Here is a 115,343-nt window from a genome sequence, read left to right as displayed (position 1 = left end):
TGACCTGCACGCCCGCCGCCTCGCCCTTGAGCTGGAGACGGCGCTTGACCCCGGTGTACTTGCCGAGGGCCGAGGCCAGGTTGTGGGCCGGGACACCGAGGGCGACACCGGCGGCGAGGGCCGCGACGGCGTTGAGGGCGTAGTGGCGGCCGGGCACGGAGACCGTGAACGTGAGGTACTTCCCGTTCAGGACGACCGTGACCTCGCTGGTCAGCCCGCGCGGGGTGATCTTGTGGACGCGTACGTCGGCGGTCTCGGACTCGCCGTAGGTGACGACGTTCAGCGAGGACAGGGCCCGGACCCGCTCCGTCAGCTCGACGGCACCGGCCTGGTCGGCGGCGATCACCAGGGTGCCGCCCTGGACGATCTTGCCGGCGAACGCCTCGAACGACTCGTAGATCTCGTCCATCGAGGCGTAGTTCGCGTGGTGGTCCAGCTCGACGTTGAGGACGATCGCGACCTCGGGGTCGTACTTCTGGAAGCTGCGGTCGCTCTCGTCCGCCTCGGCGACGAAGATCGCGCCCTCGCCGTGCGCGGCGTTGGTGCCGGGGCCGGCGAGGTCGCCGCCGATGGCGTACGAGGGATCGAGGTTCAGCTCGGTCAGGGCGACGGCCAGCATCGACGTGGTGGTCGTCTTGCCGTGCGTACCGGCCACCGCGATGGCGCGCAGGCCGCCCATGAGCGAGGCGAGCGCGTCGGAGCGGTGCACGACGGGGACCGACAGCTCGGCGGCGCGCAGCAGCTCCGGGTTGTCGGCGCGAATGGCGCTGGAGACGACCACGCACGAGGCGTCGTCCGCCAGATGCCCGGCGGCGTGCCCGATGTGGACGGTCGCCCCCAGCGCCCGCAGTGCCTCGGCGGTACCCGACTCCTTGGCGTCGCTGCCCGCGACCTTGGCGCCGCGCTGGGCGAGGATCTTCGCGATGCCCGACATTCCGGCGCCGCCGATGCCGATGAAGTGCGGCCGTTCCATGGCGGCAGGAATACCGGGTGCCATGCGTGTGTCTCCCACAGGTCGATGCGAGTACCGGGTCGGTACGAGGTGCCCGCCCAGCCTATTCGCTGTGGGCGAAGAGCTTGAGCACCGGTACGCCGACCTTGTGGCGGGCCCTGGAAGCCCAGTCCCGGTGGAAGAACTCCTCGACGTAGTGCGGCGCGGTCAGCACGATGACCTCGTCCGCCTCCGCGTCGTCGACCACGGACTTCAGCTTGTCCAGGGGGTGGTCCTCGATCACCTGCCCGACCGCTTCGGAGCCTGCCTGCCGCAGGGCCTCCAGTGAAACTTCGAGCGCCAGTTCGGCGGGCTGCCTGGCGTTCTTGCCCTCCGGTTCCTCACTCTCCCGGGCGGCTTCCTTCAGTTCGCCCATCGCCAGGTCGTCGATGGCCCGCAGCAGCACATCGGCCTGGTCACCGCGCGGCTGCATGAGCACGACGAAGGAGATCTGCTCCTCTCCGTGCAGGGTGGTGACGAACTCGACGTCCTCGGAGGTGAGGGGCTTCTCGATCATCAAAACGCTGGTGAACACCACGGGCGCCCTTCTGCTTCAGTGACCGTCGCCGATCACTGCTGAAACCATCCTTCCCCGTGCTCACACGGGGTCTGCGAGAGTAATTGTGCCCACCGGAAGCTAACCGGAACGACAAATTCCGCTGATTGTCAGATCCGACGGTACCGAGTGAAGAGGAACCCGGCCTCTTCCAGCATCGATGCCAGGGCGAATCGTTCCGGCACGGCCACCGAGGGACCGCCCGCGATCCGCTGCGCGTCCCCGGCGGTCAGCATCGGCGAGAGGGTCAGACAGAGCTCGTCCAGCACCCCGGCGGCCACGAACTGCCCCAGCATCCTCGGGCCGCCCTCGGTCAGCAGCCGCTTGAGCCCGCGGTCCGCCAGCTCCCGTACGGCCCGGGCGGGGTCCACCCGGGAGCCCTCCCCCGCGATCACCACCTCGGCGCCCGCCCGGCGCGCCTCCTCGATCCGGCCCGGAGGGGCTCCGGCACCGGTCAGCACGAGGGTCGGGACGAGCGGCTCGGTGAAGAGCGGCAACGAGAAGTCGAGGTCCAGACTGCCGCTCACCACGGCGATGGCGGGGGCGGGCCCCTGCCCGGCGGCGGCCCGGCGGGCGGCGAAGGCCTCGCGGGCCCTGGCGGGGCGGTAGCCCTCCAGGCGTACCGTCTCCGCCCCGGCCAGCACCACATCGGCCAGACCGCGCAGGGTGCCGAAGATCCGCATGTCGCTCGCGCAGGAGATCGGCTGCGAACGGCCGTCGTGCTGGGCGGCCCCGTCGAGCGTCGAAACCATGTTGGCGCGCAGCCAGGGGCCGTCCTGCTCGGGGTAGGCGTAGGCGTCGGCCAGGGCGTCCAGACTCCACTCCTCCTCGTCGTCGGCCGGTGTCAGGTCGGTCACAGGGAAGAGGCGTCGCATGTTCTGCAGTCTGGCACGGCGCTTAAGGTTGAGAGTTGTGTCGTCCTCCACAGCCCTGCCGGGGCAGAGCCCCATAGCCGAAACGGCCCCCCTGTCCCTCTGCGCACTCGAGCCCCGCGTTCCCGCCGACCGGCTGGTCGCCGAGATGGTGCCGCCGCCGCGCTTCGACTCCGTACGCTTCGATACATATGTCCCGGACCCGAACCAGCCGAGCCAGACGGAGGCGGTCAAGGTCCTGAGCGACTTCGCGGCCGGGCTCGGTGGCGCGCACGCCAGCGGCTCGGGCAAGCGCAAGTGGTTCAGCAAGAAGCCCGCCGCCCCCACGGCGCCGCTCGGGGTCTACCTCGACGGCGGCTACGGCGTCGGCAAGACCCACCTGCTGGCCTCCCTCTGGCACGCCACCCCCGCCGCCCCCTCGCTGAAGGCGTTCGGCACCTTCGTGGAGCTGACGAATCTGGTCGGCGCGCTGGGCTTCCAGCAGACCGTGCAGACGCTGAGCGGGCACCGGCTGCTGTGCATCGACGAGTTCGAGCTGGACGACCCGGGCGACACCGTGCTGGTGTCGTCGCTGCTGAGCAGACTGGTCGAGGCGGGGGTCGCGCTCGCCGCCACCTCCAACACGCTGCCGGGCAAGCTCGGCGAGGGCCGGTTCGCCGCGGCGGACTTCCTGCGGGAGATCCAGGGGCTGTCCGCGCACTTCCGCCCGCTGCGGATCGACGGCGAGGACTACCGCCACCGCGGGCTGCCCGAGGCCCCCGCACCGTACTCCGACGAGCAGGTCACCAGAGCGGCGTACGCCACCGAGGGTGCCAGCCTGGACGACTTCCCCTCGCTGCTCGACCATCTCGCCCGGGTCCATCCGAGCCGCTACGGCGCGCTGACGGACGGCCTGCGGGCGGTCTGCCTCACCGAGGTCCAGCCGGTCCCCGACCAGTCGACCGCGCTGCGGCTCGTCGTCCTCGCGGACCGGCTGTACGACCGGGAGGTCCCGGTGCTCGCCTCCGGGTTGCCGTTCGACCGGCTGTTCAGCGAAGAGATGCTGAACGGCGGATACCGGAAGAAGTACTTCCGGGCGATCTCCCGGCTGACGGCGCTGGCGCGCGACGCGAAGGGGCTGGTGGCGCAGTAGGTTCGGGACGTACCCCCCCCCCTCGGGGCCCTTGGGCGCCGAGGGGCTCCCGTATCAACCGCGCACACCGTTTGAAGGGATTTGGCATGGCAACCACACGTCAGGCTCACACGGTCTGGGACGGCAACCTGCTCGAGGGCAAGGGGGTCGTCACCCTCGACTCCTCCGGCGTCGGCGAATTCGACGTCTCCTGGCCTTCCCGCGCGGAGAAGCCGAACGGAAAGACCAGCCCCGAGGAGCTCATCGCGGCGGCCCACTCCAGCTGCTTCTCGATGGCGCTGGCCCACGGTCTGGCCGCGGCCGGCACCCCGTCGACCCAGCTGACCACCACGGCCGACGTCACCCTCCAGCCCGGCACCGGCATCACCGGTATCCACCTCACCGTCCAGGGCGAGGTGCCCGGTATCGGCGAGGCGGACTTCATCAAGGCCGCCGAGGGCGCCAAGGCGAACTGCCCGGTCAGCCAGGCGCTGACCGGCACGACGATCACGCTCACCGCCTCGCTGGTCTGACCACACCGGCCACTCCCGGCCCGGGACACACCCAGGGTCTCAGTGACCCGCATGGTTCCCGCGCGGCGATACGCGTGCTACACACATGCGGGTCACTTCTCCTGTCCGCCAGCAGGGAGTTGCCTCATGTCATCAGAAACGTCACGCCTGACCGAAGAAACGTCACGGCCGACCGCCACCCGTCGTCAGGTCCTGGCCGGCAGCGGCGCGGCCGTCGCTTCCATCGCCTTCACCGGGGCGTTCTCCGAACTCTTCGCGGGTACCGCGGCCGCCCGCGGCCACAGCGGGTACGGCCCGCTGGTGCCCGACCCCGACGGTCTGCTCGACCTCCCGAAGGGCTTCCGCTACCGGGTCCTGTCCCGGGAGGGCGACCAGCTCCGCTCCGGCGAGGGCCAGGTCCCCAGCAACCACGACGGCATGGCCGCCTTCGCGGGCCGTCACGGACACGTCCGCCTGGTCCGCAACCACGAGAACCGCGCCACCGCGAAACGCCCGGTCCCGGTCGTCGAGGGCCTCACCTACGACCCGATGGGCAAGGGCGGCTGTACGGCCCTGGAGCTGGACGGCCGCAACAACGTCCTCGGCGAACGCGTGGCCATCGCCGGTACGGCGGTGAACTGCGCGGGCGGCCGTACCCCTTGGAACACGTGGCTGACCTGCGAGGAGACCGAGGACAGAGCCGGTACCAACGGCTACACCAAGGACCACGGCTTCATCTTCGAGGTGGACGGTGCCGATCCGCACCTCACCGGGGCCGTGCCGCTCACCGCGATGGGCCGCTTCCAGCACGAGGCCATCGCGATCGACCCGAAGAACGGAATCGTCTACGAGACGGAGGACGCGTTCGACAAACCGTTCGGGCTCTTCTACCGCTTCCTGCCGAACAAACCGCTCGGCGGTACGGGTTCACTACGGGCCGGCGGCCATCTGGAGGCCATGCGGGTGCCGGGCGTCCCCGACCTCTCGGTGGTCCAGGAGACCGGGGCGAGTTTCGAAGGCATCGAGTGGGTCCCCGTACCGGATCCGCTGGCGGCCGAGACACCGATCCGGTTCCAGGACTTCGGCCCCAAGGGCATCACGCACGCGCAGAAGCTGGAGGGCTGCTACTGGGGCGGGTCCTCGGTCTACTTCGTCTCCAGTTTCGCGCACAGCGCGGAGGGGTCGGCCGCCGACCACTACGGCCAGGTGTGGCGGTACGAGCCGAAGCGGCGCCGTCTCACGCTCGTGATCGTCTTCGGCCCCGGCACGGACGTGCAGCTGCCGGGCGAGTCCCCGGACAACATCTGTCTCGCCGCCGACGGCGGGCTGATGGTGTGCGAGGACGGCGGCGGCGCGCAGCATGTGTTCGGCGTGACGCGGCGCGGCGAGGTGTACGCGATGGCGCGGGGCCGGCAGAACATCGGGACGCCGGATGAGCCCGAGTGGGGGGAGTTCGCCGGGGTCACGTTCGCTCCGGACGGCGGAACGATGTACGTGAACTGCTATGCGCCGGGGACGACGTTCGCGGTGACGGGGCCGTGGCGCTGACGCGCTGACGTGCTGATCCATTGAGGTGCCGGAGGGGGCGGGCAGCCGGTGTCCGCCCCCTTCGCGCTGCCCGGACCGGGGTCCGTGTTCGGCCCAGCAGAACAGTCGGCGGACCGACCGGACGAACGGACCACGGGCCGACGGTGGTTGATCGAAGAAGCTGCGGCGGGACGCCGTTCGCGGAGATAGGCTCCCGCCTGGTTCCGCGCGCCTCCGCGGGACCTGCCGCACCGGCCGAGAGGGAAGGACACCTCACCGTCGGCGGTGTGCGGCATGCCTTCTGCAGCCTCGAAACCAACCCCCGATGGGACGTGAACCATGAGGCACGAAACCGCACGGCACGACATCACCGTCGTCGGCGGCGGTCTGGCCGGTATCTGCGCGGCGATAGCCGCCGCACGGCTCGGCCGTACCGTGGCACTCATCAACAACCGGCCGGTTCTCGGCGGGAATTCAAGCAGCGAAGTCCGGGTCTGGGTCGTCGGCGCCACCGCGCACGGCAACAACCACAACGCCCGCGAGGGCGGCATCATGGGCGAGCTCTTCGTCGAGAACCAGTTCCGCAACCCGGACGGGAATCCGTACTACTGGGACACGGTCGTGCTGGACGCGGTCCGGGCCGAGCCCGGGATCACGCTCTACCTCAACACCGACGTCAGGGAAGTGGACGCGGAGGGCCCCGAGGACGCCCGGCACATCAACGCCGTCACCGGGTGGATGATGGGCTCCGAGCGGCACATCCGCTTCGAGAGCGAGCTGTTCCTGGACTGTTCGGGGGACGGTCTGATCGGCGCTCTGGCGGGTGCCCGGCACCGCATCGGCCGGGAGTCCCGGGCGGAGTACCTCGAACCGTGGGCGCCGGAGGAGGCCGATCGCATCACGCTGGGATCGACCCTGCTCTTCTACACCAAGGACGCCGGGCACCCGGTCAAGTACGTGCCGCCGTCCTTCGCCAAGAACATCGCCGAGACCTCGATCCCGCAGCGGCGCATCATCAAGTCCGGCGACAACGGCTGCGCGTACTGGTGGATCGAGTTCGGCGGTGAGCTGGACACGGTGCATGACAACGATGCCATCCGTGACGAGCTGTGGGCGGTCATCCACGGCATCTGGGACCACATCAAGAACTCGGGCGAGTTCGATGCCGCCAACATGACGCTGGAGTGGGTGGGTTCGGTGCCCGGCAAGCGCGAGTACCGGCGCTTCCTCGGCGACTACGTGCTCCACCAGGGCGACATCCTCGGCCAGACCGAATTCGCCGACCGGGTCGCGTTCGGCGGGTGGTCCATCGATCTGCATCCGCCGAAGGGCATGTACGCCGACGGGGACGGCGCCAAGCAGCGCTACGCGGACGGGGTTTACCACATTCCCTACCGGAGCCTGTACTCGGTGAACACGACGAACCTGCTCTTCGCCGGGCGCAACATCTCCGCCAGCCATGTCGCCTTCGGCTCGACCCGGGTCATGGCGACCTGCGCGACGGTCGGCCAGGCCGCGGGCACCGCCGCCGCGCTGTGTGCCGCCCAGGGTGTGACCCCGCGCGCGCTCGACGTGCCCGCACTGCAGCGCACCCTGCTGCGGGAGGACGCCTCCGTCGTCGGTCTGGCGTCGGCCGACCCGGACGACCTGGCCCTGCGCGCCACCGTCACGGCCTCGTCCAGCCTCACGGACCTCGGCGCCGAATCACTGCTGGAGCGCCTGCCGCTGACCGCCGACGCCGGCCTGGTGCTTCCCGTCGACCCGGAGCTGACCGGCCTCGAACTGCTCGTCGACGCCGAGCGGGACACGGAACTCGTCGTCGAGCTCCACGACCCGGAGCTCGGACAGAACTACGTACCCCGCCGCCTCGTCGAATCGGTCACCGTCCCGGTCACCGCCGGGTCGAAGCAGTGGGTCGGGACGGAGCTCCGGTGGTCGCCCGAGAGCGCCCGCAACGCCTTCGTCGTCGTACGGGCCAATGAGGACCTCGCGCTGTACAGCACCGACGGGCCGGCTCCGGGCGTGCTCGCATTCACCCGCATTCCACTGGACCCGGCCGCCGAATCGCCGCAGCCGCTGCGCGAGTGGACCGACAACGGCCTGCTGCGCCGCGCCTTCTGCTTCCGGGCGGGTGAGAGCTCCGCCTACGCCCCCGCCAAGGCCGTGGACGGCTACGCGCGCCCGTACGCCGGTCCGCACATGTGGGTCTCCGAGCCCCTCCGGGAGGGCGTCGGAGCCTGGCTGGAGCTGGCCTGGCCGCAGCCGGTCACGCTCAGCCGGATCGACGTGCTCGCCGACGACGACGTCAACGAGGACCTGATCAACCTGCATCACCACCAAACCCCGTTCGAGACCCTGCCCACCCTGCTGCGGGACTACCGCATCGAGGCGCGCGACGCGGACGGCACCTGGCGGACCGTCTCCCGCACGACGGAGAACCGGCGGCGCCGCCAGGTCCACACCCTGGACGAGCCGGTCACATCGACGACGCTGAGGATCGTCGTCGAGGCGACCAACGGAGCTCCTTCGGCGCACGTCGTGGCGGTTCGCGCGTACGCGTAGAAGCGGATCGCCCGGGTGAATCCGTACGCGACTCCGTCGAGGAGAAGCATCACATCCACCTATTAGTCAGATAAGTCGATATTTTCCACTGGTGAACCATTTTGTATGGAAAACGACCGCTCTGACCGTTCTTGGTGTGGTGCTCGGCAGTCTCACCGGCTGTGGGGGCCACGGCAGCGCGCCCGCCGACGGCCCCCCGGCCACAGGGCGCACACCTGCCGTGGCCCATGCGCCGTCGCATCCGGCCTCGGCCCCGCCGGCCACCTTGACTCCCGGCCCCGGCGGGCTGACACCGGTCTTCGCGCACGGGGCGAGGACCGGCGAGAAGGTGGTGGCACTGACCTTCGATGCCGACATGACCGCCGCCGAGGGGCCGCGCGCGGCGGCGGGCGAGCACTTCGACAATCCCGAACTGATCGATCTGCTGCGCGACTTGGAGGTGCCCGCGACGGTGTTCATGACGGGTCGGTGGGCCGATGAGTACCCGGCGCAGGCCAGGTCCATCGGCGCCGACCCCCTCTTCGAGGTCGCCAACCACTCGTACAGCCACTACGCCTTCAAGTCCCCCTGCTACGGGCTGCCGACCGTAGCGAAGGACGACATGCGCGCCGATGCGGCACGGGCCTTCGCCTCGCTCCGGGAGGCCGGGGTACGCAATACGGTGCCCTACTTCCGCTTCCCCGGCGGCTGCTACGACGATGCCTCGCTGCGCGCGCTCGCGCCCGAGAAGGTGACGGCGGTGCAGTGGGACGTCATCAGCGGCGACGCCTTCGCGACGGACGCGGACGCGGTGGCCGAGCAGGTGCTGGACGGGGTGAGACCGGGCTCACTGGTCGTCATGCACTGCACCCGCAGCGCGGCACCGGTCACGGAGGAGGCGGTGAGCCGGGTGGTCCCGGAGCTGCGCGAGCGCGGGTACCGCTTCGTGAAGGTCTCCGACCTGATCCGGGCGGCACAACGCTGAGGGCTGCTGCTCAGCCGCGCAGGGCCGCCAGCTTGCAGGCGAGCGCGGCCACCGCGGCAGCGAGGGCCGCGGCAGCGACGAGCGGCAGGACGGGCATGTGCACCGCTCCTGTCCGGGATCCGGTGACCAGGCCCGTCACGGCGGTGTTCGCGGGCGAACCGCTGGTCACGAGGGCCAGCAGCGCGCCGAGCACGGTGGTGGCGACGGACCAGCCGCGCCGGTGCAGCAGCGGCCGGGTGCACAGCGCGCCGACCACCGCCCCCAGCAGCACACAGCAGGCGACGGCCAGCAGTCCGGCGATCCCGGCGGGCAGCAGCGGCACCCGGACGGAGTTGTCGGCACTGGCCGACTTGCTGATCAGCAGCACGATCAGGGTGGCGGCCACGCCCAGCAGCCCGGCACAGCCGAGCGCGGCGAGCAGCGATGCCAGATGCGCCCTCGGCGATCCCACCGCCGCGGCGGTGACGGTCCGGGCGGCGGGCGGTTCCTGATCGACACAGAGCTGTACGAGCCAGGCGGTGACGGGCAGGAGCCCGGCGGCGGCGTAGCCGAGCGAGTCGAGGACGGGCTGTCCCCACTGCACGCCGATGGAGACGAAGGCCGCGTACAGCAGGACCGGGGCGAGCCAGCACTGCGAGCGGACCAGCAGGGCGGTCTGGTAGCGGAGGAGGGCGGTCATGGTGCCTCGGGGGTCGAGAGATCGCACGGGTCGGTGGCGGCCCCGTGCGGGCCGGGGCTCTCTGTGCGGACGGGCATGGCGGCCACCTGCCGGATGTGCCAGTGCGGGCGAGCGGTGAGCAGGGCGCGCAGCAGCTCGTCGGAGTGCGCGGCCGCGACGGTGAGCCGTACGCCCCCGCCGGCCGCTTGCGTGTGCTCCGGCGCGCCCGGCAGTCCGGCGGGGAGCGCGGCGCCGGGCGGGCCCGCCGCGTCGATCCGTACCCGCGGGCCGGTCTCCGCGGCCCGTGCCCCGGGGGCGGCGAGGAGGCCGTTGCCCTCGATCCGGAACACGGCGTCGACCGACCCGGCGAGCCTGCGCGGGTCGTGGTCGACGAAGACGACGGTGGCACCGGCCTCGACCCGTTCGGCCACGGCCCGGTCCAGCTCGTCGCGGGCCGCCGTGTCGAGCCCGGTCCATGCCTCGTCCAGGATCAGCAGCTCCGGCTCGGCGAGGAGCGCCTGGGCGACGGCGACCTTCTGGCTGGTGCCCTTGGAGAGCTCCGGAAGCGGTGTACGGGCATGGCCGGCGGCCCCGAAGCGGGCGAGCCACGACCGGGCACGGTCCGCCGCCTCGGAGGTCCGCAGGCCGTGGATGCGGCCGAGGTGGACGAGGTACCCGGCCGCGGTGAACGGCAACGCGGCCGGGAATCGCTCGGGGACGTATGCCGTACGCACTCCGCGGCCGGTGATCCGGCCCTCCGTCGGGGCGTCGATCCCGGCGAGCAGCCGCAGCAGCGTCGACTTGCCGGTGCCGTTGGCCCCCTCGATCCGGATCAGGGTGTGCGTGGGCAGGTCGAGGTCGACCCCACGCAGCACCCAGGGGCCGCCGATTCCGTACCGGCGGCCGACCCCGTTCAGCCTCAGTTGGCCGCCTTCTCGGGCTTGGCCTCACTGGGCCGTACGATCACGAATCCCTCGCCGTCCAGCCGCAGTTGGACGGCCTCGCCGGATCCGCCGCGGATCATCGAGCCGACGCTCTGCGAACGGTGCAGCGACGTGGTCAGGTTGGCGCTCCAGCCGACCACCGCGTCCGTGTCGACGCAGACCGGCTGCTGCGGCGTGACGGGAATCACGATGGGGTGCCCCTCGCACATCAGGCCGAGCTTGCCGTATCCGGTGAAGACGCTGTTGAAGAGCCCGCCGCCGGTCATCCCGGCGCCCTTCACGGTCTTGATCTCGTAGGAGATCGTGGGGTCGAAACAGAGCACGTTGCGGCCGTTGATCGTGAGGACGTCGCCGTGCTCCATCTCCACGATGAAACAGTTGGCGGCCTCGTGCGCGAACCATGCCTCGCCCTGGCCGCGGACCGCCATCAGCGCCAGCCCCTCGCCGGTGACGGCGCGCTTCAGCATGCCGCCTATGCCCTGGCCCTTGCGCTCGAAGTGCAGATCGCCGCGGAAGGCGATCATCGCTCCCTGGCGGGCGTGCATCTCGCCGTTGACGGCGTACTTGATGGATTTGGCGTTCTGCAGGGTCATTCCGGGGACCGTCGCCTGCTGTGCCAGGTTCTCGCTGGAAAAGAGATCGCTCTTCATGCGGTGCATCCTCACCCGGAGCGATCCATTCCGCCAAGAAACCTTTCCCAAGCGGCTGGCAGACTGGACGGGTGAGCAGCAACGACACTCCCGTATCCCCGTCCGGATCCCCGGCCACGCCCCACTCGCCCGCGACGGACAGCCCGTTCAGGTCGGAGCCGACGAGCCGCGACGAGGCGCCGCAGTACGTACTGCCGTTGGTCGTGCACATCGAGAAGACCGCTCCCCCGGCCCGTACCGACGCGTTGCGGACCGCCGCCCGCGCGGTGCTCGTGATGCTCTCCGACGAGCGCTCGGACGGCGAGGGCGAGTGGGCGCGGGCGATGCGGGACTGGCAGGACGCCCGCATCCGCAAGGTGGTGCGGCGGGCGCGCGGCGCGGAGTGGCGCAAGGCGTCCGCGCTGCCGGGCATCACGGTCACGGGCGGGAGCGCCGAGGTGCGGGTCTTCCCTCCGGTGCCGCTGGACGGCTGGCCGAAGGAGCTGGCGAAGCTCCAGGTGTCGGGGACGGATCTGGACGACCCCGAGCCGCCGGCCGCGCCCGATCCCTCGGGCCCGGTGCTGTGGCTCAACCCGGAGCTGGACATGTCGGCGGGCAAGGCCATGGCACAGGCCGGGCACGGTGCGCAGCTCGCCTGGTGGGAGCTGTCGGACACGGAGCGCAAGGCCTGGCGCGAGGCGGGCTTCCCGCTCTCCGTCGCCACCGCGGAGGCGGGGAACTGGCAGGAGCTCACGGCGAGCGGGCTTCCGGTGGTGCAGGACGCCGGGTTCACCGAGATCGCGCCCGGGTCGTGCACGGTGGTCGCCGACCATCCGGCACTGCGACGCGGCTGAGCACCGGATCGGGAACCTCAAATCAAGCTCTGAACGTCCCCCTGTTCGGATTCATCACCGCCCTCCGGGGCCATGAGCCCTGCACGGAGCGGAGGAGGGGGACGGCATGAAGCTGGGTATCGGGATCGGCTGGCGGCCGGAGATCGCGGATGCCGTCGAGGCGCTGCGGGGGATCGACTGGGTGGAGGCGGTGGCGGAGAACATCTGCACCGGCCATCTGCCCGATTCGCTGGTACGGCTCAGGGAGCGCGGCGTCACGGTCGTGCCGCACGGCGTCTCGCTGGGCCTCGGCGGGGCCGACCGCCCCGACGCGGGGCGGCTCGCGGATCTCGCCGCCCGCGCCGAACTGCTCGCCGCGCCGCTGGTGACCGAGCACATCGCGTTCGTGCGGGCCGGGGGGCCGCGGACCTCGTCGCCGGGGCTGGAAGCGGGCCATCTGCTGCCCGTCCCGCGGACCAGGGACGCACTGGACGTGCTGTGCGAGAACGTACGCATCGCGCAGGACTCGCTGCCGGTGCCGCTGGCCCTGGAGAACATCGCGGCGCTGATCTCCTGGCCCGACGAGGAGCTGACCGAGGGGCAGTTCCTGGCGGAGCTGGTCGAGCGCACCGGGGTCCGGCTGCTGATCGATGTCGCCAATCTGCACACCAACCACGTCAACCGGGGCGAGGACCCGGCCACCGCGCTCGACGAGCTGCCGGTGGAGGCCATCGCGTACGTGCATGTGGCGGGCGGCGTCGAGAAGGACGGCGTCTGGCACGACACCCACGCCCACCCGGTCACCGGGCCCGTCCTCGACGTCCTCGCCGAACTCCGCTCCCGGGTCGACCCGCCCGGCGTCCTGCTGGAGCGCGACGACGACTTCCCGCCGGCCGGGGAACTGGCGGACGAACTGGACACGATCCGCGCCACTTTGAACCGGGCGGCGGGGAACATGAAACGGCCCGCCCCGGGCGTCCGTCCGTCCGCGCGGAGCTCAGCCTCCGCGCCGCCGGACGCCACGCGCGACCGGCTCGCGGTCGCCCAGACCGCACTGCTCTCCGCCCTCGTCGCCGGTGGCCCCGTCCCGCGGGGCTTCGACCGGCGCCGCCTCGGGATCCAGAGCCGCGCCCTGGCCGCCAAGCGGGCCGGGGTCGTCGCCAAGGTGGCACCCGAACTGCCGGACATCCTGGGCACCGGCTACCGGGACGCCTTCCTCGCGTACGCCAGGACCCGCCCCATGTCCGCAGGTTACCGGCGCGACGCGCTGGACTTCGCCGAGGATCTGCTGATCGCGGGCCGGCCGGCCGACGACGCCGACCGTCGCCGGCTGACCCACTGGTGGCAGGACCGGGCCGGCGCGCACCCGCCGCGCCGCACCACCCGGTTCGTACGAGCGGCCCGTGCGGCCCTGACAGGAAGGTGACCGGCATGAACACCGTGGCACTGCTGGTGGATCTCGGCATCGTGGTCTCCTCCGTCCTCCTGATCATGGGGCTGGCGCGTGCCCGTGGCGGCGTCGGCGGCTCGGTCCACGACCTCTACGAAGTCGCCTTCCTCAACGGCGGTCCGGGCAGGGTCGTGGACACCGCGCTCACCGGGATGCAGGCGGACGGCCGGCTCGCCGTCGGGGGTCCCGGAATCGTCGCCGTCCAGCGGGCCGAAGCCCGTGACCCGGTGGAGCGCGCGGTGCTCCAGGAACACGCCATGGCCCCCAGCGGCGCGCTGCACACCCTGCGCGAGGCGGTGATGCGGCACCCCGCGGTGCAGGAGGTCGGCGACGGGCTCGCGGCCCGCGGCCTGCTGGCCGCGCCCGCCGCGAGCCGGACGTGGCGCCGCTGGGGCATCGCCCAGGGGCTGGTCTGCGTACTGGCCGTCCCGCTCACCGTCGTGGCGACCGCCGCGCAGTCCCTGTCCGACGAACTGTCCGCGGACTCCCCCGTGCCCTTCATCTTCAAGGTGCTCCCGTTCCTGATCACCGGCATGCTCACCGGCTTCATCTGCGCCGGCGTCGCGCGGGGACGCGTCACCAAGTCGGGGCGCCGGGCCGCGGAGGCGTACCGGGTCGCCCAGGCGTACAACCCGGACCCGGCCCATTCGGTGGCCACGCACGGGCTGCGGGCGCTCCCCGACCCCGAGTTCCAGGCGCAGTTGATCGCGGCGGCCCGGATGCAGCCGCACGGACGGACGGCCGGGCGGCGTACCCACGCGGCGGCGGCGTCCACGGGCGCCTCCGCCCTGCTCCTCGCGCCGGTGGTGTGGTGTGCCGGTACGAGTCCCGGTCACAGCAGTTGCGGGAGCTCCGGAGACGGGGGCAGCGGCGGAGGCGGCGGTGGCGGGTGCAGTTCCGGGTCGAGCTGTGGATCGGGGTCCGGATCCGGCTGCGGCGGGTCGAGCGGCTCCAGCTGTTCCAGCAGCAGTTCCAGCTGCGGTGGCGGGTCCAGTTGCGGCAGCTAGGGCCTCTCGTTCGGGCACCTTCCGGCGCCGCCGAACCGTCCGTATGGTGAGCAGGCCATGGTTTTCCACGCCCGCCTCGCATAGGAATCCGCCATGCTCTGGGTTCTGTTTCTGCTGGTCGCATGGGGTGCGGCAGTCATCTCGTGCGCCCGGCTCTGCCTCGTCTCGGCCCGAACGGGACTGCTGTCCGGCGCGTCCATGGTTGCCGTCCGGGACACCGGCGCCGGTCATGAACTGACCCTGTACGAGACCGCGTTCCTGGCCGGCGGCCCCCACCGGGTGGTCGATCTGGCGCTGGCCACCATGCATCTGCGACGACGGCTGCTGCTCGCCCACACCGGCTGGGCAACGGTCGTCGACCCGGAGGGCCGGGACGACATGGAGCGCACGGTGATCCGTGCGATAGGCCCGCAGGGCCAGTCCCCGATACCGCCGATACGGACGGCCGCGGCCACCGCCGACGCCGTACGCGCCCTGGCCGACCGGCTCGTCGCCGCCGGCCTGGCGCTGCCCGGCGGTGCCGGGACCGATGTCGCCGCAGCGGTGCGCGCGGTGCGCGGCGCGGCTCTGCTGGTGGTCGCGATGGGCGTGGTCACGCTGCTGATGCCCGGTCAGGAGCACGGGCCCGGTGGCCCGTTGGTGTCGCTGCTCGTCCGGTTCGGGCTGCCGCTCGCACTGACCGTCGGCTGTCTGGCCATCGCCCGGATGGAGATCCATCCGTACAGCTCCTGGGCCTCGCCCGCCGGTCAGCGGCTGCTGGCCGAGAACGATGTTCCGGCCGCCGGGGCGGACCGCGACATCCTGGCGGCGATCGCCGTACGGGGTGTGCGCGCCGTGGACGATCCGGCGCTGCGGGCCGCGCTCGGCGGCGGTCCGGGCGGACCGCTCCGGTAGCCCGGCCGGTCCGTCATGGGGTGGTGTGTGTCGAAGGACGCCGGTGCGGCGCGCTGGACGCGCGCCGCACCCGGAGCCGAACCCGGTGTCGCTGGAACGACGGGCAGCGCGAAAGCGCCGGTGCCCGCCGTCTGATCTTCCGGGTTGGGGTGGTCGGAACCCGCTCGCTACGCGAGCCCGGCCACCAGGTCTGCAACCGACTTCCTGCGCCCCGTGTAGAACGGGACCTCTTCGCGGACGTGCATCCGCGCCTCGGAGGCCCGCAGGTGACGCATCAGGTCGACGATGCGGTCGAGCTCGTCGGCCTCGAAGGCGAGAATCCACTCGTAGTCACCGAGCGAGAAGGAGGCGACGGTGTTGGCCCGGACGTCGGGGTAACCGCGGGCCATCTTGCCGTGGTCCGCGAGCATGCGACGACGGTCCTCGTCGGGCAGCAGGTACCAGTCGTAGGAGCGCACGAACGGGTACACGCTGATGTAGTTGCGCGGCGTCTCGTCGGCCAGGAACGCCGGGATGTGCGACTTGTTGAACTCGGCGGGGCGGTGCAGCGCCATGTTCGACCAGACCGGCTCCAGTGCCAGGCCCAGCCTGGTGCGCCGGAAGAGGTTGTACGCCTCCTGCAGCTCGTCCGCCGTCTCGGCGTGCCACCAGATCATGACGTCGGCGTCGGCACGCAGGCCGGAGAGGTCATAGGTTCCGCGGACGGTGATGTCCTTGGCCGCGAGCTGATCGAACAGCTCCTGGACCTCGTCGGCGTAACCCGCCCGGTCCGCGGGCAGGACGTCGCGCAGCTTGAAGACGGACCACAGCGTGTAGCGGATGACCTCGTTGAGGTCCTTGGCCTTCTTACCCGCGTTGGGGCCCTTGCTTGATTTCACAGTCTCAGGCGCACTCATACGGCTATTGTCCCGCCTCGCTCCGTGTGCCCGTAACCAGGGTCGACGTGGCGATGATCTCTTCCCCGGAACCGCCGGTGAGGTCGGCCGCGATTTCGTCGGCGGCGCGGTGGGCGCTCGCGATGCACGCCGGGATGCCGACGCCGTCGTAGACCGCTCCGCAGACCCTCAGCGCGGGCAGCTTGGCGATCTCGTCGCGGATCCGGGCGACCCGGGAGAGATGGCCCACGGGGTACTGGGGCAGTCCGCCGATCCACCGGGTGACCTCGGTGTCCACGGGCTTCGCGGCCAGTCCGGTCGCCTCGGCGAGGTCGCGCAGCGACACATCGACGAGCTCGCCGTCCTCGCGGTGGATGTGGTCCTCCTCGCCGTAGCGGCCGACGGAGGTACGCAGGACGAAGAGGTCCGGGGCGGAATCGGCGACCCAGCTCCACTTGTGGGAGGAGAAGGTGGACGCCTTGATGGTGCGGCCGTCGACCGGGGGGACGAGGAAGCCGGAGCGGCCGTCGAGCGCCGTCGTCGCTGCGACGTCGGAGCGGCGGAACGCCATGGTGACGAGCGCCATCGACGCGTACTCGACACCGGCCAGCTCCGCGGAGGCCGCGGGGGACTCGGCGGCGAGCAGCGTGGAGGCGGACCAGGCGGGGGCGGCGAGCACGATGCCGTCGGCGGTGATCACCCGGGTGTCCGTGCGGACGTCCCAGCCCTCGGCGGTACGGGTCAGGCCGAGGACGGGGGTGGCGGTCCGGATCTCCCCGCCCGCCGCGCGTACGGCGTCGGCGACCGCGTGGGGCAGGGTGCCGATGCCGCCGTCGATGCCCTGGAAGACCGGTCCGGTCTGCTGCCGGGCCGCGGCCCGCTCCTGGATGCGCCGGACGGCGTCGAGCAGCGAGCCGCCCTCCCGCGCCGCCTCGAAGAGCTGCGGTACGGCGGCACGCATCGAGATCCGGTAGGCGTCGCCCGCGTACACACCTCCGAGCAGCGGCTCCACGAGACGGTCGACAACCTCGCGGCCCAGGCGGTCGGCGACGTACGCGCCGACGGCGACGTCGTCGCCGACGGGGGTCGGGGTGAGGTCGCGCTCCTGCGCGATGCGGGCGAGGCCCTCCGGGGTGAGCAGTCCGGCGAGCGCCGACGGGTCGCCCGGTACGCCCATCACATGGCCCTTGGGCATGGGCCGCAGGGCGTCGCGGGTCCAGACCGACGCGGTGGCCGTGGCGGGCGGCTGGAGGCGGTCGCCGAGCCCGACGTCGCGTGCCAGGCCGACGGCCTCCGGGCGCCGGGCGAGCATCGACTCGGCTCCCAGGTCGACCCGGGTGCCGGCGATCTCGCCGGTCATGAGCTTGCCGCCGAGCCGCTCGGTCGCCTCCAGCAGGGTGACCCGCAGGCCGGCCCCGAGGAGTCGGCGGGCGGCGGCGAGACCGGCGATGCCGCCGCCGATGACGACGACGTGTCCGGTGCCCTGGTCCGCGCGGTTTATTGAACGCTGCATGCCCCCACTCTCTCAAACCCCTTCCGAGTCCTGAACGTGACTGCTTCGAAACCGTCATTCGGCAACCCGTTCCCGTGCCCGGCACGTCGAACCGGCACCATCAACGACCAGCCTTGGGGGGCATCATGCAGACAGACCGGCATCCTGGCCGTTCATCCGTCCGTCGTTCGCGCACGGTCCTGGCGGCCGGCCTCGTGGCCGGCCTTCTCGCGCTGAGCGGCTGCGGCGCCTCGGACAGTGCGAGCGACGCGAGTTCCGGCGACAGCAAGAGGGCGATCGGTGCGGAGGAGCGGGGCGCCGCCGACGCCGCGGCCGGGAAGACAGCAGAGGGGCCGCAGGGGACGGGCGGTTCGCCGTCGCAGCGGAAGAAGGCCGATGCCCTGCCCTCCGGCACCCATGTGATCCGTACCGCCGCGCTCTCGGTGGAGGTGAAGAACGTGCCGAAGGCGGCCGCGGTCGCCCGTTCGGTCGCGGAGGGTTCGGGCGGTCTGGTCGCCAACGAGGAGACCGAACGGGTCGACGACACACATGACATGTCACATCTCGTGCTGCGCGTTCCGCAGGGCGAGTACGACGCGGTGCTCAAGGCTCTCGCGGGCACCGGAAAGCTGCTGTCGCGCACCTCGTCGGCGAAGGACGTCACCGACCAGGTGGTCGACGTGGAGAGCCGGATCGCCACCCAGCGGGCGAGTGTGGCGCGCGTACGGAAGCTGATGGAGCGGGCCGACAGGCTCAGCGACGTGGTCACGCTGGAGGGCGAACTGAGCAGCCGTCAGGCATCGCTGGAGTCGCTGCTCGCCCAGCAGTCGTCGCTGAAGGACCGCACCGCGCTCGCCACGATCACCCTGGACCTCACCGAACCGGAGACGGCGGCGAAGGACGGCGACGACGACCCCGGTTTCCTGGACGCGCTCGGCGGCGGCTGGCAGGCATTCGTGACGATGCTGCTGTGGCTCGCGATGGCGGTGGGCGCCGCGGCCCCGTTCCTGGCCGCGCTCGCCGTACTCCTGCTGCTGTGGCGGCTGCTGCGCCACCGGCTGCCGGGACGCCGCAAGCCGCGGACGCCCGAGCCGGCCGGGTCCTCGCCCGCTCCCCCGGCGTCGTAGCGTGGTCCCTTCGGACTCGGTGTCGAAGGGACCAGGCATGACGGCGGAGCGACTGGTGATCATCGGTGGTGACGCGGCGGGCATGTCCGCCGCGTCCCAGGCCCGCAGACTCAAGGGCCCCGACGAGCTGAGCATCGTCGCCTTCGAGCGGGGCCACTTCACCTCGTACTCCGCCTGCGGCATCCCGTACTGGGTCGGCGGCGACGTCACGGGGCGGGACGAACTCATCGCGCGCACGCCCGAGGAGCACCGGGCCCGCGACATCGACCTCAGGATGCGTACCGAGGTCACGGAGATCGATGTCGCCGGGCAGCGGGTGCGGGCTCTGGACCTGGCCACCGGCGAGGCGTACTGGACGGGCTTCGACAAGCTGGTGATCGCGACGGGAGCCCGCCCGGTGCGTCCGGCGCTGCCGGGCATGGACGCGCCCGGGGTGCACGGGGTGCAGACCCTGGACGACGGTCAGGCGCTGCTGGAGTCGCTGGACCGGGCGCCGGGCAGCAGGCGGGCGGTCGTCGTCGGGGCGGGTTACATCGGCGTGGAGATGGCGGAGGCGATGCTGAAGCACGGCTTCGAGGTGACCGTGCTCAACCGCGGCGAGCAGCCGATGGCGACGCTCGACCCCGACATGGGGCGGCTGGTGCACGACGCGATGGACGGCCTGGGCATCACCACGGTCAACCGGGCCGAGGTCACCGCGATCCGCACCGGCTCGGACGGCCGGGTCCGCGCGGTCGCCACGGGCGACGCCTCCTACCCGGCGGACGTGGTGGTGCTCGGCATCGGCGTGGAACCGGAGACGACGCTGGCGCGCGCCGTCGGCCTCCCGGTGGGCCCGCACGGCGGCCTGCTGACCGATCTGTCGATGCGGGTCGTCGGGCACGACAACATCTGGGCGGGCGGCGACTGCGTCGAGGTCCTCGACCTGGTGGCGGGCCGTACCCGCCACATCGCGCTGGGCACCCACGCCAACAAGCACGGCCAGATCATCGGTTCCAACGTCGGCGGCGGCTACGGGACGTTCCCGGGGGTGGTCGGCACGGCGGTGAGCAAGGTGTGCGATCTGGAGATCGCCCGCACCGGTCTGCGCGAGAAGGACGCCCGCTCGGTGGGCCTGCGGTTCGTCACGGCGACGATCGAGTCGACGGGCCGCGCGGGCTACTACCCGGGGGCGCGGCCCATGACGGTGAAGATGCTCGCGGAGTACCGCACGGGCCGGCTGCTCGGTGTGCAGATCGTGGGCCGGGACGGGGCGGCCAAGCGCGTGGACATCGCGGCCGTGGCGCTCACGGCCGGGATGACGGTGGAGCAGATGACCGCCCTGGACCTGGGCTACGCCCCGCCGTTCTCACCGGTCTGGGACCCGGTCCTGGTGGCGGCCCGCAAGGCGGTGACCGCGGTACGGCGGGCGGGCACCGCCTGAGAGGCTGTCGGGCCCCGGCCGCTCAGCGCTCGGTGCTGGTGTGCACGTACTCGACGAGCCGGGTCAGCGCGTCCGGGTCCATCGACGGCATCACGCCGTGGCCCAGGTTGAAGACATGGCCTTCGAGACCGGCGGCCGCGTCCAGGACCTCCTGGGTCTTCTCCTCCACCGCCGCCGTCGGCGCGAACAGCACCGCGGGGTCGAGGTTGCCCTGGAGCGCCTTGCCGGGACCGACCCGGCGCGCGGCCTCGTCCAGCGGAACGCGCCAGTCGACGCCGACGACGTCCGCGCCCGCCTCGCCCATGAGGCCGAGGAGTTCGCCGGTGCCGACACCGAAGTGAATGCGCGGGACTCCGTACGGGGCGACGGCGTCGAAGACCTTCGCCGAGGCGGGCAGCACCGAGCGCCGGTAGTCGGCGGGCGCCAGCGCGCCCACCCAGGAGTCGAAGAGCTGGACGGCCGAGGCGCCCGCCTCGATCTGCACCTTGAGGAAGGCGCCGGTGATCTCGGCGAGCCGGTCCAGCAGATCCGCCCAGAGCTGCGGGTCGCCGTACATCAGGGCCTTGGTGTGCTCGTGGTTGCGGGACGGGCCGCCCTCCACGAGGTAGCTGGCGAGGGTGAAGGGCGCCCCGGCGAAACCGATCAGGGGGGTGGCGCCCAGCTCGGCGGTGAGCAGGCCGATGGCCTCGGTGACGTAGCCGACGTCCTCGGGCGTGAGGTCGCGCAGCCGGGCCAGATCGGCGCGGGTGCGAATCGGGTCGGCGATGACCGGGCCGACGCCGGGCTTGATGTCGAGGTCGATCCCGATGGCCTTGAGCGGTACGACGATGTCGCTGAAGTAGATCGCGGCGTCGACCTTGTGGCGGCGGACCGGCTGCATCGTGATCTCCGCGACCAGCTCCGGCATCATGCAGGAGTCGAGCATCGGGATGCCCTCGCGCACCTTCAGGTACTCCGGCAGCGAGCGACCCGCCTGGCGCATGAACCAGACCGGCGTGTGAGGCACGGGCTCGCGCCGGCACGCCTTCAGGAACGCCGACTCATGGGTGGCGGAGGTCTTCGTCTGCTGGCCCATGGGGCGATCGTTGGCACTCACACCAGGAATCTTCGCACGAAGCCGTAAGCGGCTGGGCCCGACAGGGTGTCCTCCCTGCGCGAAGCGCCGGTTCCGCCTACTCTTCCCCGCATGGCTCCGGCTCAGGGACAGTTCTCCGATCAAACCGATGGCGCTGACAGCAAGGACAGCGAGGAGGGTGGATCCGTCCCGCCCGCGTTCCGGTCGGCGGTGGACGCGTTGCACTCGGCGCGGCTCCGCCCCGAGCTGGAGGTGGAGTCGACGAGGCCGCCCAAGCGGCTCGCTCCGTACGCGTACGCCCTGGAGGCCGCAGTCGTCGACGGCGAGGACGATCTCGCCGACGGCCGCCTCGTACTGCTCCACGACCCGGCCGGGCACGACGCCTGGCAGGGCACCTTCCGCCTGGTGACGTTGGTGCGGGCCGAGCTGGAGCCGGAGATGGCCTCCGATCCGTTGCTGCCGGAGGTGTGCTGGTCCTGGCTGACCGGCGCGCTGGAGGCGCGTGGTCTGTCGTACGGGGAGGCGGGCGGCACGGTGACCCGGGCGGGGTCGCACTACTTCGGCGCGCTGGGCACGAGACGCCCGGCGACCCAGATCGAGATCCGGGCGTCGTGGACACCGCGGGAGGGCCGCGACGGGGTGCCGGACACGGCGGCGCACCTCATGGCGTGGGGCGACCTGCTGTGCCAGATCGCGGGTCTGCCGCCGTCGGGCCCCGCCGACGCGGCGGTGGTGACACTCCCGCAGCGGCGCGGCCCGCAGGTTTCCTGATCTTCTTCTCCGGTAACTCTCTGAAGACTCTTTGGACTCTCTGGATTCTCTGGCCTAAATCTTTCCCCCGCCGGTAACTGTGCGTCACATTCGTCGCCCAGTTACCGGCGTTCTTTTCGTACAATCGATCGCATGTCCGATTTGCCCAAATTTGTTACTCACCAAATCGTGATCTTCCCCTAAAGGAGCACGGGTCTGCTGCCGAAGAGGTCAATGACCCTTCAAGCACGGTTCGCCCCGGCTTCATCCCCGAGCCGGCCCGTCCCGCCACTCCCCAGGAGGCCTGGTGTCCGTTCTCCTAGAGCAGCCCGCAAGCCTGGTCGCCTACCGCCCGAACAAGCCGACGGCCATGGTCGTCGTGGCCGACCCGCGCGTCCGTTCCACCGTCACCCGCCATCTGTGGGCACTCGGAGTACGTGACGTCATCGAGGCGTCGTCCATCGCGGAGGCTCGTCCCCGCGTCGGCAACCCGCGCGACATCTGCGTAGCCGACGTCCACCTGCCCGACGGTTCCGGGCTGACCCTGTTGTCCGAGACCCGAGCAGCCGGCTGGCCGAACGGCCTCGCCCTGTCGGCCGCCGATGACATCGGCGCCGTACGCAACGCCCTCGCGGGCGGCGTGAAGGGCTATGTCGTCACCGGCACACGTACCAATATCGGCCACCCCACCCGTCCCGGCGTCGCCCCCATCGGCGCCAATGCCGCCCGTATGCACCGCCGGCCCCCCGGCACCCCGAGCCACCCTGGCGGCTACCGCGAACTGTCCGGCCGCGAGGTCGAGGTCCTCCGGCTGGTCGCCGAGGGCCAGTCCAACAAGGCCATCGGTGTCTCCATGGGTCTGTCCGCCCTGACCGTCAAGAGCCACCTCGCCCGAATCGCCCGCAAGCTCGGCACCGGAGACCGCGCAGGAATGGTCGCCGTCGCCCTGCGAACGGGAATCATCCACTGACGCCCGCCCCGCACCCGGCGGGTCCGCGCAAGCACGGACCGGCTGGTTTGCATTCATCGGCGCCCGTCGACGGAACGTTCCGTCGACGGGCGCCGTACATACACAGATACCCTTGACACGTGACCGACGCCCAAGAGACCGCAGCAGACACTTCACTGCGAACCACCGGGGGCGCTCCCCCGGACGACGTCGCCCCGGCGCCGATCCCCTTGCTCGAACCTCGCGAGGGCATTCCCCCGGTGGTGGCGTCCGACGACGCCCTCGCCCGAGTGATCGCCGACTTCGCCGCCGGCTCCGGCCCGGTGGCCGTCGATGCCGAGCGGGCCTCCGGCTACCGCTACGGCCAGCGCGCCTACCTCGTACAGCTGCGCCGTGACGGCGCGGGCAGCGCGCTGATCGACCCCGTCGGCTGCCCCGACCTGTCGGGCCTCGGCGAAGTCCTGAGCGGCAGCGAGTGGATCCTGCACGCCGCCACGCAGGACCTGCCCTGTCTGCGCGAAATAGGGATGACTCCCACCGGGCTCTTCGACACGGAGCTGGCCGGACGGCTGGCCGGCTTCCCGCGCGTCGGCCTCGGCGCCATGGTCGAGAGCGTGCTCGGCTACTCGCTGGAGAAGGGCCATTCCGCCGTCGACTGGTCCACCCGCCCGCTGCCCGACTCCTGGCTGCGCTACGCCGCGCTCGACGTCGAGCTGCTCATCGATCTGCGCAACGCCCTGGAGGACGAGCTCGACCGGCAGGGCAAGCTGGAATGGGCCCGCGAGGAATTCGACGCGATCGCCTCGGCACCGCCCGCTCCCCCGCGCAAGGACCCCTGGCGCCGCACGTCCGGCATGCACAAGGTCCGCCGTCGCCGCCAGATGGCGGTGGTACGGGAGCTGTGGACCGCGCGTGACCAGGTGGCGCGACGCCGGGACATCTCGCCCGGCAAGGTACTGGGCGACGCCGCGATCGTCGAGGCGGCACTCGCGCTCCCGCCGAACACGCAGGCGCTGACCGCGCTGCCCGGGTACGGCCACCGCATGGGACGGCGCCAGCTGGAGCAGTGGCAGGCGGCCATCGACCGTGCCAAGGCCCTGCCGGACACCGAGCTCCCCCAGCCCGGCCAGACCCTCGCCGGTCCGCCGCCGCCCCGCGCCTGGGCGGACAAGGACCCCGCGGCGGCGGTCCGGCTCTCGGCCGCCCGCGCCGCGGTCTCGGAGCTCGCCGAGCGGCTGAACATGCCGCAGGAGAATTTGATCACTCCGGACACGGTGCGCCGGGTCTGCTGGGAACCGCCCAAGAACGCGTCCCCGGACGCGGTCGAGACCGCGCTCGCCGGGTACGGGGCGCGCCGCTGGCAGATCGAGCAGGTGACCCCGCTGCTGGTGCGCGCGCTGGCGCCGGCGGCCTGAGGGACCCGGTCCAAGGCCTGAGGGACCCGGTCCAAAGGGCCTGCCGAGGGGCGTAATCACGCCAGGTTGTGCGGGCTGCGGCCACGTTGTGTTTTCCGATCGCCGGACGGGCTGATTCCAGCCCGTCCGGCGATCGGCGTTTCGGCCCCGACCGCATGTGACCTTCGCCGCTCCCGCCGCGAGGGGTGGGCAGTCTGGTTACCCGCAAGTAGCATGATGGTGGCGGCGCGCTTCCGGGCGTGCCGCGCAGCAGTGCCATCCCGCACCCTGGAGGAGAGCCACCGTGCCTCGTACCATCCGGGACGTCGTCTTCGTCGACGGCGTCCGCACCCCGTTCGGCAAAGCGGGCCCCAAGGGCATCTACCACGAGACCCGCGCCGACGATCTCGTCGTGAAGGCCATCCGGGAGCTGCTGCGCCGCAACCCGGACCTGGACCCCGCGCGGATCGACGAGGTCGCCATCGCCGCGACCACCCAGATCGGCGACCAGGGTCTGACGCTGGGCCGTACCGCCGGAATCCTGGCCGGGCTGCCGCAGTCCGTCCCCGGTTACTCCATCGACCGCATGTGTGCGGGCGCCCTGACCGCCGTCACCTCGACGGCCGGCTCCATCGCCTTCGGTGCGTACGACGTCGTCGTCGCCGGTGGTGTCGAGCACATGGGCCGCCACCCGATGGGCGAGGGCGTGGACCCGAACCCGCGCTTCGTGTCGGAGAAGCTGGTCGACGAGTCCGCCCTGTTCATGGGCATGACCGCGGAGAACCTGCACGACCGGTACCCGCAGATCACCAAGCTCCGTGCCGACGAGTACGCGGTCCGCTCGCAGGAGAAGGCCGCCAAGGCGTACGCCAACGGCAAGATCCAGCAGGACCTGGTGCCGATCTCGGTGCGCCGCACCAACGCCGAGGCCGGCGAGACCGGCTGGGGTCTGGTCACCGCCGACGAGCCGATGCGCCCGGGTACCACCCTGGAGTCGCTCGCCGGTCTGAAGACCCCGTTCCGTGCCCACGGCCGGGTCACCGCCGGTAACGCCGCCGGTCTCAACGACGGCGCCACCGCTTCCCTGCTCGCCGCCGAGGACGTTGCCCGCGAGCTGGGTCTCCCGGTCAAGATGCGCCTCATCTCGTACGCCTTCGCGGGCGTCGAGCCGGAGGTCATGGGCTACGGCCCGATCCCGTCGACCGAGAAGGCCCTGGCCAAGGCCGGGCTGACCATCGACGACATCGGTCTGTTCGAGATCAACGAGGCGTTCGCCGTCCAGGTGCTCGCGTTCCTCGACCACTACGGCATCGCCGACGACGACGCGCGCGTCAACCAGTACGGCGGCGCCATCGCCTACGGCCACCCGCTGGCCTCCTCCGGTGTGCGTCTGATGACGCAGCTGGCCCGCCAGTTCGAGGAGCAGCCCGAGGTCCGCTACGGCCTGACGACGATGTGCGTCGGCTTCGGCATGGGCGCCACGGTCATCTGGGAGAACCCGAACTTCAACGGAGGCAACAAGTGAGCTCCACCACTGAGCTTCTGAAGGGTGCGGCCGAGCTGTTCCCCGGCGAGGTCGTCACGCAGGCGCACGTACGCCACCTGGACCTTCCGGCCGGTGCGGGCCGCTTCGCCCTCATCACGCTGGACAACGGCCTGGACCACACCAAGCCGACCACCTTCGGACCGCAGTCGCTGGCGAACCTGAACGCCGCCATCGGCCAGGTCGAGAAGGAGGCCGCCGAGGGTGCGATCACCGGTATCGGCATCACCGGCAAGCCGTTCATCTTCGCGGTCGGCGCCGACCTCAAGGGCGTCGAGCTGCTGAAGAACCACGACGACGCACTGGCCATCGGCAAGGGCGGCCACGACGTGTTCCGGCGCCTCTCCGGCCTCGCGGTCCCGACGTTCGCGTACTACAACGGCGCGGCGATGGGCGGCGGTGTCGAGGTCGGTCTGCACTGCTCGTACCGCACCGTCTCCAAGGCGCTGCCCGCCTTCTCGCTGCCCGAGGTCTTCCTCGGTCTGGTTCCGGGCTGGGGCGGCTGCGCGCTGCTTCCCAACCTGATCGGTGCCGACCGCGCGGTCTCGGTCATCATCGAGAACTCGCTGAACCAGAACCGTCAGCTCAAGGGCAAGCAGGTCTTCGAGCTCGGGATCGCCGACGCGCTCTTCGAGGGCGCGGACTTCCTGGAGCAGTCGCTGATCTGGACCGCGAACGTGCTGAACGGCACGGTCACGGTGGAGCGCCCCGAGGTCGACCGCGGTGACGCCTGGGACCAGGCCGTCGCGCGTGGCAAGGCCATCGCCGACTCCAAGGTGCACGGTGCCGCCCCGGCCGCGTACCGCGCGCTGGAGATCATCGCCGCGGCGAAGGACGGCGACCTGGGCGCCGGCTTCGACGCCGAGGACCAGGCCCTCGCGGACCTGATCATGGGCGGCGAGCTGCGCTCCGGGATCTACTCCTTCAACCTGGTCCAGAAGCGCGCCAAGCGCCCGGCCGGTGCCCCGGACAAGAACCTGGCCCGTCCGGTCACCAAGGTCGGCGTCGTCGGTGCCGGTCTGATGGCCTCGCAGCTGGCGCTGCTGTTCCTGCGCCGTCTGGAGGTGCCGGTCGTGCTGACCGACATCGACCAGGAGCGCGTCGACAAGGGTGTGGGCTATGTCCACGCCGAGATCGAGAAGCTGCTCGGCAAGGGCCGGATCAACCAGGACAAGGCCAACCGCCTCAAGGCCCTGGTCTCCGGTGTGCTGGACAAGGCGGAGGGCTTCTCCGACGCCGACTTCATCATCGAGGCCGTCTTCGAGGAGATCGGCGTCAAGCAGCAGGTGTTCGCCGAGGTCGAGGCGGTCGCCCCGGCGCACGCGATCCTCGCCACCAACACCTCGTCCCTCTCGGTCACCGAGATGGCGTCGAAGCTGAAGCACCCCGAGCGGGTCGTCGGCTTCCACTTCTTCAACCCGGTCGCGATCCTGCCGCTGCTGGAGATCGTCCGCGGCGAGCAGACCGACGACGCCTCGCTGGCCACGGCTTTCGGCGTGGCGCGGAAGCTGAAGAAGACCGCGGTGCTGGTGAAGGACGCCCCGGCGTTCGTCGTCAACCGCATCCTCACCCGCTTCATGGGCGAGATCCAGAACGTCATCGACGAGGGCACCCCGGTCGAGGTCGCCGAGAAGGCCATCGAGCCGCTCGGCCTGCCGATGTCCCCGCTGGTGCTCCTGGAGCTGGTCGGCCCGGCCATCGGTCTGCACGTCTCCGAGACCCTGAACCGCGCCTTCCCGGACCGGTTCACCGTCTCCGCGAACCTGGCCGCGGTCGTCAAGGCCGGCAAGCGCGGCTTCTACGTCTACGACTCCGGCAAGCCGGAGCTGGACCCGGAGGTCGCCGCGCTCCTCGAGCAGGGCGATGTCGTCCTGTCCGAGGAGCAGGTCCGCGACCGGGTCCTGGACGCGGTGGCGCAGGAGATCGGTCTGATGCTGGACGAGGGCGTCGTCGCCGAGGCCCAGGACATCGACCTCTGCCTGATCACCGGCGCGGGCTGGCCCTTCCACCTGGGCGGCATCACGCCGTACCTGGACCGTGAGGGTGTCTCGGAGCGGGTGAACGGCAAGAAGTTCCTCGCCCAGGGCGTGGCGAGCGTTCCGGCGTAACACCCGGCAGGTATCGACGGCGGGCCGTACGGGGATCTCCCCGTACGGCCCGTTCGGCGTACGCCCGTGATGCGCCGTGCCACATGTGCGCGTCAGTGCGGCAGGACGACCAGCGCGTCGGCCACGGCGCGTTCCCGTACCGGCGCTCCCTCCGCGTCCCTGGGCCGGTTGCGGAGCCGTCCGTTCACCACCATCGTGGTGGAGCCTCCGCCGTCGAGGTTGATGGCGTCCGTCGCGCCCAGGTCGCGCAGGAGTGCCGCCGCTTCCCGCAGGGTGACGCCCGCGCTGGCCGGGCTGCGGCCGTCGAAGACGGCGAGGAGGAGTGTGCCGTCAGGTCTGATGCCGGCGACCGTGCGGGGCTGGCGCTCGGTCGACGTATCGCTGGTGAACCCGTTGGCCGCGGCGTTGATCCATGTCTCTCCCCCGCGCAGCAGCGCGGGGCCCGCGCCCAGCACGGACGCTCCCGGCGTGAGGACGTTCCGCCCGCTGCCGTCCGTCACGCCCGTCCGCCGGACGAACGGCAGCCCCTGACGTGCGTACCTCCGCAGCCAGTCGGCGCCCTCCCCCACCCCGGTGAGGGTGGAGCCGGTCCGGGGGATCTCACCGCCCGCGGGGCTGCGGAGATCCGTCATCCGCCCGTCCTCGTCGAGCACGGCCTCCGCGCTGCCGGGTGCGCCGGGTGGTGAGTACGCACCCCAGTCGGGCGTGAAGGCGACGATCTCGCTTTCGTCCAGGCAGAGTTGGTTGTGCCGGGGCCGCTGCTCCGGCAGCCCCGTGCCGGCCGACCGGTCCCCGCCCGTGCCTCCGCAGCCGACGATTCGTCCCGGCACCCGGTCGACCCCGTCCAGCTCACGCACCGCCCCGTCCGGCGCGGTCAGCCACATCCCGGAACGCACTTCGTCGATGCGGGGCCGGCCTCCGGGACCGGGCAGGATCAGCGCGGTACGTCCGTTCGCCGCCTCGCTGAGCAGTCGGCCGTCGACGACCAGGATGCCCAGCGGATCTCCTGGATAGCCGCTGAAGACCGGGGACTCGGCGGTGTCGAAGAAGGAGCCGTTCACCGCGGCCACGGCTCGTTCGCGGCGCGCCATCCGGCCGACGGTCTCGGTGGTCGCGAGATGGTCGCCGACCACCGGCTTCACCGTGACACGGGCGGACGGCCGGACGGTCACCATGCTGATGGAGACCTGCGCTCCGTCCGCCAGTCGGCGGGTGATCCGCTCCGTCGCCACCCCGCACGGCAGGGTCTGCCCGCACGCTCCGGCCGACGGGGACGGGGACGAGCGCGGCAGGTCCTCGCGCCCGGCGGCACCATGCCCGGTGCACCCGGTGGCCGTCGCCGCCATGGCCAGCACCGCCGCGCACCACCGCACGAGGCGTTCCCGGTGGGGTCTCACGGTGACGGTGCCCAGCCTCCGAGCACCCCGGGCGTCGCGCCGAGGTCCCCGACATGAACCGTCACCCGGCCGGAGACCAGGCGGCCACCACCGGCGTCCAGCACGTAGTCGAACCAGTCGTAGCCCAGATGGCCGGAGAACGGGTGGTACGTCACCGCTCCGTCCACCTCGACGCTCGTCACCCCGTGCCGGGCGGGTCCGACACCGACCAGCCTGACGCCCTCGCCCATTCCGGCGGTGAGGTCGGTCAGCACTCCGCGGTGCCCGGGCACCACCGTCATGCTCCGCCCCTGCGGAGGCAGCGAGGCGATCCGGAAGCCGTGGTTCTTCAGGGAGAACGTGGTGGAGGTGAGGCTCTTTCCGCCATCGGCGATGATGCCCGCCCGAAGGACGGGGACGAGGAAGGCATCGGGTGCGGCGTGCCGGTTCACCCGGAGCGTGAACCTGGCGATGCGCTCGACGCCGGGACCCGTCGATGTCGCGTACCGGTCACCCGAGGGCAGCAGGCTCATTCCGGCCATGTTCTCGATGGAGGCGACCGAGTCGAACGAGTCCGCCATGAGATACCCGTAGTAGCGGGTCCCGTCGCCCTGCGGGGTGAGGATCCATTCGAAGTCGATCCGCCTGCCGGGCTCGACGGGCAGACGGGGGTCCGCGGCGGACCGGAGCTCCATGTGCGCCACGATCGAGGGGTTGTCCTGCTGGACGCTGCGCATTCCGGCGAGGGTGAAGGTGCTCATGATCGTCCGACTCTCAGTTCGAGCCCAGCGTGCGTGACCTGGTCAGTTCGGCGTGTGTCTCCTCGTCGAGCCAGGTCACCCATTCCGGCGGAAGATCCGTACGGTCGAGGTTGATGGCCCAGTGCGGTGGCACGATCCGCTGCTCCACCAGCGCGTAGGCGACATAGCGTGCGCACGCCATGGCACCCTCCGGCGTCATGTGACCGGGGTCGTGGAAGCCGTCCGGGTAGTTCGGGTGTTCCTGCGGTTCGAGGTGGATGAAGAAGGGGCGTACGCCTTCCGGCCCCAGCCCCTCCCACCAGCTGTGGCTCTGGTCGTAGAGGTTGATGTACGGGACGCTGCACTCGGCCGCGAGGTCGCGCATCGCCATCGGGTACTCCGTGATGCTCCTCGGCGCGTTGCCGTGCACATCGTGGGTGTCCCGTTCCGGCGGGCTGATCAGCACCGGGTGGGCATTGCGTTCGCGCGCGCCGTCGACGAACTTCCGCAGGTGGTGCGGGAAGTCGCCGTACGCCTCCGTGCGGAGCCACTCCTCCGGCTTGGCGTCGTTGATGCCGAACGAGGTGAACAGGTAGTCCCCGGGGCGGATGTGCTGGAGGATCCAGTCGAGCCTGCCCCGCTCGCTGAACGTGCGGGCACTCGCTCCGGCCCGTGCGCAGTTGACGATCTCCACCTCCTCCGAGCTGAGGAAGAAGTGGAGCACCTGGCCCCAGCCCGTCATGGGCGCCTTGCTCGCTTCCCGCGTCACCGCGGCGGAGTCGCCCGCGAGGAAGATCCTGCGGGGCCTGCCCTGCTCGGGATTCCAGTCAGACCGCACGGTCCCACCCGCCTTCGTGCGTCTCCCGGCCCGCCGTGTGCACGGCTGCCCGGTCGGTGTCCCGGGCGCTCCACGGGTCGTCGTCCCGGTGTACGCGGGTGGCGGGCAGTGCGGCGACGGGTCCCGAAGGACCGAGATCGGCTGCGCTCGCCGTCCCCAGGGCGTCGATCGCCTCGTAGACACGCTCGCAGTTGCCCTCGCCGCGGTGGGCGAAGAACTGTGCCGCGCGCTCGCGGTAGGGGCTCTCGACGGTGAAGTTCCTGGCCATCGAGGCGATGATCTCGTCGACGGCCTGGTCGACCGTACGACAGACCGGGCCGAAGCCGTGCTCCGTCAGATCGAAGTAGCCCCGCTTGTAGTGCCGTCCGTAGAAGTCCTCCTCGTCGAAGGGCACATGGACGAGCGGGATCCCCATGTAGGCCACGTCGAAGAAGACGGACGAGTAGTCCGTGACCATGAGGGAGCACTCCTTCATGGCTTCCTGGACATTGCGCGTCCTGGGGTCGGCGACCTCGATCGCGGGGGAATCGATCCGGAAGTTGTGCAGGTACGGGCGGATCTCGTAGTGCGGGAAGAACTCCAGGTCGACGCCGAAGTGTTCCAGGGCCGCGACGAGCCGCCGGTCGGAGAGGAGCGACCGGTAGAACCGGAAGTACTCGGACTGGGTGAAGGCCGTCTTGGCCGGACCCGCGGACTTCTTGTAGGAAGCCGTGACGATCCACTGCCGCCAGGTCGGCATGAGCAGGATGCGCGGACGCCCTCCCGGCTCCCGCCGCAGCGCGTCGAACCTGGGCAGGCCGGCCAGCACCGCGCGGTCACCGAAGCCGGCCTCGCGCGCCAGGTAGGCGCGCTCCTGACGGCCGGTGGTCACGATCATGTCGTAACTGGTGATCCGCTGGTCCACGCCCGAAGTCACGTCGTTGTAGATGATTCCGTGCTGCAGGAAGACCCGCTGATACTTCAGCAGCTCGCCGAACCGGTGCAGGAAGAGCACCTTCCGATAGCCCTCGGGCAGCAGATACGACTCGGAGTCGTACGAACCGATCAGCTTGGTCGCATGCAGCAGATACATCCGGTGCTTGAAGGAACCGAGCTTGATCACCCTGCCGAAGGGGGCGACCTTCTTGTAGTCGGGGGAGTTCCCGTCGATGACGTAGTACGCCTTGCGCCGCTTGCGGTGGGTCCGCATCCACTTGAAGAAGTGGTACGAGTTGTCCTGGGCCGTGTCCGACCGTTCGCCGATGAGCCAGATCTCACGGGAGTTGAGGAACGGATACACGAGCCAGTAGGCGAGACGCATGCGCCAGCCGGGATTGCGGGTCCTGAGAATGCGGATCTCACGGGACATCCGCCACAGGGCGTGCTTCGCCCGCGCGCCGCGCTTCCGGTCGACAAGGCGCAGGTGCAGCGCCTCCTGGCCCCCGATGGTCAGCATGTAGGGGTAGCCGGCGATCCGGCCGGGGCCCTTCAGCCGGTGCAGCGGAAGGCGCGCCTTCATGATGACGTTGCGCTGCCGCGAGCGATCCACGCGGTGCACCCGGAGCCGGAAGTCGCCGACCCCGAATCCACCACGCGCCAGGTCCTTGACCGGGACCTCCGCGTACCAGCCGGCGTACAGGTCGCGACCGTTGCGGGTGTTCCACAGGTCGCGGCGGGCGACCTGGCGCAGCGGCACGACGATCTTGGCGTGCGCGGTCTGGTAGACGAATTCCAGCGGGTTCTCCATGGCGCCGCCGATGTCCATGCCGGGAAAGGCCAGGCATCCCTCCACGACCAGCACATCGCCTCGGGTACGGACCGATTCGACGACGACGTTGGGGTCGTTGACGCGGGCGGTCCGGGTGTTCCGGGTGCCTCCGGGGAAGGTCCGGTGGAAACCCTCGTCGTCGATCTCCAGGGCCAGCGGGGCGTTCTCCAGCGCCGGTTCCGGGTTGCAGAAGAGCTCGAAGTTCCCGCTCTTCGCCGCGTAGTGGTCCAGCTGCTGAGCGGGGTTGGTGGCGTATTCGAGGATGACCTCGTCGGGTATCTGCGCGTAGTGGCGGCAGATGTCCGGGAACATCTCCTCCAGCTGCGTCCGGCCCATGACGTTACGGGCGTTGCACAGGAAGCCCTTGTAGGTGCGGGTCACATAGCGCTGGAACATGTGCCGGATGTCGGCCCGCTCGGTGGCGGTGTAGTCCAGCAGGAAATGGTTGAGCCGCAGGTGGTCCTGGTAGTTCGCCGGCTTGCTCCACAGCGAGTCCATGATGGAGGACCCGTCGGGGCGCCCCCGGTAGTAGTACACCGGACGGTCGACCAGGCTGATGGCGTTGGCCCGCAGCATGCTCGGCAGCGTCACCCAGGAGTCCTCGAAGTGGACTCCTTCACCGAAGCGCACACCGAGCCGTCGCAGCAGCTGCGTGCTGAACAGCTTGTTGCACGCGGATCCGCTGAAGATCAGATCGGGTACGGAGGCGAAGTCGTCGATGCAGCGGTCCCCCTGGCCGAAGTACTGCTTCCACGGTCCGTAGGGCCGGTCGGGGAAGTTCACCAGGTCGCCCACGACCAGCTCGGAGCCGTCCCGCCAGGCCGCCTGGAGCATGTGCGACAGGGCCTGCTCGCCGAGGATGTCGTCGGAGTCGAGGAAGGTGACATAGGGCGCGGTGACCCGGTCCAGACCGTTGTTCCGGGCGTTTCCGAGTCCGCCGTTCGTCTGATGGACGACCGTCACATTGGCGTAGTACTGCGCGAAGTTGTCGAGGATATGGGGTGTCTCGTCGGTCGCGCCGTCGTCCACCAGGATGACCTGGGTGGCGGCGAAGCCCTCCTGGGCCGCGATCGAGCCGAGGCAGTCGTCCAGATACTTGGCCACGTTGTAGCAGGGCACGACGACGGCCATCTCGAAGGGATGGTCCAGGCGGGATATCGGCGGGTGGAGCCGGTCGCGCCACCACATCCACGGAGCGTCGGGGTCGTTCTGCGCGGACTCGAAGGTCCTGCGGCCCGCCGTGGCCGCCCTCAGGGCGAGGTTGCCGCTGATCGTGCGGTACCCCTCCAGCTCCTCCCCGTTCGCCAGGAAGGTCAGCCCGGAGAGTTCCACGTCCCGCACATTGAGCGGGGAGCGGGACCTGGCCCGGTTCCACTCGACGATGACCGATACGTTCCAGACCGTGCTGTCGGAGAACTCGTCGCCGAGGACGGCGGGCAGGTCGACGGTGCCCCCGAAGTCGACGAACCGATCGTCGACCTCGAAGCCTCCGACCGGGACCGTGACGTCCTTCTTCGTGTGGCGGTTGCGCACGGCCAGGGTCAGCTTGAGGTCGTGTCCGGGTTCGATCCCCCCGAAACGGTTGACCAGCCTGCCCTCGAAACGGAGCCTCCCGGCGTCCACGGACCACTCGTCGAGCTGGGCGAAGAGCGGTTCCTGAGCGAGTTTCGCCGCCGAGAGGCCGAGCTCCGTCACATCGAGCATGCGCCGGGCGTCCGGCAGGTGCAGATGGTCGCCCGACCAGTACACGCGTCCCTCCTCCTCCACGAGGAAGGACGACAGCACGCTCTTGCGCTGCACGTAGTCGAGCGTGGTGAGCGCAGCCTCGGTCTCCTGGTACATGACGAGGTAGGCCCTGACCCGGTCGACCGGGTCGCACAGCTCGAACGCCTCGTCGCTGATGGAGAAGAGGTAGTTGCTCGCGATCTCGGCGAACCCCTGCTGGAACTCCGGGTCGCCCTCCGCGAGCGCCCGCATGTACAGGCGCAGGTCGTGTGCGAGGAACTTCGAGTCCTTGCGGACCTTGAGCTGCCAGAGGCCGCGGTCGAGCAGGAACGCGTCCGTGGCCCGGTGCACCGCGACCCGGTCGCTGATGGAACGCAGCTCGCCCGTGCGGCCGGTGATCGATCCGCCCTCGGGTTCCCACATCCACCGGTAGACGGGGTCGGTGATGACGGTGATCCCGTCGGCGAGGCAGCCCGCCACGGTGGAGAAGTAGGTGTCCTCGTAGAAGACGCCCTCGGGGAACCAGACCCCGCCCGACCGGAGGAAGTCCACCCGGTACAGCTTGGCCGCCGCGATCGGGTCGGTAAGCATCAGCGGGAACTCCACCAGGTTGGGCACGGTGCGCCCCAGGGCGTACACCTCGGGGGCCCAGCCCTCGCTCTCGCCGGTGGCCCGGTTGACCCGGACGGCCTTGCCCGCGGTGATGTCGCTGCCGCTCTCCAGCGCACTGGCCAGCAGCAGCTCGCAGGCTCGGGGCGGCAGCTCGTCGTCGGCGTCGAGGAACATCACGTACCGGCCGCCGGCCTGTGCGATGCCCAGGTTGCGGGGCGCGCCGACGCCGCCGCTGTTGGTGGGGCGGCGGAGCACGCGGACACGGTGGTTGTTCCCGGCGAAGTTCTTCACGACGTCGAGGGTGTTGTCCGTGGAGGCGTCGTCGACGACGACGACCTCGACCAGCTCGTACGTCTGGTTGACGGCGGACTGGAGTGCCTTGCCGATCGTCGTGGCCGCGTTGTACGCGGGGATGACCACCGTGACCCAGACGTCGGGTGTGTCCTGTTCGTGGTTCATCCGACGCCCTCTCGATCGCCCGGGTACCCGTGGTGGGGCGGTACGGCTTGGGGGGCGATGTACGCCGGCTGCCCCTGCACCGGGTGGTCGTACCCCTGCGTCCGTATCGGCTGGTACGTCTGCGTCGGCGGCTGCTCCGGGGTGGGCAGGGCCTGCGCCCCGTACGACGGGTAGGGCTCGGGGTACGGCTGGAAGCCGGGGTCCTCGTAGGGCGGCGGTGCCTGGAACGCCGGGTCGGCGAGGGGGTCGGCGAGGGGGTCGCCCTGCACACCGCGGCGGTGCCGGCCCCGGTGGAGGTGGGGGGCGATGGAGCCCGCGCCGGACGGCGCCTGCGCCAGCTCGGCCATCACATGGGTGAAGTCCCGCGTGGAGAGCCAGAACTTGTACATGATGATCAGCTCGAAGATCCCCAGCAGGACCGCGGAGATCACCGTGGTCAGGAGGATCTGGCCGATCAGCGGTCCCACGATGAAGACGAACATCTGGAACTCGATGCCGCTGATGAGGTGCGGCCTGATACGGCTGCGCAGCAGCGCCTGCCGCACCCTCAGGTACCAGGGGAAGCGGTGGCGGAACTGGGCGTGCAGGTCGACGACCTGGCCGGCGCCCGCCTGCTCCTTGAGCACCTCCGCCTCGGCCTCGGGGTTCTCGCGCAGCAGGTCCTCCATGAACCGGATCTGCTGCGCCTCGGGCTCCGCCCGGTCCTCGCCGACCGCCACGCGTTCCGCTTCGCGGCGTTCCTGGGTGACCTTCTCGATCTTCGTCCGCATCGACATGCGCATCTTGTAGATCTGCAGCGCGTCGACGTACCGGAGCATGTCGAGGAAGACGACCAACAGCGCAGCGAGAAGAAACCTTTCATCACCGTTGCGCAGGTACTGCCCGCCCATCAGAGCGAGGGCACAGAAGAGCACCCTGATGCGATCGAAGACGTAGTCGAGCCAGCCGCCGAAGACGGTGCCGTTGCCCTTGAGCCTCGCAAGCTTTCCGTCGATGCAGTCGAGGATGAAGCTCAGGTGGTAGAGCGCCGCCCCGATGATCAGGGACTGCATGTCGCCCTTGAGGAAGAACCCGGCGGAACCGAGCCCGACGAACAACGCCGCCCACGTCACGCGGTTCGGCGTGATGAAGTTGAACCGCGCCATCACGATGAGCATCCGCGTGGCCACGGGGTCGACCAGGATCACCGTCCACCACGCGTCACGCTTCTTGCAGGTGAGCTTCTGGACGGCACGCAAGGACAGCTTGGCCATAACCCCTCAGTCACGAGAACGACAGCGACAGGCCCCCGTCCATCCATACAGAGTCGAGGGATACCTGAATGTTCACGAGACTCCCCCGAACCCTTCACATTGAAGATTCACAGACTTTATCAAAATCTGAACAGGTTTCGGCCAACCTTGTGGCTAAAAAGATCATCAAGGGCGGCGAAGCGTCACACTGTGTACCAGTGACCGAATTCAAACCCGCCAGACGGTGACTCTCGGTGAGAAAGAGTCAGCTGTGATCCGGCCGTGAGCGTCGCCAAGGTAACAGTGCCCGTACGATCTCGGACAACTGCGGGCATCGCAGTCGAATCCGCCGGGAGTTCGTTCCACCACACGCCCGTGTCCGCCCGGCCCTCGGCGTGCACCCCCACCGCGCAGGCACCGCCGGGGCCGGACCGGATCAGCAGGGAGTACGTCCAGCCGTCCACCTCGACGCCCCGGGCGCCGGTGACGGGGCCCGCTCCATCGGCGCCGCCGAGCGGCACCGGACCCGTCGCGCCCGGCCACCAGACGCAGGGCTCATTGGTCCTCAGATCACGGAAGAGAACCGTCCCCGGCTCGGGCCCGGCCGCCATCGATCCCGGACAGGGCGAGAACGGCACTGTCCGGTCCTCGGTCCACGCACCGTCGGGCCCCGAGCGGTACCAGCGCAGCACCGCGGCGGAGTCCCGTGCCCGTGCGAAGAGTTCGACCTCTCCCCCGGCCGTGGTCACGGTGACGAGTTCGTCGGCGACCCGGACCCCTCGCAGGTGCTGCCACGGAGTCCAGGTGCCATCGGCCCCCTGGTGCCGGTAGCTCACGCTGTGCCCGAAGTTGCGTACGAAGACGAAGAGGCCGCCCGCGCCGTCGAACGCGGCCGCCGGGAAGCCGACCTCCCGGCTCCGATGCCTGTTGCCGGGATTCGGGCTGCCCAACGAGTGCCACGGGGTGAGCGGGTGGCCGGTGCGGTACTGGGTGGCCCGCACCACCGCGACGTCGTCGCCGCCGTCCTTGAGCGGGATCCTGCGCAGCGCGAAGAGATGCGGGAAACCGTGCGCGTCCCGGACCACTCGGAGGCCGGGCATCAGCCGCGGGCCGGAAAGGAGCTCCGGTCCCTGCCAGGCCGCACCCCCCGGTTCGTGCTGCGTCCATCGCACGACGCCGGCCGCGGAGGGCAGGAAGGCGGAGAGCCGGCCGTCGAATCCCTCGGTCAGCCAATGCGTGGTGTGCGGGTAGCGCGAATGCGGAGCGGTGCCGGGCCGTCCGTCCGTACCGGCACGATGACAGTCGACGAAGACCGGGATGCCCGATTCCAGCTGGTGTTCGCGGACCGCGGTCAGCGCGGCGAGCGCGGCGGCGGCGGTCTCGGCCGGCTCGTCGTGCACGGGGACGTCGCGTTCCTCGTCGTACGACACATGCACCGGATCGGGATCCGCCAGGCGTACCCGCTGCGGGCGCAGTGCGCGCAGCTCCCGGAGCAGCGCGGCCTCGACGTCGCCGTCCTGCGCACCGATGGTCCGCGGGGAGCCCTCGACCCGGCAGCCGCGCCGTCCCGCGTCGGCGAGTGCGCGGTCCAGCGCCGCCCGTCCGTCCTTGCTGTCCTCCTCGACGCACAGAACGGTGAGCTCGGCACCGGCCCCCTCCGCCGCGACAAGTGCCACCGCCTCGCGATGGCGTGCGGCGACGATCGTCACCCGCTCCGCCGAACACGCGGTACTCATACCCGGCTCCAGTCTCCGAGGGTCAGCCCCTGGCCGTCCTCCTGGCGTGCGACGGCCAGCCCGCCATCGGCGCCGACAGCCGCCACGACCGCTCTTCCGTGACCGTCGGCCGCCAGTGCCGGATCTCCGGTACAGCTCATTCCGGTGCCGGTCCACCAGAATCCGGCCTGCTCGCCCTCGGTCGAACAGACACCGAGGTTGACCGTCCCGTCGGCCCCGCGGACCGCGAGCACCGTGCAGTCGAAGCCGTCCACCGTCGTCCTGACCGCGGCGATTCGGCCGTCCCCGGGGTTGCCCCCCAGCGGTACGGGCCAGCTGCCCGCCCGGATCGCGACGACACCGGCGCCCCGCGCATCGGTCAAGTAGTGGGTCAATCGGCCCGGGGCGGTCTCCAGTGCGGTCACCGATCCGGGCAGCGGAGGCACAGCCACGTCGTATCCGCGCACCAGGGCGCCGCCCGGCTCCGACTGCTGGAGCCGGAGCGCGGCGGTACGGGTGGGAACGAGGACCTCCACCAGGCCGGACGAGGTCGCCGCGGGCGTCGGCCCGTCGGTTCCGCCGGACACCTGGAGCTGCCCCCACGCCTCCCACTTGCCCCGCTTGTCCTCGCGACGCAGGGCCACTCCGCCCGGTCCTGTCGGGACACAGACGTACAACGCGCCGTCGCCCGTGACGGCGCCGGCCGGGACGCCGATCTCGACCGCCTTGTCGATCTCCTTGAACGGATTGCCCAGCGAGCGCCACTGCGTCATCGGGCGGCCCGTCTGGTACTGCGTGGCGTACATGATGTCCACGTTCGTCCAGCCGTCGGCGCGCGGACGGACCCGGCGCCCCAGCAGATGGGCGTAACGATTCTGCCCCTGCACCACGGTGAGCCGGTCGATGTCCTTCGCGGGCAGCACGTCCGGTCCCGCCCACCGCCGACCGCCGGGAGCGGACTCCGTCCATCGCAGCACGGCACCGTCGACGTGGACGTACGCGGTCAGCCTGCCGTCATGTCCGGTCAGCAGCCAGGGGCCGCCCAGGACGCGGGCCGGCTGTGCGGGCGCTTCCGCGACGGGCTCGCTCCGCCGCTTCGCAGCACGTGGGGAGGCGTTGCGCATCGCTGTTCGTCACCCTCCCTGGGAGCAGGCCCGTGCAGGTCACAGGCTCTGGATCGAGACATCATAAACAGGCCATGGCATGCTCAGGTCGAGGTGGCGGCGGTGGCGGGACGACGCGCTGCGGGGTGCCTGAGGCACCAGCCCTCCCACGCCGACGCGACCATCTCACGCGCGTCGTGCCGGGCGGACCAGCCCAGCTCGGTGCGGATCCGGTCGGCCGAGGCGACGACCCTCGCCGGGTCGCCCGCCCTGCGCGGTGCCGGGACCGGAGCCGCCTCGGCTCCGTACCCCGTCACATCACCGATCAGTTCGATCATCTCGCGCACCGAGACGCCTTCACCCCGGCCGATGTTGACGGTCAGGTCGGTGCCCGGCTCGCGGTCGAGGAGTGCTCGCGCCGCGGCAAGGTGTGCCGAGGCGATGTCGTCGACGTGGATGAAGTCGCGTACGCAGGTGCCGTCCGCGGTGTCGTAGTCGTCACCGAAGACCACCGGGGCCGCCCCCTGCGTCAACTTCTCGAAAACCATGGGCACCAGGTTGTAAACGCCGGTGTCGGCGAGGGCCGGCGTGGCCGCGCCGGCGACGTTGAAGTACCGCATCGAGGCGGTGGCGATGCCGTGCGCCTTCCCTGCGGCGCGCACCATCCACTCGCCCGTCAGCTTGGTCTCGCCGTAGGGGTTGATCGGGGCGCACGGAGTCGTCTCCGCCACGAGCCGCACGTCGGGCATGCCGTAGACGGCCGCCGACGACGAGAAGAGGAACGCCCGCACCTCGCTGTCGGCCACGGCCTCCAGCAGGGTCTGCAGACCCTGCACGTTCTCCCGGTAGTAGAACAGCGGGCGCTCGACGGACTCCGCCACCTGCTTCTTCGCGGCAAGGTGGACCACCCCCCGCACCGACAGTTCCGCCAGGGTGCTCCGCAGCAGTGCCGCGTCGAGCGTCGATCCCTGGACGAACGGGACGTCCGCGGGCACGCGTGTGCGGTCGCCCGTCGAGAGATCGTCGTACACGACGACCGATTCACCGGCCTCGCGCATAGCGCGGACGACATGCGCCCCGATGAAGCCCGCCCCACCCGTGATCAACCAAGTCATGAACGAATAGTAGTTCGAGCGACGCAGATCATGATTCCGGGGGCCAAAACACCCATTCGCACGATCCTCTGTTCTATAGTGCACGCTCAGTCATGCACGCACGGACCGGCCACACCCCCCACCCGAGTCCCACGCACTTCACAGCCCACCCCGGGCCATGAGATTTGAGGACTCGACCACGATGAGCCACGACGCCATGACACAGGGCACGCGCGACGGTCGTCCGGCCCCTCGTGGCGGCGGACGGAAGCAGAGGGGAGCCCCTCGCAAGCGCCGCCGCGGCCTCAAGATCACCCTCAGCGTCCTGCTCGTCCTGCTGCTCGCCGGCGGCGGCACCGTCTACTGGCTCTACAGCCGCCTCGACGGGAACATCACGGGCGTGGACATCGACAAGGCGCTCGGCGAGGACCGCCCCGAGAAGCTGCCGACCAGCGGTCAGAACCTGCTGGTGCTCGGCTCCGACTCGCGGGCCGGTGCCGAGAACAAGGAGCTGGGCGGCGGCGGTGACGTCAGCGGTGCCCGGTCCGACACCGCGATGGTGGTGCACATTCCCGAGGGCCGCTCCAGGGCGGTCGCCGTGTCCATACCCCGTGACACCCTGGTGTCCCGGCCCGAGTGCACCAAGGCCGACGGCTCGACGGTGCCTTCGGCGAACCGCGTGATGTTCAACTCCGTCTACTCGCAGGTCGGTCCGGCCTGCGTGGTCAAGACCGTCGAGAAGATGTCCGAGGTCCGGATCGACCACTACCTGGAGATCAACTTCGCCGGGTTCAAGGATCTGGTGGACGCCATCGGGGGCGTCACGGTCGACGTTCCGCAGGACATCCACGACAAGTCGTCCGGGCTCGATCTCACCAAGGGCCCGCACAAGCTCGACGGCACCGAGTCCCTCGCGTACGTCCGTACCCGCCACGGCATCGGGGACGGCAGCGACCTCGGCCGGATCGGGCTTCAGCAGCAGTTCCTTCTCGCCCTGCTGAGCGAGGTCAAGTCGCAGGACCTGCTGGGCAGTCCGACCAAGTCCTACAAGATCGCCAGCTCGGCCACCAAGTCGCTGACCACCGACGCGGGGCTCGCCTCGCTCAAGTCCCTCGCGGAGTTCGCCCGGTCGATGAACGGCGTGGACCCGAGCACCATGGAAACGATCATGCTTCCGGTGGCGTACGACAAGCAGGACCGCAACCGCGTGGTGGCGGCCCAGCCGCAGGCCGACGACCTCTGGAAGGCCATCCGCAAGGACGGCACGATCCCGGAGTCCGCGAAGAAGTCCCCCGTCACCGGCGGCTGACGAAGCGGGGCGGCCGGTTCGTGACGCTCCATCACGTACCGGCGGATCCGTCACGTACCGGCAGATACATCATGTACCGACGGATGACGTCGCGTGCCGACCGGTCTACGGTCGGCCGACCGGCTCGTTGATCCGGCTGTGCCCACGCCCGTAGGCGAAGTAGATGACCACGCCGATGGCCATCCAGACGGCGAAACGCAGCCAGGTCTCCGCGGGAAGATTGAGCATCAGCCACACCGACGCGGCCACCGAGAGGATCGGGATCAACGGCACCCACGGTGTGCGGAAGGCGCGGTGGAGATCGGGGCGGGTGCGGCGCAGCACCATCACCCCCAGGGCCACGACGACGAACGCGAAGAGCGTGCCGATGTTCACCAGCGTCGCCAACTCGTTGATGCTGGTGAAACCGGCGACGATCGCGATGATCACGCCGAGCAGGATGGTCGGGCGGTACGGGGTGCCGAACTTCGGGTGCGTCCTGGAGAAGAACCGCGGGAGCAGCCCGTCGCGGCTCATCGCGAAGAAGACCCGGGTCTGGCCCAGCAGAAGGATCAGACAGACCGTGGTGAGGCCGATCGCGGCCCCGAAGCTGATGAATCCGGCGTAGACGGGATGGCCGACGGCCTTGAAGGCGTCGGCCAGCGGGGCCTCCACCGACAGCTCGCTGTAGTGCTCCATGCCCGTGACCACCAGCGATACGGCGACGTAGAGCACGGTGCAGATGAAGAGCGAGGCGAGGATGCCACGTGGCATGTCACGTTGCGGCAGCTTCGTCTCCTCGGCGGCGGTGGCCACCACGTCGAAACCGATGAAGGCGAAGAAGACGATGGAGGCGGCGGTGAAGATGCCCATGATGCCGAAGTTGGTGGGCGCGTATCCGAAGATCAGCTGGACCAGTGGTGCGGTCAGTCCGGAACCCGAGGTCTGCGGCTGTGCCTCGGGGATGAACGGCGAGTAGTTGGCGGCCTTCACGAAGAACAGTCCCGCGACGATCACGACCAGGACCACCGCGATCTTGATGGCGACGACGACGGTCGTGACCCGGGCGGACAGCTTCATGCCGAGCACCAGCACCACGGTCAGGACAAGCACCAGGGCGAAGGCCAGGATGTCGAAGCCGAAACCTTCCGCCACGTCCGGTCCGGAGAGCACAGTGGGCATGTGCCCGCCGAAGTTGTCCATCAGTGAGCGGACGTAGCCTGACCAGCCGACCGCCACCACCGCCGTGCCCAGCGCGAACTCCAGCACCAGGTCCCAGCCGATGATCCAGGCGACCAGTTCGCCGAGCGAGGCGTACGAGAACGTGTAGGCGGAGCCGGCGACCGGGACGGTGGAGGCGAACTCGGCGTAGCAGAGCGCCGCCAGTGCGCAGACGATGCCGGCGGCCAGGAAGGCGAGTGCGGTGGCGGGCCCCGCCGTCTCCTTGGCCACCTTGCCGGTGAGGACGAAGATGCCGGTGCCGATGATGACGCCCACTCCGAAGACCGTGAGGTCCAGGGCGGAGAGGGACTTCCGCAGCGCGTGCTCCGGCTCCTCGGTGTCGCGGATGGACTGCTCGACCGTCTTGGTCCGGAACAGTCCGTCACTGCTGGGTGGTGTGTCCTGCTGGGCAGTCACCGGCGTACCTCCACGCACTCGTCGTGTACGCCATGATTGGGACCGCACCGGCGGCACAGGGCTCCGCACCGGACGATTTCACGCAAATGGGCCGGTCGGGTCACCCGTACAGGGTGACCCGACCGGCCCATCGGCGGTATCGCCGTCAGCCGTGGCAAACGGCGATACGCCCGGGATCAGTCGCGGGCGGGCTCGATCACGGAACGGGTGTCGGCGCCGCTCCCGAAGCGGCCGTCCAGCTTGGCCACGAGGCCGGTGACCTGGCGGGCGATGTCCGGCGCGGTCAGCCCGATCTCGGCCATGACCTCCTTGCGGGAGGCATGGTCGAGGAAGCGCGGCGGGATGCCGAAGTCACGCAGTGGTACGTCGACCCCGGAGTCGCGCAGCGCCTGGGCGACGGCGGAGCCGACGCCGCCGGCCCGGCTGTTGTCCTCGACGGTGACGACGACCCGGTGCTGCTCGGCGAGCGGGGCCATGGCCTCGTCGACCGGCTTGACCCAGCGCGGGTCGACGACGGTCGTCGAGATGCCCTGGGCCTCCAGCAGCTCGGCGATCTCCAGGCACATCGGGGCGAGCGCGCCGACGGAGACCAGGAGTACGTCCGGCCGGGTGGTGCCGGGCTCGCGCAGCACGTCCATGCCGCCGACCCTGCCGACGGCCTTGACCGCCGGGCCGACCGCGCCCTTGGAGAAGCGGACCACGGTCGGTGCGTCGTCGACCTCGACGGCCTCGCGGAGCTGGGCGCGGACCTGGTCGGCGTCGCGCGGGGCGGCGATCCGGAGCGTGGGCACGCACTGCAGGATCGACATGTCCCACATGCCGTTGTGCGAGGCGCCGTCGGTGCCGGTGACACCGGCCCGGTCCAGGACGAACGTCACACCGCACTTGTGCAGCGCGACGTCCATCAGGACTTGGTCGAAGGCGCGGTTGAGGAAGGTGGCGTACACCGCGAAGACCGGGTGCAGTCCGCCGGTGGCGAGGCCGGCCGCGGAGACCGCGCCGTGCTGCTCGGCGATGCCGACGTCGTAGATCCGGTCCGGGAACTCCTTCTCGAACTTGGTCAGGCCGACCGGCTGGAGCATGGCCGCGGTGATCGCGACGATGTCCTTGCGCTCCTTGCCGAGCTTGACCATCTCCTCGCCGAAGACGGAGGTCCAGTCGAGGCCCGAAGTGGCAACCGGGAGGCCGGTGTCGGGGTGGATCTTGCCGACGGCGTGGAAGCGGTCGGCCTCGTCGAGCAGGGCGGGCGTGTAGCCGCGGCCCTTCTCGGTGAGGCAGTGCACGATGACAGGTCCGCCGAAGCGCTTGGCGCGCTGGAGCGCGGACTCCAGGGCCTCGATGTCGTGGCCGTCGATCGGGCCGACGTACTTCAGGCCGAGGTCCTCGAACATGCCCTGCGGGGCGATGAAGTCCTTCAGCCCCTTCTTGGCCCCGTGCAGCGTCTCGTACAGCGGCTTCCCGACGACGGGGGTGCGCTCCAGGAGGTCCTTGCCGCGGGCCAGGAATCGCTCGTAGCCGTCGGTGGTGCGCAGGGTGGCCAGGTGGTTGGCGAGGCCGCCGATGGTCGGCGCGTAGGAGCGCTCGTTGTCGTTGACGACGATGACGAGCGGGCGGTCCTTGGCGGCGGCGATGTTGTTCAGCGCCTCCCAGGCCATGCCGCCGGTGAGGGCGCCGTCACCGATGACCGCGACGACGTGGTCGTCCTTGCCCAGCACCTCGTTGGCCTTGGCGAGGCCGTCGGCCCAGCCGAGCACCGTGGAGGCGTGCGAGTTCTCGATGATGTCGTGCTCGGACTCGGCACGGGAGGGGTAGCCGGAGAGGCCGCCCTTGCTCTTGAGCTTCGAGAAATCCTGCCGGCCGGTGAGGAGCTTGTGCACATAGCTCTGGTGACCGGTGTCGAACAGCACCTTGTCCTTCGGCGAGTCGAAGACCCGGTGCAGGGCGATGGTCAGCTCGACCACGCCCAGGTTGGGGCCGAGGTGGCCGCCGGTCTTCGATACGGCGTCGACGAGGAAGGTCCGGATCTCTTCGGCGAGCTGGTCCAGCTGCTCGGGAGTGAGCCGGTCCAGGTCACGCGGTCCACCGATGCGGGTCAGCAGAGCCACCCGTGCCTCCTTGCGTCTTGAGCTGGTCGAGCATGCCGATCCGATGAGTCTAATGTTCCGTCCGTCCGCGCGGGCATCGGGCATGGAGTGTGCTGTCACACCCCTTGCCCGCACGCTCCAGTGCCCGGCACCCTGTTCGGGGCGCCGGGCACTGGAGCGTGCGGACGTGGTATTCACGCGCGCCCCGCGTCTTACGCGGGTCCCGCTGTCCTCTACGCTTACGCGCGTCCCGCGGTCTTCTGGGTGCGACGGGAGACCGAGTCGATGACCACGGCGGCCAGCAGAACCGCGCCGGTGATCATGTACTGGATGGCGTTGGCCATACCGATCATGTTCAGGCCCTGCTGGATCGACTGGATCACGATCATGCCGAGCAGCGCGGACCAGACCTTGCCGCGGCCTCCGAAGAGGCTGGTGCCGCCGATGACGGCGGCCGCGATGACCAGCATCAGTGTGTTGCCGCCGCCGACGCTCTTGGTGGCGCCGCCGGAGAGACTGGCGATGAAGAGTCCGCCGAAGGCGCCCAGGGTGCCGGACAGGGCGAAGACGGTGATCCGGACCCGGTCGACGTTGATACCGGCACGGCGCGCGGCCTCCGGGTTGCCGCCGACCGCGAAGACCTGGCGGCCGAAGCTGGTGCGCCGGGCCACGAAGTCCGCGACGACCAGGACGGCGAGGAAGAGCACCAGGGCGAGCGGCAGGCCGCGGGCGCCGGAGGGCTCGTTCAGGACGTACGCGACGGCGAAGCAGAGGATCGCGACGATGCCGGTGCGGAGCAGGACCTCGGTGGTGGGACGGGCCGGCAGGCCCGCGGCCCGGCGGCGCCGGCTGTCCATCAGGAGCGACGCGGCGTAGGCGAGGACGGCGACCAGAGCGAGACCGTATCCGGCGGCCTTGTCCTCGAAGAAGTGGTTGGTGAGGTTCTCGACGATGCTGCCGGACGGCGTGTTGATCGAGCCCTCACCGCCCATCAGCCACTCCTGCAGACCGCTCCAGCCGAGGAAGCCGGCCAGGGTGACGACGAAGGCCGGCACCCCGATCTTGGCGAAGAAGAAGCCGTGCAGTGCGCCGAGCGCCATGCCGGAGAGCACCGCGACGAGCACCGCCGACCAGTCGTTCCAGCCGTGGTTGACGTTGAGCACGGCCCAGACGGCCGCGCCGACACCGGCGACCGAGCCGACCGACAGGTCGATCTCGCCGAGCAGCAGCACGAAGACGATGCCGACCGCCATGATGCCGAGGCCGGAGCTGTAGACGGCGATGTTGGCGATGGAGCTGGCGGAGAGGAAATTGCTGTTCTGGAGCTGGAAGACGACCGCGATGACGATCAGGCCGACGAGGACCGGCAGTGAGCCGAGCTCGCCGCCGCGCACCTTGCGGGTGAACTCGGACCAGTAGCCCTTGAAGCCCTCCTCTCGGACGAGCAGGCGCGGGTCCACCGCGGGAGCGGGGGCCGCCGACGGCTCGGCCGCGGGTGTCGCCGCGGCGGGCTTGTCGGTGGCGGTTTCGGGGGTTTTGGCGAGGTCGCTCACTTCGCGTCCTCCTTCGAGGCTGTGCGTGCCTGGCGGCGCGTGACGGCGTTGTCCGTGGCACCGGTGATCGCGGAGATGATCTCCTCGTGGGACGTGGTCGCCACGTCGAAGACTCCGTTGTTGCGGCCCAGCCGCAGCACCGCCACCCTGTCGGCGACGGCGCGCACGTCGGCCATGTTGTGGCTGATGAGGATGACGCCGTGACCGCGCTCGCGCAGCCGCTCGACGAGGTCGAGGACCTGGGCGGTCTGCTCGACGCCGAGGGCGGCGGTCGGCTCGTCGAGGATGACGACCTTGGGGTCACCGATCAGGGCGCGGGCGATGGCCACGACCTGGCGCTGGCCGCCGGAGAGCGAGGCGACCGGGATACGGACGCTGGGGATCCGGATGGACAGCGTGTCCAGCAGTTCCTTGGCGCGCTTCTCCATCGCGATCTCGTCGAGGACGGAGGCCCTGCGCAGTTCGCTGCCGAGGAAGAGGTTGGCGACCACATCGAGGTTGTCGCAGAGGGCCAAGTCCTGGTAGACGGTGGCGACTCCGAGCTCCTGGGCGTCGTTCGGCCGGTTGATCCGGACCGTCCTGCCCTCCCACTCGATGGCGCCTTCGTCGATCGGGTGGACACCCGAAATGGTCTTGACGAGGGTCGACTTGCCGGCGCCGTTGTCGCCGACCAGGGCGACCACTTCGCCGGAACGGATCTCCAGGTCCACATCGGTGAGCGCCTGAACGGCGCCGAACCGCTTGGAGATTCCGCGCAACGCCAGCACGGGCGTAGCGGACACGTGAATCATCTCCTTCGCCGCCTGACCGGCGGGGATGGTACTGCTGAGCACAGGGGCGGAGCCGGTCGCCGGACCACCGGGACGACCGGCGGCTCCGGGGGGATGCCCTCGAAACGCCGTCGCCGGGAGACGACCGCACGCCGAGGACCGGAACCGTGGGAGTCCGGGGTCCGCGAGAAGTCCGGAACCGGTGAGAAGTCCGGCGCCCGCCCCTGCTGCGGGGCATGTGACGGGGCGGGTGCCGGACCGGACCGGGGTGACGCTTGCCGGCGGGTGACTACTTGATGCCGGCGGCGTCGCAGGCCGCCTTGTACTGGGCGGTGCAGATGTCCTCGACCTTGTAGACCTTGTCCGCGACGATCGTGGAGGCGATGTTCTCCTTGGTCACGACCGAGGCGTCGTACAGCTTCGACGGGGTGCCCTTGAACTCGCCCGAGAGGCTGTCGACCTTGACCGGGGCCAGGTCGTCGATCTTCTCGCCCTTGAGCAGCCGGACGGCGATCTCGGCGGTGGTCTCGGCCTCCGGCTTGATCTGCTTGTAGATCGAGAAGGCCTGCTCGCCCGTGATGATGCGCTGCAGACCGGCGAGCTCGGAGTCCTGGCCGCCGACCGGAACCTTCACGCCCTGCTTCTTCAGGGCCGTGATGATGCCGCCGGCCATGCCGTCGTTGGCCGAGTAGACGCCCTGGAAGCCGTCCTTGCCCAGGGAGTCGATGGCCGCGCCCATCTTCTTGTTGGCCTCGTCCGGCGACCAGTCCGGGATGTCCTGCTCATAGACGACCTTCTTGACCTGCTTGTCGAGCACGCTGTGCGCGCCCTTCTTGAAGAAGGGCGCGTTGGGGTCGAGCGGCGAGCCGTTGATCATGACAACGTTGCTCTCCTTGGCCTTGGCGCCCAGCGCCTTGACCAGCGCCTCGCCCTGGAGCTGGCCGATCTTCTCGTTGTCGTACGACACGTAGGCAGAGATGGGACCCTCGGCGAGGCGGTCGTACGCGACGACCTTGACGTCCTTCTTCGCGGCCTGCTGGACCCAGGACTTGGCGGCCTTGTAGTCGACGGTGTCCAGGATGATGACCTTCACGCCCTGGGTGACGAGCGCGTCGAACTGCTTCTTCTGGGTCTCGCTGTCGCCCGCGGCGTTGTTGTACTTGACCTCGCAGTCGGAGCACAGCGCCTTGATCTTCGCCTCCATGATGGGGCGGTCGAACGTCTCGTAACGCGTGGTCTTGTTCTCCGGCAGGAGCAGGCCGATGGTCTTGCTGTCGCCACCGCTGCCGGAGTCCTTGTCGTCGCCGGCCTTGCCACAGGCCGCGAGGGAGACGGCCATGGAGAGTGCGGCCGTGCCTATGACGATGCGTCGCGTCGTTGCGTTCATTACGGGTTGCCTCCCTGACGAGGCCGCGACGTCGCGGCCGAGGTGGCTGGAAGTCAACTCGGCCGCGACGTCAGCGTCAAGGAGTAAATCCTTAACGAGATGACAACGGTGCCATCCGTTATCTAAGTGAAGGCAGGAGTGCCTTCGGCGAGGTACTTTCCAAAAGGGTTGAATCCCCCATCTCGCTGAGCACCAGGGCCAGCGCGCCCAGCACTTCGGCCCGGCCGCCCAGCGCCCCGGGCAGCACCGAGAGCTGCCGGGCGGCGCTCGGAATGGCGTAGCGGGAGACCGAGTCGCGGATCGGCGCGAGCACCAGCTCGCCCGCCTCGGCGAGCGAACCGCCGAGCACCACCCGGCTGGGGTTGAGCAGATTGCAGAGATTGGCCACGCCGCTGCCGATGTGGCGCCCTACGTCCCCGATCACCCGGCGGCAGCCCGGATCGCCCTCGCGGGCCAGCTGGACCACCCGTTCCATGGTGAGATCGGGCCCGTGGCTCGGCTGGAGCAGCGGCAGCACGTACCGGGCGGCCGTGAAGGTCTCCAGGCACCCGCGGTTGCCGCAGCGGCACACCGGGCCCGATTCGTCGAGCGTGATGTGCCCGATCTCACCGGCCGTGCCGCCCGGACCCCGGTAGATGCGCCCGTCGATCACCAGACCTGCGCCGACACCGCTGGCGACCTTGATGTAGGCGAGGTCCTTGACCCCCCGGCCGCTCCCCCACACCAGCTCGCCGAGCGCGCCGAGGTTGGCGTCGTTGTCGACGTACACGGGCACACCGAGCCGGCCCGCGAGCTCCTTGCTGGGGTTGATGCCCGTCCAGCCCGGCAGGATCGACGTGGAGCCCAGCGTGCCGGACTCCACGTCGATCGGGCCGGGAACACCGAGGCCCACCCCGATCACCTTGTCCGCCCTGATTCCGGTCGTCTCGATCAGCCGCCTGACCAGCTGCTCCGCCCGCCCGAACCCCTGCGCGGAGGAGGCGTCGACGTCCACCGGCTCGGCCTCCTCGGCGAGCACCTGGTGGGCGAGGTTGCCGACCGCCACCCGCAGGTGCGTATGGCCGAAGTCGACCCCGATCACAATGCCCGCGTCACCGCTGAGCGAGACGCTGCGGGCCCGGCGGCCGCCTGCCGAGGTGGGGGTGACCTCGACCGTGCCGCCATCCTTCAGTTCACGAACGATATTGGAGACGGTGGCCGCTGACAGGCCGGTGCTCCGTGCGATCTCCGCCTGGGTGAGCGAACCGGCCATGCGTACCGCGCGCACGACCCGCTCAAGGTTGGCGCGATGCAGGGATGTCTGCGACCCCGGGGTCTCCATCGACTCTCTCACTCCTACCGTTTTCTCTAACATGTGAACTCTAAGCTGAGCGTTTTGCGGCACCCCCCGTCAAGACCTTGAGCAAGCGAAGCCCCGGATGAGCGCCGTGCCCGCGCCTGGGGCCGCCTTCGGACACGCATGAACCGCCCGCCGACACATGGCCGACGGGCGGTTCGTGAGTATGGGGAGGGTGCCGGGCCGCTACTTCACCGCGCCCGCGGTGAGCCCGGCGACGACCTGGCGCTGGAAGATGATGTAGGCGGCGAGGACCGGGAGCATCGCCATCACCAGACCGGCGAAGAGGCCGGACCAGTCACCCTTGTACCCCTGGCTGGTGGCCAGTTCGACCAGGCCCTGGGAGAGCACCCGGTTATTCGGTTCCGTGTTGAGGACCGTCGGCAGCATGTACTGGTTCCACTGCCCCAGGAAGTTGAAGATGCCGACGCTGATCAGGCCGGGCTTCGCCATCGGCAGCATCACCTGGAAGAACGTCCGGGTGTGCGAGGCCCCGTCGAGCATCGCCGCTTCCGCCACCGAGGTCGGCAGCGTCCGGAAGAACGAGGTGAGGAAGAAGACGGTGAACGGCAGCGAGTACGCGATGTAGACCATGATCAGTCCGTGCCGCGTGTTCAGCAGGCCCATGTTGTTCATGACGAAGAACAGCGGGACCAGCGCCAGGATGATCGGGAAGCTCATCCCGCCGATGAACAGGTAGTAGATGAAGCGGTTGCCGGGGAAGTCGAACCGCGCCAGTACGTACGCCGCCATCGAGCCGAGCAGCAGGGTGCCGACGAGCGAACAGCCCACCACCACGACGGTGTTGAAGAAGTAGTCGCTCATGTGCGCCTGGCTCCAGGCGCGCGACCAGTTCTCGAAGTGCAGCTTGTCGGGCAGCGCCCACGGCGTCGAAAGGATCGAGTCGTCGGTCTTGAACGACGCCATCACCGCCCACAGCAGCGGCAGGACGACCAGGATCGCCCAGATGATCAGCACACCGTGCGAGAAGACGTTGAGGACCTGGCCCTCGCCGCTCTTCTCCTTCACGGCCGGTGCGGGCGCCTTGGCCACCGGGGCCGGGTCCGCTGCCGGGGCCGCGGGAGGGGTGTCAGTCGTCTTCACGTGTACTCACCTCGTACTGTCGAGCCGGACACGGAGGCCGACCTGTGGTGCCTGCTGGGGGTCCGGGAACCGTCGCCCGGGAATCGCAGCATCAGAACTCCAGCCGATCGCGCCGGCCCAGTCGCATCACGATGGCGGCGAAGGCCATGGTGACGATGAGCAGTCCGACACCGATCGTCGTCGCGTAGCCGGCCTGCCCGTCACGGAAGGCCGTCTGGTACACGTACAGCGGCAGGACCGTGGTCGAGTAGTCGGGGCCACCGGGGCCCACGGTCATGACCTGAACGGCGGTGAACGCCTCCACGCCGAGGGCCAGGATCCCCATGTAGACCCAGCCCGACTGCACCGTGTCCCAGAGCAGCGGAAGGGTGATCCGGAAGAACGTGGTGAAGCGGTTGGCGCCGTCGAGGAGCGCCGCCTCGTAGAAGTCCTTCGGGATGGACGCCATTCCGGCCGAGAACAGCACGACGAAGAATCCGACCGTCGACCAGACCAGCACCGACATGACGCAGACCAGCGCGAGACTCGGGTCGCCCAGCCAGTCCGGCTGAATGGAGCCCAGACCGATCGTCTTCAGTGTCGAATTCAGCATCCCGCTGGTGGGGTTGAACGCGAACTGGAAGAGCAGGGCCACGATGACGATCGAGAGAACCTGCGGGAAGAAATAGGCGATCTTGTAGAAACCCGAGCCGCGCACGCCGGAGACCGCGGCGTTCTTGCGCCGCCGGCCCCCGACATTGAGCATGAAGGCGAAGAAGAGCGCCAGGCCCAGCGTCACCAGCGGCAGCAGCACCACAAGCAACACGCTGTGCTGCAACGACTTCCAGAAGATGTCGTCCTTCAGCATCCTCGTGTAGTTGTCGAACCCGACCATCTTGAAGTCCGGGCTCAGGCCGGTCCAGTCCGTGAACGAGTAGTAGATGGACTGGATGAACGGCCAAATGACGAAGACCGCGTACAACGCGAGTGGGAGTACCAAGAATCCCACGATGAAACGGTACTTGCCATGCTGCATCGTTTACCGACCCCGATCTTTCCGCGGGTGCCGCCGCTGGTGACGGTTGCTCACTGGTGCTTGTAGTGCTTGATGGACTGGTCCTTGGCCGCCGCGTCGGCGAAGGCCTGGATCTTCTTGATGGCTTCCGCCGGGGTCGCGCGGCCGGCCATCATCTCGCCGATACCGGCGACACCGATCTGCTCCTTCTGGAGCTTCACGTACCAGTCCTGCAGGCGCGGGTTCACCACGTTGTCGCCGGCCTTCTTCAGCGAGTCGACGCCGGACTGCATGGCGGTCGACAGGGTCAGACCGTCGGTGCCGCCGTTGAAGGCGCTGAGCGACTTGACCTGCTTGGTGAAATTCTTCGAGGACTCCTCGGAGAGCATGATGCGCAGCTGCTCCATGCCGCCCTCGGGGTTCTTCGCGTTGGCCGGGACGATGAAGGGCTCGCCGCCGGAGGCCCAGATGGTGCCGAACGGCAGCTTGTCGGACGCGTCCAGGCCGGACGGCGGCGCGACCATCATCTTGAAGTCCTTGGGCGTGGTCGGCGCGGCCTCGTTCTCCACCCACGAACCGTTCGGGATGAAGAGCGCCTTGCCCTTGGTCCACTCGGTCTGCGACTGGATGTGGGTCAGACCGGGGGTGCCCTTGAGTATGTACCCCTTCTTGTACAGCTCGTAGTACGCCTCGAACGCCGCCTTGACCGCGGGGTCCTTCCAGGCGTTCGGCTCCAGGTTGTCGATCTTGTCGAGAACCTCCCGGCCACCGATCTTGGCGATGAACGGGTAGAGCGAGAACGGCAGGTAGTACGGGTACTTACCGGCGTACGTCCAGCCCGCGATGCCCTGCTTCTTCGCCTTCGCGCAGAGGGCGAGCATGTCGTCCCAGGTCTCGGGGTACTGCGCGTCGAGCTTCTCGAGCGCGGTCTGCGAGTACCAGACGCCGTACACGGTGTACGCGTAGTACATGATCCAGACCGGGTCGCCGTCGAACTGACCCATCTCCAGGACACCGGGGCGCAGCGTGTCGCGGACCTTCTTGCTCGGGTCGTCGATGGACGGGGCGTCCATCAGCGGCGTCAGGTCGAGCAGCTGCTTCTTGCCGACCAGGACACCCATGTCCATCTGCTCGGCGCCGGAGTTGTCGATCAGGTCCGGCGGGGTGCCGCCGTTGAAACGGGGCTGCAGCTGCGACTGGATCTTCTGGGTCGCGGCGTGCTTGACCTTCGGAGCCTTCGGGAACGCCGCGTTGTACTTCTTCTCCGCGTCGAGCGCGTACTGCTGGCCGAAGCCGCCGTCGAAGATGACCACCTCGAGCGGGGCCGTCTCGTTGACGCCGAGCGGGTTGGTCTTGGAGACCTTGCCCTTCTCGACCTTCTTGTCGCTGCTGCTGTCGCCGCTCGCGCACGCCGACAGGAAGCCCATCGTCGGAACGCTGATCAGGCCGAGTGCGGCCGATCGCTTGATCACATCGCGACGGCCAAGGCCCTCATTCTTGTGGGCGGAGGTGGATCCCATGCTCAAGTCCTCGCCTTCTCCAGGACTCAGGCGGTGTGTACCGGTCGCCCGTCGATATTCGCCTCAGGCGAAGGGCCCCGCCACCGCGGTCAGTTGCGCTTGGGTAGTGCTGATTTCAGGCTAGCCATGTGCAGTGGGGGCACCGGGAGAGCGGGCATCGGATGCACCCGTCGTGCTGTCCTCGGCCCTTCCCCCGTGTCCCCCTTGTCCGCGTCGCCGGAAAAAGCTGTGCGGACGCCGACAGGTATAGTCCACTCACGGTCGACTGAGCAAGATCGAATGCGAGTTTGAGCAGCAGTCTTTCCCGAGTTGAGACCTCGCGGATACATGCCCCCCGCATGCTCCTGATCCAGGTGTAACGATTTCCGCATTACGGTCGATTCGACTTGCGGTTCCCGTCCAACACCCTTGACACATCGCGGCACTTGGCTCCCTACTGGACCTTGCGCATCTCTCTGACAACGTTGTCCAGGTGCACTCCTCGGGAGGAATGGCTCGGCATGCAGCCCCGACACGGTTCCCGCAAGAGACAAAGCCGTACGGCCGCACTGATCGCGGCTTCACTCGTTCTGGTCGTGACCGCCCCCTCCGTGGCCGCCGCACAGTCGGCCGGCACACACGAAAAGAGCCGGAACTCTTCGGGGGACCGGACATTCAACTCGTCCTTCGAAGCGGATGAAAAGCAGCCGGACTGGCGCAACACCGTAGAAGAAGGTCCTGATGGAAAGAAGCGGTCATCGGGTGTCGATGGCGGCTTCTCCGCAGGAATACCGGGCAATGTCACCGACAAGGTGACAGATGTCCGCGCCAGTGGCGAGAACACCGGCGGCGGGGAGGTGAAGGAAAACCTGATCGACGTGGAGTCCGGCACCAAGTGGCTGGCCTTCGAACCCACCGGCTGGGTCGAGTTCGATCTCGACGAACCGGTCAAGGTCGTGACATACGCACTGACTTCGGCCAATGACCACGACGAGCGCGACCCGAAGGACTGGACCCTGCAGGGCTCCGCCGACGGCAAGGACTGGAAGGACCTCGACTCCCGGACGGGTCAGACCTTCACCGAGCGGTTCCAGACGAAGTCGTACGATTTCACATCTGACACGGCATACCGGCACTACCGCCTGCAGATCACGAAGAACAACGGCGCCTCCGACGCCACCCAGCTCGCCGACGTCCAGTTCTCCGACGGCGACACCTCGGTCCCGGCCCCCGACGAGATGCGCAGCCAGGTCGACCGCGGCCTCTCCGGCTCCCCCACCGCGAAGGCGGGCGCGGGCTTCAGCGGGAAGAAGGCCCTGCGGTACGCCGGTACGCACAAGGCGGACGGCCGCGCCTACTCGTACAACAAGGTCTTCGATGTGAACACGGCTGTCACCCGTGACACCTCACTGTCCTATCTGGTCTATCCCCAGATGGGCGAGACCGACCTCTCCTACCCGGCGACGCATGTCGCGGTGGACCTGGCGTTCACGGACGGCACGTATCTGAGCGATCTGCGGGCCACGGACAGCAACGGCGGCCTGCTGACCCCGCAGGGCCAGGCCGATGCCAAGCGGCTGTACGTCAACCAGTGGAACAAGGTCGAGTCGACGATCGGCACGGTCGCGGCGGGCAAGATCGTGGACCGGATCCTGGTGGCGTACGACTCCCCCAAGGGCACGGCGAAGTTCCAGGGCTGGCTCGACGACATCGAGATCGCCCCGAAGGCTCCCGAGAAGCGCCGCGCGCACCTCTCGGACTACGCGTCGACGGTCCGCGGCACCAACTCCAGCGGTGGTTTCTCCCGGGGCAACAACTTCCCTGCCACCGCGGTCCCGAACGGCTTCAACTTCTGGACGCCGGTCACCAACGCCGGATCGACGAGTTGGCTGTACGACTACGCGCGGGGCAACAACGACGACAACCTGCCCACCCTCCAGGCCTTCAGCGCCAGCCATGAGCCGAGCCCCTGGATGGGCGACCGGCAGACCTTCCAGCTGATGCCCTCGGCAGTCAGCGGCACCCCGGACGCCTCCCGCAAGGCGCGTGCGCTGCCGTTCCACCACGAGAACGAGACGGCGAAGCCGCACTACTACGGTGTGACATTCGACAACGGCCTCAAGGCCGAGATGACTCCGTCCGACCACGCGGCCCGGATGCGGTTCACCTACCCCGGTGACGACGCGAGCATCGTCTTCGACAACGTCTCCAACGACGGCGGGCTCACCCTCGCCCCGGAGACCAGCTCCTTCACCGGCTTCTCCGACGTCAGGAGCGGCGGCTCGACCGGCGCCACCCGCCTGTTCGTGTACGGCGTCTTCGACGCCCCGGTCACCGCGAGCGGCAAGCTGTCCGGCGGCGGTGGCGACGACGTCACGGGCTACCTCCGCTTCGACGCCGGCAAGGACCGCACGGTGAACCTGCGGCTGGCCACCTCCCTCATCAGCATCGACCAGGCGAAACAGAACCTCACCGCCGAGATCCCCGCCTCCCGCTCCTTCGGCCGCGTCGAGGACCGGGCGCAGCGGGCCTGGGACGACATCCTGGGCAAGGTGGAGGTCGAGGGTGCCACGGCCGATCAGCTGACCACCCTCTACTCCAGCCTGTACCGGCTGTACCTGTACCCGAACTCGGGCTTCGAGAAGGTCGACGGCAAGGACAAGTACGCCAGCCCCTTCTCCCCGCAGGTCGGCTCCGACACCCCGACGCACACCGGCGCGAAGATCGTCGACGGCAAGGTGTACGTCAACAACGGCTTCTGGGACACCTACCGGACGACGTGGCCGGCGTACTCGCTCCTCACACCGGACAAGGCCGGCGAGATGGTGGACGGCTTCGTCCAGCAGTACAAGGACGGCGGCTGGATCTCCCGCTGGTCCTCCCCCGGCTACTCCGACCTGATGACCGGCACCTCCTCGGACGTCGCGTTCGCGGACGCCTACGTCAAGGGCGTGAAGTTCGACGCGGAGGCGGCGTACGACGCGGCGCTGAAGAACGCCACGGTCGTCCCGCCGTCCTCGGGCGTCGGCCGCAAGGGCATGGTGACGTCCCCGTTCACCGGCTACGCGAACACCTCGACGCACGAGGGCCTGTCCTGGTCGCTGGAGGGTTACCTCAACGACTACGGCATCGCGCAGATGGGCGAGGCTCTCTACAAGAAGACGAAGAAGACCCGGTACAAGGAGGAGTCCGAGTACTTCCTGAACCGCGCCCGCAACTACGTCCAGCTCTTCGACGACAAGGCCGGCTTCTTCCAGGGCAAGGACGCCAAGGGCGACTGGCGGCTCCCCTCGGACCAGTACGACCCCCGGGTCTGGGGCTACGACTACACGGAGACGAACGGCTGGGGCTACGCGTTCACGGCCCCGCAGGACAGCCGCGGTCTGGCGAATCTGTACGGCGGCCGGGACGGCCTGGCCAAGAAGCTCGACACGTACTTCTCCACTCCCGAGACGGCGGGCCCCGAGTTCGTCGGCTCGTACGGCGGTGTCATCCACGAGATGACGGAGGCGCGTGACGTACGGATGGGCCAGTACGGCCACAGCAACCAGGTCGCGCACCACGTCACCTACATGTACGACGCGGCCTCGCAGCCCTGGAAGACGCAGGAGAAGGTCCGCGAGGTCCTGAGCCGGCTCTACACGGGCAGCGACATCGGGCAGGGCTACCACGGCGACGAGGACAACGGCGAGCAGTCGGCCTGGTACCTCTTCTCCTCGCTCGGCTTCTACCCGCTGGTCATGGGCAGTGGCGAGTACGCGATCGGCTCCCCGCTCTTCAAGAAGACGACCGTCCATCTGGAGAACGGCCACGATCTGGTCGTCAGGGCGCCGAAGAACAGCGCGCAGAACATCTATGTGCAGGGCCTGCGGGTCAACGGCAAGAAGTGGACCTCCACTTCGCTGCCGCACGACCTGCTGGCCAAGGGCGGTGTGCTGGACTTCGACATGGGCCCGAAGCCGTCGTCGTGGGGCACCGGCAAGAACGCGGCGCCGACGTCGATCACCACGGACGACAAGGTGGCGTCGCCGCAGGCGGACGTGGTGAAGGGCGACGGCGCCCTGTTCGACAACACGTCGGCCACCTCGGCGAGGGTCGCCACGGTGGACCTGCCGGTCCCCTCGGCCACGGACGCGGTCCGGTACACGCTGACGTCGGACAAGGCGGCCGAGGCCCCGGCCGGCTGGGTCCTCCAGGGCTCCTCGGACGGCACGACGTGGAAGGACCTCGACAAGCGGTCGGCCGAGTCGTTCGCCTGGGACAGGCAGACGAGGGTGTTCTCGGTGAGTGAGCCCGGCTCGTACGCGCACTACCGCCTGGTGTTCGCCGGTGAAGGCACGCTCGCGGAGCTGGAGTTGCTCTCCTGACCCGGTGTTCCACCTGTGTCACGGCCGACGGCCGGTACCCCGGGGCGGGGTACCGGCCGTCGGTCCGCTCAGTCCCGTTCCGGGGCCTCCGGAACGGCCCGGGGGAACAGACTCTCGGGCAATGTCACATTCCACGCCGTGATGACCGGCTTCCCGTGCTCGGTGCCGAGCCGGGAGACGGCGCCCGTGGCGAGCTGGAACAGCGTGCCCTCGGCCGGCGTCAGCCCGAGGTAGCGGGCGGTGAGCACGCGCAGGAAGTGGGAGTGCGCGACGAGCGCGATGTCCTCGCCAGTGTCACGGCTCGCCGCCTCCGCGGCTTCGGCCAGCACCCGGTCGGCGCGGGCACCGACCTCGGCGGGGGTTTCACCGGGGTGCGCCTCGGGGCCGGGGGCGACTCCGTCGGTCCAGAGGTTCCACTCGGGGCGGGTGCGGCGGATCTCGTCGGTGGTCACCCCTTCGTAGCCGCCGTAGTCCCATTCGCGCAGCTCGGGTGTGATGCGGGGTACGGCAAGCCCGGCGAGCTCGGCGGTGCGCCGGGCGCGTACGGCGGGACTGACGAGGGTGAGCGCGATCCGCCGGTCGGCGAGCAGGGGTGCCAGCGCTTGGGCCTGCCGTTCCCCGAAGGCGGTCAGGGGCAGATCGGTGTAGCTCGTGTGCTGCCCGGACCGCGACCACTCCGTCTCGCCGTGCCGGATCAGGATCAGCTCGCCCATGGGTGTCATCCGCTCTCTGTGCCGTTCGTTCCGCGTGGTTCGCAGATCTGTGAACCCGCTGGTCCACCATCGCATTCCGTGCGCCCACGATGAGGTGGACGGTGACCCGTTTCCGGGTACGGCAGCCGCATGATCCGCGACATTCCGTCAAATGCCCCAGCCGACGGACCGGATCCGGCAGGGCCGCGACCGGTCACGCGGCGTGCTGCTCCCGGCGGTTGCCGCCGCGCAGCAGGGCGAGGACTACGGCGCACAGCACGAGGCAGGCCACCGCGAGCCCCAGGAGCACGCTGTGGAAGGCGGAGTCGTAGGCCCGGTGAGGAGCACGGCGATCAGGGCCGGGGCCCGGCCGGGCCTCTTCTGTGCCATGGGCATGGGTGGTGAGGCGGACGACGCGGTCCGTGTGCTCATGGGGACGGACTCCAGGCTCGGCCCGGCCACCGACCGACCAGGTACGATTTTTATCGTACCTCAAGCTGGCACACCCCAAGGTAGGAAGCAAGCCGTACCCAGGATGGGGGCAGCAGCCCGCGTACAGGCCAGGAGAGGAGAGCAGCGATGCCAGACGAGGAAGGCCATCCGGCGCCCGAGGAGATGGACCTGCGCACGGTCCTGAACGCGATCTCCGATCCCCTGCGGTGGGGGATCGTCGTGGCCCTGCTCCATGAGCCGGAAGGCACGGCCCGTACCTGCGCGTCCTTCAACCTGCCGGTCTCCAAATCGACGACCACGCACCACTTCAGGACCCTGCGGGAGGCGGGTCTGGTCCGGCAGGTGGACCGGGGCAACAGCCGCGCGGCCACCCTGCGCAAGGACGAGCTGGACAAGCGTTTCCCGGGGTTGCTGGACCTGATCCGCACCCACTCCTGACTCACGGCCGTCAGGACGTTGTCACACCCGCTTCATTTCGTGGATCCGCCGTCGGCTAGGACTTCACGGATGACGTGCCGGGCGATCGCCGCCATGGCCGGATTCGAGTCCCGGTAGTAACGCAGTTCGCCGAGCGCGGTCGACAGCGCCCAGCCACGCCCTCGCACCCAGGCCGCGTCATCGGCGTTCAGGGCCGTGCGGAAGACTCCGCGCGCATGCGCCGGGAGCAGGTACCACGCCGCGATGAGGTCGACGGCGGCATCACCCAGCCCCATGCAGCCGAAGTCGATGACGGCGCTGAGCCGCCCGTTCGCGAGCAGCAGGTTGCCGGGTTGCAGATCCGCGTGGATCCAGACGGCCGGGCCGGTCGGCGCGGAGGCCCGCAGCGCCGCCTCCCACACAACGAGCGCCGCACCGGTGTCCACGGCCTCGTGCAGATCCGCGAGCGCGGCGCGTGTCGAGGCGTCGCGGGCCGTCAGGGGCTCGCTGCGGAAAGAGGGCGGCCCGTCGGCGGGATCGATCAGGTGCAGCGCGGTGACGAAGTGCGCCAGGTCCGCCGCGAGCGGGCCGGGTTCGGCGGCCTCCCCGACCACCGGGTTCGCGCCGGCGAGCCACCGGAAGACCGACCAGTGCCACGGGTAGCCCTCGGCCGGCGCTCCCTTGCCCAGCGGCACCGGAACAGCGACGGGAAGCGACGGGGCGAGCCGCGGCAGCCAGCGCTGCTCCTTCTCCACATCACCGGCCGCCCCCGCCGTACGGGGAAGCCGCACCACCAGGTCCTCGCCGAGCCGGTACATGGCGTTGGACGTGCCCACGGGGAAGACCGGTTCGACGGGCAGTCCGGCCCAGTCCGGGAACTGCGAGGCGATCAGCCGGTGTACGAGGGACTCATCGATGTCCGGTTCATCGGCATGCATCTTGCCCATGCGCATGAGCACCCTTCAGCAGTGGGGCACCGACCGGCGGTCGGCGGCCGACGGCCATACGAACGCCGGCCCGCACCGTCCGTCAACTCGTTTACCGCGCACGGCCCTCGACGACCGGACGGCGGAAGCCACCTACGGGTGGCGCATTCCCCGATTTCCGGTCCGGTGCGTCCGTGCGCCGCTACATTCCGGCGTATGCCGCTGCCCAAGGATCTCGACCCGTACACCGACGCTCGTTCCTTCTACGGCTCCGAGCTGCGCCGCCTGCGCGAGGCCGCCGGGATGTCCCAGAGCGAGCTGGGTGACAAGGCGTTCTGCTCGGGTACGTACATCGGGCTGTTCGAGATGGCGGAGCGTCGCCCGCAGGAGGACATGTCCCGCACCTTCGACGAACTGCTGGGGAGCGGCAAGCACCTTCAGCGGCTGTGCCGGCTGGCGCGGAAGTCGAAGGTGGCGGGCTACTTCGCGGATGCGGCGGAACTGGAGTAGGCATCGCCTCGGAAGACACGCGAAGGGCCGCACCCCGGGATTCCGGAGTGCGGCCCTTCGGCTCTGCTGCCTGCCTCGCGACTACTTGCGGATCAGGTTGCGGAGCACGTACTGCATGATGCCGCCGTTGCGGTAGTAGTCCGCCTCACCGGGGGTGTCGATGCGGACGACCGCGTCGAACTCCACACCGGTGTCGGTGGACACCTTGACCGTGCGCGGCGTGGTGCCGTTGTTCAGCTCGGTCACGCCGGTGAAGGAGAAGGTCTCCTCGCCGTTCAGGCCGAGGGACTCGGCGGTCGCGCCCTCCGGGAACTGGAGCGGGAGGACGCCCATGCCGATGAGGTTCGAGCGGTGGATGCGCTCGTAGGACTCGGCGATGACGGCCTTGACGCCGAGGAGCGCGGTGCCCTTGGCGGCCCAGTCGCGGGACGAGCCGGAGCCGTACTCCTTGCCCGCCAGGATGACCAGCGGGGTGCCGGCGGCCTGGTAGTTCTGCGAGGCGTCGTAGATGAACGACACCGGCGCGTCGGCCTGGGTGAAGTCGCGGGTGAAGCCACCCTCGGTGCCCGGGGCGATCTGGTTGCGCAGGCGGATGTTGGCGAAGGTGCCGCGGATCATGACCTCGTGGTTGCCTCGGCGCGAGCCGTAGGAGTTGAAGTCACGACGCTCGACGCCGTGCTCCGTGAGGTACTTGCCGGCCGGGGTGTCGGCCTTGATCGCACCGGCCGGGGAGATGTGATCGGTGGTGACCGAGTCGCCCAGCTTGGCGAGCACCCGGGCGCCGGTGATGTCGGCGACCGGGGTCGTCCCCATCGTCATGCCCTCGAAGTACGGGGGCTTGCGCACGTAGGTGGACTGCGGGTCCCACTCGAAGGTGTTGCCGGTCGGGATCGACAGCGCCTGCCACTGGGCGTCGCCCGCGAAGACGTCCTGGTAGGACTTGTTGAACATGTCCTCGCCGATGGAGTTGGCGACGACGTCGTTCACCTCGGCCTCGGACGGCCAGATGTCGGCGAGGTAGACCGGCTTGCCGTCCTGGTCGATGCCCAGGGCGTCCTTGGTGATGTCCACCTTCATCGAACCGGCGATGGCGTACGCGACGACCAGCGGCGGGGACGCCAGGTAGTTCATCTTGACGTCGGGGTTGATCCGGCCCTCGAAGTTACGGTTGCCGGAGAGCACCGAGGTCACGGCCAGGTCGTGCTCGTTGACCGCCTTGGAGACCTCCTCCGGCAGCGGGCCGGAGTTGCCGATGCAGGTGGTGCAGCCGTAGCCGACGAGGTTGAAGCCGACCTTGTCGAGGTACGGGGTCAGGCCCGCCTTGTCGAAGTAGTCGGTGACGACCTTCGAGCCCGGGGCGAGGGTGGTCTTGACCCACGGCTTGCGGGTCAGGCCCTTCTCGACCGCCTTCTTCGCCACGAGCGCCGCGGCGACCATGACGTACGGGTTCGAGGTGTTGGTGCAGGAGGTGATCGCGGCGACGGTGACGGCGCCGTGGTCGATCTCGTACGTCGTGCCGTCGGGGGCGGTGACCGTGGTCGGGTTCGACGGGACGCCGTTGTGGGCGGCCGGGGAGTCGGAGGCCGGGAAGGACTCCTTGCCCGACTCCTCGTCGTCCGAGACGTAGTTGCGCACGTCCTGGGCGAACTGCTCCTTGGCGTTCGCGAGGATGATGCGGTCCTGCGGGCGCTTCGGGCCGGCGATCGACGGGACTACCGTCGACAGGTCCAGCTCCAGCTTCTCGGAGAAGTCCGGCTCGGCGGCCGGGTCGAGCCAGAGGCCCTGCTCCTTGGCGTACGCCTCGACGAGCGCGACCTGCTGCTCGTCACGGCCGGTCAGGCGCAGGTACTTCAGCGTCTCGTCGTCGATCGGGAAGATCGCGGCAGTGGAGCCGAACTCCGGCGACATGTTGCCGATGGTGGCGCGGTTGGCGAGCGAGGTGGCGGCGACGCCCTCACCGTAGAACTCGACGAACTTGCCGACGACACCGTGCTTGCGGAGCATCTCGGTGATGGTCAGCACCAGGTCGGTGGCGGTGGTACCGGCCGGGAGCTCGCCGGTCAGCTTGAAGCCGACGACGCGCGGGATGAGCATGGAGACCGGCTGGCCGAGCATCGCGGCCTCGGCCTCGATGCCGCCGACGCCCCAGCCCAGCACACCGAGGCCGTTGACCATGGTGGTGTGCGAGTCGGTGCCGACGAGGGTGTCGGGGTACGCCTGGCCACCCCGGACCATGACCGTACGGGCCAGGTGCTCGATGTTGACCTGGTGGACGATGCCGGTGCCCGGGGGGACGACCTTGAACTCGTCGAAGGCGGTCTGGCCCCAGCGCAGGAACTGGTAGCGCTCCTTGTTGCGGCCGTACTCCAGCTCGACGTTCTGCGCGAACGCGTCGTTGGTGCCGAACTTGTCGGCGATGACGGAGTGGTCGATGACCAGCTCGGCCGGGGCGAGGGGGTTGATCTTGGCCGGGTCGCCGCCCAGTTCCTTGACGGCCTCACGCATGGTGGCGAGGTCCACGACACACGGCACACCGGTGAAGTCCTGCATGATCACGCGGGCCGGCGTGAACTGGATCTCCTGGCTGGGCTGCGCCTGGGAGTCCCAGCCGCCGAGCGCCCGGATGTGGTCGGCGGTGATGTTCGCGCCGTCCTCGGTGCGGAGCAGGTTCTCCAGCAGCACCTTCAGGCTGTAGGGGAGGCGCGCGGAGCCCTCGACCTTGTCCAGCTTGAAGATCTCGTACGACTCGTCGCCCACGCGCAGCGTGCTGCGGGCGTCGAAGCTGTTCGCCGACACGACAGTCTCCTTCATCAATGTGCGCGTACTCCGCGCCGCGCCTCATTACCGCGGGCGCCGCGTGGTGCCGCCTACGGCCCCTCGACCATCCGCTAAGGTAAGGCTTAGTTAGGTAACCCTTACCGACTGGCGGACTGCGGTGCGCCTTCGGCATATATCTCGATGTCGAGATAACTCTAGTACATCACCGTCGCACGGTCATGCGGGGGCGCCTGTCCTGTGCCATCGATTCCTCATGCCGTTTGTCAAGCGGCGAGGGCCGCTGGGGGCGTGAGCTCGTAGCGGCGTCCGTCCCGCGAGAGGGCCCACAGGACGTTGACCCGGCGGCGGGCGAGGGCGAGCACTGCTTGGGTGTGGCGTTTACCCTCTGCGCGTTTGCGGTCGTAGAAGCGACGGGATTCCTCGCACCGTCGGATGCTGAAGAGCGCGGAGGTGTAGTGGACACGCTGGAGGCGGCGGTTGTAACGAAACCGGGCCTCTATGAGCTTGTTCGCAGCGGACGGCCAGGTGCTGACGTCGGATTCGACGTTGCGCTTCCGCGAGCGGGAGGAAGTCATGCGGGACCTGGTCGCGCACGGCTACGTGGTGGACGATGTTCGCGATGCACCCGACCGCCCAGGAAGAGAGTTCGCCTTCCTGGCACGACGTCCGTGATCGCGTGGACAACGCCGCGAACCACAGCCGGTCCGCCGGCCCTACGACCTGCAGCGACGCATTTCTGAACGGCACACGATCCCCGGTCGCACGGACATCGCGGACTCGATGTCAGGGGGCCTGCCGACCGCTGCGCAGCCGGTACCGCTGGATCTTGCCGTTGGGGGTCCTCGGGAGTTCGGGCAGGAAGGTGACGGCTCGCGGGTATTTGTAGGGCGCGATCGTGTCCTTGACGAAGGTCTGGAGTTCGGTCGCCTTCTCGTCGTCGCTCGGCACCCCTTCGCGCAGGACGACGTACGCCTTGACGATCGCGCCCCGCTCGGCGTGCGGGACTCCGACGACCGCGGTCTCGGCCACATCGGGGTGGGCGAGCAGCGCCTGCTCGACCTCGGGCGCCGCGATATTGTACCCGGAGGAGATGATCATGTCGTCGTTGCGGGCCTGGAACCAGAAGTAGCCGTCGGCGTCGCGTAGGTAGGTGTCGCCTGTGATGTTCCAGCCGTGCTGGACGAAGACCCGCTGCCGGTCGTCGTCGGCGAGGTAGCGGCAGCCGGTGGGTCCCTGGACGGCGAGTCGGCCCGGTGCGCCGTCCGGGAGAGGGTTGCCGTCGAGGTCCATGATCGCGGCGCGGAAGCCCGGGACCACGCGCCCGGTGGCGCCGGGCCGGATGTCCTCGTCAGCGGCAGAGATGAAGATGTGCAGCATCTCGGTGCCGCCGATGCCGTTGATGATGCGGATGCCGGCGGCCCGCTCGAACTCCTCCCACACCGTGACCGGAAGGTGCTCTCCGGCCGACACACAACGCCGTATGCCCTTCAGGGCGTCCTCGCGGCCCGCGGCGAGAATCGCCTTGTACGCGGTGGGGGCGGTGAACAGGACGGTGGCACCGTGCTCGGCGACCGCGTCGGCGAGTTCGCCGGGTGTGGCCCGCTCCAGCAGCAGCGTCGAGGCACCGGCACGCAGCGGGAAGACCACCAGTCCGCCGAGCCCGAAGGTGAAGCCGAGCGGCGGGGTGCCCGTGAACACGTCGTCCGGTGTGGGCCGCAGGACGTGCAGCGAGAAGGTGTCGGCGCTGGCGAGGACGTCGCGGTGGAAGTGCATGGTGGCCTTGGGCCGGCCCGTGGTGCCGGAGGTGGGGCCGAGCAGGACGACGTCGTCGGCGGCGGTGTCGACGGCGGTGAACCCGCCGCTCTTGGTGGCGGCGCGGGGGGTGAGGTCGTCCGGATCGCCGTCGGCGCCGAAGCACAGGACGGGCAGACCGTCGCCCGCCGCCGTGCGCAGGTCGTCCGCGTAACGGTGATCGCACAGGGCGAGGCTGGGGCGGGTCAGCTCGATGAGCGGTGTGAGTTCGCCGGCACGCAGCAGCGGAACGGTGGTCACGACCACCCCGCCCGCCTTGACGACCGCGAGCCAGCATGCCACCACCCAGGGGGTGTTGGGGCCACGCAGCAGGACGCGGTTGAGGTGATCCTGTGGGGCTCGAAAAGTCGTCGCTGCAGGTCACACGGCGTATCGATACTCGTTGATGACGCCGCCGAGGACCCTGGAGACTCTGGCCCCCGCGTCGGCACCCCGGCATGCCCACACGACGAAAACGTCACGGCTTCCTACAGGTTGACGACGATCAGCGTCCCGTCACAGCAACCGAAACGGCGGGGCTGGGCCTGGACCCGGGCGTTGCCCCCGATCGACGGAGGTGACCGCCCGCGGTCACAGTGTTGGCTCGTCCCACTGATCCAGCAGGATGTCACCCATGGCGTCACCGGGCCCGGCTGCGGCGTCGTCCAGGGGCTGTTCGGTCCAGATGACCTTGCCGCGGGCGGTGTGCCGGGTGCCCCAGCGCCGTGCGAAATGGGCGACGAGGAACAGTCCTCGGCCGCCCTCGTCGGTGGTGGCCGCGCGGCGCAGGTGCGGGGAGGTGCTGCTGCCGTCGGAGACTTCGCAGATCAGGCTGTCACGGTCGTACAGCAGGCGGAGCCGGATGGGTTCGATGCCGTAGCGGATGGCGTTGGTGACCAGTTCGCTGAGTATGAGCTCGGCGGTGAAGGCGACCTGGTCCAGCCCCCAGGACTCCAACTGGCGGGCGCAGGCGGCGCGGAGAGGGGCGACGGCAGTGGGTTCGCAGGGCACGTCCCAGTCGGCGACCCGGTCCGGGTCCAGCAGCCGGGTGCGGGCCACCAGCAGGGCGATGTCGTCGCTGGGGCGGGCGGGCAGCAGGGCGTCGAGTACCGCCTGACAGGCCTGCTCCGGGGTCTGGTCGGGGTGCGCCAGGGCCTGTCTCAGGAGTTCGAGGCCGGTGTCGATGTCGCGGTCGCGGTTTTGGATGAGCCCGTCGGTGTACAGGGCCAGCCGGGAGCCCTCGGGCAGGTTCAGTTCGGCGGTCTCGATCGGCAGGCCGGCGCCCAGGCCAAGGGGCGGGGAGACGGGCACGTCGGGGAAGGTGACGGTGCCGTCGGGGTGCACAAGGGCGGGTCCGGGATGGCCGGCCCGGGCGATGCTGCAACGGCCGGAGACCGGGTCGTAGACCGCAAACAGGCAGGTGGCACCGGTGATGCCTTCGCTCTCGCCCTCGGCGGCCTCGTTCTGGTCGATGTGGGCGACCAACTCGTCCAGGTGGCCCAGGAGTTCGTCGGGGGAAAGGTCGAGGGCACAGAAATTGTGGACGACGGTGCGCAGGCGGCCCATGGTGGCGGCCGCATGCAGGCCGTGCCCGACGACATCGCCGACGACCAGGCCGACGCGGGCGCCGGGCAGCGGGATGACGTCGAACCAGTCCCCGCCCACCCCGGCCTGAGCGGGCAGGTAGCGGTGGGCCACGTCCAGGGCCGACTGCTCGGGCAGGCTGTGGGGCAGCAGGCTGCGCTGCAGGGTGACCGCCATGGTGTGCTCGCGGGTGTAGCGGCGGGCGTTGTCGATCGCGACGGCCGCTCGGGCGGCCAGTTCCTCGGCGAAGGACAGATCCTCCTGCGCGAAGGGCTCCTTCTCCGAGCGCCAGAAGTCGACCATCCCCAGCACCACGTCGCGGGCCTGCAACGGTACGGTGATCAGCGAGTGGATACCGAAGTCCAGGACGCGCTGCTGCCGCTCGGGATCCTGCGCCTGCCAGTGCGGCGCCGTGCTCAGATCGGGCTCCAGTACGGCATGACCGCGCTGCAGCCCCTGCGCCTGCGGCATCGTCGGCAGGAACGTGATCCTCTCACCCGCCGGGTACAGCGGATGATCGTCCCGGACGCCGCGCACGGCGATACGGTGCATGGTCAGGCTTGCGCTGTCCGGTTCTTCTCCCCGTCGAACCGCGTCCAGCAACTCGACGGTGACGAAGTCGGCGAACCCGGGAACCGCGACCTCGGCCAGCTCCTCGGCGGTACGCACCACATCCAGCGTGGTGCCGATCCGCACCCCGGCGTCGTAGAGCAGTTGCAGGCGTTCCCGCGCCACCTCGGCCCGGCCCGCCACCGTGCGTAGCTCAGTGGTGTCCCGCAGTGTCGCCACGCCACCGGTCGGCCCCCCATGCGGGGCGGTCGGCCGCAGGTTGACCGCCAGCAGCCTCTCACCCGCCAGGATCACCTCGTCGGTGACCGCTCGGCCCGAAGCCAGCAGTGTGGCAGTACGCGGGGCCAGGCCGAGGTCGGTGACCCGCCGGCCCCGCACGTCCTCGGGCAGGTCCAGCAGTCGGCACGCCTCGTCGTTGGCCAGCAGCAACCGCCCCTCGCCACTGATGACGAGCACGCCTTCCCGAACCGAGTGCAGGACCGCGTCGTGGTGCTCGTACATCCGCGTCATCTCGGCCGGATCCAGACCGTGCGTCTGTCGCCGCAGTCGCCGGCTCACCAACGCTGACCCGCCCATGACCAGTACCAGCCCGCCGGCGGCGGAACCGAACAGCAGCGGCAGCTGTTCCGTCACGTGCTCGTTCACGCTCTTGACCGCGATACCGACGGACACCAGCCCGGCGACCTCACCGTCGGTGTCGAGGACGGGGACCATCGTGTACACCGCTTGGCCGATCCCGGGCGTGTTGTAGGTGCCCTGCTGCACCTTGCCGTGGAGCGCTTCGGCGTAGGAGCCGACGACGTGCTTGCCGATCAGGTCCGGGTCGGGGTGGGTCCAACGGACGCCGGCCGGACTGAAGGCGATGATGTAGTTGAGTCCGGCCTGCTTCCGGATTTCCTCGGCGCGCGGCTGCAGTAGTGCACTGGGGTCGGCGGATTTCATGGCTTCCAGCGTCCCCGGGGCGTGCGCGATGGCTTCGGCGCCGACGAGCGAGCGTCCACGGGCCGTCTGCAGGCTCGCACTCCGGGCCTGCAGTACGAGGGCCGCCACAGCAGCGACGACGAGCAGCATGACGACCAATACCTGCAGGATGAAGACTTGGCCCGCGACGCTGTGCACGCCCAGCACAGAGGGCAGGCGTACCGGCGGCCGATGCGGGGCCTCATGGCCGCCCTCGGGCCGGGCCGGCTGCCCGATTCCTGGACGCCGGGCCTCACGCCGACTCCGCCTACGCCACCTGGCGAAAAGGCGGGAAGACGGCACGGAGGATCGCCAGACCTTCGACCTGTCCATACTTTCCAGTATGGATGCGATTTTTCCGGGGTGAACATCTCGGAACAGGCAGTCAGTCTGCATTCGGCCTGGCCGGAGCTGGTGTAGAGCCGTTCATGCTCGCGTGCGGTGTGGTAGGCGCAGCAGGTGTCGAGGTCGTTGTCGGCGGCGAGAGCGCGGAGACGGAGGACGGCTTCGGCTCCTTCGAGGCCCCAGCGGGCTCCCGTGATGCCGAGACGGTCGCCGAGAATAAATGAGGAGGTGGTGGCAGGTGCCTTCGACGGCGCCGGTGGCGATGGGCCGGCCGGCTTCGAGTGCGGTGTCGTAGTGGAGCTGGTCGAGGTGGCCGGTGAGGTAGCGGTGGCATGCGGTGACGGCCTCGCGGTCTCAGCGAACCCAGTTGCGCGACTGAGTGCGCCGGGAGTGCTGGATGCCAGTGGGGAGAATTACTGGCCGCCTCCGGGGAGAACCGAAGAACCGAATGGCCGTTGACACCCGCTCTACCGCTGCTGAGCCTGAGAACGGTCCCGCCCACTCTTCAGGGATCACGGAAACTGCGCTCCGCACCGAGCATCGGCGGCGTCGGTCGTTCACCCCGGCGGTCCTGCCAGGGCCTTGATGGCCGGGCGGAGCAGGGCGGCGATGCGATCGGCAGAGGCGTCACGAAGCGAGGCCAGGCCGAGGAACTGGTGGCCGATGGTGACGCCCAGCAACGTGGTGACGACCAGTGCGGCGCGCAGTTCGGGATCCTCGGCTGCGGGCAGGGCAGCACCGACGCTGTCGATCTGCCGACCGAGGGCGACGCGGACGTGATCGGCTGCCGCCTGGTCGGTGAGCATGGACCGCATCATCGCGATCAACACCCGCCGCGGCCGCCACGGCGCGAATATGATGCGCTCGTTCTTCCCCGACGACGCCTCGCGTCAGGCATCACTGGGCAGTTACTTCACCACGATCTTCACCCGGCAGTACGTCCACAGCAGCGTGTGCGAGCGCACCGCGGACGCGGCGGCCTTCTGGGTACCGCCGGAGGCGCAGGCGAAGGCCGTTCCCGACGCGGAGACCATCGAGGAACTGCTGAGCATTCTCGGCGACCGGGCCGGGGTGTTCAGGGACACCGTCGAGACGGCCGCCAAGCACACGCCCGAGGAACCGCACTGGTACCTGGCGTTGATCGGCGCCGACCCCGCCGCCCAGGGCCAGGGGCAGGGGGCCTCCCTGCTGCGTTCGGGGCTGGCCAAGGCCGATGCGGCGGGCCTGCCCGCCTACCTGGAGTCCTCCAAGGCCGCCAACCTCCCCTTCTACGAACACTTCGGCTTCACCGTGCGCGAGGAGGTGCGGCTGCCGCAGGACGGGCCGACGCTGTGGGCCATGTGGCGCGAGCCGCGCGGCCCGGTCAACGCGTAGGGCGTGGCGGCGGACCGGTCTGTCACGGCCGGATCCGCCGCCCCATCCCGCCCCGGGTGCCCGCATGTCCGTTGCCGTATCTATGGTTTCGCCATGACAGTCCCCGCGATCATCCCCATCGCCCATGAGCCGGACTACCGGACCGACACCATCGGGCGGTACACGGGCGGACAGTTCCTGGCCTCGGTCACCTACGCGTTCCCGGACGGGTTCACGGTCGACGACGGCTGGGAGGAGCACAAGCGCCTCTATGCCGTCCTCCACCGGTTCGACCACGAGGGCCGGCACATCGACTCGGACATCTGGTGCGCGGGGACATACGCCGAGCAACAGCAACGCCCCCATGGCAACGGCTCCGTCATGGCGCGAGCAGAGTCGCGGATGGCGGCACTCCTCGACGGCCTTCCCGAGCGCGAGTACGGGGACATCGCGATCCGACCGTTCCGGCTCACGGTCGACGGCGTGCTCTTCGGCCTGGTCGTCGAACGCCACGACGACGGGGACGAGAGCGGGGAGGACGAGGACGACTGGGCCGAGCTCTACCCCGACCGCCTCGGCTTCTACGCTCCCTGGGACGGCCAGTACGACACCTGACCGTGCGGGCCCGGACGATGGAGGAACATGAACGACATCAGTGAGTTCAAGGACATCTCCCCGACCACCTTCGCCGATCTCCTGGGGCGCGGACAGGTCATGGACATCGGCATCCGCCCGCTGTGGCCCTCGGTCCCACGCGTCGCAGGCCCGGCGTTCACCGTGCGGTGCCCACCGGGCGACAACCTCATGCTCCACGCGGCCATCCACCGCGCGGAGCCCGGCACCGTCATCGTCGTCGAGTCGGGAGACGTGGACTACGCGCTCGCCGGCGGGAACGTCTGCGCCGTCGCCCGACGCCGGGGAATCGCGGCGTTCGTGACCGACGGGGTGATCCGTGACCTCGCCGAGGTGCGCGAGATGGGATTCCCCGTCTTCGCCAGGGGCGTCATCCCCATCCCGGGAACCAAGAAGGCCGTCGGGCCGCTCAACGACCCTGTGCGGTGCGGCGGTGTGGACGTGAACGCCGGTGACATCGTGGTGGCGGACGAGGAGGGCATCGTGGTCGTTCCCCATGCCCGGCAGGAGCAGGTGCTCCTCGACGCCCGGGTGAAGGCGGCCAAGGAGGCCGACGAATCCCTCGACGCGTGGGAGGCGGCGCACCGCGCCCGCATCGACAGCATCCTGCGCAGCGGCGGCTTCGAGGACTGACCGCCGGAAGGCGACGAACACCGGGACACCGGTCCCCGGGAGCTCCCGGGGACCGGCGCCGAACGCCCTCGTCGCCCGTCCCCCGTACGGACGCGCACCGCACGCGGACGCGGCGGTCCGGGCGCACCATGGAACGCACGGTGCGCACCGGACCGCGCATTTCATACCGGCCCGGCCTGCAACTTCCGCGCCGACACGCGCGGGCGTCACCCGAACACCACACCCCGACACAGGTCTCATCTCATATCTGAGATAACCTTTCGTCATGTCAGACGATTACCTCGTACGCATCGGCAAGCTCATCCGTGACGCCCGTCAGCATCGTGGCTGGACACAGAGCCAGCTCGCCGAGGCGCTCGCCACCAGCCAGAGCGCCGTGAACCGCATCGAGCGCGGCAATCAAAACATCAGCCTTGAGATGATCGCGCGCATCGGTGAGGCACTCGACAGCGAGATCGTGTCGCTCGGCTACGCCGGGCCCATGCACCTGCGGGTGGTCGGCGGTCGCCGGCTCTCGGGCTCCATCGACGTCAAGACGAGCAAGAACGCGTGCGTGGCACTCCTCTGCGCCTCGCTGCTCAACAAGGGCCGTACGGTGCTGCGCCGGGTGGCCCGGATCGAAGAGGTCTACCGCCTCCTGGAGGTGCTGAACTCCATCGGCGTGCGGACCCGGTGGATCAACGAGGGAACCGATCTGGAGATCGTCCCGCCCGCCCGGCTCGACATGAACGCCATCGACGCGGACGCCGCCCGCCGGACCCGTTCCATCATCATGTTCCTCGGCCCGCTGCTGCACCGCATGGACCGGTTCAAGCTCCCGTACGCGGGCGGCTGCGACCTCGGTACGCGGACCATCGAGCCGCACATGATCGCGCTGCGCCGCTTCGGCCTGGAGATCGCCGCGACCGAGGGGATCTACCACGCCCAGGTCGATCACTCGGTCACCCCCGGCCGCCCCATAGTGCTGACCGAGCGCGGCGACACCGTGACCGAGAACGCGCTGCTGGCCGCCGCCCGGCACGACGGCACCACCGTCATCCGTAACGCGTCCTCCAACTACATGGTCCAGGACCTCTGCTTCTTCCTGGAGGCGCTCGGTATACGCGTGGACGGCATCGGCACGACCACGCTGACCGTGCACGGAGTCCCGCACATAGATGTGGACGTCGACTACTCCCCGTCCGAGGACCCGGTCGAGGCGATGAGCCTCCTCGCCGCCGCCGTGGTGACGGAGTCCGAACTGACGATCCGCCGGGTACCGATCGAATTCCTGGAGATCGAGCTCGCGGTCCTCGAGGAGATGGGCGTCGACTGCGACCGCACGACGGAGTACGCCGCCGACAACGGCCGTACCCGGCTGGTCGACCTCACGGTCCGGCCCTCCAAACTGGAGGCGCCGATCGACAAGATCCACCCCATGCCGTTCCCCGGGCTCAACATCGACAATGTGCCCTTCTTCGCGGCGATCGCCGCCTCGGCCCAGGGCCAGACCCTCATCCACGACTGGGTCTACGACAACCGGGCCATCTACCTCACCGACCTGAACCGCCTCGGCGGCAGGCTGCAGCTCCTGGACCCGCACCGGGTGCTGGTCTCGGGCCCGACCCGCTGGCGCGCCGCCGAGATGATGTGCCCGCCCGCACTGCGCCCCGCCGTGGTGGTGCTGCTCGCCATGATGGCGGCGGAGGGCACGTCCGTACTGCGCAACGTGTATGTGATCAACCGCGGTTACGAGGAGCTGGCGGAGCGGCTCAATTCCGTGGGCGCGCAGATCGAGATCTTCCGCGACATCTAGTCCCCGTGACATCCCGCACGCGCCGGCGACGCCCGGCGATGCGAGTGTGACCCGACGGCCCTCCGGTCCAGGCAACGCGCCTTCCCCGGGGGGCCGTCGGCCGTCATGGACGGCTCTGGTGGCCGACGTCGCGGACGAGGTCCAGGCCGAGTACGCGGTCGAGGTGGGCGAAGGTCTCGAACTTGGCGCCCGACGGCACATCGGGTCGTACCGCCACATCGGCCAGCAGCTCGAGGACGGCGGCGACGTCGAGATCCTCGGCGAGCGCCGTATGCGACTGGTGCAGCAGGTCGGTGGGGATCGGCCTGGACGGTTCCTGCGCCCAGTCGGCGACCGACCGGCGCCACTCGCGCAGGGTCCGCCGGGCCTCGGCGAGTGCGGGGCCGGTGACCGTGACCGGTGTTCCGTAGGGGCGGCTGAGCAGCAGCAGGCGTACGGCCAGTGGATCGGCGGTCTCCGGCATGGTTGCGTCCGGGAGGTCGGGGTCGAGGAGGTGGCCCGGGTCGGGGACGCCCTCTGCCAACGGAGCCGTGGCGACCTGCACCACCTCGATCAGGGCACCGCCCTCGATGTCGTCCGGGTCGGTACCGCCGGCGACCACGTGTACGTCGGCGGGGCCGCCGAGGGCTCCCTCCGGGCGGTGGGAGCCGACGACGGCAGGGGGGTGGATGCCGAGCACCGTCATGACCCGGTCCAGCGCCCGGGCCCGGTCGGGCGTCAGCTCCGGGGTCGTGAGGACCGTGACGACCTGAAGACCGTTCAGCTCCGCGGTGCGTGCCAGTACGTCACCAATCAGCGGGACGCGCAGGTGCAGCGGGCCGATCCCGGTGACGGTGTCCGCCCCCGTGCCGAGGTCCGGCAGATGGACGCAGCTGCGCAGCAGGCGGCGCGGTGCGGCGGGGATCTCCACGAGGTGACCGGTGCGGGTGTCGGCGATACGCAGCATGATGCGGAGGCTAGTCGCGGGGGCCTGCCGCGCGTGGGAGCCCGTGCACCCCATTCGCACTTTATGCCGCATACGCTCCCCAGGAGTACCCTGGACAGTGGGTTGGTGCACGCTCACGTGCACCGCCTGAAAGGGCGGCCCCGGATTGCCGGGGTCGTTGTCACGTCGGCCGCCGACGCAGGGCTCCCGGCTACACGGGGGTGATACCGGCGGCGGCGAGTATCTCCTCGGCGGAGGTGCGGTTGTCGTCCTGTACGGCCATGGTCATCGCGGTGTGTGCGGCCGCTGCGGAGGTCTGCGGCGGGATGACCAGGAACGCGAAGTGGTCGTGGTGGCCGCGGGTGATGATCATCGTGCTGTCGTCGACGGCGGACCAGTCGATACGTACCTTGTGGTCGCCGACGACGAGGTGGGCCGGGACCTCGTCCCAGGCACTCGCGTCCAGGCCGACACGTGCGATGGGTCCGAGACTGGCCATCAGCGCGTCGATCAGGTCGGGCAACTGGCTTCTGATGTCGCGCGAGCGAGGCCACCAGGCACCGTCGAAGAACCCGGCACGGCTGGAGGTCGTCTCCATCCGCAGTACGGCGCTGCCCGGGACCACCGGCTGATCGATGGTGTCCTGGAGAAGCAGGAGAGGTGCCGGAGTACGCGAATCGGCAGTCATGGGTTGCCGCCTGTCCGCAGACGCGGGGCCGTTCCCGCATGGACGGGCCGTCGGGGCGCCGGCGTCCGGGGCGCTGTGCCCTGGCCTCCCTCGGAGTCCCAGGCCAGTTCCTGGGTCGAGTCCCAGTCGGCCTCGGCCGCGATCCGGAAGAACTCCGCCTCGCGCATCAGGCCGCTCGCGGTGAGAATCCGCAGGGGATCAGCGGCCGCGGTCATCAGCCGGGCAGCTGTGGCCGGGCCGGTCTCCGGCGGAATCACCAGCAGGTCCCAGCGACCGGTCGTGTAGGAGAGCAGCAGGAGTTTGTGCGGGTCCTGTTCGGCCTTGAACCAGCCGACGTGGACCAGATGCCCTGCGACCTGCACCTTGCGCGGGATGACCGGCCAGAACGTGGGGTTGACGGTGACACGGGTGATCCTGCCCCAGAGCGGATCGAGTACGGCCATCAGCGGCGGCAATTCCGCCGTCAGGTCGCGGGAGCGGGGCCACCAGGCACCGTCGACAAGGGCCGGAGAGGTGTCGGCGGGTGCCAGCACGAGTCGGAGCGGCAACGAAGAAGGGGTCCGGTCTTCGACCGCCTGCTGGTACTCGATGATCGCGGTCATGACGCGAACCCTGCCCCGGGCCGGTCATGACCGGCCCGGTGTTGTGAATCGCCGAGAGCGGCACCGGCCTGAAAGCGGGTGCGCGAATTGTCCTCGGTAATTCCAGGGTACTCCTGACCAGGGCCCCGCCGGTCCGTGATGCTGGTCAGTTCTCCTCGGTCAACTGCTCGTCCAGTTCGTCGAAGAGCAGCTCGCCGTGGTCGATCTGGCCGGTGCGGTAGGCGGTTCGGGCCACCATCAGCTCGGCGAGCGCGTCGAACCGCAGCGCGACGGTGACGTCGTACGCGGGCATCCACCGCCACGACCAGGTGACCGCGGAGCCGGACGCGGCGGTGTTCCGCTGCGTGGCCGCCCACACGGTGGCGGCGGCCGGTGGCAGCGCGAGCACGACGAAGGCGCGTCTGCCCAGTGTCCGTACCAGCGGGCGCGCGCAGGCGGCCAGGACGGAGTGGCAGACGATGAGCGCGGTCATACGGCCCCGGTGGGCGTTCCGCGACCGTCGCGGACGGGCGTCCGGGGCCTGGGCGATGCATCACGGGCAAAGAGCACCAAGTGCAGGTATATCCCCGACCGCGCCTCACCCGTACGGCGCGCCGCGCCCGGCACCTCCGGATGCCTGTGGCGGGGCTGTGCGTGACCGGTGATGCACTTGTGAGCCCACTTTCTTTTCATTTTTTCACTGTGACTAATATCTATCTGTCGAAGTTCTCAACGGATTTGACCAGTCCTGAGGCTGGCATCATCAAGGAGCACGCCCTGCGCACGCGCGCCTCACGGCGGACCGGATCGACCACCATGTCGCTGCGGACAGCCCTGCTCGTTCTGGCCATCGTTCCCGGCGTCGCACTGGCCACCCTCTGGGCCGTCACCAGTGGCCAGACCCTGCTGGACTTCCAACGCCAGGCAGCCCAGGGGCAGTTGGCACAGAAGGCCGGCCAGCCGTCCAACATCGTGTACTACAACCTGCAGGAGGAGCGCCGGCTCAGCGCCGAGGCGCTCGCCCGGCACAAGGGCGCCACCGCCGCACTCCAGCGGCAGCGCAAGCTGACCGACGACGCCATCGAGAGCTTCCAGTCGCTCTCCGACGTGGCGACCGACGACGCACCCGGCGAGGTCCGTGACGCGGTCGGCAAGGCCCGCGAGGCCATCAACCGGCTGCCGGCCCAGCGCGCCCTCGTCGACGACGGCGGCAGCGATCAGCAGAAGACCGTGTACGGCTACTACACGGATCTCATCGCGGTCGATCTCCAGCTCTTCGCGGCGCTCAGCCATGTCGACAACGGCCGGATCACCACGCTCTCGCAGCCGCTGGTCGACCTGTTCTGGACCAAGGAGATGATCTCCCGTTCGGACGCCCTGCTCGCGCGCGGCTGGTCCGAGGGGAAGCTGAGCACCGAGGACCTGAGGCAGGTCCGGGAGGCCGTATCCGGCCAGGAACTCCAGTACTCCACCAAGGTCGTTCCCCAACTGCCGTCGGACGAGAAGGCCATGTGGGAGCAGATCACCCGCAGTGCGGCCTGGAAGACCAAGACGCAGGTGGAGAACGAGGTGCTGCGTCCGGCCGAGGCCGACGCGAAGGGCTTCGTCGCCCTCGACGCCCGGGAGAAGACCTGGCGCGGAGCGATGGACGAGCTCACCCCGCAGATCGAGAAGCTGCTGGAGCACCGCACCGCCCTCGTGGTCGAGGAGGGCAAGGGCAGCGTCATGTCGCTGCTGTTCAAGATGGTGCTGACCACAGTCGTCGGCCTGGTGGCCGTGATCGCGGTCATCTGGACCACCTGGCGCCTGACCCGGAACCTCCGCCGCCGGATCGGCAGCCTGCAGGAGCGGGCCGAGGAACTGGAGAAGGCCCTGCCCGATGTCGTCGAGCGGCTCGCCCAGGGCGAGCGGATCGATGTCGAGGCCGAGGCGCGGGCCATCGAGCACGAGGGCAAGGACAGCCGGAGCGACGAGCTGACCCAGCTCGGCGACGCGCTCAACCTGGCGCGCACCAGTGCGCTGGCGGCGGCCGTCAAACAGGCCGACCAGCACCGCGGCTTCGAGCGGCTGCTCCAGCGCATCGCCCGCCGTACCCAGCAGCTGATCGGCCAGCAGCTGAAGAAGCTGGACGAGCTGGAGCGCAAGCACGAGGACCCCGAGGTGCTCGACGGCCTCTTCGACCTCGACCACCTCACCGCCCGACTGCGGCGGTACGAGGAGAACCTGGTGATCCTCGCGGGCGGTTCCCCGCACCGGCGCTGGCGCAAGCCCGTTCCGCTGCTGGACGTGATGCGTTCCGCCCAGGGCGAGGTGCAGGACTACCGGCGCGTGGTGCTGGACCTCGACGGCAGTCCCTGGCTGTCGGAGCGGGCCGTCGGCCCGGTCTCCCATGTGCTCGCCGAGCTCATCGAGAACGCGCTCAGCTTCTCCCGGCCGCCGAGCCCGGTCGAGGTCAGGGCCGCCAAGGTGAGCCGCGGTCTGGCCATCGAGGTCGAGGACCGCGGCCTCGGGATGGAGGAGGACCAGTTGGCGGCGGCCAACGAACTGATGGTCCGGCCGCCCCGGATGGACGTGCTCGCCCACTCCGACGACATCCGTCTCGGTCTGTATGTGATCGCCCGGCTCGCGGACCAGCACGGCCTGCGGGTGGAGTTCCGCTCCTCGGCGTACGGCGGTACCCGCGTGGTCCTGCTCGTCCCCGACGAGCTCACCGTCCCCGAACCGCGGACCGGTCCGGTCGGCGTACCGGCCCCCGCTGCCGCCGCGCCCCCGGCCCCCGCCGCCCCCGCCGCCGACGACGCGCTGCCCACCCGCGTACAGGGTCAGGCGCTGGCCGGAGTCACCGCGCTGAACACGGCAGGCGTCCCGTACGCCACCACCGAGCAGCCGTACACGGTCGCCGAGCAGCCCTACCCGGCACCGGCACCGGCCCCCGCCCCGGCACAGGAGCAGGAGAAGGAGCCGTACCGGCCGGAGCAGGAGCAGCCGTACGCTCTGCCGGCCGCGCCGTACGCTGCTCAGGAGAACCCGTACGGCCAGGCGGAACAGCCGTACATGACGGCCGCCGGACAGTACCCCGTGGACCAGCCGCCGTACCCTGCGCCCGAGGGCCAGTACCCCGGTGACCAGGAGCCGTACGCGACTCCGCAGCAGCCGTACGCCGCTCCGTACCCCTCCGGCCCCGGGGCGGACCGTACGTCCCTCCCGATTCCCGCGCCCCGGCAGTTCGAGCCGGGCACCATCCAGCCCGCCCGGCTGCCGGTGTCCGAGCCCGACCACCCGGCCCCGCCGGACCCGGGCGCCGTCCGCGCCCAGGACGCGGAGCACGGGTCCGACCGGCCCGCCCTCCCCGCCGCCCCCGCTGCGGAGCCCCCGCTGCCGCGCCGGGTACGGCAGGCCAGCCTGGCCGACGAACTGCGGATCGCCCCGGCCGCCCGGCCCGCGGCACCGCAGCCGCCGAGCCGGCCCGAGAACCCGCAGCCACGGCCGGAGCCGCGCCGGGCCGGAGCCGCGATCGGGGCGTTCCAGCGCCGGTCCCGTGCCGCCCGCGCGACCGACGAGGCACCGAAGCAGCCTGCACCGCCAGCCATCCCGCTCCCCACGAGAGAAGAACGGCCATGACACGCACAACCGCCACCCACCAGGATCTCGACTGGCTGCTCGACGGCCTGGTGGACTCGGTGGCCGAGACCCGGAACGCCGTCCTGCTGTCCGACGACGGTCTCGTGGTGAGCCACTCGCGCACCATCGACCGCGCCGACGCCGAGCGGCTGGCCGCCATCTGCACCGGCCAGCAGAGCCTGGCCCGCGGCGTCGGCCAGCTCTTCAACGGCGGCGGCGTACACCAGGTGATCGTCGAGCTGAACGACCTCTGGCTCTTCATCATCGCGGCCGCCCAGGGCACCCACCTGGCCGTGATCGCCTCCCAGGAGGTGGACGCCGAGATCATGTCGCTCGCCATGCACAACCTGGTGCAGCAGGTCGGCCAGAAGCTCAGCACGCCGGCCCGCGGCGAGTTCGACGCCTTCGGCAACGGGGACGGGCAGCGCGCGTGACCCCGTACTGGGAGGACGAGGCCGAGGAGGACGGGGCGGGCACGATGGTGCGCCCGTACACCATCACCCGGGGCCGGACCGCTCCCGAGCGGGACGACTTCAGCCTCATCACCGTGCTCACGACCGCGCAGGACCCCCGGGACGAGCACGGTGCGCCGCTGCGGCCCGGAAGGCTCCAGCCGGAGCACCGGCTGATCCTGGAGCGCTGCCGCCGCCCGGCCGCGGTCGCCGAGGTCGCCTCGGACCTCGGCCTCCCGGTGTCGGTGACCAAGATCCTGCTGGCCGACCTCGTCGCCCAGGGCCTGCTGCTGGCCCGCGCACCGCTCTCGGTGGCGCGGGTGGCGGGCGGGCGCGACATGCGCCTGCTGGCCGCCGTTCGTGACGGACTCCGGAGACTCTGAACCAAGATGACAAGCAGTCAGGCGGCCCCCGCCGCCGTCAAGATACTTATCGCCGGAGGCTTCGGCGTCGGCAAGACCACCCTGGTGGGCGCGGTCAGCGAGGTCGCGCCGCTGCGCACCGAGGAGTACCTGACCAAGGCCAGCATCGGGGTCGACGACCTGGCCGGTGTCGGCCAGAAGGACACCACCACCGTGGCGCTGGACTTCGGCCGGATCACGGTCAGTTCCGAGCTGGTGGTCTACCTCTTCGGCACCCCCGGTCAGGAACGCTTCTGGTTCATGTGGAACGACCTGGTCAACGGGGCGCTCGGCGGCGTGGTGATCGCCGACACCCGAAGGCTGGAGACGAGCTTCGCCTCGATCGACTTCTACGAGAGCCGGGACATCCCGTTCGTGGTCGCGATCAACTGCTTCCACGGCCACAACACCCGCACCCCGGACGAGATCAGGGCCGCTCTCGACCTCGACCCGCACGTACCGCTGCTGATCGGCGACGTCCGCGAGCGGCCGTTCGGCCGGGACGTGCTGCTGGCCCTGGTGGACCACCTGATGAGCCTGCCAGCCGCGGCCGGCTGACCGTCCGCTCCTTCGCAACTCCCCGCACCTTTCTCGCTCTGGAGACACCTGAGATGGCAACACCCCTGCGCGTCCTGATTCACGGCGGCGGCATCGGCGGGCTCACGCTCGCCACCGCACTGGCCCGGCGCGGCCACACCGTCGAGGTCGCCGAGCTCCGCGACGAGCTCGACGCGCTCGGCGTCGGCATCATCCAGCCGTCCAACGCCCTCCACGTCATGCGGGAGATCGGGGTTCTCGACGACTGCCTGGAGGCGGGCTTCGAGTGGGAGATCCTGACCATCGCCGACCCGGCCGGCAACACGCTCGCCGAGATACCCCAGCCGCGGATGGGCGACGCCCCCTCCAACAACGGCATCCCGCGCCCCGCCCTGGCCCAGGTGCTGAACTCCGCCGCCGTCACCGCGGGTGCGAAGATCCGCTTCGGCACCACCATCACCGAGCTGGCCGACGACGGCTCCGGCGTGGACGTCACCCTGTCCGACGGGTCCTCGGGCCGCTGGGACCTGGTGGTCGGCTTCGACGGCATCGGTTCGCCGCTGCGCACCCGGCTCTACGGGGACCGCTACACCCCCGAGTACACCGGCTTCGCGAACTGGCGGGTTACGGTACCGCGGCAGCCGCAGGTGCGGGGCGTAGTGATGGGCACCGCGGGCAAGGACGCCAAGGCGCTGCTCACCCCGATCACCGAGGAACTGATGTACCTGGGTGCGGTGTTCGCGGAGGCCGAGGACTTCCGGCCGGACCCGGAGCGGGCCCACGAGCAGCTCACGGAGCGGCTGGCGATGTTCTCCGGACCGGTCGCCGAGGCGCTGGCCACCGTCACCGACCCGGCCTCGGTGGTGTACTCGCGGATCTCCCAGGTGACGGTCGAGGAGCCGTGGCACGTCGGCCGGGTCGTGCTGGCCGGTGACGCGGCGCACGCCTCCACCCCGCACATCGCGCAGGGCGCGGCGATGGCCGTCGAGGACGCGCTGGTGCTCGCCGAGTCGCTGGACGCCGAGGCCGAGGTGGCCGCGGCCCTCGGCGCATGGGAGGCGCGCCGCCGTCCCCGGGCCATGTGGGTGCAGGCCATGTCGCGTGCCGTGCTCAAGCAGGAGACGGGCAGCGAGACGACGCCCGAGGAGGACGAGCTGCTGAAGGTCGGCATTCCGGGCGCGGCGCACGTGCTGGTGAAGCCGTACTGATCGGCGCCGGCGCGCGCTGATACACGTTGATGCGCGTTGATGCGCGTTGATGCGCGTTGATATGCGTTGATACGCGTTGATACGCGTTGATACGCCGATGCCCGTACGGGCCCGGATCGCCGGGCCCGTACGGTGCGTTCACGGCAGTACCGCCACCCCGTCGATCTCCACCAGGGCCTGCTCGTCCCAGAGCCTGGCCACGCCGATGACCGCCATCGCCGGGTAGTCGCGGCCCGCCAGCCGCCGCCAGATCCGGCCCAGTTCCGCGGCCCGTTCGCGGTAGTCGGGCACATCGGTGGCGTACACGGTGACCCGGGCGAGGTCCGCCGGGGCGCCGCCCGCCGCGCGCAGGGCGGTGAGCAGATTGGCGAGCGCCGTCGCGAACTGCTCGGGCAGGTCGTCACCGACGACCTTGCCGTCCTGGTCGAGGGCGGTCTGCCCGGCCAGGAAGACCAGTTGGCTGCCGGTGACCGTGACGGCGTGCGAGAAACCCGTCGGCGGAGACAGCTCGACGGGGTTGATCCGGTGGACCGGACTCATGCGGAGGCCTCCCGGCTCACGTACAGCTCCTTGGCGATGATCGTGCGCTGGACCTCGCTGGCGCCCTCGTAGATCCGTGGCGCGCGGACCTCCCGGTAGAGGTGTTCGAGGAGGTGACCGCGGCGCAGGGCGCGGGCGCCGTGCAGCTGGACGGCGGTGTCGACGACGTACTGCGCGGTCTCGGTGGCGTACAGCTTCGCCATGGCGGCCCGGCGCGGCACGCCGGACTCCCCCGCGTCGTAAGCGGCGGCCGCCGCGTACACCAGGAGCCGGGCGGCCTCGGTCCGGGTGGCCATCTCGGCTACCTGGTGGGAGACGGCCTGCAGGTCCTTCAACGGGCCGCCGAACGCGGTGCGGTGGGCGGTGTGCTCCACCGTGGCGTCGAGGGCGGCGCGGGCCATGCCGACGGCGAACGCGCCGACGCTGGGGCGGAACAGGTTGAGGGTGTCCATGGCGACCCGGAAGCCCCGGTCCGGTTCGCCGAGGACGTCGTCGGCGGTGACCGGGACGCCGTCGAAGGCCAGGGCCCCGATCGGGTGCGGAGAGAGCATGTCGAGGGCGGTGCCGCTCAGTCCGGGGCGGTCGGCGGGGACCAGGAACGCGGTGACTCCGCGGGAGCCGGCGCCCTGGGTCGTGCGGGCGAACACGGTGTAGAAGTCGGCCTCCGGCGCGTTGGAGATCCAGCACTTCTCGCCGGTCAGCCGCCAACCGCCGGGGGCGGGGTCGGCGCCCAGGGCGAGGGCCGCCGCGTCGGAGCCCGCACCCGGTTCGCTGAGTGCGAAGGCGGCGACGGCGCGACCCGCCCGCACCTCGGGGAGCCAGCGATCGCGGTGCGCCGGGGTGCCCGCCCGGACCAGGGGGTGGGTGCCGAGGCCCTGGAGGGCCAGCGCGGTCTCGGCCTCCGTGCAGCCGCGGGCCAGGGACTCGCGGAGCAGACAGAGGTCGAGGGCGCCGGAGTTCAGCATCCGGTCCAGCAGGCCCGACTCGCCGAGTGCGGCGATCAGGGGGCGGTTGACATGGCCGGGGTCGCCCTTCTCGGCGAGGGGGCGCAGTTGCTGTTCGGCAAGGGTTCTTAGCTCTTCACACCAGGCGGTCTGCGCCGGGTCGAGCGAGAATGCCGTCATACCGGCACCTCGCTCGTCGCGTCTTCTCGGTTTCTCATGCCCGTTCTTCGCATCGGCGCTCCGGCCTGTTGTCCGTCCGTTCCCGTGCTCGTCTTCCCACCCGTTCGAATTCCAGTCCACTCGCCTTATCGCGGACCGTTGACTACCGTCACCCAAACGATACGCTCCAGAGGCGATAAGGGGGCGATCCGTCATGGACCCGAAGACCTCAGCGCACCTCGACACCTTCGCCAGGGAGCACCTGCCACCCCAGGACCAGTGGCCGGAACTGCTCTTCGACCTTCCCGAACTGCACTATCCGGACCGCCTCAACTGCGCGGCGGAACTGCTGGACCGTACGGCCGACCGCTTCGGCCCCGACCGCCCCGCCTTCCGTGCCTCGGACGGCGCGGTGTGGAGCTACGGGGAGCTGCGGGAGCGGGTGGACCGGATCGCCCATGTCCTCACCTCCGATCTGGGGGTCGTCCCCGGCAACCGCGTCCTGCTGCGCGGCCCCACCACCCCCCATCTGGCCGCCTGCTGGCTCGCGGTGCTGAAGGCCGGCGCGATCGCCGTCACGGTGCTGGACCGGCAGCGGTCCGCCGAACTCGCCACCATGTGTTCCATCGCCCGGGTGAGTCACGCACTGTGCGATGTCCGGGCGGTCGACGACCTGGTGAAGGCCGAGGTGCCAGGGCTGCGGATCACGGCGTACGGAGGTGACGCCGCGGACGATCTGCTGCGCCTGGCGGAGGCGAGGAACGGGCCGTACCGGGCCGTGGACACGGCGGCGGACGATGTCGCGCTGATCGCCTTCACCTCGGGCACCACCGGACGCCCGAAGGGCTGTATGCACTTCCACCGGGATGTGCTCGCCATCGCCGACACCTTCTCCGCCCATGTGCTCCGGCCCACTCCCGACGACGTGTTCACCGGCAGTCCGCCGCTCGGCTTCACCTTCGGGCTCGGCGGTCTGGTGGTCTTCCCGCTGCGGGCCGGTGCCAGTGCCCTGCTGCTCGAACAGTCCGGCCCGGCGCAGTTACTGCCCGCGCTCGCCGCCCACCGCGTATCGGTGCTCTTCACCGCGCCGACCGCCTACCGCGTGATGCTCGACCACATCGACCACCACGATCTGAGCGCGCTGCGACGCTGCGTCTCGGCCGGGGAGAACCTTCCGGTCGCCACCTGGCGGTCGTGGCAGGAGCGGACGGGGCTGCGCATCATCAACGGCATCGGCGCCACCGAGCTGCTGCACATCTTCATCTCGGCCGCCGACGACGCGATCCGCCCCGGCACCACCGGGGTCCCCGTGCCCGGCTGGCAGGCCCTGGTACTGGACCGCGACGGGCAGCCGGTGCCGGACGGGGAGCCCGGACTGCTCGCCGTACGCGGTCCGGTCGGCTGCCGCTATCTCGCCGACGGGCGCCAGCGGGACTATGTGGCGCACGGCTGGAACCTCACCGGGGACACCTATGTGCGGGACACGGACGGCTACTTCCGTTACGTGGCCCGCGCCGACGACATGATCATCTCCTCCGGCTACAACATCGCGGGCCCCGAGGTCGAGGACGCCCTGCTGCACCACCCCTCGGTGGCCGAGGCAGCCGTGGTGGGCCGGGCGGACGAGCTGCGCGGCCAGATCGTGGTGGCGTACGTGGTGCTGCGCGAGGGCGCGGAGACGGCGGCCGACGAACTGCGCGCGTACGTGAAGAGCGAGCTGGCCCCGCACAAGTGCCCGCGCGTCATCGAGTTCCTGCCCGCGCTGCCCCGTACCGCCACCGGCAAGCTCCAGCGCTTCCGGCTGCGGGACGACTGACCCGGAGGGCCGGGCAACCGGCCCGAAATACGGGTGCCCCGTGCCGTACGCACCCGGCAGGATGAAGCATGAACTGGACCTTCACCGACGACGTCGATGCCTTCCTCGACGCGGCCGGCCCCTCCCTCGCCGCCCGGCCCGCCGAGAACACCCTGATCCTGACCGTCACCGAGACCCTGCGGCGGCGCGGCCCGCACGCCTACGGCGACGGCGCCCCGCTGCTGGGCTGGTGGCGCGGGGCGGACGGCGAGGTCGCGGGGACGCTGGTGCGGACCCCACCCTTTCCGCCGGTGCTGGGATCCGTCGCCCCGGAGGCGATCGGTCCGCTGGCCGCCGCGCTCCCCCTGACCCGGATCAACGCGGACCGGGCCACCGCCGAGGTGCTCGCCGCGACCTGGCCCGGTCACCGGGTCGACCAGGAGCAGCGGCTCTACCGCCTGGCGACGCTGACCCCGCCGTCCCCCGCCCCCGCGGGACGGCCCAGGGCCGCCGTCGCCGCCGACCGGGAGCTGCTGGTGCGCTGGCATCTCGCCTTCGCCGATCAGGTCGGCCAGTCCGGCAGCCAGGCCGAGCGGCAGGTGGACGAGCGCACGGCTTCCGGCAGGCTGACGCTCTGGGAGGACGGCGGTGTCCCGGTGTCGATGGCGGGCGTCTCACCGCAGATCGCGGGCACGGTGCGGGTCGCGGCGGTCTACACACCGCCGGAGCACCGCGGCCGGGGCTACGCCGCCGCGGTGACGGCGGAGATCAGCCGGGCGGCGAGGGAGGCCGGCGCGCAGGAGGTGCTGCTCTTCACCGACCTCGCGAACCCCACCAGCAACGGCGTGTACCAACGCATCGGCTACCGGCCGGTCGCGGACCGGCTGCTGATCAGCGCGGCGGAGCAATGAGCGGACCGCCGGAACCCGCGTGGCTGGTCGCGGCGAACGTGGTGCTGTGGCGGCGGTACGGGGACCTCGGCCAGGAGCTCCGTCCCGGCACGAAGGCGTACCGGGGCGGGGCGAAGGTGTACGTCGTCGACACCTACCCGGGGATGGGGCACCAGCAGCTGACCACGGTGGGACACGGGCGGCACACCGGCCACTGGATCACCATCGACACGGGGACCCGCCATCTGCACACCTTCCGGGCGCAGTTGGTGTACGCCCCGGCCGTGCTGAAGCGGTGCGCCGGCCGGGGTGCCGCCACCCGGGAGGAGGCCGAGGAGCTGGCCGCCCTGCTGGAGCGGGTCGCCCGCGAGGAGCGGCACGCCCACCACGGGGCCCCGCACCCGGACCGGTGTCTGTGCCACGAGTGCCTGCCCGTCACTCCAGGGTGAGCCGCGGCTTCGGCGCGTCCGTGCGGCCCGTCGGCGGGGTGCGGCTGCCCGCGCGGTACGGGAGCGGCCAGGGCGCGCCCGGTCCTTCGTAGCCCTGCTCGGCCGCCGCGTGCAGCGTCCAGTGCGCGTCGTAGAGGTGGGGACGGGCCAGGGCGCAGAGGTCGGCCCGGCCCGCGAGCAGCAGGGAGTTGACGTCGTCCCAGGAGGAGATCGCGCCGACCGCGATGACGGGCACGCACAGGGTGTTGCGGATCCGGTCCGCGTACGGGGTCTGGTACGAGCGGCCGAACTCGGGGCGCTCACCGGGCACGACCTGGCCGGTGGAGACGTCGATGGCATCGGCCCCGTGGGCGACGAAGGCGCGGGCGATCTCGACGGCGTCCTCGGCCGTGGTGCCGCCCTCGACCCAGTCCGTGGCGGAGATCCGGACGGTCATGGGCCGGTCGTCGGGCCAGTCGGCGCGGATCGCGTCGAAGACCTCGAGGGGGAAGCGGAGCCGGTTGCGCAGCGATCCGCCGTACTCGTCGGTGCGGTGATTGGTGAGCGGCGAGAGGAAGCCGGAGAGCAGGTAGCCGTGTGCGCAGTGGAGTTCGAGCAGGTCGAAGCCGCAGTGGTCGGCGCGCCGGGCCGCCGCTGCGAACTGCTCGCGCACGGCGTCGAGTCCGGCCCGGTCCAGGGCGTGCGGGACCTGGTTGACGCCGTCCGCGTACGGGATCGGGGAGGCGGCGGCGAGCGGCCAGTTGCCTTGGTCGAGGGGCTGGTCGATGCCTTCCCACATCAGTTTGGTGGAGCCCTTGCGCCCGGAGTGGCCGAGTTGGACGCCGATGGCCGTGCCGGGCGCGCTCGCGTGGACGAAGTCGGTGATCCGGGTCCAGGCGGCGGCCTGTTCGGGGGTGTAGAGGCCGGTGCAGCCGGGGGTGATGCGGCCCTCGGCGCTGACGCAGACCATCTCCGTCATGACGAGACCGGCGCCGCCGAGCGCGCGTGCGCCCAGGTGGACGAGGTGGAAGTCGCCGGGGACGCCGTCGACGGCCGAGTACATGTCCATGGGCGAGACGACGACGCGGTTACGGAGTTCGAGGCCGCGCAGCCGCAGCGGGGTGAACATCGGCGGGATGCCCGGGGCGCAGCCGAACTCCTCCTCGACGGCGGCGGTGAAGGAGGCGTCGCGCAGCCGCAGGTTGTCGTGGGTGACGCGGCGGCTGCGGGTGAGGAGGTTGAAGGCGAACTGGCGGGGCGGCTGGTCGACGTAGGTGCCGAGCTCCTCGAACCAGCGCAGGCTGGCCGCGGCGGCCCGCTGGGTCGATTCGACGACCGGCCGCCGCTCGGCCTCGTACGCGGCCAGTGCGCCCGGCAGGTCGGGCTGTTCCTCGATGCAGGCGGCGAGGGCGAGGGCGTCCTCGACGGCGAGTTTGGTGCCGGAGCCGATGGAGAAGTGCGCGGTGTGGGCGGCGTCGCCGATGAGGACCGTGTTGCCGTGCGACCAGCGGGCGTTGACGACGGTGCGGAAGGTGAGCCAGGAGGAGTTGTTGGAGCGCAGCGTCCGGCCGCCGAGCGCCTCGGTGAAGATCTTGGCGCACCGCAGCGTGGAGTGCCCGACCTCGCAGCTGTCGAATCCGGCGGCCCGCCAGACCTCCTCGCGCATCTCGACGATGACGGTGGAGGCGTCGGCCGAGAAGGGGTAGCCGTGGAGCTGCATCACCCCGTACGCCGTCTCGGCGGTCTCGAAGCGGAAGGCGTCGAGGGCGAAGTCGGCGGCGAGCCAGATGTAGCGGCAGCGGTGGGTGGTGAGGCGGGGGCCGAAGGCATCGGCATGGGCGGCGCGGGTGGTGCTGTGCACCCCGTCGGCGGCGATCACCAGGTCGTGCGTGGCGGCCAGCTCGGCGGCCGGCGGCGCCTCGGTGCGGAAGCGGAGGCGTACGCCGAGGGATTCGCAGCGGTCGTGCAGGATCTGCAGCAGCCTGCGTCTGCCCAGCGCCGCGAAGCCGTGGCCGCCGGACGTCTGGGTGACGCCGCGGTGGACGATGTCGATGTCGTCCCACCGTACGAATTCGCCCCCGAGCGCGCGGTACACGACGGGGTCGGCGTGTTCGATGCCGCCGAGGGTCTCGTCGGAGAGGACGACGCCGAAGCCGAAGGTGTCCTCGGGGGCGTTGCGCTCCCAGACGGTGATGTCGCGCTCCGGGTCGAGCCGCTTCAGCAGGGCCGCGGCGTAGAGCCCTCCGGGCCCGCCACCGATGACCGCGATGCGCTTCACGCCGGTCCGGGTCGCACCGGCCGCAGCCGCTCGGGACGGCATCGCGCTACCTGCCCTGCCATTTCGGTGGCCGCTTCTCGGTGAAGGCGGCATGGAATTCGGCGTAGTCGTCGCCGTGCATCAGGAGGGCCTGGGTGGCGGCGTCCATCTCGACCGCGGCGGCGAGCGGCATGTCGAGTTCGGCGGTGAGCAGGGCCTTGGTCTGGGCGAGGGCGAGGGCCGGTCCGTCGGCGAGGCGGCGGGCGAGCGCCGCCGCGCGTACGTCCGCCTGGCCCTCGTCGGTCAGCTCGCTGATCAGCCCGATCCGTTCCGCTTCGGGTGCCCGGACCGGTTCGCCGAGCATCAGCAGCCGGGTGGCATGGCCGAGGCCGACGACGCGCGGCAGCAGGTAGGCGGCGCCCATGTCGCCGCCGGAGAGGCCGACCTTGGTGAACAGGAAGGCGAAACGGGCCGACGGATCGGCGATCCGGAAGTCGGCGGCCAGCGCGAGAACCGCCCCCGCACCCGCCGCCACCCCGTGTACGGCGGCGATGACGGGGAAGGGGGTTTCACGGAGGGCCCGCACCACCTGCCCGGTCATGCGGTTGAAATCGAGGAGCTGGGCGGTGTCCATGGCGAGTGTCGCGCCGATGATGTCGTCGACATCTCCGCCGGAGCAGAATCCGCGGCCCTCCCCCGCGAGCACGAGAGCGCGCACGCTGCGTTCACGGGACAGTTCGGCGAGCAGGTCGCGCAGGTCGGCGTAGGCGCCGAAGGTGAGCGCGTTGAGTTTCTCGGGCCGGGCGAGCGTGACGGTGGCAACCCCGTCGTCCGTCGTCAGCCGCAGATGGCGCCAGTCGTCCGTGTGCGGGGCGGAGCTGGGAAACGGGCTCATGGAGGGGGCTCCCCTTCAGCCGTCGGGCTGCTACCTGCAGCCGAACTTATCACTGCTACGTGACTTCCGTCACGAGTACGCAATAAGCGGAGCGTGAGGACGCAGTGGCCAAAGTCCCTTTCATACCGGTCGGCGGCCCCTTGTCTGTGTCGTTGCACTTCGTAAGGTTGAAACCGAGAAGTCTTGACCCCCAGAGAGTCCCCGCACCCACACCAGCACCCGAACACGCACCCACACCCGAACCCCGGAACGGAAACCATGCCGTGCCCCCCGATGTCCCCCTCCCCGCCTCCTGGCGGATCGCGCTGCCGCACTCGACGGCGGCCGTGCCGATTGCCCGTGCCCTGATCCGTACCGCACTCGCGGACATCGACGCACCGGCCGACACCGACACCGCCGAGCTCCTCACCGCGGAGCTGGTCGCCAACGCGGTCGAACACACCCGGAGCGACGAGCCCATCGAGCTGGTGGTGGAGCTCCTGCCGACCGGCTGCCAGGTCGAGGTCCACGACCGCGACCCCGCCCCGCCGGGCGGCCTGTCCTTCCCGCGGCCCGGCAGCGAGCCGGACCCCTGGCAGGAACAGGGCCGGGGTCTGCTGCTGATCCGTACGCTCAGCTCGTCCTGCGGCCACCGCACGACGGAGCACGGCAAGGCGGTGTGGTTCACCCTGCCGTCCCTCACGCCTCAGAGCTGACCCGCTGCCCTCACCCGGCCGCGTCGGCTCCGGCCAGCCGGGAGCGGCTGCGGCCGTAGAAGGCGTACACCGCCGCGCCGACGATCAGGAAGACCGCGAACTGGATCCAGGTCGCCCAGCCCGTCCCGTACATCAGATAGAGGCAGAATCCGACGCCCAGGAGCGGGCTCAGCGGATACAGCGGCACCCGGAACGAGCCCTTCACCTCCGGGTTGCGGCGCCGCAGCACGATCACCGCGAGGTTCACCGCGACCATGGTGGCCAGTGTGCCGATGGTCGTCAGGTTCACCACCACGTCGAGCGACGAGAAGGCCGCCGGGACCGCGAAGACGACCGCCACGATCCAGGTGTTGGCGACCGGCGTCGCCGTTCGCGGCGAGACCCGCTCGAAGACCCGCGGGATCAGTCCGTCCCGGGACATCGACATCAGGATGCGGGTCTGCCCGTACATCACCGTGAGCACGACGGACGCGATCGCGACGACGGCTCCGAAGGCGACGATCCCGCCGCCGACGGTCGAGTCGGTGACCTGGTCGACGACGATCGAGAGCGCGGCCGGCTGGTCGGCGACGGCCTTCGGCCCCAGCGCGCCGATGGCGGCGAGCGCGACCGCGCAGTAGAGCAGGGTGACCAGTCCGATGCAGACCATGATCGCGATCGGGATGTTCCGCCGCGGGTTCTTGACCTCTTCGCCCGCGGTGGTGATGGCGTCGAAGCCGATGTACGAGAAGAAGGCCAGCGACGCACCGGCCGTGACCCCGCCCGCGCCGTGGGCGAAGAACGGCGTGAGGTTGCCGCGCTCGAAGGCCGTGAAGGCGATGACGCAGAACAGGATCAGGACGGTGATCTTGAGGACCGCCATCGCGGCGGTGGCCCCGGCGCTCTCCCGGACGCCGCGCACCAGCAGGGTGGCGGCCATCATGACCACCAGGACGGCGGGCAGGTTGATCACACCGCCGTCGCCGGGACCGGCCGAGAGTGCGGCCGGCAGCTGCGCGCCGAACAGGCTGTCCAGCAGTTCGTTGACGTACTGGCTCCAGCCGACGGCGACCGCGGAGACCGAGACGCCGTACTCCAGCAGCAGACACCAGCCGACGAGGAACGCGACGCGTTCGCCGAGGGTCGCGTAGGCGAAGGAGTAGGAGCTGCCGGAGACCGGGATGGCGCTGCCCAGCTCGGCGAAGGAGAAGGCGGTGAAGATGCAGGTGATCGCGGCGAGCACGAAGGAGAGGACGACCGCGGGGCCCGCCTCTCCGACGCTGTCGGAAAGGCCGACGAAGATGCCGGTGCCGACGACGGCGCCGATACCGAAGCACACCAGCTGGAAGAGCCCCATGGTGCGCTTGAGGCCGTGCCCCTCCAGGTCGGCGCCGGACTCGGCGATCAGCTGGTGGGGATTCTTGATGCGCGGCCCGGACGGGTGCCGGGGGCTCGGTGGGCGCAGCGGACTCACGGGGATGGTCTCTTCTCTGGTGGAGCATGTGGGGGATGTACGTGCGGGGCTGTGGGGGCTCCGGTGACGCACACAAAAAAAGGGGTTCGAGCGTGCGAGCTCGAACCCCACCAAGAGGCAACATATTAGTCACCTTCACGCATGTTCACCCAATCGGGCGCATGATCATGCAGCGATCAGCCCTTGACCGCCGGAATCGCCAGGGTCGCCACCAGAACAGCCTTGATCGTGTGCATCCGGTTCTCCGCCTCGTCGAAGACGACCGAGTGCGCGGACTCGAAGACCTCGTCGGTGACTTCCAGCTCCGTCATCCCGTAATCGGCCTCGATCTGCCGCCCGACCCCGGTACCGAGGTCATGGAAGGCCGGGAGGCAGTGCAGGAACTTCACGTCGGCGTTGCCGGTGGCGCGGAGCACGTCCATGGTCACGGCGTACGGCGCCAGGGCCGCGATGCGCTCGGCCCAGACCTCCTTGGGCTCGCCCATGGAGACCCAGACGTCGGTGGCGACGAAGTCGGCGCCCTTGACGCCCTCGGCGACGTCCTCGGTGAGGGTGACGGTCGCCCCGCTCGCACCGGCCAGCCGGTGGGCCTCGGCGACGATCTCCTCGGCGGGCCAGTACGTCTTCGGCGCGACGATGCGTACGTCCATGCCCAGCAGGGCGCCGGTGATCAGGTAGGAGTTGCCCATGTTGAAGCGGGCGTCGCCGAGGTAGGCGAAGGCGATCCGTTCCAGCGGCTTGTCGCTGTGCTCGGTCATGGTGAGGACATCGGCGAGCATCTGGGTCGGGTGCCAGTCGTCGGTGAGCCCGTTGAAGACCGGAACGCCGCCGTGGGCGGCCAGCTCCTCGACGGCCGCCTGGCTGTCACCGCGGTACTCGATGCCGTCGAACATCCGGCCGAGGACGCGGGCCGTGTCCTTCACCGACTCCTTGTGCCCCATCTGTGAGCCGGAGGGGTCCAGGTAGGTGGTGGACGCACCCTGATCGGCGGCGGCCACCTCGAAGGCGCAGCGGGTGCGGGTTGAGGTCTTCTCGAAGATCAGCGCGATGTTCCTGCCGCGCAGCCGCTGCTCCTCGATCCCCGACTTCTTGGCGGCCTTGAGCTCGGCCGCGAGCTCGATCAGGCCGCGGAACTCCTCGGCCGTGAAGTCCAGCTCCTTGAGGAAGTGGCGGCCTGCGAGGTCTATGGCCATGGGGCAGCTCCTGGGTCGGGCGAGATCGCACGTACAGTGACTCTGGAAGTCTATACGACGCCCTGCATCGCTATACGGTGCGGTCGGCTCGTGCCTGCGCCCGTCCCCGCCCCCTACACCGGGTCGCGCACCACCGGGCAGCTCATGCAGCGGGGGCCACCCCTGCCCCGGCCGAGTTCGCTGCCGCGGATCTCGATGACCTCGATGCCCTCCTTGCGCAGAAAGGTGTTGGTGGTGGCGTTGCGCTCGTACGCGACGACGACACCCGGCTCGACGGCCAGCACGTTGCAGCCGTCGTCCCACTGCTCGCGCTCGGCGGCGTGCACGTCCTGGGTGGCGGTGAGGACCCGGATCGAGTCCAGCCCCAGGGCGTGCGCGATCGCCCGGTGCATGTGCTCGGGCGGATGGTCGGTGACCTTCAGGTCCCTGGGCCCCTCGCCGGGCTCGATGGTGTACGAGCGGAGCATGCCCAGGCCGGCGTACTTGGTGAAGGTGTCGCCGTCGATCATCGTCATCACCGTGTCCAGGTGCATGAACGCCCGGCGCTTGGGCATGTCGAGCGCCACGATCGTGCGGGCCGAGCCGGCGTCGAACAGTCCGCGGGCCAGCATCTCCACCGCCTGCGGGGTGGTGCGTTCGCTCATCCCGATGAGTACGGCGCCGTGGCCGATGACCAGTACGTCACCGCCCTCGATGGTGGACGGGTAGTCGTCCTGCCCCTCCGACCAGTGGTGGAAGGCGCCCGCCTCGGGGCCGGTGAAGAGCGGGTGGTGGCGGTAGATCGCCTCGAAGTGGACGGTCTCGCGCTGCCTGGCCGGCCAGCGCATCGCGTTGATGGACACCCCGTCGTATATCCAGGCCGAGGTGTCCCGGGTGAAGAGGTGGTTCGGCAGCGGGCCCAGCAGGAAGTCGTCCAGGTCCATCACATGGAAGCGGACGGAGGTCGGCTCGCTGTGCCCGGCCAGGAACTCCCGCTTGGTCATCCCGCCGACGAGTGCGTCGGCCAGCTCGGTGCTGGGCAACTCCTCGAAGGCGGCCCGCAGATGCTCGGTGGCGAGCGGGCCGTACTCCTTCTCCTCGAAGACCCGGTCCAGGACGAGCCGTCTGGCCACCGGGATGTCCAGCGACTCACGGAGCAGGTCGCCGAAGAGGTGCACCTCCACGCCGCGGTCGCGCAGCACATCCGCGAAGCCGTCGTGTTCCTGGCGGGCCCGGCGCACCCAGAGCACGTCGTCGAACAGGAGCGCGTCCTTGTTGCTGGGGGTGAGCCGCTTCAGTTCCAGATCGGGGCGGTGCAGGATGACGCGGCGCAGCCGCCCGGCCTCGGAGTCGACATGGAATCCCATGCCTCCATCCTCACCGTGCCCGGGCCCGTTCACTCCCGCGAATCGCCAGCGGGTTTTCCGTTGATCCCACCGGAAAACCCGCCGACGACGCCCCACTGCCTGCCGCGACACGTCTCAGAGCCGCGGGTCGACCGGCTCCGACTCCAGGGCCAGCACCGCGAACACCGCCTCGTGGACCCGCCACAGCGGCTCCCCGTCGGCCAGCCGGTCCAGCGCTTCGAGCCCCAGCGCGTACTCCCTCAGCGCCAGCGACCGCTTGTGGCCGAGGAACCTGTCGCGCAGCCGTTCCAGGTTCTCCGGGCGGGTGTACTCGGGGCCGTAGATGATCCGGAGGTACTCCCGGCCGCGCACCTTGATGCCCGGCTGGACCAGCCTGCCCTTGCCGTCCCTCACGAACGCGGCAAGCGGCTTGACGACCATGCCTTCGCCGCCGCGGCCGGTCATCTCCAGCCACCAGTCGACACCGGCGCGCACCGACGCCTCGTCCCCGGTGTCGACGACGAGCCGGCGGGTGACCTGGAGGAGCCCCGTCGGGTCGTGCTCGACCAGCCGGTCGAGCCAGGCCAGCTGCTCGTCGTGCGGTACGGAGGCCAGCGAGCGGCCCTGGACGGCGAGGATCTGGAACGGCGCGAGCCGCACCCCGTCCAGCCCCTGGGTGCTCCAGCAGTACCGGCGGTACGCCTCGGTGAACGCGGCGGCGTCCTCGGTGCGCCCCCGCTGGCGGTCCGCGAGAGAACCGACGTCCACCCCACGGGCCGCGGCCGCCGCGAGGGCCGCGTTGGCCTCCGGGAGGACGGCGCCGGACGCGGCACCGACCGCGGCGTACTGCGAGCGCAGCAGCCCGGCGGCCTTGAGGGACCAGGGCATCAGCTCGGCGTCGAGCAGCACCCAGTCGGTGCCCCACTCCTCCCAGAGCCCGGCGGCGGTGACGGCGGTGCGCAGCCTGCCGAGGATCACCTCGGTGAGTGCGGCGTCGTCGAGGAAGGGCCGTCCGGTGCGGGTGTACAGCGCCCCGGTGGGACCACCCGCGGAGCCGAGGGCGTCCGAGGTGCTTCCCACACCGAACCGCTCACGGGCGGCGGCCGCGTCCCGGCAGACCAGCGCCACCGCACGCGACCCCATGTGCTTCTCCTCGCACACGACCTCGGCGACGCCGTCCGCCCGGTACTGCGCGAAGGCCTCGGCGGGGTGCTCCAGATAGCCCTCCTCGCGCGAGGTGGCGGTGGGCGCCATGGTCGGCGGGAGGTAGCAGAGCAGCTGGGGGTCGACGGCGAACCGGCTCATGACCTCGAGCGCGGCGGCGGCGTTCTCCTCACGGACCGCGATGCGGCCCATGTGCCGGGTCTCGACGATCCGGCGGCCCTGCACATCGGCGAGGTCGAGCGGCCGCCCCTCCCGGCCGCCGGGTGCCTCGGTGGCCAGCGGCTTGGCCGGCTCGTACCAGACCTGCTCGGCCGGTACGTCGACGAGCTCGCGCTCCGGCCAGCGCAGCGCGGTCATCTTCCCGCCGAAGACCGCTCCGGTGTCCAGGCAGATGGTGTTGTTGACCCAGGAGGTGTTGGGCACCGGGGTGTGTCCGTAGACCACGGCGGCACGGCCGCGGTACTCCTCCGCCCACGGGTAGCGCACGGGCAGGCCGAACTCGTCGGTCTCGCCGGTGGTGTCCCCGTACAGCGCGTGCGAGCGGACCCGTCCGGAGGTGCGGCCGTGGTACTTCTCGGGCAGTCCGGCGTGGCAGACGACGAGCTTGCCCTCGTCGAGCACGTAGTGGCTGACGAGCCCGTCGATGAACTCCCGCACCTGCTCGCGGAAGGCCGGGTCCTTCTCATCCTCCCGGTCCAGCTGGTCGATGGTCTCGGCGAGCCCATGGGTGTGCTGGACGTTGCGGCCCTTGAGGTAGCGGCCGAGTTTGTTCTCGTGGTTGCCCGGTACGCACAGGGCGTTGCCCGCCGACACCATGGCCATGACGCGGCGCAGCACTCCGGGGCTGTCGGGGCCGCGGTCCACGAGGTCGCCGACGAAGACCGCCGTACGCCCTTCGGGGTGCGCGCCGTCGACGTAGCCGAGCTTGCCGAGCAGGGACTCCAGCTCGGAACTGCAGCCGTGGATGTCGCCGATGATGTCGAAGGGGCCCGTGAGGTGGCGCAGGTCGTTGTAGCGGCGCTCCAGCACCACTTCGGCGTGCTCGGCCTCCTCCTCGGTGCGCAGGATGTGCACCTTGCGGAAGCCCTCGCGCTCCAGGCCCCGCAGCGAACGGCGCAGTTCGCGGCGGTGGCGCTGAATGACGTGGCGCGGCATGTCGGCGCGGTCGGGGCGGGCCGCGTTGCGCGCGATGCAGACCTCTTCGGGCAGGTCGAGGACGATCGCGATGGGCAGCACGTCATGGCTCCTGGCCAGCTGGACCAGCTGCTTGCGGCTCTCGGACTGGACGCTCGTCGCGTCCACGACGGTCAGCCGCCCGGCTGCCAGCCGCTTGCCCACGATGTAGTGCAGGACGTCGAAGGCGTCACGGCTGGCGCTCTGGTCGTTCTCGTCGTCGGCGACCAGGCCGCGGCAGAAGTCCGAAGAGACGATCTCCGTGGGCTTGAAGTGCCTGCGGGCGAAAGTGGACTTGCCGGAACCACTGGCCCCGATGAGGACCACGAGGGAGAGGTCGGTCACCGGCAGCGTGCGTGAGGTACTGGTCATGCGGCATTCGCCTCCTTCTCGGTCCTGTTCCCGCTCTGCTTCGCGGTCTCGTCGGCTGCGGTCATCGTGAACACGGCCATCTGTGTGGGCGGCCCCACCTCGGGGTCGTCGGGCCCCACGGGGACGAAGCCGACTCCGTATCCGTGCCGCTGCGCCACCTCCCGGGCCCAGCCGCGGAATTCGGCCCTGGTCCATTCGAACCGGTGGTCGCCGTGGCGCACATGCCCGGCGGGCAGGGTCTCCCAACGGACGTTGTACTCGACGTTCGGCGTCGTCACGAGCACGGTCCGCGGACGGGCCGAACCGAACACGGCGTACTCCAGCGCGGGCAGTCTCGGCAGGTCGAGGTGTTCGATGACCTCGCTGAGCACGGCCGCGTCGTACCCCTTGAGTTGCTTGTCGGTGTAGGTGAGCGAGCCTTGCCGGAGCGTGACCCGGGCGGCCTGCCGCTCCCCCATCCGGTCCAGTTTCAGCCGTCGTGACGCGATGGTGAGGGCCCGCATGGAAACATCGACGCCGACGATCTCCGTGAAGCCCACGTCCTTGAGGAGTGCCTGCACCAACTGGCCCTGGCCGCAGCCCAGGTCGAGGACCCGGCTCGCGCCCGCGGCCCGCAGCGCGTCGAGGATCGCGGCGCGCCGCTGCTCGGCGAGCGGGACCGGCTTCTCCTCGGTGTCGGTCGTCTCGTCCACGGCGTTGTCGATGCTCTCGACGTCGAGGTCGTCCGACTCCGCGAGCCGCACCAGTTCGAGCTGCTGCATCGCCTGCCGGGTGAGCCCCCAGCGCCGGGACAGATAGCGGCTCGTGATCAGCTTCTGCTCGGGGTGGGCGGCGAGCCAGCCCTCACCCGCCCGCAACAGCTTGTCCACCTCGTCCGGTGCGACCCAGTAGTGCTTGGCGTCGTCCAGCACCGGCAGCAGCACGTACAGCTGACGCAACGCATCCGCCAGCCGCAGCTCGCCTTCGAGCACCAGTCGTACGTACCGCGAGTCCCCCCACTCCGGGAACTGCTCGTCCAGAGGTACGGCCACGGCGTCCACACTCGTCCAGCCGAGCGGCCCGAAGAGCTTGCGCACCAGCTCCGCACCGCCACGGGCCGGCAGCGCGGGCACCTCGATCCGCAGCGGCATCGGTGCCTGCGCGCGCTCGGGCAGTGCGCGGCACACACCGTTCAGCGCGGACTTGAAGACCGCGCTCATGGCGACGGACAGCAGCGAGGAAGCCGCGTACGGACGGTCGTTGACGTATTGCGCAAGCGCCGCATCGGGAGCGCCGCCCCGGCCCTTGCCCTTGCCGCGGCGCACCAGCGCCACGGGATCCACTTCCAGCAGGAGCGCCGCGGTGCAGCGCTCGGCGGATGCCTCGGGATAGAAGACATGCGCGGTGCCGTGGGAGGTGGAGAATGTCTGCGCCTTCTCGGGATGCTTGTGCAGCAGGAAGCCGAGGTCGGTCGCTGGACGCTCCGGGTTGCCGGTTGTGCTGATTGTCAGGAACACACGTCCGAGTATGGTCCGGTCCGCTCGCCCCCCACCAGGTATTTTCACGTGTCCGTGGACTTGTCGGCCGTTGTGGTGCCGAGCAGCCCGGCCAGTTCCGCGACGGTGTCCGGGCCGACCCGGCAGCAGCCGCCGATCAGCCGGGCCCCGGCGTCCTGCCAGGCCCTTGCTCTGCCCGGGGCGAAGGTGGGGGCGCCGACCCATCCCAGGCCCCCCGCGTCCCACCGCTCCCCGCTGTTCGGGTAGACGACGACCGGCTTTCCGGTCACCTCGGCGGCCACCCGCACCGCTCGGTCCGCATCCGCCGGATCGCAGCAGTTCACCCCCACGGCCACCACGTCGTCGCGACCCCGGACGAGCCCGAAGGCCGTCTCCAGCGACTGGCCCGCCCTGGTCCGGTCGCCCGCCACGCTGTACGAGAGCCAGACCGGCAGCCCGCACCCCTCGACCGCCCGCAGCAACGCCTCGGCCTCGTCCATGTCCGGCACCGTCTCCAGCGCGAGCGCATCGGGCCCGGCGGCGGCCAGCGCCTCGATCCGGGGCCGGTGAAAGCGCTCCAGCTCCCGGACGGAGAGCCCGTAGCGGCCCCGGTACTCGCTGCCGTCCGCCAGCATCGCCCCGTACGGGCCGACCGAAGCCGCGACCCAGACGTCCCGCTCCACCGCACCGGCGGCCCGTCGCGCCAGCCGGACACTGCGGACGAACAGCTCTGCCGCCTCCGCCCGTCCGATCCCCCGCCGCGCGAAGCCCTCGAAGGTCGCCTGGTAGCCGGCCGTGATGAGCACTTGTGCGCCCGCACGCACATAGGCGGTGTGGGCCGCCTCGATCTGTCCGGGCCCGTCGGTCAGCAAGCGGGCCGACCACAGGGCGTCGGACAGGTCGCAGCCCTGCGCCTCCAGTTGGTTGGAGAGCCCCCCGTCGAGCAGGACCGGCCCTGCCGCGAGGGCTCTGCCGAGCGGGCGGGCGGGGTACACAGGTGACTCCTTCCGTCCTTGGTCCTCAGAAACTGTCGGGTGACCTCCGATCGGGCGGCCTCTCAGCCGAGCTGGGACTGGACCTGGGCGGAGATCAGCTCCAGGTGCTCCAAGTCGTCCAGGTCCAGGACCTGGAGGTAGATCCGGGACGAGCCGATCGCACCGTACCGGCCGATCTTGTCGACCACCTCGGCGGGCGAGCCCGCGAGCCCGTTCGCCTTCAGCTCCGCCACCTCACGCCCGATGACGGAGGCGCGGCGTGCCACCTCGGCGTCGTTCCTGCCGACGCAGACCACCAGGGCGTTGGAGTACACCAGGTCGTCCGGTTCGCGGCCGGCCGTCCTGGCGGCCTCCCTGACCCGGCCGAACTGCTTCTCGCTGTCCTCCAGCGATGCGAAGGGGATATTGAACTCGTCCGCGTAACGGGCGGCCAGTCGCGGTGTACGCGTCGCGCCGTGACCGCCGATCAGCACCGGCACCCTGGCCTGCGCCGGCTTGGGCAGCGCGGGCGAATCGGTGAGCTGGTAGTAGGTGCCGTCGAAGCTGAACGTCTTGCCGGTCTCGGTCGCCCACAGCCCCGTGATGATCTCCAGCTGCTCCTCCAGCCTGCCGAACTTCTCCTTGGGGAACGGAATGCCGTATGCCTTGTGCTCCTCCTCGAACCAGCCCGCGCCGAGACCGAGCTCGACGCGCCCGCCGGACATCTGGTCCACCTGCGCGACCTGGATGGCAAGCACGCCGGGGAGCCGGAAGGTCCCCGCGGTCATCAGGGTGCCGAGCCGGATCCGCTTGGTCTCACGCGCCAGCCCGGCCAGGGTGATCCACGCGTCGGTCGGGCCGGGCAGCCCGTCCCCCGGCCCCATGCGGAGGTAGTGGTCGGAGCGGTAGAAGGCGTCGAAGCCGAGGTCCTCGGTCGCCTTGGCGACGGTGAGCAGGGTGTCGTAGCTCGCCCCTTGCTGGGGCTCGGTGAAGATTCGAAGATCCATACACCCATCCTGCACCTCCGGACATGGGCGCCCGCCTCCTGCGGCCTCCCCGCGCGGTCACTCACGGAGCCCTGCGCGGCCGCAGCCGGCCGCGGTCGTACCCGCCGGTCCGCCGACCGCACCGTACGCGTCGTACGGACCGTCCCGCTCCCGGCCGCGCTCCAGATCCTGCTGCCGCTCCCTGTCCTGCTCGTCGAGGCGGCGGAGCATTCCGTGCACCCGGTCCATCGACTCGTCGGCCGCGTCGATCGCCTCCATGCACTGCCAGTAGAGCCCCTGCTCATCGGTCTCGCAGGCCACCCCGACCAGAGCCATCCCCACTTCCCCGAGCAAGACGCCCAGCCCCGTCAGCGTCGCCCGGGGCTCGGCGAGCTCGGAGAGCTGCGCGGCCCGCGCCACCCCGGCCCGCGCCGCCGGGTGGTCCAGCGACCCGCTGCTCCGTCCGCCGATCTCACTCAGCCCGCGCGCCTCGCCCCGTAACTCCTTGGGCCCGTCGGCCGCCAGGCGGCTGCCGATCGCCTGGGCCAGCGCCTGTGCCTGCCAGGCCTCCGCGATGATGTCCGGCGTCCCCCTGCTCTGTGCCAGAGCACGCCGGCTGACTCGTACAAGCCGTTCCGCTTCCATGTGTTCCCCCGTCCGTGCGAAAAGCCGCTCACCTCATCCATTACCCACAGTGAGGTCACCGGTACCGAAAAGCCAGGGGAATTCGGAAATCTGTGGACACTAAATCGATTGTGGACAAGTTGATCACTCCGAAGAGTGACGGTCGCTGGGTTCCGGGGAGTCCTGGCGTCCCGGCACCGGGAATCGGGACTCGTTCCGGTCGATCTTCTCCGACAGTGCCGTGAGCACATCGATCCCCAGTACCTCGCAGAACTGCAGCAGATACGCGAGAACATCAGCGACCTCATCCGCCACCCGGTGCGCCGTCTCGGATCTCTCCATCACCCGAGCCGACTCCTCCGGCGTCAACCACTGGAAGATCTCCACCAGTTCGGACGCCTCGACGCTCAACGCCGCCGCCAGGTTCTTCGGGGTGTGGTACTGCTCCCAGTCCCGTGCGGCCGCGAACGCGGCGAGCCGTCGCTGCAGGGCCTGTACATCAAGTTCTGTCACGGCTCCAGGTCTACCACCGTCACCCCGGGCGTCTCCCGGGCCCGTGCCGCGCCCGACTCCGTGACCGTCCCGACCAGCCTGAGGTGCCCGGCCGCCCCGATCGACGTGGCCAGGGAGAGCAGTTCGCGCAATTGCCTGCCGTCCAGGTCCCGGTCGAGCCCGTCGGCCAGCACGGTGAGGGTCTGCATGGCCGACGGCACCTCCCTCGCGGCGTCCACCGCCAGCACTCCGGGGCCGGTGAGCACCACGAGGGCGAGCGCGAGATATCTCAGCTCGCCGTCCCCGAGCCACCCGACCGGGGTGGCCACCCCTCGGCCCCGCCCGAGCGTCGCGCGCAGCGCTCCGTCCTTGAGCCGTTCGACGCCCAGCGCGGTCACCGGCCCCGCGCATCCGGCGTGTGCCGCGGCGACCAGCCGGGCCTGGCGCTGGGCGCACTGCGTGTGTGCGCGCCAGCACTGCCGCGAGGTTGTCGCAGCCGCGTCGCAGCCTGCCGTCACCGGCCGGCACGGGGGCACGCATCCGCAGCGGTTGCGGTTCGCAGGCGAAGACCGACCGCAGGGCCACCACCGTCTGTTCGGCGGCGGCCAGGACCCGTAACTGCCCCTCGGTCCCGCCCGCGACCCGCAACGGCAGCAGGGCCGCGCCGAGACGGTCGTCCGGCAGCGGCGCACGCGTCACCGGGACCGCGCCGGCGGTGTGCCAGGCCGCCTGGACCGTGGCACGCCCCGGGTCGCGCAACGCGGTGGTGAGCAGGGTCTCGCCGCCACCGGTGAGCCGTTCACCCACGATGCGGAGCGTGGGCTCCGCCTGGACGGCGACGTCGAGCCGTACCGGTCCCGCCGGGCCGTCCGCCGTGCAGCCGATCCGGAAACCGCGGCGCCCCTGCGCATCGGCCGCGGCCCTCTCCGGTACGCAGGCAGCCGGGTCCGGGAACACCTCGTCCAGCGGGTCTCCGCTGCCGAGCCGCGCCAGCGCCTCGTACGCCCGCAACGCGCTCGATTTGCCGCTGTCGCCGGGCCCGCCGAAGAGTGTGACCGGGCCGATGGGGAAGGTGGCACCCCGATGCGAGGCGAAGGCGGACAGCCGCAGCTCGGTGACGACGGGCCCGGCGGAGCGGGCCGGCCTGCGAGCAGCGGCGGCCACATCACCGGACGCTGAGGTACCGGCGGACGGTGGTGGGGTGGCCCCCGGGCACAGTGCAGTCATGGCCGGACGGTATGCGGGCCGCGGCCCGGCGAACCGTTCCGCCTGAACGACCTTCCTACGATCGGGGTACGCGAACCGCCCCACCCCGCCCCACGCGAACCGCCCCACCCCCGGCCCCGGCGGCCCTCCTACGAACCGGGGAGGCCCGCTGCCGTGACTCCCTCGACCTCCATGCCGACCGGGGACAGCAGGAAGACATTCCGGTCGACCCGGTGCATTCCGCTGCCGAGGCCGAAGACCACCCCGCTGGTGAAGTCCAGGATGCGTTTGGCCACATCCGTCTCGGCGCTGGTCAGATCGAGCAGCACCGGAATCTGCGCGACCAGATACTCGGCCACCTCCCGTGCGTCCGCGAAGACCTGGACCCGCAGCACGACGAGGCGCCGCTGTTCGGCCGCTTCGTTCTCGTCGGAAACCGTGCGGTGATCCACCCTGGACGGCCACTCGTTGCGGCTGCGCAGAGGTACGACCTGGGCAAGCCCCTCCCACTGCTCGTCCGTGACGTCGTACCTGTCGTACCTGCTCACCGGACCACCCCGTCTGTGCTTCGGTTGGCGTTGCGCCGGCTGCGCTCGCTGTTCATCGGGCAATTCTCTCGCCACTCACCCGTTCGGCGTACCACCGACACGGTTCATGGGCCGATCGACACCGCCGGCGGCCCGTCCGCCGCTTCCCCGGCGGTCCGGTGCCGGTGTGCTTCCGCACTCATGTCGACGGGGGTGAACCGTACCGGAAGCCGGACCAGCGCACGGTGGAACGGTCCCGGACGCCACTTCAGAGCACTGGCCGCAACGGCCAGTTCGGCGTCGCACAGCTGACTGGTGAGCTGCTCGATCGCGGTCATGGCGATGAGCAGCGCCGGCTGCTTCGCCGGGCACCGGTGCGGACCCGCGGACCAGGCGAGGTGGGCGCTGGCCCCGGAGCGGACCGCGGGGTCCGAAAGGCCGGGTGCCGAGCGGGTGTTGGCCGCGGCGTAGGAGACCAGGAGGAGTTGTCCCGCGCGCAGCCGCACGCCGTGGAACTCCGTGTCGTGCCGCGGGTAGTGGGCCGCGAGATTGGCCAGCGGCGGGTCCTGCCAGAGGACCTCGTTGATCGCCTCGTGCGCCGTCATCGCGCCGCCGTGCAGCGAACCGGCGTACCGGGCGTCGGTGAGCATGTGCAGCAGCGCGTTGCCGATCAGATTCGTCGTCGGATCGTGGCCCGCGCTCATGATCAAGGTGATCTGACGCACAGTCTCGTCATTGTCCAGATTGGCCGGGTGGCCGAGGAGGTACGAGGTGAGGTCGCGGCGCGGCCGGGCGCGACGGTCGGCGACCAGTTCGGTGACGACCTCGACGAGGTCGGCGTACGCGGTGGCGGCGTCCTCGGCGGAGTTGAACATGCCGGAGATGCCGTTGACGATGCGTTCGCCGTCGCCCGGCTCCACGCCGAACCAGGTGACGAAGACGTGCACCGGAAGCCGTCGGGCGTACTGGGCGATGAGATCGCCGCTTCCGGTGGCGGCGAATTCGCCGATCAGCCGCTGGGCGACCCGGGTGACCTCGGCCCGCAGGATGTGCGGCTCGATCAGGGCGAGGCTGTCATTGATGGCGTCGCGGTAGCGGGCGTGCACGTCGCCGTCGCTGAAGAGCGCGGTGGGCCGGTAGCCGAGCACGGGCAGGACCGGCGAGTCGTCGGGGACGGTGGCCTGCCAGGCGCGCGGGTCCTTGGTGAAGGTGTGGGTGTCGCGCAGCAGGTCGACGGCGGCCTGGTAGTCGGTGACCAGCAGGGCGTCGATGCCGGGGGCGAGCCGGACGGGCGCGAGCGGGCCGTGTTCGCGCAGGCGCCGGTAGTGGCTCTGCGGGTCGGCGGCGAATTCCGGACCGTACAGGGCGAGGGGCTCCGGCGGCTGTGCGTATGTCATGACGGTTCCTCGGGCCTGGGCATCCGGGTGAGCACGTGCTCGGCCAGTGCGATCAGCGCGTCGATGCTGCCGCGGCGTTCGCGGGCGTCGCACTGCACCAGCGGGGTCTCGGGGGCGAGGTCGAGGTGTTTGCGCAGGACCTCGTCGGCGTGGGCGGGGGCGTCGGGGAAACGGTTGACCGCGACCGCGTACGGCAGGCCCTGCTCCTCGACCATGTCCATGACCGCGAAGGAGTCGGCGAGCCTGCGGGTGTCGACCAGGACGAGTGCGCCGAGCGCACCGCGCGCGATGTCCTCCCAGAGCGGCAGGAACCGCTGCTGGCCGGGGGTGCCGAACATGTAGAGCACCAAGTCGTCCAGGACGGTGAGCCGGCCGAAGTCGATGGCGACGGTGGTCGTGGTCTTGTCCGGCAGTCCGGCGGTGTCGTCGAGCCGGGTGCTGGACTGGGTCATCGCCTCTTCGGTGTGGAGCGTGGCGATCTCCGACAGCGTACGGATCAGGGTGGTCTTGCCGACGCCGAACGGGCCCGTGACGACGAGCTTCATCAGGGTCCGGGCGGTCGGCGGCAGATAGCCGATGCCGGTGCGGTCAGTGGAGGGAGCGGAGTCCAACGAGCAGCCTCTCGACGAGCGACCGGTCGATCTCCCCGGCACTGGGGATGGGCGGTCGGGTGTGCAGATGTCCGGCGGCCGCGAGGTCCGTGGCCAGGAAGACGGTGGCGCTGACCGGCAGGTCCAGGTGGGCCGCGCATTCGACGACGGTGAGCGCCCCCGGTTCGAGCAGCTCGCACAGCCTGCGCTGTTCCGAGCCGGTGTCCGGGGGCAGCTCGGTGTCGGCGCGTACGAGTACGTCGAGCCGGTCGAGCGCGGGACCGGCGGGCCGGGTCCGGCCGCCGGTGACCAGGTAGGCGGGTATCAGACGGCGCCCCGGGCCGGAGGTCATGGCCGGGCGGCGGTGTCCGGCAGGCGGGCGGGTGCGTTCATCGCCCGGGTCAGGGCGGTGACCTGCACCTGCATCTGGTACGCGATGTCGCCGAGCTTGGCCCCGGGTTCCGCGAACAGGGCGAGTGTGGTGTTGTTCCCGGCCGGTACGACGATGGCGAAGCCCTGGTCGGACTCGACGACCGTCTGGGCCAGGCGCGGTGCCTCGACATCGGTGAAGGCCGTGGTGAACGCGCGTGCCGCGGCGTGCAGCGTGGCGGTCATGGCGGCGACCCGCTCGCCGGACGCCCGGTCCAGGCCGGGCGACGCGCCCTCGACGAGGCCGTCGCCGGTGGCGACCACGGCGTGCTGGACTCCGGGCAGTTCCAGCAGCGGGGTCAGCACCCATGCGAGGTCACCGGTGGTGGAAGTGGGGGCGCTCACGTCTGGTCGTCTCCTTCGTCGTCCCGGTCGTCCGGGTGGTCGTGGTCGTCCGGTGCCGGTGCCGATGGCGGCCCGGCGACGCTCCTGCCGTTGAGGGTGCCCTGCTGGAGTGCCGCCCAGGAAGCCCCGGCCTGCTCGGGTGTACGGGGCACCTGTTCGCGCTCCGGGACGGCGTCGGCGGACGCGGGGCGGGCCGGGGCCGGACGTGGTGCGCGTCGGCGTCGGCTGGGCAGCGCGGGTGCCTGCCCGCCGGCGGGTTGCGGCACGGGGGCGGTCTCCGGCTCGGCCGGGGCGGGAACCGTGGGAGTGGCGTGCGCCTGCACCGGCTTCGGGGCGAGGGCGGAGAGGCTGTGGTCGTCCTCCATCACGGTCAGCAGATGGGCGGGAACGCGCAGGATCGTACGCATGCCGCCGAACGGCGATGCCTCGATGTGGCAGTTGAAGCCGTACTGGAGCGCCAGTCGGCCGACGACGGCGAAGCCGGTCTGCGGCGGATCGCCCAGCTCGGTCAGGAGGACTTCGGGCGGGCCCGCCAGCAGGGCCCGTGCCCGGTCGAGCGCGTCGTCGTCCATGCCGATGCCCGCGTCGTCGACCACCAGGAACGCGCCGCGGCCGCCGCTCTGCTGGAGGGTGACCTGGACGTCGGTGTCGGGGTGCGAGTAGGCGGTGGCGTTGGCCAGCAGTTCGGCCATTGCGATGGCGAGGGGTTCGGCGGCGCGGGCGACGAGCGCGAGCCGTTCGTCGCGCAGATGGTTGGCGACCTTGACGCGTTCGTAGCCGGCGACCCGGGACTGGGCGCCGAGCACGATCTCGACGAGCGGCGAGTTCTGGCGGGCGAGGCCGGGCCAGGCATCGCAGAGCACCGCGGTGGCCTGGGTACGCCGCAGCGCCAGTTCGTTGCGGAAGTCCAGTTGCAGGATGCGCGGGTCGTCGTACTCGTGCTGGAGCTCGTGCAACAGCTGCTGGGACTGGTTGAGCAGGGACTGGATCTTGGCGGAGGTGCCGCGCATCGCCGCGCGGGCGGCCGCGTCGACCCGCCCGCGCTCCTCGACGACGGCCTTGCGGGCGGCCTGCACCGCCTCGGTGAGCAGCCGCGCGGAATCGCCGTCGACCTCGGCCGCCCCGCGCAGTCCGGGGACCTTGGCGGTGGGGTGGGAGAGGGCGAGCGCGGCGGCGGGTATCCGCTCGCGGGCCAGCTGGCGGATCTCTTCAGTGAGGGCCGCGGTACGGGCCTCGGCGGCCTTCGACTGGCGTTCGGCCAGCTCGGCGCGGGCCACGGCGATACGTTGGGCGCGCGCCATGTTCTCCGCGTGGACCATTGCCGCCACGGCAGCGGCGACGGCGATCACCGCCACTATCCATCCCATGCCGTCACCGCGTTTCTGTTGTCGGGTCGGTCTTCCGGGCGAAACGGATCGGTCTTCCGGCCGAAGCGTCGGCGAGAGCTCCGCCTACTGCGCCACGGGTCCTGCCGGCGCATGCGGCTGCTCCAATTCTTGAGCGACCACGGCGACCTCGGTCATCACCTGGAGCACTCCGGGCAGTTCGGAGCCGTCGAGCTGCCGGTACTCGCTGCCGATGGTCACCACCAGCCGCTCGGGAAGGCCAAGTTCCGGGTGGCGTCCCTCGCCGATCACCCGGCGGGCGGCCTCGACGGCGGGGATCCCGGCCGCGTGGAAGGCGTGGGCGCGCTCGCGCACGTACTCCAGATACACGATGTGATCGCGCACCCCGGCCCGGTCGAGAATCGGACCGTGTCCCGGTACGACGGTCTCGGCGCCGGTGGCCAGCACGCGTTCGCAGGCCGAGATCACATTGCTCAGCGGACCCGCCCAGTGCACCGGGTGGTCGCCCGACTGCCCCGGGGTGGAGGAGAAGATGACGTCCCCGGTGAACACGGCACCCTGCGCGGGCAGATGGACCATCAGGTCGCCGGTGGTGTGCGCGGACGGCAGCGCGGAGATCTGGACCGGGTACTCCCCCAGGGTCAGTTCGAGCTCGCCCGTGAAGTAGGTGGTCGGCACCACCGGATCGGTCTGCGACCAGTCGAAGGGGCCGAAGTGACGCGCGAGATAGCCGCCGAGCGGGGTGGCCGGATCGCCGGCGGTGACGAGGGCATGCTGCTGCTTCGGCGTGGGCTCGTAGTGGATGTGCTCGCGGGCCTCGCGGGTCGCGATGATCTCCGCGTCCGGGAGTACGCCCGCGCCCCAGAAGTGGTCCCCGTTCGCATGGGTGACGATCACCCGATCGATGTGGACGCCGTCGGGCAGCCGCTTCTCGGACTCGGCCAGGAACTGGCCGGCCAGCACGGCGTCGTACGGGGTGTCGATCCAGAGCGCACCGCGAGGCGAGACGAGCAGACCGCAGTTCGCCAGCCCCCAGCCCCGTTTCGGCGGGAGCCATGCGTACAGGCCCCGCCCCAGGTCAACGACGTCTCCACCCGTGATCGACATGGACGCGATTATGCCGACCGAGATCCGGCCACGCGTTCGAACTCGGCCACCATGGCATTCCATTGGCGCAAAATCTACCCTCGGGCTCCCCGATGACGGGGCCACGGTGACCCTGCGATACCGGCATACCCTGCCCCCACCTGTCACCTTCCGGATGATTCCACCCAATTCACCCGACGGCGTCACACGTCGCGGCGAACACCTGCCGAGCGGCCGCCAAACCGGAATGAGCCGATTACCCACCGAGCATGGCCGAAAACAGTCGTACGGAGAGACCTTCGGGAACGGTGCCGCAAGGCACTGTCCCCGAAGGTCTCCCGGGCGGCGAACCAGTCGCACCCGTCGCGCTAGCGGACCTGACCGCCCTCGAAGTAGGCGATCAGCTCCGGGTCGAGGGCCGGCACCTCGAACGGCGCACCGCCCTCGCGCAGGGACCGGGTCGCGAGCACACCGGCGGCGACGCTCATCCGGGCGGCGACCGGCGAGGTGTCGGTGACGCCGCCGTCGCGGACGAACCGGCAGAACTCCTCCATGATCCGGCTGTCCCCGCCGCCGTGCGAGCCCTTGGCTTCCGGCACCCGGTAGGTGATGTCGGCCTCGGCGCGGTATCCACTGGGACCGGTGTTCCAGACCTTGACCTCGTCACCGGGGCTGTCACCGAAGTTCTCCAGCCGGCCCTCGGTGCCGATGACGGTGTAGTTCCGCCAGTAGTCGGGGGTGAAGTGGCACTGCTGGTAGGCGGCCACGACGCCGTTGTCGAGTTGCATGTTCATCACCGAGACGTCCTCGACGTCCACGATGTGGTGCAGGTCCTTGCGGGCCGTCGGCGGCCAGTCGAACTCGCGCAGCCAGTTCGCCGGGCGCGGGGTGTCCGCCTCGCGGCGCGGCAGGTCGCCGTAGACGAGGAGGTCGCCGAGCGCGTTGACACGGCGGGTGTAGCCGCCGGCCAGCCAGTGCAGGACATCGATGTCGTGCGCGGCCTTCTGGAGCAGCAGGCCGGTGGTGCGGGTCCGGTCGGCGTGCCAGTCCTTGAAGTAGTAGTCACCGCCGTAGCCGACGAAGTGCCGCACCCACACGGCCTTGGGCTCGCCGATGTCGCCGCGGGCGACGATGTCGCGCATCAGCCGCACGACGCCCATGTGGCGCATGTTGTGCCCGACGTACAGCCGGGTCCCGGTCTCGTACGCGGCACGCAGGATGTTGTCGCAGCTCTCGACGGTGATCCCGAGCGGCTTCTCGACGAAGACGGCCTTGCCGGCCCGCAGCGCGTCGATGGCGATGGTCTCGTGGGTGTCGTCCGGAGTCGCGACGATGACCGCGTCGAGGTCGTCCCGGCCGAGGAGCAGCTTGTAGTCCTCGACCGCGACATCGGTGCCGAAGCTCTCGGCCTCGCGTCGGCGCACCTCGGGGTCCAGGTCGCAGACGGCGGTGATCGCCGAGCCCTGTCCGGGGTGGTGGGCGGACGTCGCGATGGAACGGCGCAGGCCGAGCCCGATGACGCCGAGTCGCAGGTCTGACACGGGGGTCCCTTCTGTCTGTACGGGTGGTGCGGGCGGAGACTTCCGACTGCGGCAGCCGTTGCTCCCTCGCGGCGACAGCCACATAGTTCACGACATGCACCCCGATGGCAAGAGTTGTTCATTTCTCGCAAGTAATGAACAACTAAGAACATTCGAAGCCTTGGCCAGGTTCGATTCGACTCCATCGAAGCCGCAATCGGGCATGCCAGAGGCGCAGAACGAGTACGGAAGGGCCCCGACGCGCGACCGGCGATTACCGTCCGCCGCCGGACGGGCCGGTGTCACCTCATACAGCGATGACGGTGACGCCGGCCTCCGTGAAGCGGGCGGTCGCCTCGGGAGTGATCCCCTTGTCGGTGACCAGGAAGTCGACCTGCCCCAGATCGCAGACCCGGGCGAAGGCCCGCTTGCCGATCTTCGAGGAGTCGGCGGCCACGACCACCCGTTGCGCCTGCTGGGCGAGCAGCCGGTTGATGCTGGCCTCACCCTCGTGGTGGACGTACGCACCGCGCTCGGTGTCGATCGCGTTGACGCCCAGCACGGCGACATCCAGCGTGATCTCGCCCAGCACCCCGCTGGCCAGCGGGCCCGTCAGCTCGTACGACTGCGGCCTGGCCACCCCGCCGGTCACCACGATCTTGATCTGCGGCCGGATCACCAGCTCGTTGGCGATGTTGAGGGCGTTGGTGACCACGGTCAGGGTCGGCTGGCCGCCCGGCCCGGCCGTGCCATCACCGACGACATCGGAGCGCACCGCCAGCGAACGGGCCACCTCGGTCAGCGTCGTGCCGCCGGTCAGCCCCACCACCTCGCCCACCGCCACCAGCTCGGAGACCGCGCGGCCGATGGCCTGCTTCTCCGGGGCATGGCGACCGGTCTTGTAGCGCAGGGCCAGTTCGTAGCTGACTCCGTGCGCCACCGCGCCGCCACGGGTACGGGTGAGCAACTGCTGCTCGGCGAGCTGATCCAGGTCACGGCGGATGGTCGCGGCCGAGACATCCAGCGCCGTGGCGGCTTCCTCGACGTCCACCCGGCCGTTCTTACCGACAAGTTCCAGCAGCGCGTTCCACCGGGCATCCCTGGACAAGGCAACTCTCCTTACGAACCCGGGCTTCGGGCACCCATCCCCTTGGGTACGGTCACCGGACACGCGCAAGCGTCGCACAAGGCTCCGCCCAGTCAAGCCTCCTGCACGCAGGATGCTTGATAATGCTCACAGATCGCGTATAGCGTGCTTAAACAAGCATCACACTACGAGTACGGAGTGCAAAAGTGTCATTTGTCGAGATCGAGACCGCCAGTCAGCCGGAATGCTGGCGTCGCGCCGCCGAGCTGGCCCAGACGCAGTCGGCCGCTCTGCCCGCCACCGGCGAGCGCATCGCGGTCGTCGGCTGCGGCACCTCGTTCTACATGGCTCAGGCGTACGCCGCGCTCCGCGAGGAGTCCGGTCAGGGCGAGTCCGACGCCTTCGCCGCCTCGGAGTTCCCGTTCGGCCGCGGCTACGACCGGGTCGTCGCCCTCACCCGCTCGGGAACCACGACCGAGGTGCTGGAACTGCTCGACCGGCTCCGTGGTACCACCCGCACAGTGGCCATCTCCGCCGACCCGAACACCCCGGTCATGACGGCCGCCGACGACATCGTCGTGCTCGACTTCGCCGACGAACAGTCCGTCGTGCAGACCCGGTTCGCCACCACCGCGCTCACCCTGCTCCGCGCCCACCTCGGTCTGCACACCGAGGACGTGGTGCGCGACGCGGAGACGGCACTGGCCGAGCCGCTGCCCGAAGGCCTGGTGGACTGCACCCAGTTCAGCTTCCTCGGTCGCGGCTGGACGGCGGGGCTCGCCAACGAGGCGGCGCTCAAGATGAAGGAGGCGTCGCTGTCCTGGACCGAGTCGTACCCGGCGATGGAGTACCGCCACGGTCCCATCAGCATCGCCACCACCGGCACCGCGACCTGGATGTTCGGCACCGCCCCCGAGGGGCTCGCGGACCAGGTGCTGGCGACCGGCGCCCGCTGGGTGGAGAGCGGCCTGGACCCGCTGGCCGAGCTGGTGCGCGTGCAGCGTCTGGCGGTCGCCCGTGCCGCCGCCCGCGGTCTGGACCCGGACAGCCCCCGCCACCTGACCCGCTCGGTCGTGCTCACGGACGCCTGACCGGCCGATGCACATCGTCGAGCGCAGATTCAGCGATCCCGGCGAAGGCGCTCGCGAGGCTGCTCACGGAACCCCTCATGAAGCGCCTCACCGGGGCGTTCGCGAGGGGTTTCTCGCAAGGCCCGCGCGCGGCCCGGTGGACGCCGAGGTCGGAGTGCTGGTGCTCTCCGGGTCCAGCGGGCGCGTCGAGGAGGAGCGGTGCAGGCTCCTGGCCCGGGAGGGCATGGCCGCCCTGTCGATCCGCTGGTTCGGCAGCTCCGGACAGCCACCGGGCGTCTGCGAGGTCCCGCTGGAGACGTTCGAGTCCGCGATCGAGGTGCTCCGCGCGGGCGGCGCACGGCGGATCGGCATCCTCGGTACGTCCAAGGGCGCGGAGGCCGCCCTGCACCTGTCCGTGCTCCTGCCCGGTGTCGACGCCGTGGTGGCACTCTCGCCCACCTCGCTGACCTGGGCAAATGTCGGACCCGGCCAGGACGGACATAGCCGGCCGTACCGGTCCTCCTGGACCTGGCGCGGTGAGCCGCTGCCGTTCGTCCCCCATGACGACTCATGGTCACCCGCGCCCGCACGGCCCGAGGGCGCTCCCGTCGCCATCCTCGGCTGGTACGAGCAGAACCGGCGGACGTTCGCCGACCGTGTCGATGCGGCGAGGATCCCGGTGGAGAGGTCCGGCGCCGAACTCGTCCTCGTCGCGGGCGGCGACGACGCGATGTGGCCCTCGCTGCCCTACGCCGAGGAGCTGGCCGCCCGCCGCAGGGCGGCCGGCCTGCCCGTACGGGTCATCAGCAGCCCCGACGCGGGCCACCGCCCGCGGCTGCCGGGCGAGGGCCCGGCGCCCGCCTCCGCGCAGTTCCTGTACGGAGGTTCGACCGCGGCGGACGCGGCGCTCGGGGCAGCCGCCTGGCCCCACATCCTCGACGCGCTCCGCGGCCGCACGCGCGATCCGGCCGGAGGTCCGTGAGGGGCCGGCGGTCGTCCCGTCCGCCGGCCCGGCCCACAGAACCGCACCGCCGTGGTCAGGACTCCTCGATCAGGACTCCTCGAAGTAGGCGTCCAGAACCGCGTCGAGTTCCTCCGCCCACCCCTTGAGGCTGCTCCTGGCCGGCGCCTCGACCTCGGCGTTGAACCACCGGCGGGTCGACACATGGACCGTGACGGTGAACCGGCGGCCGAACCGGGGGATCTTCACCTCGACCGCGCCGATCTCGTCCCACCGGAACTCGGCCTCCTGGTCGTCCAGCCGGAACCGGACGCCCTCACGGTCCGCGGTGATCGACCCGCGACGGTCGCTCGCCTCGAACGCGGGCCCGTCCGCTGCCTCCTTCTCGTCCGCCGGGGTCTCTGCCGCGTCGTCGTCGGAAGCCACGGCGTCGGCCGCTCGCGCCCGGGCCCCTTCCGGCTCCGGCTGTTCCGGCTCCGCCTGTTCCTGTTCTGTCTGCTCCAGGTCTTCCTGCTCCAGGCTCGTATCCGGCTTCTTGGCCGTGACGGGGGCCGTGAGACCGGGGATGAACGCCGGGTCTGTCCCTGCGGCGTATCCGGGCTGAGTGTTCGGATCTATGCGCTGCTCCACGGCGGGCAGTATGGCCGACGAACCTGTGCCGGGCCAGCGAGCCCGCCGCGGAGCGGCCGTACGCGCCCCCGGCCGACGGGTTACGACACCGCCCCCCGGGCCGCCAGGAGCTCGGTCACCCGGTCCAGCGGGAGCGCCGGGACGTGGTGCCCGGCCCGGCCGGTCATCGAGTGCGCGCCGGTGAGCACATTGAGCACCGCCTCCTCCACCGACTCGACAACCGCGCCGTAGAAGGGGTCCATCCGGCCCCAGGGGACGAAGCGCATCGACTCGTACGGCGCGCTGCCGTCGTCCTCCGGGAACGTACTGGTCAGCGCGGACGGGTTGGCCGTGGAGAAGGCCAGGAACAGGTCTCCGGAGAAGTGGCTGCCGGTGGTGCCGGTACGGGCCAGGCCGAGCGTCGCCCGACGGGCCAGCGCCTTGCACTGCCCCGGCAGCAGCGGGGCATCGGTCGCCACCACCACGATCACCGAGCCCGCCCCGGGCGGCACCGGGCGCTCGCCGTCGGGCACCGCTGCGGGGGCCGGCGCCCCGACCGGGTCGGACAGCTCACGC

95 protein-coding genes and 5 pseudogenes (2 of these 100 running past the window's edge) are annotated in these 115,343 nt (G+C 70.3%); 36 read left to right on the top strand and 64 right to left on the bottom strand.

Features of this window, described 5'->3' with window-relative positions; translation table 11 throughout:
• From murC to OG978_RS31480, 3 genes are all read right to left on the bottom strand, one after another.
• Positions 1 to 997 carry the 5' portion of a UDP-N-acetylmuramate--L-alanine ligase gene (gene murC / locus OG978_RS31490; RefSeq protein WP_326768441.1) on the bottom strand. Its footprint begins 398 nt before the window's first position, so only the first 997 of its 1,395 coding nucleotides appear in the window; its start codon is at positions 995 to 997; the stop codon falls past the left edge of the window.
• Between the two features lie 58 nt (positions 998 to 1,055).
• Complete coding sequence (locus tag OG978_RS31485) at positions 1,056 to 1,508, bottom strand: indole-3-glycerol phosphate synthase (RefSeq protein WP_326768440.1); 453 nt, start codon at positions 1,506 to 1,508, stop codon at positions 1,056 to 1,058.
• 149 nt (positions 1,509 to 1,657) lie between these two features.
• Entirely contained in the window at positions 1,658 to 2,422 is a 765-nt protein-coding gene (locus OG978_RS31480; protein WP_326768439.1) for a pyrimidine reductase family protein, read from the bottom strand.
• A 37-nt stretch (positions 2,423 to 2,459) separates the two neighbouring features.
• Between OG978_RS31480 and zapE the strand changes: the two genes are divergently transcribed.
• The 5 genes from zapE (at position 2,460) to OG978_RS31455 (ending at position 9,095) form a co-directional block, all read left to right on the top strand.
• Positions 2,460 to 3,551: a cell division protein ZapE gene (gene zapE / locus OG978_RS31475; RefSeq protein WP_326768438.1), complete on the top strand. Its 1,092-nt coding sequence runs from the start codon at positions 2,460 to 2,462 to the stop codon at positions 3,549 to 3,551.
• Positions 3,552 to 3,637: 86 nt separating this feature from the next.
• Positions 3,638 to 4,063 (top strand): OsmC family peroxiredoxin, encoded by a 426-nt coding sequence (locus OG978_RS31470; protein ID WP_326768437.1) that lies wholly within the window; start codon positions 3,638 to 3,640, stop codon positions 4,061 to 4,063.
• Positions 4,064 to 4,189: 126 nt separating this feature from the next.
• Entirely contained in the window at positions 4,190 to 5,590 is a 1,401-nt protein-coding gene (locus tag OG978_RS31465; protein ID WP_326768436.1) for an alkaline phosphatase PhoX, read from the top strand.
• A 318-nt stretch (positions 5,591 to 5,908) separates the two neighbouring features.
• Positions 5,909 to 8,131: an FAD-dependent oxidoreductase gene (locus OG978_RS31460; protein ID WP_326768435.1), complete on the top strand. Its 2,223-nt coding sequence runs from the start codon at positions 5,909 to 5,911 to the stop codon at positions 8,129 to 8,131.
• Positions 8,132 to 8,222: 91 nt separating this feature from the next.
• Positions 8,223 to 9,095 (top strand): polysaccharide deacetylase family protein, encoded by an 873-nt coding sequence (locus OG978_RS31455; RefSeq protein ID WP_326768434.1) that lies wholly within the window; start codon positions 8,223 to 8,225, stop codon positions 9,093 to 9,095.
• 10 nt (positions 9,096 to 9,105) lie between these two features.
• Here OG978_RS31455 and OG978_RS31450 read toward each other — a convergent pair whose 3' ends face one another.
• Genes OG978_RS31450 through OG978_RS31440 form a run of 3 tightly spaced genes read right to left on the bottom strand, consistent with a single transcriptional unit; the run spans position 9,106 to position 11,347 of the window.
• Entirely contained in the window at positions 9,106 to 9,774 is a 669-nt protein-coding gene (locus tag OG978_RS31450) for an ABC transporter (RefSeq protein WP_326768433.1), read from the bottom strand.
• Positions 9,771 to 10,628 (bottom strand): ATP-binding cassette domain-containing protein, encoded by an 858-nt coding sequence (locus OG978_RS31445; RefSeq protein ID WP_326768432.1) that lies wholly within the window; start codon positions 10,626 to 10,628, stop codon positions 9,771 to 9,773. The genes OG978_RS31450 and OG978_RS31445 overlap by 4 nt, the downstream gene beginning before the upstream one ends.
• A gap of 44 nt (positions 10,629 to 10,672) precedes the next feature.
• Positions 10,673 to 11,347, bottom strand: a complete 675-nt coding sequence (locus OG978_RS31440) for an AIM24 family protein (protein WP_326768431.1) — start codon at positions 11,345 to 11,347, stop codon at positions 10,673 to 10,675.
• Between the two features lie 71 nt (positions 11,348 to 11,418).
• Between OG978_RS31440 and OG978_RS31435 the strand changes: the two genes are divergently transcribed.
• The 4 genes from OG978_RS31435 (at position 11,419) to OG978_RS31420 (ending at position 15,510) form a co-directional block, all read left to right on the top strand.
• The gene (locus OG978_RS31435; RefSeq protein WP_326768430.1) at positions 11,419 to 12,180 is read left to right on the top strand and encodes a peptidyl-tRNA hydrolase; all 762 of its coding nucleotides are present in this window, start codon (positions 11,419 to 11,421) and stop codon (positions 12,178 to 12,180) included.
• A 106-nt stretch (positions 12,181 to 12,286) separates the two neighbouring features.
• Entirely contained in the window at positions 12,287 to 13,585 is a 1,299-nt protein-coding gene (locus OG978_RS31430) for a DUF692 domain-containing protein (RefSeq protein ID WP_326768429.1), read from the top strand.
• Positions 13,586 to 13,590: 5 nt separating this feature from the next.
• Complete coding sequence (locus tag OG978_RS31425) at positions 13,591 to 14,616, top strand: TIGR04222 domain-containing membrane protein (RefSeq protein WP_326768428.1); 1,026 nt, start codon at positions 13,591 to 13,593, stop codon at positions 14,614 to 14,616.
• Positions 14,617 to 14,709: 93 nt separating this feature from the next.
• On the top strand, positions 14,710 to 15,510 hold the full coding sequence (locus OG978_RS31420) for a TIGR04222 domain-containing membrane protein (protein ID WP_326768427.1): 801 nt from the start codon (positions 14,710 to 14,712) through the stop codon (positions 15,508 to 15,510).
• Between the two features lie 167 nt (positions 15,511 to 15,677).
• Here OG978_RS31420 and hemQ read toward each other — a convergent pair whose 3' ends face one another.
• Entirely contained in the window at positions 15,678 to 16,406 is a 729-nt protein-coding gene (gene hemQ / locus OG978_RS31415; protein WP_326768426.1) for a hydrogen peroxide-dependent heme synthase, read from the bottom strand.
• Between the two features lie 4 nt (positions 16,407 to 16,410).
• On the bottom strand, positions 16,411 to 17,898 hold the full coding sequence (gene hemG / locus OG978_RS31410; protein WP_326768425.1) for a protoporphyrinogen oxidase: 1,488 nt from the start codon (positions 17,896 to 17,898) through the stop codon (positions 16,411 to 16,413).
• Positions 17,899 to 18,023: 125 nt separating this feature from the next.
• Here hemG and OG978_RS31405 point away from each other — a divergent pair, with 125 nt between their 5' ends.
• Both OG978_RS31405 and OG978_RS31400 read left to right on the top strand, forming a co-directional pair.
• Positions 18,024 to 19,004, top strand: coding sequence for a DUF4349 domain-containing protein (locus tag OG978_RS31405; protein WP_326768424.1), 981 nt, complete (start codon positions 18,024 to 18,026; stop codon positions 19,002 to 19,004).
• 37 nt (positions 19,005 to 19,041) lie between these two features.
• A complete protein-coding gene (locus OG978_RS31400) occupies positions 19,042 to 20,427 on the top strand; it encodes an FAD-dependent oxidoreductase (RefSeq protein ID WP_326768423.1) in 1,386 nt (461 codons plus the stop codon).
• Positions 20,428 to 20,449: 22 nt separating this feature from the next.
• Here OG978_RS31400 and hemE read toward each other — a convergent pair whose 3' ends face one another.
• Complete coding sequence (hemE, locus tag OG978_RS31395) at positions 20,450 to 21,523, bottom strand: uroporphyrinogen decarboxylase (RefSeq protein WP_442817772.1); 1,074 nt, start codon at positions 21,521 to 21,523, stop codon at positions 20,450 to 20,452.
• A gap of 90 nt (positions 21,524 to 21,613) precedes the next feature.
• Between hemE and OG978_RS31390 the strand changes: the two genes are divergently transcribed.
• The 5 genes from OG978_RS31390 (at position 21,614) to OG978_RS31370 (ending at position 28,246) form a co-directional block, all read left to right on the top strand.
• Complete coding sequence (locus OG978_RS31390; RefSeq protein WP_326768422.1) at positions 21,614 to 22,273, top strand: DUF3000 domain-containing protein; 660 nt, start codon at positions 21,614 to 21,616, stop codon at positions 22,271 to 22,273.
• A 286-nt stretch (positions 22,274 to 22,559) separates the two neighbouring features.
• The gene (locus tag OG978_RS31385) at positions 22,560 to 23,222 is read left to right on the top strand and encodes a helix-turn-helix transcriptional regulator (protein WP_024488613.1); all 663 of its coding nucleotides are present in this window, start codon (positions 22,560 to 22,562) and stop codon (positions 23,220 to 23,222) included.
• A 119-nt stretch (positions 23,223 to 23,341) separates the two neighbouring features.
• Positions 23,342 to 24,616, top strand: a complete 1,275-nt coding sequence (locus OG978_RS31380) for a ribonuclease D (protein ID WP_326768421.1) — start codon at positions 23,342 to 23,344, stop codon at positions 24,614 to 24,616.
• 283 nt (positions 24,617 to 24,899) lie between these two features.
• Positions 24,900 to 26,120, top strand: a complete 1,221-nt coding sequence (locus OG978_RS31375) for a thiolase family protein (RefSeq protein ID WP_326768420.1) — start codon at positions 24,900 to 24,902, stop codon at positions 26,118 to 26,120.
• Positions 26,117 to 28,246, top strand: coding sequence for a 3-hydroxyacyl-CoA dehydrogenase NAD-binding domain-containing protein (locus OG978_RS31370; protein ID WP_326768419.1), 2,130 nt, complete (start codon positions 26,117 to 26,119; stop codon positions 28,244 to 28,246). Before OG978_RS31375 ends, OG978_RS31370 begins: the two co-directional genes overlap by 4 nt.
• Positions 28,247 to 28,338: 92 nt before the next feature.
• Here OG978_RS31370 and OG978_RS31365 read toward each other — a convergent pair whose 3' ends face one another.
• The 8 genes from OG978_RS31365 to galE all read right to left on the bottom strand — a co-directional run bounded on the left by OG978_RS31365 (position 28,339) and on the right by galE (position 40,908).
• Positions 28,339 to 29,643 (bottom strand): phosphodiester glycosidase family protein, encoded by a 1,305-nt coding sequence (locus OG978_RS31365; protein WP_326768418.1) that lies wholly within the window; start codon positions 29,641 to 29,643, stop codon positions 28,339 to 28,341.
• Positions 29,640 to 30,383: an Ig-like domain-containing protein gene (locus tag OG978_RS31360; RefSeq protein WP_326768417.1), complete on the bottom strand. Its 744-nt coding sequence runs from the start codon at positions 30,381 to 30,383 to the stop codon at positions 29,640 to 29,642. Before OG978_RS31360 ends, OG978_RS31365 begins: the two co-directional genes overlap by 4 nt.
• Positions 30,384 to 30,396: 13 nt before the next feature.
• Positions 30,397 to 31,200 (bottom strand): rhamnogalacturonan acetylesterase, encoded by an 804-nt coding sequence (locus OG978_RS31355; protein ID WP_326768416.1) that lies wholly within the window; start codon positions 31,198 to 31,200, stop codon positions 30,397 to 30,399.
• On the bottom strand, positions 31,190 to 35,743 hold the full coding sequence (locus OG978_RS31350; protein ID WP_326768415.1) for a bifunctional glycosyltransferase/CDP-glycerol:glycerophosphate glycerophosphotransferase: 4,554 nt from the start codon (positions 35,741 to 35,743) through the stop codon (positions 31,190 to 31,192). The genes OG978_RS31355 and OG978_RS31350 overlap by 11 nt, the downstream gene beginning before the upstream one ends.
• Positions 35,740 to 36,996 carry a CDP-alcohol phosphatidyltransferase family protein gene (locus OG978_RS31345; RefSeq protein WP_326768414.1) on the bottom strand — a complete coding sequence of 419 codons (1,257 nt, stop codon included), beginning with the start codon at positions 36,994 to 36,996 and terminating at the stop codon, positions 35,740 to 35,742. Before OG978_RS31345 ends, OG978_RS31350 begins: the two co-directional genes overlap by 4 nt.
• A gap of 182 nt (positions 36,997 to 37,178) precedes the next feature.
• On the bottom strand, positions 37,179 to 38,711 hold the full coding sequence (locus tag OG978_RS31340) for a hypothetical protein (protein ID WP_326768413.1): 1,533 nt from the start codon (positions 38,709 to 38,711) through the stop codon (positions 37,179 to 37,181).
• Positions 38,708 to 39,814 carry a hypothetical protein gene (locus OG978_RS31335; RefSeq protein ID WP_326768412.1) on the bottom strand — a complete coding sequence of 369 codons (1,107 nt, stop codon included), beginning with the start codon at positions 39,812 to 39,814 and terminating at the stop codon, positions 38,708 to 38,710. The genes OG978_RS31340 and OG978_RS31335 overlap by 4 nt, the downstream gene beginning before the upstream one ends.
• A gap of 83 nt (positions 39,815 to 39,897) precedes the next feature.
• Entirely contained in the window at positions 39,898 to 40,908 is a 1,011-nt protein-coding gene (galE, locus tag OG978_RS31330; protein ID WP_326768411.1) for a UDP-glucose 4-epimerase GalE, read from the bottom strand.
• A gap of 181 nt (positions 40,909 to 41,089) precedes the next feature.
• On the opposite strand from galE, the gene OG978_RS31325 reads away from it, so the two are divergent.
• The gene (locus OG978_RS31325; RefSeq protein WP_326768410.1) at positions 41,090 to 42,196 is read left to right on the top strand and encodes an LCP family protein; all 1,107 of its coding nucleotides are present in this window, start codon (positions 41,090 to 41,092) and stop codon (positions 42,194 to 42,196) included.
• A 105-nt stretch (positions 42,197 to 42,301) separates the two neighbouring features.
• Here the strand turns inward: OG978_RS31325 and OG978_RS31320 are convergent, their stop codons facing one another.
• The 9 genes from OG978_RS31320 to ngcE form a co-directional block, all read right to left on the bottom strand.
• On the bottom strand, positions 42,302 to 43,813 hold the full coding sequence (locus OG978_RS31320) for an amino acid permease (protein WP_326768409.1): 1,512 nt from the start codon (positions 43,811 to 43,813) through the stop codon (positions 42,302 to 42,304).
• 176 nt (positions 43,814 to 43,989) lie between these two features.
• On the bottom strand, positions 43,990 to 45,918 hold the full coding sequence (gene dxs / locus OG978_RS31315) for a 1-deoxy-D-xylulose-5-phosphate synthase (RefSeq protein WP_326768408.1): 1,929 nt from the start codon (positions 45,916 to 45,918) through the stop codon (positions 43,990 to 43,992).
• A gap of 218 nt (positions 45,919 to 46,136) precedes the next feature.
• Positions 46,137 to 47,450, bottom strand: a complete 1,314-nt coding sequence (locus OG978_RS31310; RefSeq protein WP_442817771.1) for a sugar ABC transporter permease — start codon at positions 47,448 to 47,450, stop codon at positions 46,137 to 46,139.
• A complete protein-coding gene (locus OG978_RS31305) occupies positions 47,447 to 48,241 on the bottom strand; it encodes an ATP-binding cassette domain-containing protein (RefSeq protein ID WP_326768407.1) in 795 nt (264 codons plus the stop codon). Before OG978_RS31305 ends, OG978_RS31310 begins: the two co-directional genes overlap by 4 nt.
• Positions 48,242 to 48,509: 268 nt before the next feature.
• Complete coding sequence (locus OG978_RS31300; protein WP_326768406.1) at positions 48,510 to 49,607, bottom strand: substrate-binding domain-containing protein; 1,098 nt, start codon at positions 49,605 to 49,607, stop codon at positions 48,510 to 48,512.
• Between the two features lie 118 nt (positions 49,608 to 49,725).
• Positions 49,726 to 50,928 carry an ROK family transcriptional regulator gene (locus tag OG978_RS31295; RefSeq protein WP_326768405.1) on the bottom strand — a complete coding sequence of 401 codons (1,203 nt, stop codon included), beginning with the start codon at positions 50,926 to 50,928 and terminating at the stop codon, positions 49,726 to 49,728.
• A 201-nt stretch (positions 50,929 to 51,129) separates the two neighbouring features.
• Positions 51,130 to 52,047 (bottom strand): carbohydrate ABC transporter permease, encoded by a 918-nt coding sequence (locus OG978_RS31290; protein ID WP_326768404.1) that lies wholly within the window; start codon positions 52,045 to 52,047, stop codon positions 51,130 to 51,132.
• Positions 52,048 to 52,138: 91 nt separating this feature from the next.
• Positions 52,139 to 53,062, bottom strand: a complete 924-nt coding sequence (locus OG978_RS31285; RefSeq protein ID WP_326768403.1) for a carbohydrate ABC transporter permease — start codon at positions 53,060 to 53,062, stop codon at positions 52,139 to 52,141.
• 50 nt (positions 53,063 to 53,112) lie between these two features.
• Entirely contained in the window at positions 53,113 to 54,561 is a 1,449-nt protein-coding gene (ngcE, locus tag OG978_RS31280) for an N-acetylglucosamine/diacetylchitobiose ABC transporter substrate-binding protein (protein ID WP_326768402.1), read from the bottom strand.
• A 500-nt stretch (positions 54,562 to 55,061) separates the two neighbouring features.
• Between ngcE and OG978_RS31275 the strand changes: the two genes are divergently transcribed.
• Complete coding sequence (locus OG978_RS31275) at positions 55,062 to 58,907, top strand: GH92 family glycosyl hydrolase (RefSeq protein WP_326768401.1); 3,846 nt, start codon at positions 55,062 to 55,064, stop codon at positions 58,905 to 58,907.
• Between the two features lie 68 nt (positions 58,908 to 58,975).
• On the opposite strand, the gene OG978_RS31270 is transcribed toward OG978_RS31275, so the two are convergent.
• Together OG978_RS31270 and OG978_RS31265 are read right to left on the bottom strand one after the other, a co-directional pair.
• Positions 58,976 to 59,620, bottom strand: coding sequence for a histidine phosphatase family protein (locus tag OG978_RS31270; protein WP_326768400.1), 645 nt, complete (start codon positions 59,618 to 59,620; stop codon positions 58,976 to 58,978).
• 193 nt (positions 59,621 to 59,813) lie between these two features.
• Complete coding sequence (locus OG978_RS31265; protein ID WP_326768399.1) at positions 59,814 to 60,095, bottom strand: hypothetical protein; 282 nt, start codon at positions 60,093 to 60,095, stop codon at positions 59,814 to 59,816.
• 83 nt (positions 60,096 to 60,178) lie between these two features.
• On the opposite strand from OG978_RS31265, the gene OG978_RS31260 reads away from it, so the two are divergent.
• Entirely contained in the window at positions 60,179 to 60,490 is a 312-nt protein-coding gene (locus tag OG978_RS31260; protein ID WP_326768398.1) for an ArsR/SmtB family transcription factor, read from the top strand.
• A 32-nt stretch (positions 60,491 to 60,522) separates the two neighbouring features.
• Here OG978_RS31260 and OG978_RS31255 read toward each other — a convergent pair whose 3' ends face one another.
• Positions 60,523 to 61,416, bottom strand: coding sequence for an aminoglycoside phosphotransferase family protein (locus OG978_RS31255; protein ID WP_442817770.1), 894 nt, complete (start codon positions 61,414 to 61,416; stop codon positions 60,523 to 60,525).
• Between the two features lie 195 nt (positions 61,417 to 61,611).
• On the opposite strand from OG978_RS31255, the gene OG978_RS31250 reads away from it, so the two are divergent.
• The gene (locus OG978_RS31250; protein WP_326768396.1) at positions 61,612 to 61,905 is read left to right on the top strand and encodes a helix-turn-helix domain-containing protein; all 294 of its coding nucleotides are present in this window, start codon (positions 61,612 to 61,614) and stop codon (positions 61,903 to 61,905) included.
• 81 nt (positions 61,906 to 61,986) lie between these two features.
• Here the strand turns inward: OG978_RS31250 and acnA are convergent, their stop codons facing one another.
• Both acnA and OG978_RS31240 read right to left on the bottom strand, forming a co-directional pair.
• On the bottom strand, positions 61,987 to 64,701 hold the full coding sequence (acnA, locus tag OG978_RS31245) for an aconitate hydratase AcnA (RefSeq protein ID WP_326768395.1): 2,715 nt from the start codon (positions 64,699 to 64,701) through the stop codon (positions 61,987 to 61,989).
• A 245-nt stretch (positions 64,702 to 64,946) separates the two neighbouring features.
• Positions 64,947 to 65,168 (bottom strand): annotated as a pseudogene (locus tag OG978_RS31240) (IS110 family transposase); the annotation flags it as partial.
• Positions 65,169 to 65,187: 19 nt separating this feature from the next.
• On the opposite strand from OG978_RS31240, the pseudogene OG978_RS31235 reads away from it, so the two are divergent.
• A pseudogene (locus OG978_RS31235) lies at positions 65,188 to 65,355 on the top strand (SAM-dependent methyltransferase); the annotation flags it as partial.
• A gap of 111 nt (positions 65,356 to 65,466) precedes the next feature.
• Here the strand turns inward: OG978_RS31235 and OG978_RS31230 are convergent.
• The 4 genes and pseudogenes from OG978_RS31230 to OG978_RS31215 all read right to left on the bottom strand — a co-directional run.
• Positions 65,467 to 66,816 (bottom strand): annotated as a pseudogene (locus OG978_RS31230) (AMP-binding protein); the annotation flags it as partial.
• A 249-nt stretch (positions 66,817 to 67,065) separates the two neighbouring features.
• Positions 67,066 to 69,699 (bottom strand): SpoIIE family protein phosphatase, encoded by a 2,634-nt coding sequence (locus OG978_RS31225; protein ID WP_442817855.1) that lies wholly within the window; start codon positions 69,697 to 69,699, stop codon positions 67,066 to 67,068.
• 269 nt (positions 69,700 to 69,968) lie between these two features.
• Positions 69,969 to 70,284, bottom strand: a pseudogene (locus OG978_RS48390) (ISKra4 family transposase); the annotation flags it as partial.
• A gap of 206 nt (positions 70,285 to 70,490) precedes the next feature.
• Positions 70,491 to 70,739 carry a TetR/AcrR family transcriptional regulator gene (locus OG978_RS31215; protein WP_326768393.1) on the bottom strand — a complete coding sequence of 83 codons (249 nt, stop codon included), beginning with the start codon at positions 70,737 to 70,739 and terminating at the stop codon, positions 70,491 to 70,493.
• Between OG978_RS31215 and OG978_RS31210 the strand changes: the two genes are divergently transcribed.
• From OG978_RS31210 to OG978_RS31195, 4 genes are all read left to right on the top strand, one after another.
• Complete coding sequence (locus OG978_RS31210) at positions 70,738 to 71,307, top strand: GNAT family N-acetyltransferase (protein ID WP_326768392.1); 570 nt, start codon at positions 70,738 to 70,740, stop codon at positions 71,305 to 71,307. The genes OG978_RS31215 and OG978_RS31210 overlap by 2 nt on opposite strands.
• A gap of 93 nt (positions 71,308 to 71,400) precedes the next feature.
• Positions 71,401 to 71,901, top strand: coding sequence for a hypothetical protein (locus OG978_RS31205; RefSeq protein ID WP_326768391.1), 501 nt, complete (start codon positions 71,401 to 71,403; stop codon positions 71,899 to 71,901).
• 27 nt (positions 71,902 to 71,928) lie between these two features.
• Entirely contained in the window at positions 71,929 to 72,552 is a 624-nt protein-coding gene (locus OG978_RS31200; protein WP_326768390.1) for an RraA family protein, read from the top strand.
• Positions 72,553 to 72,817: 265 nt separating this feature from the next.
• The gene (locus OG978_RS31195; protein WP_326768389.1) at positions 72,818 to 74,347 is read left to right on the top strand and encodes a helix-turn-helix domain-containing protein; all 1,530 of its coding nucleotides are present in this window, start codon (positions 72,818 to 72,820) and stop codon (positions 74,345 to 74,347) included.
• Positions 74,348 to 74,450: 103 nt separating this feature from the next.
• On the opposite strand, the gene OG978_RS31190 is transcribed toward OG978_RS31195, so the two are convergent.
• The 4 genes from OG978_RS31190 to OG978_RS31175 all read right to left on the bottom strand — a co-directional run bounded on the left by OG978_RS31190 (position 74,451) and on the right by OG978_RS31175 (position 77,034).
• Complete coding sequence (locus OG978_RS31190) at positions 74,451 to 75,293, bottom strand: hypothetical protein (RefSeq protein WP_326768388.1); 843 nt, start codon at positions 75,291 to 75,293, stop codon at positions 74,451 to 74,453.
• A 190-nt stretch (positions 75,294 to 75,483) separates the two neighbouring features.
• Positions 75,484 to 75,960 (bottom strand): DUF5994 family protein, encoded by a 477-nt coding sequence (locus OG978_RS31185; protein ID WP_326768387.1) that lies wholly within the window; start codon positions 75,958 to 75,960, stop codon positions 75,484 to 75,486.
• The gene (locus OG978_RS31180; protein WP_326768386.1) at positions 75,957 to 76,562 is read right to left on the bottom strand and encodes a DUF5994 family protein; all 606 of its coding nucleotides are present in this window, start codon (positions 76,560 to 76,562) and stop codon (positions 75,957 to 75,959) included. The genes OG978_RS31185 and OG978_RS31180 overlap by 4 nt, the downstream gene beginning before the upstream one ends.
• Before the next feature lie 145 nt (positions 76,563 to 76,707).
• A complete protein-coding gene (locus OG978_RS31175; RefSeq protein ID WP_326768385.1) occupies positions 76,708 to 77,034 on the bottom strand; it encodes a hypothetical protein in 327 nt (108 codons plus the stop codon).
• Positions 77,035 to 77,357: 323 nt separating this feature from the next.
• Here OG978_RS31175 and OG978_RS31170 point away from each other — a divergent pair, with 323 nt between their 5' ends.
• From OG978_RS31170 to OG978_RS31150, 5 genes are read left to right on the top strand one after another with little or no spacing between them, the layout of a single operon-like run.
• Entirely contained in the window at positions 77,358 to 80,162 is a 2,805-nt protein-coding gene (locus tag OG978_RS31170; RefSeq protein WP_326768384.1) for a nitrate- and nitrite sensing domain-containing protein, read from the top strand.
• Complete coding sequence (locus OG978_RS31165; RefSeq protein WP_326768383.1) at positions 80,159 to 80,596, top strand: roadblock/LC7 domain-containing protein; 438 nt, start codon at positions 80,159 to 80,161, stop codon at positions 80,594 to 80,596. Before OG978_RS31170 ends, OG978_RS31165 begins: the two co-directional genes overlap by 4 nt.
• Positions 80,593 to 80,997 carry a DUF742 domain-containing protein gene (locus OG978_RS31160; protein ID WP_442817769.1) on the top strand — a complete coding sequence of 135 codons (405 nt, stop codon included), beginning with the start codon at positions 80,593 to 80,595 and terminating at the stop codon, positions 80,995 to 80,997. The genes OG978_RS31165 and OG978_RS31160 overlap by 4 nt, the downstream gene beginning before the upstream one ends.
• Positions 80,998 to 81,003: 6 nt before the next feature.
• Positions 81,004 to 81,573, top strand: a complete 570-nt coding sequence (locus OG978_RS31155; RefSeq protein ID WP_326768382.1) for a GTP-binding protein — start codon at positions 81,004 to 81,006, stop codon at positions 81,571 to 81,573.
• 53 nt (positions 81,574 to 81,626) lie between these two features.
• A complete protein-coding gene (locus OG978_RS31150) occupies positions 81,627 to 82,760 on the top strand; it encodes an FAD-dependent monooxygenase (protein ID WP_326768381.1) in 1,134 nt (377 codons plus the stop codon).
• A gap of 138 nt (positions 82,761 to 82,898) precedes the next feature.
• Here the strand turns inward: OG978_RS31150 and OG978_RS31145 are convergent, their stop codons facing one another.
• Positions 82,899 to 83,300, bottom strand: coding sequence for a RidA family protein (locus OG978_RS31145; RefSeq protein ID WP_326768380.1), 402 nt, complete (start codon positions 83,298 to 83,300; stop codon positions 82,899 to 82,901).
• The gene (locus OG978_RS31140) at positions 83,297 to 84,424 is read right to left on the bottom strand and encodes an acyl-CoA dehydrogenase family protein (protein ID WP_326768379.1); all 1,128 of its coding nucleotides are present in this window, start codon (positions 84,422 to 84,424) and stop codon (positions 83,297 to 83,299) included. Before OG978_RS31140 ends, OG978_RS31145 begins: the two co-directional genes overlap by 4 nt.
• Positions 84,425 to 84,617: 193 nt before the next feature.
• On the opposite strand from OG978_RS31140, the gene OG978_RS31135 reads away from it, so the two are divergent.
• The 3 genes from OG978_RS31135 (at position 84,618) to OG978_RS31125 (ending at position 87,537) form a co-directional block, all read left to right on the top strand.
• Entirely contained in the window at positions 84,618 to 86,219 is a 1,602-nt protein-coding gene (locus tag OG978_RS31135; protein WP_326768378.1) for an AMP-binding protein, read from the top strand.
• 68 nt (positions 86,220 to 86,287) lie between these two features.
• Positions 86,288 to 87,109, top strand: coding sequence for a GNAT family N-acetyltransferase (locus tag OG978_RS31130; protein WP_326768377.1), 822 nt, complete (start codon positions 86,288 to 86,290; stop codon positions 87,107 to 87,109).
• Positions 87,106 to 87,537, top strand: a complete 432-nt coding sequence (locus OG978_RS31125; RefSeq protein ID WP_326768376.1) for a hypothetical protein — start codon at positions 87,106 to 87,108, stop codon at positions 87,535 to 87,537. The genes OG978_RS31130 and OG978_RS31125 overlap by 4 nt, the downstream gene beginning before the upstream one ends.
• Here the strand turns inward: OG978_RS31125 and OG978_RS31120 are convergent.
• Positions 87,524 to 89,836 carry a bifunctional salicylyl-CoA 5-hydroxylase/oxidoreductase gene (locus OG978_RS31120; protein ID WP_326768375.1) on the bottom strand — a complete coding sequence of 771 codons (2,313 nt, stop codon included), beginning with the start codon at positions 89,834 to 89,836 and terminating at the stop codon, positions 87,524 to 87,526. The two genes, OG978_RS31125 and OG978_RS31120, sit on opposite strands and share 14 nt — an antisense overlap.
• Before the next feature lie 4 nt (positions 89,837 to 89,840).
• Positions 89,841 to 90,668, bottom strand: a complete 828-nt coding sequence (locus OG978_RS31115) for an enoyl-CoA hydratase family protein (protein WP_326768374.1) — start codon at positions 90,666 to 90,668, stop codon at positions 89,841 to 89,843.
• Between the two features lie 263 nt (positions 90,669 to 90,931).
• Between OG978_RS31115 and OG978_RS31110 the strand changes: the two genes are divergently transcribed.
• Complete coding sequence (locus OG978_RS31110) at positions 90,932 to 91,363, top strand: ATP-binding protein (protein ID WP_326768373.1); 432 nt, start codon at positions 90,932 to 90,934, stop codon at positions 91,361 to 91,363.
• A gap of 10 nt (positions 91,364 to 91,373) precedes the next feature.
• On the opposite strand, the gene OG978_RS31105 is transcribed toward OG978_RS31110, so the two are convergent.
• The 19 genes and pseudogenes from OG978_RS31105 to OG978_RS31015 form a co-directional block, all read right to left on the bottom strand.
• The gene (locus OG978_RS31105; RefSeq protein ID WP_326768372.1) at positions 91,374 to 92,816 is read right to left on the bottom strand and encodes an amino acid permease; all 1,443 of its coding nucleotides are present in this window, start codon (positions 92,814 to 92,816) and stop codon (positions 91,374 to 91,376) included.
• A 176-nt stretch (positions 92,817 to 92,992) separates the two neighbouring features.
• Positions 92,993 to 94,009, bottom strand: coding sequence for an ornithine carbamoyltransferase (gene argF, locus OG978_RS31100; protein WP_326768371.1), 1,017 nt, complete (start codon positions 94,007 to 94,009; stop codon positions 92,993 to 92,995).
• A 113-nt stretch (positions 94,010 to 94,122) separates the two neighbouring features.
• On the bottom strand, positions 94,123 to 95,355 hold the full coding sequence (locus tag OG978_RS31095) for an arginine deiminase (RefSeq protein WP_326768370.1): 1,233 nt from the start codon (positions 95,353 to 95,355) through the stop codon (positions 94,123 to 94,125).
• A 114-nt stretch (positions 95,356 to 95,469) separates the two neighbouring features.
• Entirely contained in the window at positions 95,470 to 98,043 is a 2,574-nt protein-coding gene (locus OG978_RS31090) for a polynucleotide kinase-phosphatase (RefSeq protein WP_326768369.1), read from the bottom strand.
• Entirely contained in the window at positions 98,040 to 99,539 is a 1,500-nt protein-coding gene (locus tag OG978_RS31085) for a 3' terminal RNA ribose 2'-O-methyltransferase Hen1 (RefSeq protein ID WP_326768368.1), read from the bottom strand. The genes OG978_RS31090 and OG978_RS31085 overlap by 4 nt, the downstream gene beginning before the upstream one ends.
• Before the next feature lie 44 nt (positions 99,540 to 99,583).
• Positions 99,584 to 100,513 carry a homocysteine S-methyltransferase gene (gene mmuM / locus OG978_RS31080; RefSeq protein WP_326768367.1) on the bottom strand — a complete coding sequence of 310 codons (930 nt, stop codon included), beginning with the start codon at positions 100,511 to 100,513 and terminating at the stop codon, positions 99,584 to 99,586.
• Positions 100,514 to 100,575: 62 nt separating this feature from the next.
• Positions 100,576 to 101,499: an LLM class F420-dependent oxidoreductase gene (locus OG978_RS31075; protein WP_326768366.1), complete on the bottom strand. Its 924-nt coding sequence runs from the start codon at positions 101,497 to 101,499 to the stop codon at positions 100,576 to 100,578.
• Between the two features lie 57 nt (positions 101,500 to 101,556).
• On the bottom strand, positions 101,557 to 102,123 hold the full coding sequence (locus OG978_RS31070; RefSeq protein ID WP_326768365.1) for a DUF6099 family protein: 567 nt from the start codon (positions 102,121 to 102,123) through the stop codon (positions 101,557 to 101,559).
• Positions 102,124 to 102,246: 123 nt separating this feature from the next.
• Complete coding sequence (locus tag OG978_RS31065) at positions 102,247 to 102,615, bottom strand: nucleotide pyrophosphohydrolase (RefSeq protein WP_326768364.1); 369 nt, start codon at positions 102,613 to 102,615, stop codon at positions 102,247 to 102,249.
• A pseudogene (locus OG978_RS31060) lies at positions 102,612 to 103,821 on the bottom strand (ATP-binding protein). Before OG978_RS31060 ends, OG978_RS31065 begins: the two are co-directional and overlap by 4 nt.
• 128 nt (positions 103,822 to 103,949) lie before the next feature.
• A complete protein-coding gene (locus OG978_RS31055) occupies positions 103,950 to 104,348 on the bottom strand; it encodes a cell division protein SepF (RefSeq protein ID WP_326768363.1) in 399 nt (132 codons plus the stop codon).
• Positions 104,349 to 104,452: 104 nt separating this feature from the next.
• Positions 104,453 to 105,724 (bottom strand): cytochrome P450, encoded by a 1,272-nt coding sequence (locus OG978_RS31050; RefSeq protein ID WP_326768362.1) that lies wholly within the window; start codon positions 105,722 to 105,724, stop codon positions 104,453 to 104,455.
• On the bottom strand, positions 105,721 to 106,335 hold the full coding sequence (locus tag OG978_RS31045) for a GTP-binding protein (RefSeq protein ID WP_326768361.1): 615 nt from the start codon (positions 106,333 to 106,335) through the stop codon (positions 105,721 to 105,723). Before OG978_RS31045 ends, OG978_RS31050 begins: the two co-directional genes overlap by 4 nt.
• Positions 106,313 to 106,666 (bottom strand): DUF742 domain-containing protein, encoded by a 354-nt coding sequence (locus OG978_RS31040; RefSeq protein WP_072485915.1) that lies wholly within the window; start codon positions 106,664 to 106,666, stop codon positions 106,313 to 106,315. Before OG978_RS31040 ends, OG978_RS31045 begins: the two co-directional genes overlap by 23 nt.
• Entirely contained in the window at positions 106,663 to 107,088 is a 426-nt protein-coding gene (locus tag OG978_RS31035) for a roadblock/LC7 domain-containing protein (protein ID WP_266729168.1), read from the bottom strand. Before OG978_RS31035 ends, OG978_RS31040 begins: the two co-directional genes overlap by 4 nt.
• Positions 107,085 to 108,455, bottom strand: coding sequence for an ATP-binding protein (locus OG978_RS31030; RefSeq protein WP_326768360.1), 1,371 nt, complete (start codon positions 108,453 to 108,455; stop codon positions 107,085 to 107,087). The genes OG978_RS31035 and OG978_RS31030 overlap by 4 nt, the downstream gene beginning before the upstream one ends.
• Positions 108,456 to 108,539: 84 nt before the next feature.
• Positions 108,540 to 109,541: an MBL fold metallo-hydrolase gene (locus OG978_RS31025; protein ID WP_326768359.1), complete on the bottom strand. Its 1,002-nt coding sequence runs from the start codon at positions 109,539 to 109,541 to the stop codon at positions 108,540 to 108,542.
• A 347-nt stretch (positions 109,542 to 109,888) separates the two neighbouring features.
• Complete coding sequence (locus tag OG978_RS31020; protein WP_326768358.1) at positions 109,889 to 111,061, bottom strand: Gfo/Idh/MocA family protein; 1,173 nt, start codon at positions 111,059 to 111,061, stop codon at positions 109,889 to 109,891.
• A 286-nt stretch (positions 111,062 to 111,347) separates the two neighbouring features.
• Complete coding sequence (locus tag OG978_RS31015; protein WP_326768357.1) at positions 111,348 to 112,148, bottom strand: DeoR/GlpR family DNA-binding transcription regulator; 801 nt, start codon at positions 112,146 to 112,148, stop codon at positions 111,348 to 111,350.
• A 185-nt stretch (positions 112,149 to 112,333) separates the two neighbouring features.
• Here OG978_RS31015 and OG978_RS31010 point away from each other — a divergent pair, with 185 nt between their 5' ends.
• Positions 112,334 to 113,218, top strand: a complete 885-nt coding sequence (locus tag OG978_RS31010; RefSeq protein ID WP_326768356.1) for an SIS domain-containing protein — start codon at positions 112,334 to 112,336, stop codon at positions 113,216 to 113,218.
• A gap of 136 nt (positions 113,219 to 113,354) precedes the next feature.
• Positions 113,355 to 114,179 (top strand): acyl-CoA thioester hydrolase/BAAT C-terminal domain-containing protein, encoded by an 825-nt coding sequence (locus tag OG978_RS31005; RefSeq protein ID WP_326768355.1) that lies wholly within the window; start codon positions 113,355 to 113,357, stop codon positions 114,177 to 114,179.
• Positions 114,180 to 114,248: 69 nt separating this feature from the next.
• On the opposite strand, the gene OG978_RS31000 is transcribed toward OG978_RS31005, so the two are convergent.
• The gene (locus OG978_RS31000) at positions 114,249 to 114,788 is read right to left on the bottom strand and encodes a hypothetical protein (protein ID WP_326768354.1); all 540 of its coding nucleotides are present in this window, start codon (positions 114,786 to 114,788) and stop codon (positions 114,249 to 114,251) included.
• 80 nt (positions 114,789 to 114,868) lie between these two features.
• On the bottom strand, positions 114,869 to 115,343 hold the end of the coding sequence (locus OG978_RS30995) for a DmpA family aminopeptidase (protein WP_326768353.1). It continues 668 nt past the right edge of the window; only the last 475 of its 1,143 coding nucleotides appear in the window; the start codon falls outside the window, past its right edge; its stop codon occupies positions 114,869 to 114,871.

Source organism: Streptomyces sp. NBC_01591 (assembly GCF_035918155.1).
In the GTDB taxonomy this organism is placed as follows: domain Bacteria; phylum Actinomycetota; class Actinomycetes; order Streptomycetales; family Streptomycetaceae; genus Streptomyces.
Note: the sequence above shows the minus strand (reverse complement) of the source record. Positions and strands in the feature narration are given on the sequence as shown.

Excerpts from the sequence above, each read along its gene's own strand:
- OG978_RS31025 (WP_326768359.1), bottom strand. The coding sequence starts at position 109,541 with ATGTCGATCACGGGTGGAGACGTCGTTGACCTGGGGCGGGGCCTGTAC.
- OG978_RS31130 (WP_326768377.1), top strand. The coding sequence starts at position 86,288 with ATGAACTGGACCTTCACCGACGACGTCGATGCCTTCCTCGACGCGGCC.
- OG978_RS31210 (WP_326768392.1), top strand. The coding sequence starts at position 70,738 with ATGGACCGCATCATCGCGATCAACACCCGCCGCGGCCGCCACGGCGCG.
- OG978_RS31150 (WP_326768381.1), top strand. The coding sequence starts at position 81,627 with ATGGCAACACCCCTGCGCGTCCTGATTCACGGCGGCGGCATCGGCGGG.
- OG978_RS31205 (WP_326768391.1), top strand. The coding sequence starts at position 71,401 with ATGACAGTCCCCGCGATCATCCCCATCGCCCATGAGCCGGACTACCGG.
- OG978_RS31325 (WP_326768410.1), top strand. The coding sequence starts at position 41,090 with ATGAGCCACGACGCCATGACACAGGGCACGCGCGACGGTCGTCCGGCC.
- OG978_RS31250 (WP_326768396.1), top strand. The coding sequence starts at position 61,612 with ATGCCGCTGCCCAAGGATCTCGACCCGTACACCGACGCTCGTTCCTTC.
- OG978_RS31145 (WP_326768380.1), bottom strand. The coding sequence starts at position 83,300 with ATGAGTCCGGTCCACCGGATCAACCCCGTCGAGCTGTCTCCGCCGACG.
- hemQ (WP_326768426.1), bottom strand. The coding sequence starts at position 16,406 with ATGAGTGCGCCTGAGACTGTGAAATCAAGCAAGGGCCCCAACGCGGGT.
- OG978_RS31295 (WP_326768405.1), bottom strand. The coding sequence starts at position 50,928 with ATGGAGACCCCGGGGTCGCAGACATCCCTGCATCGCGCCAACCTTGAG.
- OG978_RS31460 (WP_326768435.1), top strand. The coding sequence starts at position 5,909 with ATGAGGCACGAAACCGCACGGCACGACATCACCGTCGTCGGCGGCGGT.
- OG978_RS31075 (WP_326768366.1), bottom strand. The coding sequence starts at position 101,499 with ATGGATCTTCGAATCTTCACCGAGCCCCAGCAAGGGGCGAGCTACGAC.
- OG978_RS31305 (WP_326768407.1), bottom strand. The coding sequence starts at position 48,241 with ATGATTCACGTGTCCGCTACGCCCGTGCTGGCGTTGCGCGGAATCTCC.
- OG978_RS31300 (WP_326768406.1), bottom strand. The coding sequence starts at position 49,607 with ATGAACGCAACGACGCGACGCATCGTCATAGGCACGGCCGCACTCTCC.
- OG978_RS31345 (WP_326768414.1), bottom strand. The coding sequence starts at position 36,996 with ATGGCCAAGCTGTCCTTGCGTGCCGTCCAGAAGCTCACCTGCAAGAAG.
- OG978_RS31050 (WP_326768362.1), bottom strand. The coding sequence starts at position 105,724 with ATGACATACGCACAGCCGCCGGAGCCCCTCGCCCTGTACGGTCCGGAA.
- OG978_RS31195 (WP_326768389.1), top strand. The coding sequence starts at position 72,818 with ATGTCAGACGATTACCTCGTACGCATCGGCAAGCTCATCCGTGACGCC.
- OG978_RS31470 (WP_326768437.1), top strand. The coding sequence starts at position 3,638 with ATGGCAACCACACGTCAGGCTCACACGGTCTGGGACGGCAACCTGCTC.
- OG978_RS31465 (WP_326768436.1), top strand. The coding sequence starts at position 4,190 with ATGTCATCAGAAACGTCACGCCTGACCGAAGAAACGTCACGGCCGACC.
- OG978_RS31420 (WP_326768427.1), top strand. The coding sequence starts at position 14,710 with ATGCTCTGGGTTCTGTTTCTGCTGGTCGCATGGGGTGCGGCAGTCATC.
- OG978_RS31115 (WP_326768374.1), bottom strand. The coding sequence starts at position 90,668 with ATGAGCCCGTTTCCCAGCTCCGCCCCGCACACGGACGACTGGCGCCAT.
- OG978_RS31350 (WP_326768415.1), bottom strand. The coding sequence starts at position 35,743 with ATGAACCACGAACAGGACACACCCGACGTCTGGGTCACGGTGGTCATC.
- OG978_RS31340 (WP_326768413.1), bottom strand. The coding sequence starts at position 38,711 with ATGAGTACCGCGTGTTCGGCGGAGCGGGTGACGATCGTCGCCGCACGC.
- OG978_RS31040 (WP_072485915.1), bottom strand. The coding sequence starts at position 106,666 with ATGACCTCCGGCCCGGGGCGCCGTCTGATACCCGCCTACCTGGTCACC.
- OG978_RS31215 (WP_326768393.1), bottom strand. The coding sequence starts at position 70,739 with ATGCTCACCGACCAGGCGGCAGCCGATCACGTCCGCGTCGCCCTCGGT.
- OG978_RS31170 (WP_326768384.1), top strand. The coding sequence starts at position 77,358 with ATGTCGCTGCGGACAGCCCTGCTCGTTCTGGCCATCGTTCCCGGCGTC.
- OG978_RS31425 (WP_326768428.1), top strand. The coding sequence starts at position 13,591 with ATGAACACCGTGGCACTGCTGGTGGATCTCGGCATCGTGGTCTCCTCC.
- OG978_RS31125 (WP_326768376.1), top strand. The coding sequence starts at position 87,106 with ATGAGCGGACCGCCGGAACCCGCGTGGCTGGTCGCGGCGAACGTGGTG.
- OG978_RS31400 (WP_326768423.1), top strand. The coding sequence starts at position 19,042 with ATGACGGCGGAGCGACTGGTGATCATCGGTGGTGACGCGGCGGGCATG.
- OG978_RS31285 (WP_326768403.1), bottom strand. The coding sequence starts at position 53,062 with ATGCAGCATGGCAAGTACCGTTTCATCGTGGGATTCTTGGTACTCCCA.
- OG978_RS31440 (WP_326768431.1), bottom strand. The coding sequence starts at position 11,347 with ATGAAGAGCGATCTCTTTTCCAGCGAGAACCTGGCACAGCAGGCGACG.
- OG978_RS31450 (WP_326768433.1), bottom strand. The coding sequence starts at position 9,774 with ATGACCGCCCTCCTCCGCTACCAGACCGCCCTGCTGGTCCGCTCGCAG.
- OG978_RS31225 (WP_442817855.1), bottom strand. The coding sequence starts at position 69,699 with ATGCTGCTCGTCGTCGCTGCTGTGGCGGCCCTCGTACTGCAGGCCCGG.
- hemG (WP_326768425.1), bottom strand. The coding sequence starts at position 17,898 with ATGCAGCGTTCAATAAACCGCGCGGACCAGGGCACCGGACACGTCGTC.
- OG978_RS31070 (WP_326768365.1), bottom strand. The coding sequence starts at position 102,123 with ATGGAAGCGGAACGGCTTGTACGAGTCAGCCGGCGTGCTCTGGCACAG.
- OG978_RS31090 (WP_326768369.1), bottom strand. The coding sequence starts at position 98,043 with ATGACCAGTACCTCACGCACGCTGCCGGTGACCGACCTCTCCCTCGTG.
- OG978_RS31270 (WP_326768400.1), bottom strand. The coding sequence starts at position 59,620 with ATGGGCGAGCTGATCCTGATCCGGCACGGCGAGACGGAGTGGTCGCGG.
- OG978_RS31155 (WP_326768382.1), top strand. The coding sequence starts at position 81,004 with ATGACAAGCAGTCAGGCGGCCCCCGCCGCCGTCAAGATACTTATCGCC.
- galE (WP_326768411.1), bottom strand. The coding sequence starts at position 40,908 with ATGACTTGGTTGATCACGGGTGGGGCGGGCTTCATCGGGGCGCATGTC.
- OG978_RS31175 (WP_326768385.1), bottom strand. The coding sequence starts at position 77,034 with ATGACCGCGCTCATCGTCTGCCACTCCGTCCTGGCCGCCTGCGCGCGC.
- OG978_RS31390 (WP_326768422.1), top strand. The coding sequence starts at position 21,614 with ATGGCTCCGGCTCAGGGACAGTTCTCCGATCAAACCGATGGCGCTGAC.
- OG978_RS31275 (WP_326768401.1), top strand. The coding sequence starts at position 55,062 with ATGCAGCCCCGACACGGTTCCCGCAAGAGACAAAGCCGTACGGCCGCA.
- argF (WP_326768371.1), bottom strand. The coding sequence starts at position 94,009 with ATGGCCATAGACCTCGCAGGCCGCCACTTCCTCAAGGAGCTGGACTTC.
- OG978_RS31255 (WP_442817770.1), bottom strand. The coding sequence starts at position 61,416 with ATGGGCAAGATGCATGCCGATGAACCGGACATCGATGAGTCCCTCGTA.
- OG978_RS31165 (WP_326768383.1), top strand. The coding sequence starts at position 80,159 with ATGACACGCACAACCGCCACCCACCAGGATCTCGACTGGCTGCTCGAC.
- OG978_RS31135 (WP_326768378.1), top strand. The coding sequence starts at position 84,618 with ATGGACCCGAAGACCTCAGCGCACCTCGACACCTTCGCCAGGGAGCAC.
- OG978_RS31200 (WP_326768390.1), top strand. The coding sequence starts at position 71,929 with ATGAACGACATCAGTGAGTTCAAGGACATCTCCCCGACCACCTTCGCC.
- OG978_RS31360 (WP_326768417.1), bottom strand. The coding sequence starts at position 30,383 with ATGAGCACCTTCACCCTCGCCGGAATGCGCAGCGTCCAGCAGGACAAC.
- OG978_RS31260 (WP_326768398.1), top strand. The coding sequence starts at position 60,179 with ATGCCAGACGAGGAAGGCCATCCGGCGCCCGAGGAGATGGACCTGCGC.
- OG978_RS31190 (WP_326768388.1), bottom strand. The coding sequence starts at position 75,293 with ATGCTGCGTATCGCCGACACCCGCACCGGTCACCTCGTGGAGATCCCC.
- OG978_RS31140 (WP_326768379.1), bottom strand. The coding sequence starts at position 84,424 with ATGACGGCATTCTCGCTCGACCCGGCGCAGACCGCCTGGTGTGAAGAG.
- OG978_RS31120 (WP_326768375.1), bottom strand. The coding sequence starts at position 89,836 with ATGCCGTCCCGAGCGGCTGCGGCCGGTGCGACCCGGACCGGCGTGAAG.
- OG978_RS31335 (WP_326768412.1), bottom strand. The coding sequence starts at position 39,814 with ATGCGCAACGCCTCCCCACGTGCTGCGAAGCGGCGGAGCGAGCCCGTC.
- OG978_RS31430 (WP_326768429.1), top strand. The coding sequence starts at position 12,287 with ATGAAGCTGGGTATCGGGATCGGCTGGCGGCCGGAGATCGCGGATGCC.
- OG978_RS31485 (WP_326768440.1), bottom strand. The coding sequence starts at position 1,508 with ATGATCGAGAAGCCCCTCACCTCCGAGGACGTCGAGTTCGTCACCACC.
- OG978_RS31185 (WP_326768387.1), bottom strand. The coding sequence starts at position 75,960 with ATGACTGCCGATTCGCGTACTCCGGCACCTCTCCTGCTTCTCCAGGAC.
- OG978_RS31480 (WP_326768439.1), bottom strand. The coding sequence starts at position 2,422 with ATGCGACGCCTCTTCCCTGTGACCGACCTGACACCGGCCGACGACGAG.
- ngcE (WP_326768402.1), bottom strand. The coding sequence starts at position 54,561 with ATGGGATCCACCTCCGCCCACAAGAATGAGGGCCTTGGCCGTCGCGAT.
- OG978_RS31030 (WP_326768360.1), bottom strand. The coding sequence starts at position 108,455 with ATGGGATGGATAGTGGCGGTGATCGCCGTCGCCGCTGCCGTGGCGGCA.
- OG978_RS31095 (WP_326768370.1), bottom strand. The coding sequence starts at position 95,355 with ATGGGATTCCATGTCGACTCCGAGGCCGGGCGGCTGCGCCGCGTCATC.
- OG978_RS31405 (WP_326768424.1), top strand. The coding sequence starts at position 18,024 with ATGCAGACAGACCGGCATCCTGGCCGTTCATCCGTCCGTCGTTCGCGC.
- OG978_RS31180 (WP_326768386.1), bottom strand. The coding sequence starts at position 76,562 with ATGACCGCGATCATCGAGTACCAGCAGGCGGTCGAAGACCGGACCCCT.